The organism is Corynebacterium sp. 22-2729 (assembly GCF_053479475.1).
On sequence record NZ_JBRBCA010000001.1, the window covers coordinates 115344 to 230283 of the forward strand.

At 60.1% G+C, this 114940-nt stretch carries 101 protein-coding genes, 1 pseudogene and 1 riboswitch (2 of these 103 only partly in view); of the genes and pseudogenes, 67 read left to right on the forward strand and 35 right to left on the reverse strand.

What is annotated here, in order from left to right; genetic code table 11:
• Both ACUY2T_RS00480 and ACUY2T_RS00485 read left to right on the forward strand, forming a co-directional pair.
• Positions 1-1304: the 3' portion of an ATP-binding cassette domain-containing protein gene (locus ACUY2T_RS00480; RefSeq protein ID WP_448307160.1), read on the forward strand. 496 nt of this gene lie to the left of the window's left edge; the window shows 1304 of its 1800 coding nt (coding positions 497-1800); its start codon lies off the left edge, out of view; it ends in the stop codon at positions 1302-1304.
• The gene (locus ACUY2T_RS00485; protein WP_434824164.1) at positions 1297-1944 is read left to right on the forward strand and encodes an ATP-binding cassette domain-containing protein; all 648 of its coding nucleotides are present in this window, start codon (positions 1297-1299) and stop codon (positions 1942-1944) included. Before ACUY2T_RS00480 ends, ACUY2T_RS00485 begins: the two co-directional genes overlap by 8 nt.
• 39 nt (positions 1945-1983) lie before the next feature.
• Here ACUY2T_RS00485 and ACUY2T_RS00490 read toward each other — a convergent pair whose 3' ends face one another.
• A complete protein-coding gene (locus ACUY2T_RS00490; RefSeq protein WP_448306885.1) occupies positions 1984-3399 on the reverse strand; it encodes an esterase-like activity of phytase family protein in 1416 nt (471 codons plus the stop codon).
• A 275-nt stretch (positions 3400-3674) separates the two neighbouring features.
• Between ACUY2T_RS00490 and dnaK the strand changes: the two genes are divergently transcribed.
• The 3 genes from dnaK to ACUY2T_RS00505 all read left to right on the forward strand — a co-directional run bounded on the left by dnaK (position 3675) and on the right by ACUY2T_RS00505 (position 7604).
• A complete protein-coding gene (dnaK, locus tag ACUY2T_RS00495; protein WP_448306886.1) occupies positions 3675-5516 on the forward strand; it encodes a molecular chaperone DnaK in 1842 nt (613 codons plus the stop codon).
• Complete coding sequence (gene grpE / locus ACUY2T_RS00500; protein WP_448306887.1) at positions 5516-6079, forward strand: nucleotide exchange factor GrpE; 564 nt, start codon at positions 5516-5518, stop codon at positions 6077-6079. The genes dnaK and grpE overlap by 1 nt, the downstream gene beginning before the upstream one ends.
• Positions 6080-6302: 223 nt before the next feature.
• Positions 6303-7604, forward strand: a complete 1302-nt coding sequence (locus tag ACUY2T_RS00505) for an HNH endonuclease signature motif containing protein (RefSeq protein WP_448306888.1) — start codon at positions 6303-6305, stop codon at positions 7602-7604.
• Here ACUY2T_RS00505 and ACUY2T_RS00510 read toward each other — a convergent pair.
• Positions 7601-8791 (reverse strand): hypothetical protein, encoded by a 1191-nt coding sequence (locus ACUY2T_RS00510; protein ID WP_448306889.1) that lies wholly within the window; start codon positions 8789-8791, stop codon positions 7601-7603. The genes ACUY2T_RS00505 and ACUY2T_RS00510 overlap by 4 nt on opposite strands.
• Before the next feature lie 180 nt (positions 8792-8971).
• Here ACUY2T_RS00510 and dnaJ point away from each other — a divergent pair, with 180 nt between their 5' ends.
• Entirely contained in the window at positions 8972-10162 is a 1191-nt protein-coding gene (gene dnaJ / locus ACUY2T_RS00515) for a molecular chaperone DnaJ (RefSeq protein WP_448306890.1), read from the forward strand.
• Positions 10162-10578, forward strand: coding sequence for a heat shock protein transcriptional repressor HspR (locus ACUY2T_RS00520; protein WP_448306891.1), 417 nt, complete (start codon positions 10162-10164; stop codon positions 10576-10578). Before dnaJ ends, ACUY2T_RS00520 begins: the two co-directional genes overlap by 1 nt.
• Before the next feature lies 1 nt (position 10579).
• Here the strand turns inward: ACUY2T_RS00520 and ACUY2T_RS00525 are convergent, their stop codons facing one another.
• Positions 10580-12043: a basic amino acid/polyamine antiporter gene (locus tag ACUY2T_RS00525; RefSeq protein ID WP_448307161.1), complete on the reverse strand. Its 1464-nt coding sequence runs from the start codon at positions 12041-12043 to the stop codon at positions 10580-10582.
• 244 nt (positions 12044-12287) lie between these two features.
• On the opposite strand from ACUY2T_RS00525, the gene ACUY2T_RS00530 reads away from it, so the two are divergent.
• Positions 12288-12782, forward strand: coding sequence for a methylated-DNA--[protein]-cysteine S-methyltransferase (locus tag ACUY2T_RS00530; protein ID WP_448306892.1), 495 nt, complete (start codon positions 12288-12290; stop codon positions 12780-12782).
• A 9-nt stretch (positions 12783-12791) separates the two neighbouring features.
• Here the strand turns inward: ACUY2T_RS00530 and ACUY2T_RS00535 are convergent, their stop codons facing one another.
• Entirely contained in the window at positions 12792-14111 is a 1320-nt protein-coding gene (locus ACUY2T_RS00535; RefSeq protein ID WP_448306893.1) for an alpha/beta hydrolase, read from the reverse strand.
• Positions 14108-14392 (reverse strand): hypothetical protein, encoded by a 285-nt coding sequence (locus ACUY2T_RS00540; protein ID WP_448306894.1) that lies wholly within the window; start codon positions 14390-14392, stop codon positions 14108-14110. Before ACUY2T_RS00540 ends, ACUY2T_RS00535 begins: the two co-directional genes overlap by 4 nt.
• Before the next feature lie 226 nt (positions 14393-14618).
• Between ACUY2T_RS00540 and ACUY2T_RS00545 the strand changes: the two genes are divergently transcribed.
• The gene (locus ACUY2T_RS00545; protein ID WP_293790642.1) at positions 14619-15548 is read left to right on the forward strand and encodes a carbon-nitrogen hydrolase family protein; all 930 of its coding nucleotides are present in this window, start codon (positions 14619-14621) and stop codon (positions 15546-15548) included.
• A 4-nt stretch (positions 15549-15552) separates the two neighbouring features.
• Here ACUY2T_RS00545 and ACUY2T_RS00550 read toward each other — a convergent pair whose 3' ends face one another.
• The 3 genes from ACUY2T_RS00550 to ACUY2T_RS00560 all read right to left on the reverse strand — a co-directional run bounded on the left by ACUY2T_RS00550 (position 15553) and on the right by ACUY2T_RS00560 (position 19168).
• Entirely contained in the window at positions 15553-16731 is a 1179-nt protein-coding gene (locus ACUY2T_RS00550; RefSeq protein ID WP_448306895.1) for an FAD-binding oxidoreductase, read from the reverse strand.
• A 105-nt stretch (positions 16732-16836) separates the two neighbouring features.
• Positions 16837-17940: a CaiB/BaiF CoA transferase family protein gene (locus ACUY2T_RS00555; protein WP_448306897.1), complete on the reverse strand. Its 1104-nt coding sequence runs from the start codon at positions 17938-17940 to the stop codon at positions 16837-16839.
• 61 nt (positions 17941-18001) lie between these two features.
• Entirely contained in the window at positions 18002-19168 is a 1167-nt protein-coding gene (locus ACUY2T_RS00560; protein WP_293790645.1) for an acyl-CoA dehydrogenase family protein, read from the reverse strand.
• A gap of 160 nt (positions 19169-19328) precedes the next feature.
• Here ACUY2T_RS00560 and ACUY2T_RS00565 point away from each other — a divergent pair, with 160 nt between their 5' ends.
• The gene (locus ACUY2T_RS00565) at positions 19329-20084 is read left to right on the forward strand and encodes an IclR family transcriptional regulator (RefSeq protein WP_293790646.1); all 756 of its coding nucleotides are present in this window, start codon (positions 19329-19331) and stop codon (positions 20082-20084) included.
• A gap of 4 nt (positions 20085-20088) precedes the next feature.
• Here the strand turns inward: ACUY2T_RS00565 and ACUY2T_RS00570 are convergent, their stop codons facing one another.
• The 4 genes from ACUY2T_RS00570 to ACUY2T_RS00585 form a co-directional block, all read right to left on the reverse strand.
• The gene (locus ACUY2T_RS00570; protein ID WP_293790647.1) at positions 20089-20418 is read right to left on the reverse strand and encodes a hypothetical protein; all 330 of its coding nucleotides are present in this window, start codon (positions 20416-20418) and stop codon (positions 20089-20091) included.
• Between the two features lie 424 nt (positions 20419-20842).
• Positions 20843-22129, reverse strand: coding sequence for a TRAP transporter large permease (locus ACUY2T_RS00575; RefSeq protein WP_448306900.1), 1287 nt, complete (start codon positions 22127-22129; stop codon positions 20843-20845).
• 3 nt (positions 22130-22132) lie between these two features.
• Positions 22133-22750, reverse strand: a complete 618-nt coding sequence (locus ACUY2T_RS00580) for a TRAP transporter small permease (protein ID WP_293790649.1) — start codon at positions 22748-22750, stop codon at positions 22133-22135.
• Positions 22747-23895, reverse strand: a complete 1149-nt coding sequence (locus ACUY2T_RS00585; RefSeq protein WP_448306902.1) for a TRAP transporter substrate-binding protein — start codon at positions 23893-23895, stop codon at positions 22747-22749. Before ACUY2T_RS00585 ends, ACUY2T_RS00580 begins: the two co-directional genes overlap by 4 nt.
• A 259-nt stretch (positions 23896-24154) precedes the next feature.
• On the opposite strand from ACUY2T_RS00585, the gene clpB reads away from it, so the two are divergent.
• Both clpB and exaC read left to right on the forward strand, forming a co-directional pair.
• A complete protein-coding gene (clpB, locus tag ACUY2T_RS00590) occupies positions 24155-26743 on the forward strand; it encodes an ATP-dependent chaperone ClpB (protein ID WP_448306903.1) in 2589 nt (862 codons plus the stop codon).
• Between the two features lie 168 nt (positions 26744-26911).
• Positions 26912-28432: an acetaldehyde dehydrogenase ExaC gene (gene exaC, locus ACUY2T_RS00595; protein ID WP_448306905.1), complete on the forward strand. Its 1521-nt coding sequence runs from the start codon at positions 26912-26914 to the stop codon at positions 28430-28432.
• 15 nt (positions 28433-28447) lie between these two features.
• Here exaC and ACUY2T_RS00600 read toward each other — a convergent pair whose 3' ends face one another.
• Complete coding sequence (locus ACUY2T_RS00600; RefSeq protein ID WP_448306907.1) at positions 28448-28810, reverse strand: DUF4333 domain-containing protein; 363 nt, start codon at positions 28808-28810, stop codon at positions 28448-28450.
• Between the two features lie 223 nt (positions 28811-29033).
• On the opposite strand from ACUY2T_RS00600, the pseudogene ACUY2T_RS00605 reads away from it, so the two are divergent.
• The 4 genes and pseudogenes from ACUY2T_RS00605 to ACUY2T_RS00620 all read left to right on the forward strand — a co-directional run.
• Positions 29034-30207, forward strand: a pseudogene (locus ACUY2T_RS00605) (sodium/glutamate symporter); the annotation flags it as partial.
• 93 nt (positions 30208-30300) lie between these two features.
• Positions 30301-31188, forward strand: a complete 888-nt coding sequence (locus ACUY2T_RS00610) for a sulfurtransferase (protein WP_448306909.1) — start codon at positions 30301-30303, stop codon at positions 31186-31188.
• Between the two features lie 11 nt (positions 31189-31199).
• Positions 31200-31787, forward strand: a complete 588-nt coding sequence (locus tag ACUY2T_RS00615; protein WP_448306911.1) for a PTS sugar transporter subunit IIA — start codon at positions 31200-31202, stop codon at positions 31785-31787.
• 36 nt (positions 31788-31823) lie between these two features.
• Positions 31824-32261: a hypothetical protein gene (locus ACUY2T_RS00620; protein ID WP_293790657.1), complete on the forward strand. Its 438-nt coding sequence runs from the start codon at positions 31824-31826 to the stop codon at positions 32259-32261.
• A 15-nt stretch (positions 32262-32276) separates the two neighbouring features.
• Here the strand turns inward: ACUY2T_RS00620 and ACUY2T_RS00625 are convergent, their stop codons facing one another.
• Positions 32277-33161, reverse strand: coding sequence for an SDR family oxidoreductase (locus ACUY2T_RS00625; RefSeq protein WP_448306913.1), 885 nt, complete (start codon positions 33159-33161; stop codon positions 32277-32279).
• Positions 33162-33388: 227 nt separating this feature from the next.
• Positions 33389-33498: riboswitch (glycine riboswitch) on the forward strand.
• Between the two features lie 50 nt (positions 33499-33548).
• Here ACUY2T_RS00625 and gcvP point away from each other — a divergent pair.
• The 12 genes from gcvP to ACUY2T_RS00685 all read left to right on the forward strand — a co-directional run bounded on the left by gcvP (position 33549) and on the right by ACUY2T_RS00685 (position 49578).
• Positions 33549-36488, forward strand: a complete 2940-nt coding sequence (gene gcvP / locus ACUY2T_RS00630; RefSeq protein ID WP_448306915.1) for an aminomethyl-transferring glycine dehydrogenase — start codon at positions 33549-33551, stop codon at positions 36486-36488.
• 52 nt (positions 36489-36540) lie between these two features.
• Positions 36541-37710: a glycine cleavage system aminomethyltransferase GcvT gene (gene gcvT / locus ACUY2T_RS00635; protein WP_293790660.1), complete on the forward strand. Its 1170-nt coding sequence runs from the start codon at positions 36541-36543 to the stop codon at positions 37708-37710.
• A gap of 88 nt (positions 37711-37798) precedes the next feature.
• Positions 37799-38182, forward strand: a complete 384-nt coding sequence (gene gcvH, locus ACUY2T_RS00640; protein ID WP_293790661.1) for a glycine cleavage system protein GcvH — start codon at positions 37799-37801, stop codon at positions 38180-38182.
• 52 nt (positions 38183-38234) lie between these two features.
• Positions 38235-39905: a hypothetical protein gene (locus ACUY2T_RS00645; protein ID WP_448306917.1), complete on the forward strand. Its 1671-nt coding sequence runs from the start codon at positions 38235-38237 to the stop codon at positions 39903-39905.
• Between the two features lie 38 nt (positions 39906-39943).
• Complete coding sequence (gene pyrE, locus ACUY2T_RS00650) at positions 39944-40486, forward strand: orotate phosphoribosyltransferase (RefSeq protein WP_448306918.1); 543 nt, start codon at positions 39944-39946, stop codon at positions 40484-40486.
• A gap of 8 nt (positions 40487-40494) precedes the next feature.
• Positions 40495-41178 carry a TrmH family RNA methyltransferase gene (locus ACUY2T_RS00655; protein WP_448306919.1) on the forward strand — a complete coding sequence of 228 codons (684 nt, stop codon included), beginning with the start codon at positions 40495-40497 and terminating at the stop codon, positions 41176-41178.
• 323 nt (positions 41179-41501) lie between these two features.
• A complete protein-coding gene (locus ACUY2T_RS00660) occupies positions 41502-42764 on the forward strand; it encodes a glycoside hydrolase family 76 protein (RefSeq protein WP_448306921.1) in 1263 nt (420 codons plus the stop codon).
• Positions 42765-42910: 146 nt separating this feature from the next.
• The gene (fbaA, locus tag ACUY2T_RS00665) at positions 42911-43945 is read left to right on the forward strand and encodes a class II fructose-bisphosphate aldolase (RefSeq protein WP_448306923.1); all 1035 of its coding nucleotides are present in this window, start codon (positions 42911-42913) and stop codon (positions 43943-43945) included.
• Positions 43946-43959: 14 nt separating this feature from the next.
• Positions 43960-44433 (forward strand): DUF3151 domain-containing protein, encoded by a 474-nt coding sequence (locus ACUY2T_RS00670; RefSeq protein ID WP_448306925.1) that lies wholly within the window; start codon positions 43960-43962, stop codon positions 44431-44433.
• 20 nt (positions 44434-44453) lie between these two features.
• Positions 44454-45398: an endonuclease/exonuclease/phosphatase family protein gene (locus ACUY2T_RS00675; protein ID WP_448306927.1), complete on the forward strand. Its 945-nt coding sequence runs from the start codon at positions 44454-44456 to the stop codon at positions 45396-45398.
• A gap of 10 nt (positions 45399-45408) precedes the next feature.
• Positions 45409-46647: an FUSC family protein gene (locus ACUY2T_RS00680; protein WP_448306929.1), complete on the forward strand. Its 1239-nt coding sequence runs from the start codon at positions 45409-45411 to the stop codon at positions 46645-46647.
• A 114-nt stretch (positions 46648-46761) separates the two neighbouring features.
• Positions 46762-49578, forward strand: coding sequence for a Rib/alpha-like domain-containing protein (locus ACUY2T_RS00685; RefSeq protein ID WP_448306930.1), 2817 nt, complete (start codon positions 46762-46764; stop codon positions 49576-49578).
• 12 nt (positions 49579-49590) lie between these two features.
• Here the strand turns inward: ACUY2T_RS00685 and ACUY2T_RS00690 are convergent, their stop codons facing one another.
• Positions 49591-50445, reverse strand: a complete 855-nt coding sequence (locus ACUY2T_RS00690; RefSeq protein ID WP_448306932.1) for a hypothetical protein — start codon at positions 50443-50445, stop codon at positions 49591-49593.
• Between the two features lie 141 nt (positions 50446-50586).
• Between ACUY2T_RS00690 and ACUY2T_RS00695 the strand changes: the two genes are divergently transcribed.
• Positions 50587-51876 carry an adenylosuccinate synthase gene (locus ACUY2T_RS00695; RefSeq protein ID WP_448306934.1) on the forward strand — a complete coding sequence of 430 codons (1290 nt, stop codon included), beginning with the start codon at positions 50587-50589 and terminating at the stop codon, positions 51874-51876.
• Between the two features lie 51 nt (positions 51877-51927).
• On the opposite strand, the gene ACUY2T_RS00700 is transcribed toward ACUY2T_RS00695, so the two are convergent.
• Positions 51928-52359: a pyridoxamine 5'-phosphate oxidase family protein gene (locus ACUY2T_RS00700; protein WP_448306936.1), complete on the reverse strand. Its 432-nt coding sequence runs from the start codon at positions 52357-52359 to the stop codon at positions 51928-51930.
• A gap of 176 nt (positions 52360-52535) precedes the next feature.
• Here ACUY2T_RS00700 and nrdI point away from each other — a divergent pair, with 176 nt between their 5' ends.
• Positions 52536-53027: a class Ib ribonucleoside-diphosphate reductase assembly flavoprotein NrdI gene (gene nrdI, locus ACUY2T_RS00705; RefSeq protein ID WP_448306938.1), complete on the forward strand. Its 492-nt coding sequence runs from the start codon at positions 52536-52538 to the stop codon at positions 53025-53027.
• Positions 53024-54040 (forward strand): class 1b ribonucleoside-diphosphate reductase subunit beta, encoded by a 1017-nt coding sequence (nrdF, locus tag ACUY2T_RS00710; protein ID WP_293790674.1) that lies wholly within the window; start codon positions 53024-53026, stop codon positions 54038-54040. The genes nrdI and nrdF overlap by 4 nt, the downstream gene beginning before the upstream one ends.
• Before the next feature lie 99 nt (positions 54041-54139).
• Here the strand turns inward: nrdF and ACUY2T_RS00715 are convergent, their stop codons facing one another.
• A complete protein-coding gene (locus tag ACUY2T_RS00715; protein WP_293790675.1) occupies positions 54140-54814 on the reverse strand; it encodes a TetR/AcrR family transcriptional regulator in 675 nt (224 codons plus the stop codon).
• A 65-nt stretch (positions 54815-54879) separates the two neighbouring features.
• Here ACUY2T_RS00715 and ACUY2T_RS00720 point away from each other — a divergent pair, with 65 nt between their 5' ends.
• Positions 54880-56004: a nucleoside hydrolase gene (locus ACUY2T_RS00720; protein ID WP_448306940.1), complete on the forward strand. Its 1125-nt coding sequence runs from the start codon at positions 54880-54882 to the stop codon at positions 56002-56004.
• A 191-nt stretch (positions 56005-56195) separates the two neighbouring features.
• Here the strand turns inward: ACUY2T_RS00720 and metE are convergent, their stop codons facing one another.
• The gene (gene metE / locus ACUY2T_RS00725; protein ID WP_448306942.1) at positions 56196-58514 is read right to left on the reverse strand and encodes a 5-methyltetrahydropteroyltriglutamate--homocysteine S-methyltransferase; all 2319 of its coding nucleotides are present in this window, start codon (positions 58512-58514) and stop codon (positions 56196-56198) included.
• A gap of 409 nt (positions 58515-58923) precedes the next feature.
• Here metE and ACUY2T_RS00730 point away from each other — a divergent pair, with 409 nt between their 5' ends.
• Genes ACUY2T_RS00730 through ACUY2T_RS00740 form a run of 3 tightly spaced genes read left to right on the forward strand, consistent with a single transcriptional unit; the run spans position 58924 to position 61579 of the window.
• Positions 58924-59691, forward strand: a complete 768-nt coding sequence (locus ACUY2T_RS00730; RefSeq protein ID WP_448306944.1) for an ECF transporter S component — start codon at positions 58924-58926, stop codon at positions 59689-59691.
• Positions 59688-60368: an energy-coupling factor transporter transmembrane component T gene (locus tag ACUY2T_RS00735; RefSeq protein WP_293792224.1), complete on the forward strand. Its 681-nt coding sequence runs from the start codon at positions 59688-59690 to the stop codon at positions 60366-60368. The genes ACUY2T_RS00730 and ACUY2T_RS00735 overlap by 4 nt, the downstream gene beginning before the upstream one ends.
• Positions 60369-60415: 47 nt before the next feature.
• A complete protein-coding gene (locus tag ACUY2T_RS00740) occupies positions 60416-61579 on the forward strand; it encodes an ATP-binding cassette domain-containing protein (protein WP_448306946.1) in 1164 nt (387 codons plus the stop codon).
• A gap of 16 nt (positions 61580-61595) precedes the next feature.
• On the opposite strand, the gene ACUY2T_RS00745 is transcribed toward ACUY2T_RS00740, so the two are convergent.
• Positions 61596-62030: a Rieske (2Fe-2S) protein gene (locus ACUY2T_RS00745; protein ID WP_448306948.1), complete on the reverse strand. Its 435-nt coding sequence runs from the start codon at positions 62028-62030 to the stop codon at positions 61596-61598.
• Between the two features lie 119 nt (positions 62031-62149).
• Here ACUY2T_RS00745 and purT point away from each other — a divergent pair, with 119 nt between their 5' ends.
• Together purT and trhO are read left to right on the forward strand one after the other, a co-directional pair.
• Complete coding sequence (gene purT, locus ACUY2T_RS00750; protein WP_448306950.1) at positions 62150-63385, forward strand: formate-dependent phosphoribosylglycinamide formyltransferase; 1236 nt, start codon at positions 62150-62152, stop codon at positions 63383-63385.
• Positions 63386-63401: 16 nt separating this feature from the next.
• Positions 63402-64331 (forward strand): oxygen-dependent tRNA uridine(34) hydroxylase TrhO, encoded by a 930-nt coding sequence (gene trhO, locus ACUY2T_RS00755; protein WP_448306952.1) that lies wholly within the window; start codon positions 63402-63404, stop codon positions 64329-64331.
• On the opposite strand, the gene ACUY2T_RS00760 is transcribed toward trhO, so the two are convergent.
• Both ACUY2T_RS00760 and ACUY2T_RS00765 read right to left on the reverse strand, forming a co-directional pair.
• Positions 64328-64888, reverse strand: coding sequence for a GNAT family N-acetyltransferase (locus ACUY2T_RS00760; RefSeq protein ID WP_448306954.1), 561 nt, complete (start codon positions 64886-64888; stop codon positions 64328-64330). The two genes, trhO and ACUY2T_RS00760, sit on opposite strands and share 4 nt — an antisense overlap.
• A gap of 49 nt (positions 64889-64937) precedes the next feature.
• Entirely contained in the window at positions 64938-66359 is a 1422-nt protein-coding gene (locus ACUY2T_RS00765) for an FAD-dependent oxidoreductase (protein WP_448306956.1), read from the reverse strand.
• A gap of 329 nt (positions 66360-66688) precedes the next feature.
• On the opposite strand from ACUY2T_RS00765, the gene ACUY2T_RS00770 reads away from it, so the two are divergent.
• The 9 genes from ACUY2T_RS00770 (at position 66689) to ACUY2T_RS00810 (ending at position 76443) form a co-directional block, all read left to right on the forward strand.
• Entirely contained in the window at positions 66689-68395 is a 1707-nt protein-coding gene (locus ACUY2T_RS00770; RefSeq protein WP_448306958.1) for a nitrite/sulfite reductase, read from the forward strand.
• Between the two features lie 3 nt (positions 68396-68398).
• Positions 68399-68608 (forward strand): hypothetical protein, encoded by a 210-nt coding sequence (locus ACUY2T_RS00775; protein WP_296212312.1) that lies wholly within the window; start codon positions 68399-68401, stop codon positions 68606-68608.
• A gap of 244 nt (positions 68609-68852) precedes the next feature.
• Positions 68853-69653, forward strand: coding sequence for a phosphoadenylyl-sulfate reductase (locus ACUY2T_RS00780; RefSeq protein ID WP_448306960.1), 801 nt, complete (start codon positions 68853-68855; stop codon positions 69651-69653).
• Positions 69650-70564, forward strand: a complete 915-nt coding sequence (gene cysD / locus ACUY2T_RS00785; protein WP_293792245.1) for a sulfate adenylyltransferase subunit CysD — start codon at positions 69650-69652, stop codon at positions 70562-70564. The genes ACUY2T_RS00780 and cysD overlap by 4 nt, the downstream gene beginning before the upstream one ends.
• Positions 70564-71823 carry a sulfate adenylyltransferase subunit 1 gene (locus ACUY2T_RS00790; protein WP_293792247.1) on the forward strand — a complete coding sequence of 420 codons (1260 nt, stop codon included), beginning with the start codon at positions 70564-70566 and terminating at the stop codon, positions 71821-71823. The genes cysD and ACUY2T_RS00790 overlap by 1 nt, the downstream gene beginning before the upstream one ends.
• Before the next feature lies 1 nt (position 71824).
• The gene (locus ACUY2T_RS00795) at positions 71825-72583 is read left to right on the forward strand and encodes a sirohydrochlorin chelatase (RefSeq protein ID WP_448306962.1); all 759 of its coding nucleotides are present in this window, start codon (positions 71825-71827) and stop codon (positions 72581-72583) included.
• Positions 72584-72592: 9 nt separating this feature from the next.
• Positions 72593-73615 (forward strand): sulfite exporter TauE/SafE family protein, encoded by a 1023-nt coding sequence (locus ACUY2T_RS00800; RefSeq protein ID WP_448306964.1) that lies wholly within the window; start codon positions 72593-72595, stop codon positions 73613-73615.
• Between the two features lie 96 nt (positions 73616-73711).
• On the forward strand, positions 73712-75163 hold the full coding sequence (pta, locus tag ACUY2T_RS00805) for a phosphate acetyltransferase (RefSeq protein ID WP_448306966.1): 1452 nt from the start codon (positions 73712-73714) through the stop codon (positions 75161-75163).
• A 68-nt stretch (positions 75164-75231) separates the two neighbouring features.
• A complete protein-coding gene (locus ACUY2T_RS00810) occupies positions 75232-76443 on the forward strand; it encodes an acetate kinase (RefSeq protein WP_448306968.1) in 1212 nt (403 codons plus the stop codon).
• 4 nt (positions 76444-76447) lie between these two features.
• Here ACUY2T_RS00810 and ACUY2T_RS00815 read toward each other — a convergent pair whose 3' ends face one another.
• From ACUY2T_RS00815 to ACUY2T_RS00825, 3 genes are read right to left on the reverse strand one after another with little or no spacing between them, the layout of a single operon-like run.
• The gene (locus ACUY2T_RS00815) at positions 76448-78973 is read right to left on the reverse strand and encodes a tetratricopeptide repeat protein (protein WP_448306969.1); all 2526 of its coding nucleotides are present in this window, start codon (positions 78971-78973) and stop codon (positions 76448-76450) included.
• Positions 78954-80054: a transporter substrate-binding domain-containing protein gene (locus ACUY2T_RS00820; protein WP_448306971.1), complete on the reverse strand. Its 1101-nt coding sequence runs from the start codon at positions 80052-80054 to the stop codon at positions 78954-78956. Before ACUY2T_RS00820 ends, ACUY2T_RS00815 begins: the two co-directional genes overlap by 20 nt.
• Positions 80054-81454 (reverse strand): hypothetical protein, encoded by a 1401-nt coding sequence (locus ACUY2T_RS00825; RefSeq protein ID WP_448306973.1) that lies wholly within the window; start codon positions 81452-81454, stop codon positions 80054-80056. The genes ACUY2T_RS00820 and ACUY2T_RS00825 overlap by 1 nt, the downstream gene beginning before the upstream one ends.
• Positions 81455-81530: 76 nt before the next feature.
• On the opposite strand from ACUY2T_RS00825, the gene ACUY2T_RS00830 reads away from it, so the two are divergent.
• Both ACUY2T_RS00830 and ACUY2T_RS00835 read left to right on the forward strand, forming a co-directional pair.
• On the forward strand, positions 81531-82601 hold the full coding sequence (locus tag ACUY2T_RS00830; RefSeq protein ID WP_448306975.1) for an ATP-binding cassette domain-containing protein: 1071 nt from the start codon (positions 81531-81533) through the stop codon (positions 82599-82601).
• Positions 82598-83410, forward strand: a complete 813-nt coding sequence (locus ACUY2T_RS00835) for an ABC transporter permease subunit (RefSeq protein ID WP_448306977.1) — start codon at positions 82598-82600, stop codon at positions 83408-83410. The genes ACUY2T_RS00830 and ACUY2T_RS00835 overlap by 4 nt, the downstream gene beginning before the upstream one ends.
• Here the strand turns inward: ACUY2T_RS00835 and ACUY2T_RS00840 are convergent.
• The 5 genes from ACUY2T_RS00840 to ACUY2T_RS00860 form a co-directional block, all read right to left on the reverse strand.
• Complete coding sequence (locus ACUY2T_RS00840; RefSeq protein ID WP_293792260.1) at positions 83407-83949, reverse strand: MarR family winged helix-turn-helix transcriptional regulator; 543 nt, start codon at positions 83947-83949, stop codon at positions 83407-83409. The genes ACUY2T_RS00835 and ACUY2T_RS00840 overlap by 4 nt on opposite strands.
• Positions 83950-84053: 104 nt before the next feature.
• Positions 84054-85565 (reverse strand): cardiolipin synthase, encoded by a 1512-nt coding sequence (gene cls / locus ACUY2T_RS00845; protein ID WP_448306978.1) that lies wholly within the window; start codon positions 85563-85565, stop codon positions 84054-84056.
• A 3-nt stretch (positions 85566-85568) separates the two neighbouring features.
• Positions 85569-86369 (reverse strand): exodeoxyribonuclease III, encoded by an 801-nt coding sequence (locus ACUY2T_RS00850; RefSeq protein ID WP_448306981.1) that lies wholly within the window; start codon positions 86367-86369, stop codon positions 85569-85571.
• A gap of 11 nt (positions 86370-86380) precedes the next feature.
• A complete protein-coding gene (locus ACUY2T_RS00855; RefSeq protein WP_448306983.1) occupies positions 86381-87415 on the reverse strand; it encodes an N-acetylglutamate synthase, CG3035 family in 1035 nt (344 codons plus the stop codon).
• A complete protein-coding gene (locus ACUY2T_RS00860) occupies positions 87408-87989 on the reverse strand; it encodes a peptide deformylase (RefSeq protein WP_448306985.1) in 582 nt (193 codons plus the stop codon). Before ACUY2T_RS00860 ends, ACUY2T_RS00855 begins: the two co-directional genes overlap by 8 nt.
• 25 nt (positions 87990-88014) lie before the next feature.
• Between ACUY2T_RS00860 and ACUY2T_RS00865 the strand changes: the two genes are divergently transcribed.
• The 3 genes from ACUY2T_RS00865 to ACUY2T_RS00875 all read left to right on the forward strand — a co-directional run bounded on the left by ACUY2T_RS00865 (position 88015) and on the right by ACUY2T_RS00875 (position 90253).
• Positions 88015-88224 (forward strand): DUF3263 domain-containing protein, encoded by a 210-nt coding sequence (locus ACUY2T_RS00865; RefSeq protein WP_448306987.1) that lies wholly within the window; start codon positions 88015-88017, stop codon positions 88222-88224.
• Positions 88225-88311: 87 nt separating this feature from the next.
• Positions 88312-89025, forward strand: coding sequence for a LytR C-terminal domain-containing protein (locus ACUY2T_RS00870; RefSeq protein WP_448306988.1), 714 nt, complete (start codon positions 88312-88314; stop codon positions 89023-89025).
• 49 nt (positions 89026-89074) lie between these two features.
• Positions 89075-90253: a glutamate--cysteine ligase gene (locus ACUY2T_RS00875; RefSeq protein ID WP_448306989.1), complete on the forward strand. Its 1179-nt coding sequence runs from the start codon at positions 89075-89077 to the stop codon at positions 90251-90253.
• Between the two features lie 11 nt (positions 90254-90264).
• On the opposite strand, the gene ACUY2T_RS00880 is transcribed toward ACUY2T_RS00875, so the two are convergent.
• Positions 90265-90885 (reverse strand): hypothetical protein, encoded by a 621-nt coding sequence (locus ACUY2T_RS00880; RefSeq protein ID WP_448306990.1) that lies wholly within the window; start codon positions 90883-90885, stop codon positions 90265-90267.
• Between the two features lie 130 nt (positions 90886-91015).
• Positions 91016-92419: a M20/M25/M40 family metallo-hydrolase gene (locus ACUY2T_RS00885; protein WP_448306991.1), complete on the reverse strand. Its 1404-nt coding sequence runs from the start codon at positions 92417-92419 to the stop codon at positions 91016-91018.
• Positions 92420-92649: 230 nt separating this feature from the next.
• Here ACUY2T_RS00885 and groL point away from each other — a divergent pair, with 230 nt between their 5' ends.
• The 3 genes from groL to ppk2 all read left to right on the forward strand — a co-directional run bounded on the left by groL (position 92650) and on the right by ppk2 (position 95779).
• Positions 92650-94293, forward strand: coding sequence for a chaperonin GroEL (gene groL, locus ACUY2T_RS00890; RefSeq protein WP_293792275.1), 1644 nt, complete (start codon positions 92650-92652; stop codon positions 94291-94293).
• A 297-nt stretch (positions 94294-94590) separates the two neighbouring features.
• Entirely contained in the window at positions 94591-94716 is a 126-nt protein-coding gene (locus ACUY2T_RS00895) for a PorACj family cell wall channel-forming small protein (protein WP_168163075.1), read from the forward strand.
• A gap of 172 nt (positions 94717-94888) precedes the next feature.
• Entirely contained in the window at positions 94889-95779 is an 891-nt protein-coding gene (gene ppk2, locus ACUY2T_RS00900) for a polyphosphate kinase 2 (RefSeq protein ID WP_005296894.1), read from the forward strand.
• Here the strand turns inward: ppk2 and ACUY2T_RS00905 are convergent.
• The 3 genes from ACUY2T_RS00905 to ACUY2T_RS00915 are packed head-to-tail and all read right to left on the reverse strand — an operon-like array spanning position 95776 to position 100479.
• Positions 95776-99681 (reverse strand): Pls/PosA family non-ribosomal peptide synthetase, encoded by a 3906-nt coding sequence (locus ACUY2T_RS00905; protein WP_448306992.1) that lies wholly within the window; start codon positions 99679-99681, stop codon positions 95776-95778. The genes ppk2 and ACUY2T_RS00905 overlap by 4 nt on opposite strands.
• Before the next feature lie 7 nt (positions 99682-99688).
• Entirely contained in the window at positions 99689-100135 is a 447-nt protein-coding gene (locus tag ACUY2T_RS00910) for a MarR family winged helix-turn-helix transcriptional regulator (RefSeq protein ID WP_448306994.1), read from the reverse strand.
• Positions 100136-100167: 32 nt separating this feature from the next.
• Entirely contained in the window at positions 100168-100479 is a 312-nt protein-coding gene (locus tag ACUY2T_RS00915) for a rhodanese-like domain-containing protein (RefSeq protein WP_293791046.1), read from the reverse strand.
• Between the two features lie 102 nt (positions 100480-100581).
• Here ACUY2T_RS00915 and ACUY2T_RS00920 point away from each other — a divergent pair, with 102 nt between their 5' ends.
• On the forward strand, positions 100582-102993 hold the full coding sequence (locus ACUY2T_RS00920) for an HAD-IC family P-type ATPase (protein ID WP_448306997.1): 2412 nt from the start codon (positions 100582-100584) through the stop codon (positions 102991-102993).
• A 125-nt stretch (positions 102994-103118) separates the two neighbouring features.
• Here the strand turns inward: ACUY2T_RS00920 and ACUY2T_RS00925 are convergent, their stop codons facing one another.
• Positions 103119-103601: an inorganic diphosphatase gene (locus tag ACUY2T_RS00925; protein ID WP_293791047.1), complete on the reverse strand. Its 483-nt coding sequence runs from the start codon at positions 103599-103601 to the stop codon at positions 103119-103121.
• Positions 103602-103647: 46 nt separating this feature from the next.
• Here ACUY2T_RS00925 and dacB point away from each other — a divergent pair, with 46 nt between their 5' ends.
• The 12 genes from dacB to panC form a co-directional block, all read left to right on the forward strand.
• Positions 103648-104982, forward strand: a complete 1335-nt coding sequence (gene dacB / locus ACUY2T_RS00930; protein WP_448307000.1) for a D-alanyl-D-alanine carboxypeptidase/D-alanyl-D-alanine endopeptidase — start codon at positions 103648-103650, stop codon at positions 104980-104982.
• Positions 104983-104991: 9 nt separating this feature from the next.
• Positions 104992-106050, forward strand: a complete 1059-nt coding sequence (gene tilS / locus ACUY2T_RS00935) for a tRNA lysidine(34) synthetase TilS (RefSeq protein WP_448307002.1) — start codon at positions 104992-104994, stop codon at positions 106048-106050.
• A 135-nt stretch (positions 106051-106185) separates the two neighbouring features.
• On the forward strand, positions 106186-106767 hold the full coding sequence (gene hpt, locus ACUY2T_RS00940; RefSeq protein WP_293791050.1) for a hypoxanthine phosphoribosyltransferase: 582 nt from the start codon (positions 106186-106188) through the stop codon (positions 106765-106767).
• 45 nt (positions 106768-106812) lie between these two features.
• A complete protein-coding gene (ftsH, locus tag ACUY2T_RS00945; protein WP_448307005.1) occupies positions 106813-109218 on the forward strand; it encodes an ATP-dependent zinc metalloprotease FtsH in 2406 nt (801 codons plus the stop codon).
• A complete protein-coding gene (gene folE / locus ACUY2T_RS00950; RefSeq protein WP_293791052.1) occupies positions 109218-109814 on the forward strand; it encodes a GTP cyclohydrolase I FolE in 597 nt (198 codons plus the stop codon). Before ftsH ends, folE begins: the two co-directional genes overlap by 1 nt.
• Positions 109815-109852: 38 nt before the next feature.
• Positions 109853-110704 (forward strand): dihydropteroate synthase, encoded by an 852-nt coding sequence (folP, locus tag ACUY2T_RS00955; RefSeq protein WP_448307163.1) that lies wholly within the window; start codon positions 109853-109855, stop codon positions 110702-110704.
• Complete coding sequence (folB, locus tag ACUY2T_RS00960) at positions 110697-111077, forward strand: dihydroneopterin aldolase (protein WP_293791053.1); 381 nt, start codon at positions 110697-110699, stop codon at positions 111075-111077. Before folP ends, folB begins: the two co-directional genes overlap by 8 nt.
• Positions 111074-111616 carry a 2-amino-4-hydroxy-6-hydroxymethyldihydropteridine diphosphokinase gene (gene folK, locus ACUY2T_RS00965; protein ID WP_448307008.1) on the forward strand — a complete coding sequence of 181 codons (543 nt, stop codon included), beginning with the start codon at positions 111074-111076 and terminating at the stop codon, positions 111614-111616. Before folB ends, folK begins: the two co-directional genes overlap by 4 nt.
• A 79-nt stretch (positions 111617-111695) precedes the next feature.
• The gene (locus tag ACUY2T_RS00970) at positions 111696-112187 is read left to right on the forward strand and encodes a DUF3180 domain-containing protein (RefSeq protein WP_293791055.1); all 492 of its coding nucleotides are present in this window, start codon (positions 111696-111698) and stop codon (positions 112185-112187) included.
• A gap of 10 nt (positions 112188-112197) precedes the next feature.
• Complete coding sequence (locus ACUY2T_RS00975; RefSeq protein ID WP_448307010.1) at positions 112198-113211, forward strand: DUF6779 domain-containing protein; 1014 nt, start codon at positions 112198-112200, stop codon at positions 113209-113211.
• Positions 113212-114090: a Rossmann-like and DUF2520 domain-containing protein gene (locus ACUY2T_RS00980; protein WP_448307012.1), complete on the forward strand. Its 879-nt coding sequence runs from the start codon at positions 113212-113214 to the stop codon at positions 114088-114090.
• A 5-nt stretch (positions 114091-114095) separates the two neighbouring features.
• Positions 114096-114940, forward strand: the 5' portion of a protein-coding gene (panC, locus tag ACUY2T_RS00985; RefSeq protein ID WP_448307015.1) for a pantoate--beta-alanine ligase. Its footprint extends 61 nt past the window's final position; the window shows 845 of its 906 coding nt (coding positions 1-845); it begins with the start codon at positions 114096-114098; its stop codon lies beyond the right edge, outside the window.

The window sequence follows — 114940 nt, forward strand, 5'->3', positions numbered from 1 at the left end:
TTGGCTGGGTGCTGCGTAAGCATTTGGCACCAGCGGCTTCTGGTCAAGCACTGGTAGCGATGGCGATGCTCACTCCCCATGCTGTGTGGCACGAATCCACCGTGTCCTTCCTTGGCCTGGGCATCCAGGCTGACGAGCCATCACTGGGAACGCTCATGGATTTGGCGCGCGAAGACATCACCCGTGGGGCGTGGTGGGCTTTGGTTTTCCCAGCGATGATCTTGCTGCTCACCACGATGTCTGGGGTATCGCTGACCCGAGGAGCGACAGCGCGGGCAGAGCGTGGCGTCGGAAAGCAAAAGAAGAAGTCAGCACTGCAGAAAGAAGCCGGGGCAGGCCGCAGAGGGCGTAGGTCGCAGCCTGCGGAGCCAACTGAGGCGACGAGCGAGTTGGGGGAGCTACGTGCTCGCGGGCTTGGCGTAGAGGTGGGGACAAAAAACATTGTGTGTGGGGTGAACCTGACCGTGCGCCGTGGGGAAGTGGCCGGGCTGATCGGAACCTCCGGTTCTGGTAAATCGACCGTGGGGCGCGCGTTGATTGGGATGTTCCCAACAGGGGCTCGAGTAGAAGGGAAGGTCTCGCTTTATCCGGCTGGGGCGCCTGATGGGAATTGTGCAGCGCACGGGGCGACCAAAGGGCACCTTGAACCCAGCGGGGTCACCCAAGATACGGAAGCTGGTGGATCCGCTCACGTTGCGGAAGCCGATAAAACCACTGCTGATGAAGCAGACTGGAACAGTACTGATTTAGCTAGTGTGCGGGGCTCAATGGTGGGTTTTGTTCCCCAAGCCGCGGCGTTGTCCTTTACGCCCGTGAGGAGAATTGGAACCCAGCTCCAAGAGATTATCGATCGGCATGGCAGTGGCTTGGATGTGGAGGAGTTGTTAGAACGCGTTCACCTTGACTCTGAGGTCAGCGAGTATTTCCCACACCAGCTATCGGGCGGCATGGCGCAGCGAGCGGCGCTGGCTGCGGCGTTGGCGGGAAATCCGCAATTCCTTATCGCAGACGAGCCCACCGCAGCATTGGACCCACAATTAACGAAGGAGACGCTGGAGCTACTGCGGTCCGCGGCCAAGGATTTGGGGCTCGGAGTATTGCTGATAAGTCACGATCTAGAGGACCTTCGAGAATGGGAAGTGTGCGACCACATTTTTGTGCTGCATGAGGGCGAAGTAGTGGAAAGTAGACAGGCCAGCGAGTTTTGGGATGCACCGCAAACCGACTTTAGTCACGCGTTGGTTGCGGCTTTGCCCAGCGGAGGCATTGAATACCAAACCGAGGTAGGGGAGAGAAATGCTTAAAGCTACCGAGGTGACCTATTCCTATGCAGGGAAACCCGTCTTGGAGAAAATTGAACTGATCATTGAACGCGGTGAGCTCGTGGGGCTGATTGGACCTTCAGGATCTGGCAAAACGACGTTGGCCAAGTTGCTTTCCGGGCGTTTCCTCCCAGATTCGGGAAAGGTCACGATTGACGGAGAACCTGTGGTGACGGGGCGAGATCGCCGGCGATCACGAATAGCGTTGGTGAGCCAATCCCCGCGGGATGCGTGCAATCCGCGGTGGACTCTCCGAGAGATCATCGCCGAACCCTTATTGATCGCCGGGGAGCACAATAGGGAAGTGATTCGCGAGTGCGTGGAGGATCATACGAAGCGAGCAATGCTGGATAGGGAATTGCTTGATCGTCGACCAGCACAGGTAAGCGATGGGCAACTGCAGCGAGCATGCTTGGCCCGCGCAACTGTGATGGATCCGGCCTTCCTCATCTGCGATGAACCGACTTCAATGCTCGACCCAATTGCGACGGCGAAAATTGTGGAGATGTTGCGCGAGACCGTGCGGGCGAACCGCGGAGTGCTATTGATTTCCCACGACCATCGGTTATTGACAGCGTGCGCTGACCGGACAGTGGCTATAGAAACCATCCCGCAGGCTTAGAACTCTGCGTTCCGCGCCTGTGCTGGTGAGGAGCGGTAATTAGCGCCGGGGGATGTCCAAAGAATGGAGCAACGTACGCTGCGAATCACTGAAGTTATTGTCCGAGATTAAGTACACGCGGTTTAACTCCGCCGGGGAAGTGGAGCTGCCGGCGTGGTTTCCGATGGCGGAGGAGCCCGCAGGAAGGGAGCCGGTGGTGACGGAACCGTGAGCCGGCACATCGGCAGAGTGGGCAGGCGGGGCCGCGAAGGTTAAGCCTTCAACATTTTCGGGGGATGCAGAGATGTTAGGGCTTGCCTCAGTGTTAGCCTTATCGCCACTCGAGCTTAGGTTGTCACCGAGCTTGTGAATGTCACTGGGTTTTTGCCCAGCGAAATCGAAGACCTTCTCGCGGTTAACGGGCACCTCGCTACCGTCCAAGCGCTCCCGGCCAAGCACATTGGTGGCCCCTTCCAGACTCAAACGGTAGATTTCGGCGCGGTTACCTTGTTTGGGGATGTAACCGCGCTGCAGCGCGTAGAGGCTGCCATCCGGGGAAGTAGCCAAGGAAGCGTACCCGCGATCGGCCTTGGGGGCGTACGTGGGGTCCACCTCGACCACATACTCAGCCTTGGGCTTGCCGGTTGTAGTGCTGTAAGCGGTCAACCGAGTTTTGGACCCCGCCTCGGGAGTATTGATTGGCCCATCCTGCACCAATGAGTTCTCGTTGAGAGTGTAAAAAGTTTCCTCATCAGGAGAAATTGTCATGCCCTCCGGGCCTTTGTTGGGGCTTATACCTTTAGTTTGTTTAACATCTTTTGCTGCATTGTGGTCGGGGACGTGATAGTGCGGGGGATGGATGCGCCGGATTTCCCGCCCGTTGCTATCGGATTCGATGACAAGGGGTGAGCGGTTCTTCGATCCCTTTGATTCGCCCTCGGTGGTCCATAGCAAATGGCCGTTAGGTAGCTGCTGGATCTCCTCCGCATCGTATTCCTTGGGGTTGTATGCACTGCCATCTGGCTTGGTGAAATTAACTTGTCCGGTGACCTTTGCCCGCCCGTTGTTGTCGATGTTCAAGCGGTAGGCGCGCGTGGGGCCATGATCGCCTTTGTCATCCGAGATGGCGAGGTAGGAGCCATCGGTGAGGGCAGTAAGCCCGGATAGCCCACCCACGTTGGGATCCTTGCTCGCTTGGCCGAGGTCGAACGCGCCGTTGTAGTGAGTTTGTTCCTGGCCACCAGTTTTCAGAGCGCCGGAAGGTGGGAAAGCCGATCCTGCGGGGAATTGCGGTGCGGAGAGTGAGGCGTCGGAACCAAAAGGGGTAGCGGAAGAAAAAGGGGCGGTGGCTGTGGTTGCGCCAAGGGCTGTGGGAGCGGCAATGACCGACCCAGCGAGAATCGAGGTAGCGACAAGTGGGGCGGCTGCCAGCGGGGTGGAAATGAGGGCGCGGTTTATGCGTATGCGGTTTTTCATACCCACTATCAAAACAGGTGGGGCGGGTTTGCGCATTTCAGGAGAGGTTCAGGGGTGAATCTAAAAGTATTTTTGAAAAAGTTGAGTCGATCGGGAACAAGTTTGAGGTGCGATGAGTTGAGTAGGGTGTGAGCAAGTTGAGTGGAGCAAACTCAAGTCGGCTTGACTAGACGCGAAAAACGCGGATACTAGTGTGCAGAGGCGGGCGAAGTTGAGTCCGCTCGACTAAGGCTCGATAGATTTTATTCGCCCCAGAAGTAATAGGAGGAACTGATATGGGACGCGCAGTAGGAATTGACTTGGGCACCACCAACTCTGTGGTGTCTGTTCTGGAAGGCGGCGAGGCTAAGGTCATCGCCAACTCCGAGGGGTCCCGTACCACCCCGTCCATCGTGGCTTTTGCCAAGAACGGTGAGGTACTGGTTGGTCAGTCCGCTAAGAACCAGGCGGTTGCCAACGTGGATCGCACCATCCGCTCCGTTAAGCGCCACATGGGTACGGACTGGAAGATCTCCATCGACGACAAGGAGTACACCGCTCCGGAGATCTCCGCTCGTACCCTGCAGAAGCTGAAGCGCGACGCGGAAAGCTACCTGGGTGAGGACGTAACCGACGCGGTCATCACCGTCCCCGCTTACTTCAACGACGCGCAGCGTCAGGCAACCAAGGATGCGGGCCAGATTGCCGGCCTGAACGTCCTGCGTATCGTCAATGAGCCGACCGCAGCTGCTCTGGCCTACGGCCTGGAGAAGGGCGACAAGGAGCAGACCATCCTGGTCTTCGACCTCGGTGGCGGTACCTTCGACGTTTCCCTGCTGGAAATCGGCGACGGCGTGGTAGAGGTTCGTGCTACCGCTGGTGACAACGAGCTGGGTGGCGACGACTGGGATCAGCGCATTGTCGATTGGCTGGCCGAGAAGTTCAAGGCCTCCCACGGTGTGGATCTGACCAAGGACAAGATGGCTCTGCAGCGTCTGCGCGAGGCAGCGGAGAAGGCCAAGATTGAGCTGTCCAGCTCCCAGCAGGCTTCCATCAACCTGCCGTACATCACGGTGGACGAGGATCGGAACCCGCTGTTCCTGGACGAAACCCTGACCCGCACCGAGTTCCAGAAGATCACTCAGGATCTGCTGGATCGCACCAAGGCTCCGTTCCAGGCGGTGCTGAAGGATGCTGAGGTTAGCGTGGACGAGATCGACCACGTCGTGCTGGTCGGTGGCTCCACCCGCATGGTTGCCGTATCCGAGCTGGTCACCGAGCTGACCAATGGTAAGGAGCCTAACAAGGGTGTTAACCCGGACGAGGTTGTGGCCGTGGGCGCTGCCCTGCAGGCCGGCGTGCTGCGCGGCGAAGTGAAGGACGTGCTGCTGCTGGATGTCACCCCGCTGTCCCTGGGTATCGAGACCAAGGGTGGCGTGATGACCAAGCTGATCGAGCGCAACACCACCATCCCGACCAAGCGCTCCGAGACCTTCACCACTGCTGAGGACAGCCAGCCCAGCGTGCAGATCCAGGTCTTCCAGGGTGAGCGCGAGATGGCTGCGCACAACAAGCTGCTCGGCTCCTTCGAGTTGGCCGGCATCGCCCCTGCACCGCGCGGCGTTCCGCAGATCGAGGTCACCTTCGATATCGACGCCAACGGCATCGTCTCCGTGTCCGCAAAGGACAAGGCGACCGGCAAGGAAAACACGATCAAGATCCAGGAAGGCTCCGGCCTGTCCCAGGAGGAGATCGACCGTATGGTCAAGGATGCTGAGACTCACGCAGAGGAGGACAAGAAGCGCCGCGAGGAGCAGGAAGTCCGCAACTCTGCAGAGTCTATGGCTTACCAGACCCGTAAGTTCGTCGAGGAGAACAAGGACAAGGTCAGCGAAGACGCCCAGAACAAGGTCGAGGAAGCAGCCAAGGCTGTGGACGAGGCTCTGAAGGGTGATGACATCGAGGCCATCAAGGACGCTGTGGAGAAGCTGAACGCTGAGTCTCAGGAGATGGGCAAGGCTATCTACGAGGCAGAAGCAGCATCCGGTGCTGAAGGTGCCGCTGCAACCGATGACCCGAACGTTGTCGACGCCGAAGTTGTCGATGAGGACACTTCCGCAGAGGATGATAAGAAGTAATGTCTGAAGATCTGAATCAGAACCCGGACGCCTCGGAAAATACCGAACCGGAAGTAACCGAGGCACAAGGGGTCGACGAGGGTCTGGCTGAGGTTGATCTGGCTGAAGATGAGGGCGTCGACAACAACGCCGCAGACGAGGCCGAGAACAACATCGAGGCCGAGCTGGCCGAGCGCACCGAAGATCTGCAGCGCGTGACGGCGGAGTACACCAACTACCGCCGTCGCGTAGAGCGCGACCGCGTGAGCGTGATTACCGGCGCGAAGGCCGACGTAGCCTCCGAGCTGCTGCCGATCCTGGATGACCTGGAGATGGCAGAACAGCATGGCGATCTGACCGGTCCGCTGAAGTCCATGTCGGATAAGCTGCACTCCGTGATGGCCTCCATGAAGGTGGAGAAGTTCGGCGAGGAAGGCGACGAATTCGACCCTAACTGCCACGAGGCAGTGCAGGACACTAGTAGTGGTGACGAGAAGGTGCTGGCCACCGTTCTACGTCGTGGCTACCGTCTAGAAGATCGGGTGCTGCGCAATGCGATGGTTATTATCGGCGACCCGCAGTAGTCCTGTTGGCGGTCTACCGCTGAGTTAACCCCTTAAGAGGGCTCCATGGTTTTACCGTGGGGCCCTTTCTTATGGCTAGAACACACATGTTTAGAACGAGTGTTCGATTTTGTAGTGTTTTTTCGGAAGGAGTGTCGGGGGCGTTTTCTATGCTTATTGCGCACGGAAAACCACGGGACGAAAACCATGCAACACAGGGGACTTTGATCATCAAAGGGGAAAGATGTTCGACCAACCCACACCACCAGAAGAATCGCCACCAGACCAGCGTCCGCCCAACCAATCCGCCGATCAGGCGCAGAAGCCTTTTTGGAAAGTAACCGACCCTACCGACCCGATAAGCGCAGCAGTCTGCGACATCAATCTCAACAATGCGCGCCTTGCCGTGGCATGCACGCCTCGCGACCATGAATGCGTCGGCGATGTCACCACCCGCTTGTGTGTCCGCCTGGGACTACCGGAGTTTCGGGTCATCCAGCTTATTGACGTCGGCGCAACCTTCCGCCGCTTCCCATCGTTGTTGAAGCTTGCCGAAACGGGGGCTTACTCCATAGAAATCTGGCGGATTGTCGCGCAGAGCCTTGTCGCTATTAGTGACGCCCACGCCTCCGTCATAGAAGCCGATGTATACACTGCACTTTCACCTACTCGACCTAACCAGGCAATGCTTGGGCATGGCACGATCCGTCAGCGGCTGAAGAAGATCGTCATGCAGCGCGAGCCTTTGGCTTGTCCGATCGATCCTGCAGATCGGCCCATACTCTCGGACGATGCGAATGAGGAGGGTGCCGAAGATGCGCTGGGAAATGCAGCAAGGCTGAGTATTGATGACCGGCCAAGCGACCATACCGAGTTTTATCTGACTCTCCCTAAGTTGGAGGCGCTAGAGCTGATTCAAGCGGTTGATGGCGTGCGGAAGAAAGAGAACTGCTCGCGGGCGCGGGCGCTGCTAAGTCTGGTGCGGGGGAGTGCTACTGCAGAAGTGAACCTCAACCTATATCGCCGGGTGGATATTCCGGATTCCCAGATCTGGGCCGCTGGCACCTGGCTTAGTCCGCTGGCTACGAAGGAATGGATGGCTCGCGTGACCCATCTGCAGGCTCCGGGGAAGGCCACCACGGCTGGTTATACTCCGACGCCGCTGATTCGCGCGAGCGTGGAAGGGCGGGACGGGACTTGCCGGTTCCCCGGTTGCGACGTGCCTGCCCACAAATGCCAGCTGGATCACGTCAAACGCTTCGTGCATAACAACCCGGAAGGCGGGCCGACTGATACGTCAAACCTCCACTGTCTCTGTGCAAAGCATCACAATGCGAAGACGACCGGAGCATGGGATGTGGAGATCTCCTCCGATGGAGTGGAAACCTGGAGCAGCCACGGCGACGGCCACACCGTGATCACCACTCCGAACGGCCCGCTGGGAAGATTCACATTCCGGCACCGAGCCATAAAGCGAACGCGGAGGGTGGTGGAGTTCAACCAGCGGAAACAACAGCGCAACCAAGAGGAAGAGCCACCGTTCTAGGCGAGGCCGCCTCCATCCCCTAGGTCACCGAGATGAAGCTTCTCGGTGAGGTATGCGGTCGGCTTGACCTCAAGCTCCGCAGTGTGGTCGCTATTCCACTTCACATTGGTGAACGTAGTCACCTCGCCCATGTGAGAGATCATCAGGCGTGGACTCAACGCGCCTGCCTGCTGGGAGAACTGGTTGGCGGCCAGGGTTGCCATCATCTTGATGGATCCCATGAGATCGCTGCCCTCATCCATCTCGCGGAGCAGCGTTACATGGCGATGCGGAGCTGCCAGCAACAACCCAGACTCGCGATCGATTTGGGGTAGGTAACGCTCGACGATGTCATCCAACAGAATCGGAATAGACCCCACGTAGTACGAGGATCCAACGAACAACCACACGCGTTCTCCGGGCTTGCTTTCGTCCGCCTGGATGGACTGCACCTCAAGATCGGAATCGATCAGATCCTGCCATAGGTTGCGGTAGCCGATCCGGAAGAGGTCCTCTACGGGCCCTCGATCCTCCAGCGAATCCGGGGTCAGGCCCAACACTGCGTTAGGTGAGTCTAGGACTAGGTGGATGCAAAGGGCGTCCGAAAAAGGACGAATGGGGGATTCTGGGTTGAACTCGAACGCATCCGCCTGCGCGCTCTCCGGCAGAAGTTCGATCGCCGTGAGGCGCACACGCAGGTAGGAGTAGAACTCCGCGTCGGGGATTGAGCCCATATCCGTCGTGATCTGGATAGACGAGACAAGCGTGGAAACGAAGTTATTGACCATCTCGGGCATGTCCCTGGCAAAGTCCTCGGCGCTCGCGACCTGCTTCGTGATGTTCTCAAGGCCCATTAGTGAACCCTCGCCATCGTCCGGTGCCGGAAGTCTGCCGCCATAGGGGCCAGGGGTGCGGCCGACATATTTCAGGGGCTTCTCAATGTCCTCAGGCTTGCTGAAATACACCACCTCAGGAGTGGGGTTCGCGCCATAGCCGAGATCGTTAAGCGCGCGCACGATGTGGCGAATCATCGCGGTGGACTGGTGCAAGTCCAGGCCGCTCAACGGCACTGGTGGATCCTCCGGGCCGGGAGCAGGTGTGCCGGGAGCAGAAAAGCTATCAACCGAGCTGTCAGAGCTGCCGAGATCGGATGGTGAATTGTGGGAGCCGAAAAGTCGGCTAAACCAACTGCGCTTTTTGGGTGCCATGGCCCCACCCTAGTCAGTTCTGCTCGAGTGGGCTTTCGTCTGGCCCCGAAGTGGCGCTGCAAGGGAATAAAAGCGTAGGGGCGTCGTTATAGAAGATTAGATATCAAAAGTTCAGCGCGGTAGACTCAAGGTTAATGAGTGATACCCCGCGTGAACAGCGCAAGAAGGAAGGAGCGACACATGGCGCACAGTGAATGGGCCGAGAAGGATTACTACCAAGACCTCGGCGTGTCCTCCACCGCATCGGCAGAGGAGATCAAGAAGGCATACCGCAAGATCGCTCGCGAAAACCACCCGGATGCCAACCCGGGCGATACGGTGGCGGAGGAGCGGTTCAAGAAGGCTTCCGAAGCCTACAGTGTGGTGGGCGATAAGGAAAAGCGCGCGGAGTATGACGAGCTGAAGCGCATGCTTGCTAGCGGTGCATATTCGACCGGCGCAGGATTCGGCGGTGCAGGATTCAGCGGTGCAGGCGGCTTTAACGTCTCTGATCTTTTTGGCAATGACGCCCACAGTGGTGGATTCGGCGACATCTTCGGCGGAATCTTCGGTGAGGATCCGACCGCCGGCGCCTCCCGCAGCCGCTTTGAAGGGCGGGGTAGCCGCCGCACCCAGCGCAGCCGCGGGGCAGACGTGGAGACGGAGCTGACGCTCGAGTTCCGCGAGGCTACAAGAGGCGTGACCGTTCCGATTCGCCTCACTAAACCCGAGCCCTGCGAAAACTGCCACGGCTCCGGCGCCAAGGCGGGCACCGCGCCGCACACATGCGGTGCATGCGGCGGTGACGGCATGGTCAGTGAGAGCAAGGGTGCCTTCGGCTTTTCCCGCCCGTGCGCGGAGTGCTCGGGTACGGGGTCGGTGATTAAGGACAAATGCGCAGACTGTTCCGGTACGGGACGCACCACTCAGGCACGCACGATCACGGTGCGCGTGCCTGCGGGTGTGGTCGACGGGCAGAAGGTGCGCCTGGCCGGACAGGGTTCGGCAGGGCAGCGTGGCAAGCCGGCTGGCGATCTGTTCGTGACTGTGCACGTAAAGCCGGACAAGGTGTTCAGCCGCGACGGCGATGATCTGAAGCTAACCGTGCCGGTGAGCTACCCCGAGCTGGTGCTCGGTGGGGCAGTGACGGTGCCTACCTTGGCTTCCAAGGTGCGGGTACGCATTCCTGCGGGCACGCAGGACGGCACCACGCTGCGTGTGCGCGGCCACGGCGTGAATAAGCGCAACGGTGCCAGCGGCGACTTGCTGGTGACCGTCAAGGTGGCGGTGCCAAAGAACCTGGACGAGGGAGCGATGAGTGCGCTGCGAAAGTACTCGGAAGAGGAAAAGCGCTCTGGATTCGACCCCCGCGAAGGATGGGAGGGTAACTAATGAGTACTGGAAAGACCGGCGGCGAAAGGGAGGTCTTCGTGATCTCTGTCGCCGCGCGCATCACCGGAATGCATGCCCAAACGCTACGCACGTATGACCGGATGGGTTTAGTGACGCCCCAACGCACCAGCGGCGGTGGCCGTCGCTACTCGCGTGAGGATATTGAGCAGTTGCAGGAAATCCAGCGCCTTTCCCACGAGGAGGGCGTAAACCTGGCGGGCATTAAAACGATCATTGCCCAGCAGAACCGGCTGGATGAGCTGGAGAAAGAAAACGCTGCCCTGCGTCGCCGGTTGGCGGATATGCAGGCGCGCATGGAGCGTGGCGAAGGTGCGGGCGGGCGGCCACGTGGTGAGATCGTGCATGTCCCGCGTTCGACGTCGGTAGTGCTGTGGGACAGGCAGAAGCGACGCTAGTTTAGAGGCTGACCTGGCCGGTGAGGATCAGGTACAGTGCGCCGATCGACGAAATAACGACGATGGTGCTGATGATCCACTCGAAAGTATTGAAGATGCGCCCGCCGGCCTTGATGCGGGTGGATACGTAAACCACCAGCCCCGGCACAATGAGCAGCGTGCCCAGTAGGACGAACTGCAGCTCGGCGGCGTAGAGCAGCCACAAGGAGTAGCCGAAAGCTACCGCGCTGATGAGCAGGTGAATACGGTTGGTGCCCTTGCTTACCTCCGGTCCGGAAATATCGAACTTCGAGCCCGCGTCCGGGTGCTTGAAGCCGTGGCCGCGCGTGGCCAGGAACAGCAGGTACAGGCTGGAGAACACATAAGGTACCAGATAGAGCGACGTAGCCAGCTGCACCATCGTGGTGTACGTGGATTCATTGAGGTAGAACACGATAATGAACACCTGGATCACCACGGCGGAAAGGAACTGTGAGACATAGGGGGCGCCCATATCGTTGGTGCGTCCAACTGTCTTTGGTAGTAGTCCATCTTGCGCCATGAGCGTGATTGGCTCGGCACATAGCATCTGCCAGGACACATAAGCGCCCAGCACAGAGATGCACAGGCCGATGGAGATCAACCCAGCGCCCCACGGGCCAACGACGTGCTCCAGCACCGTTCCCATGGAGTTATCGCCCATAGCAGCCAGCTCCTCGCGGGAGACCACACCGAAGGAAAGGAAGCTCACGGCGTTGAGCAGGAAGAACACTGCGACGAATCCGAGGAAAGTCGCCAGCGACACATCCTTGCGGTGACGTGCGCGCTTCGAGTAAGTCGAGGCGCCTTCCACGCCGATGAAAGCCCAGACAGTAAACAGCATCATGCCCTTTACCTGGTCGCCCAGGGAGAAAGCCTGATCCTGATTCTCGCCGAAGGTTGCGGCACGGCCCCAGAAGTCTGAGGTGAAGACGTCCATGTTGAAGCCGGCGAAGGCAACCAGCACCAGGAAGGCCAGAATCGGCAGGATCTTCGCCACAGTGGTGATGACGTTCATGATCGCTGCCTGGCGCACGCCCCGGGAAAGGACGATAAAGATTCCCCAGGTTAGCGCCGAAACACAGATCGACTGCACCAGCGGATGGTCGCTGCTGAAGATGGGGAAGAAGAAGCTGAGCGAGCTAAAGAACAATGTGGCATAACCCACCTGGGCAATGATGGTGCCCAGCCAATATCCCCAGGCAGAGGCGAAGCCCACGAAGTCCCCCAACCCGGCGCGCACGTAGGAATACACGCCGGAATCCAGGTGCGGCTTGCGCAGAGCGAGAGCCTGGAAGACATAGGCGATGCACAGCATGCCCACGCCCGTAATGCCCCAGCCGATGAGAGCGGCACCGGGCGAGGCCACCGACGCGATATTTTGCGGCAGGGCGAATATGCCCGCGCCGACGGTGGAGCCAACGATAAGGCTGACCAGCATGCCCATGCGAACGGTGCGCGGGTCGTCCTTAATCAGTACCTCCGCAGTAGAGGCCTGGGGGTGGTGCGCCCCGGTCGATTCACCGGCGGACGCGCCCAGGCGCTCTCCCTGCGATGCGTTCGAAGTAGATGGGGTATCCCCATTATTAGAGATATTCACGGTTAGTACCGTACAACGTAGATGGCGCTTTGACCCAACCGGCGCGTGGATACTCGCGTGAGGGGGCATAATGGTTGGGCATAATAACAGTATGGATTCACAAATCGGTCAGAATGTCGTTCGACTGGATGACGTCGCGCTCCGGGTGCTGGCCACCGACCGAGGCGTGTTGGCCGTTGAGTTCGAAGGTGTTCAGCAGGAAAGCGGCGCCGGCAACCCCGGTAATGCCGCCAGCTGTTACGCTGCAGAAGCTGCAGAACAATTGCGCGCATACTTCTCCGGCGAACTCTGCACATTCACCGTTCCTGTGGATCTCAGTCGTGTTACCACCCCGTTCCAGCGACGCGTGCTGCAAGCAATGGCGCGGATTCCCTACGGCCAGACTTGGAGTTATGCCAAGCTTGCAGCTGAGGCAGGCAGCCCGCGTGCCATCCGTGCCGCTGCCTCGGCGTGCGCAAACAATCCACTCCCGATCCTCTATCCCTGTCACCGCGTAGTGCGCAGCGATGGGCACATCGGAAAGTATCTGGGCGGAGCTGAGCTGAAGCAAGCGCTAATCGATATGGAACGCCGGCACTGTGCATAGTGGTTTTCGCTAGTGTGCATTCACCTCTGGAGACCACATGTAGGAGCTATGCGCATCTGTCTCCCCGCGGCGTAGCAGGTAGAGATCCAAAATTCGGCCCCAACCGTAGCTGGACCAATCGCCTGCATCGGCCTCGTGCGGTGGGGCGTGAAAATCGGGTGCGGCTGGATCCCGCCCATGTACCCCGAGCTCCGGAGTAGTCGTCAGCCGAATCATATCGCCGGGGACGTGCTCGTTGTACACCTCCGCGTGCCCATCTTTCGCATGCAGTTGCAAGCCCTCCGCCTGTTCGGCGTGGACGCCCGGGCTGCCCCATAGCCTGACTTCGTCCGCGGTGAGGCCTGCACCGCTGCGAGCCGCGGCTTCGCCGACCACCACGGACCCGTAGCTATAGCCCACTACCTGCAATCTTGCATTCGGGTTCCTTTCGCGTAGCTGACGTTGATGCTCCTGCAGTGCCGTAGCGCCGGCCTTTGCTGGTTCCCGCGATACCGCACTTGTGAGATCTTCGGGCGCCGCATAACCATGCCAAGCCACCACCGCCACGTTCTTGCCCTGTGCTGCGGCGTCCGCCGCCGTTGCCCGCGCCCACGCCTCTGTGCGCTGGAGTGCCTCCGGATTATTGGAACCCACGCCACTGACCAGCGTAATTACCTCATCCGCATGCTTGGGATCACCCACCGTCACCACGGGGCCATGGGGAGAATTCACGCGCTCTACTGGCAGGTCTTTGGGAACTAGCGGTAGTGACGCCCCCTCGGTTTCGCCCCCTGCAAAATCACTTCGGGGTAGGGCAACGGAGTTACTGATCGAATGAATGATTCCGCCCGAGGCTCGATCCAACAGACCCGCCAACTTCAGTGCCCCGCGCAGAACATTCGTTAGCGCTAGAGCCATGCTTTGTGCAGCCTCGCCGATTCCGGGAATCAATCCAAGGTGTTTAGCTGACACCTCACCATCCTGCTGGACGGACATGAGTGCCATCCGGGCAAGCCCTACCGTCGTCCTCACTGCCAACCTGGTGGGGGTAAGAATATCGGCGTGAATATTCGCCACTTTCCCAATTGTGCTGCTGCTAAAACCAGCGGTGTCCAGTTGGTTCGCCGCTGAATCAGTGGCGTGTTTAGCTGCATCGGCTGCTTGCCCCGACCAGTCGGCTTCCCATTGGGCTGTCTTTCGCGCTTCTCCTGCATGGCGAGAGGTCTTCTCGCCGCTGCTTTTAAACAGTCCGGCGGCGGTGCGCAGCGCATCTACATTGGCATGTTCCACATCGTTGACCGTGACTGTTTTTCCGAAGCTGCTGGAACCGGAACCTCCATACTCGTTCATCGGTTCGCTCCTGAGAGTGCATCGGAACTGTCATTGTCGGCGAAGTCCACGTCGTTGGTGAAGGCGCTAATGCTCTGGCTCATTGTGCTCAATTGCCGGCCGAAACCGGTGAAAGCAGCGTGGAGCCTATCCGCCGCCGTGGCAATTCCACTGGTTGTTGATCCGCCTGGCACTCCAGGAGCTTCTGCGTTCGCCACCGAATAGCCAGCCGAAGCGCACTGCACGCCGTTCTCAGTGATTTTCTCGCATCGTTTCTGTACCGCTGCCGAATCGATTTCCATTGTGTCCAGATAATTTAGAAACCCCATTGCCGAATAATGCATGCAAACCCCCTGTGCTCTGCGCATCTTTAGACCGTGCTTTTGAAAAGGGAGTGTAGGGAGACCAAGGGGCGTCAATAAAGAGAAAACTTGGGAGCTTGGGGATAACTCAGTTTTATCCACAGGCCCTCGGTAAGTGGAAAGCAAAAGAGCGCACGATGTCGGCAGAATCGCTAGGGTGGTCTGTATGCGTATCGCTGTCATCCAGATGAAGGCCGAACCGGATGTGGAAGCTAACCTGGCTCGCGTCCTGAAGTACATTGCGTCCGGTGCGGCAAATGGTGCTGACCTGGTCGTTTTCCCGGAAGCGGCTATGTTCCCCTTCGATAGCGGACGGCTGGATACAGTCGCCCAACCGCTGGATGGGCCCTTCGCCCAGGCGGTGATCGATACGGCCAAGAAGCACGGGACGACCGCCGTTGTCGGCATGTTCACCCCGGCGGATACCGTTTATCGCACTCCGAGTGGGAAGCTGGTAACTGAGCAGCCCAGCGACTCCCCGGAGGCCAATCAGTTCCGCCGCGTGCACAATACCCTGCTGGTCGCGGGGCCGGATTATGTGACGCACTATGACAAGATTCACACCTACGATGCCTTCGGCTACCGAGAGTCGGACACCGTCAAGCCCGGGGAGCGTCGCGTGGTTATTGACGTCGGCGGCGTGGGTGTGGGGCTGGCTACCTGCTATGACATCCGCTTCCCAGGGCACTTTGTGGCCATGGCAGCCGCGGGCGCCAAGGTGATGATTGTGCCCTCTAGCTGGGCGGACGGTCCTGGGAAGCTGGAGCAGTGGCGCGAGCTTACGGCAGCCCGTGCGCTGGATTCGACTAGCTACCTGATCGCCGCGGGAATGGCGCGTCCTGGTTCACCGGAGCGTTACGGCACTGCGGACGGTCCTACCGGCATCGGCCACTCTGTGGCCATCGGCCCGAACGGCGCCCGGCTAGCGGAGACTGGCTATGCCGCACAGGTGCTGACCATCGATATTGACCCGAATTACGTGGACAAGGTTCGCAAGTCTCTCCCGGTCCTCGATGGCCACCGCATCGATCGCGAACTCGGCGTAGGGGTCGATCTGATCGGTGAGGTTGAAGAGCAAAGAGAAATAGTGCAGTAATGCACTAGCTGTGCGGTACGTCGAAGCGCAGCTGCTCTCGGTTCGCGCCCGCACGCAGGAAAGCCTCCACAGTGTGCTGCTTCATGTCTGGGTTTCCCGTGATCAGCACTTCGGCATCTCGCCATGCGCCCTGTTCGGCAGCCACCTCGCCTACTAGGCCACGTGCAGTGAAAGCATCGAACTCTTCCGCCGCCGGCTCGTCGTTCTGCACCACCAGGTACACGTCTAGCCAGTCGAAAGCCTCCTCAAAGGCCACCAGGCTCTTCCACTCATAGAGCTCGTCCGGGTTCTGTGCCCCGAAGAAGAGCTGCACCTTGGGAGGCCGCTCCTCGGATTGAACCAGATCCAATAGAATCGCCCGCACCGGAGCCAAACCCGTGGAGCCCGCCACCATCACCACCGGCTTTTCCCCCGAAATCTGCAGATCCCCATAAGGGTTAGCCAGCACCCACTGCTCGCCGACTTGGGTGCCCTCCACGATTGCACGGGAAAACGGTCCGACCGCGCGTACGTGAAACTCCACCAATCCGTCCTCATTAAAAGGGATAGCGGGGGACAGCGCACGCCACAGCTCGGGGGTGTGCGGAGTGCGCACCTCCACATGTTGACCCGACCAATACGGCAACGGCGGATCCACCTGTGTGCGGACCACCGCGACGGCGTCACAGGGATGAAGAACCTCGAGTACCTTCGCGGCAGAGGTGGCGGGCAGCTCGGCTTCCTCATCCTCGATTGCGCCATACGCAAGCAGGCTACACCCCAGGTTGATCGTGTCACTGAGCTTTTTGGTGACGCCGATATGCTCGCCGATGGCCTCCACTAACGCGGACTCTAGCGCGGCATAATGCTCCGACCCCATGCCGAACTTGCGGAAATCCTTGCCCGTCGCCACCAGGAATTCCCCCTGGGCAGAGGCGAACTCGCCGCCACGGGTGATGCCGCGGAGAACGAAGCGGATGGTGCGATCCAGATATACCTCATCTAGATCCAAAGTCTGGGAGAAATCCGGGGAGGGATTGGTGTACTCAGTGCCCGCGACGTGCGGAAAGTGCACAGGTCGGGGCCTCAGATCCATGGAATTCAGCTTCGCGCGGGTGAGCTGAGTCAGATCGTGGCGGTGTTCCTCAATGAGCGCGAGCAACTCAGCGAAGGTGTATTCGTCTTGTGAAGAGTGGCGTGCCACGGACTCGAAGTCTCCTTGCTCTCCAGGGGCGGGTTGAGGCAACCGGGTGAGGGGCCGGCTGGTTGCCCTCATTGTCTCACCTGAACCTGTGAATGGGAACTTCCCCTATTGGAACGCCTGATTGCCCAGCTGTTGAGGTGCTGTGTGGTACTCGACGGGGGTCTCCGAGAAGTTGATCGGGTTACGCACGCTACGCATGCCCTCGACCTCCACGATCGGGTCCAGCCCGAGGGATTCGGCGAATTCAAAAGCCTGTTTGATGTTATTTACCGGGCCTGCGGGGACTCCAGCGGCGCGCAGCTTCTCAAACCATTCCTGCGCACTGCCTTGAGCCAATGCCTGTTCGATGATTGCGGCCAATTCGGCGCGGTGAGCGACTCGGTCGCTGTTGGTGGCGAAGCGGGCGTCATCAATATATTCCTCAATCCCCAGCACCCGGCAGGTCCGGTGGTATAGCGAGTCATTGCCGGCGGCGATGGCGAGGTCGCCCTCCTGGGTTTTAAACACCTGGTAGGGGGCGATGGAGGGATGGGTATTGCCCATGGCCTTACCAATGACGCCCGCACCGACGAACGCGCTGGCCTGGTTGGCTAGGGAGGAAAGCAGAGTGTGCAGCAGGTTGATCTCGATGTGCTGGCCCTTGCCGGAGGAGGTGCGGGAATGTAGCGCCGCGAGGATGCCCATGCCCATGTGCAGTCCGGTAAGTACATCGACGAGTGCTACGCCGACCTTCACGGGGTGGTCCTTTTCGCCATTGATAGACATGAGGCCGCCGACGGCCTGCACCATCAGGTCGTAGCCGCCGATGTCTGCGCCCTTGCCGGAGCCGAAGCCGGAGAGGGAGGCGTAGATCAGGCCTTCGTTGTGCTGGCGGAGTGTTTCATAATCCAATCCCATGCGCTGCATCGTGCCGGGGCGGAAGTTCTCCACCAGAATGTCGGCTTCTTCGGCGATGCGGCGGGCCTGCTGGCGGCCCTCATCGGTGGAGAGATCGATCTCCACCGACTTCTTATTGCGATTCACACCCGCGAAATAGGTGGACATGCCCTGGGCGTTGACGGGTGGTGCCCACGAGCGAGTGTCGTCGCCGGTGCCGGGGCGCTCGATCTTGATGACCTGTGCGCCCATGTCCGCCAGCATCATGGTTGCGTAGGGGCCGGCGAGGACGCGGGAGAAATCGGCCACGACGATGCCTTCAAGGGGGCCCATTTGTGCCTTTCTGGTTGGGGAGGGTTGGGTTGGAGTGGGGTGAGGCTGGGGTGCGCGGGACTTAGCGGAATGCGCCCTTGCCGGTGAGAGCCTGGCCGATGATCAGTTGGTGCATCTCTGCGGTGCCCTCGTAGGTCAGCACGGATTCCAGGTTGTTGGCGTGGCGCAGCGGCGAATACTCCAGGGTGATGCCGGAAGCGCCCAGTAGGGTGCGGCACTCGCGGGCGATCTCCAGGGCCACACGGGTGGAGTTCAGCTTGCCGACGGAAACCTGGTGCGGGGCGAGTTCGCCCTTATCCTTTAGTCGGCCGAGCTGCAGGGCTAACAGGACGGACTTGTTGAGTTCGACGGACATGTTGGCCAGCTTCGCCTGGGTGAGCTGGTAACTGGAGAGGGACTTGCCGAATACCTCGCGGGTCTCGGTGTACTCAATGGCAGTTTCCAGGCTGTCGCGGGCGGCACCCAGGGCGCCCCAAATGATGCCGTAGCGAGCCTCGTTGAGGCAGGTCAGCGGGCCGCGGAGAGTGTCGATCTTCGGTAGGCGCTGGGAATCCGGTACGCGGCAGTTGTCCAGCACGATCTCGCCGGTGATGGAGGCGCGCAGCGAGAGCTTCTTGTGGATTTCCGGGGCGGTGAAGCCCTCCATTCCCTTTTCCAGGATGAAACCTGCGAAGCCGTCCTCGGTGCGAGCCCACACAACGGCCACGTCGGCGACGGGGGAGTTGGTGATCCACATCTTGGTGCCGTTGAGGACCCACTCGTCGCCGTCGCGGGTTGCGCGCATCTTCATGGACGCCGGGTCGGATCCGGCGTCGGGCTCCGTCAAGCCGAAGCAGCCCAGGTACTCACCGGCGGCCATCTTCGGCAGGTACTTTTCCTTCTGTTCCTCGGAACCCCAGTGGTGGATGGCGAACATAGCCAGGGAGCCCTGGACGGAGACGAAGGAACGCAGGCCGGAATCGACAGCCTCGATTTCCATGCAGGCCAGGCCGTAGGCGACAGCGGAGGCGCCGGGGCACTCGTAGCCTTCCAGGTGCATGCCCAGAGCGCCGAGCTGCCCGAACTGCGGGCCGAGTTCCTTGGCGGGCAGGGTACCCTTGTCGAACCATTCCTGCACATTGGGCTTGAGAGTTTTCTGGGCGAAGTCCGCCATGGCTTCCTGCAGCATGCGCTCTTCGTCGGAGAGCAGGCTGTTGAAGGAGGTGAGGTCGAGCGGTGAGGAGGTCATGCCAGTCAGTTCCTTACATATATAGGGATTCCGATACTGATTTGTGTACCCTTGAGTGTAGAGGAAGTGATTTCGTCGCGAAAGGTTTTTGCGAAATCTTCCTTTACTATCGTTTGAGTCACGCTCCCGACGTCAACTACCTAGCCGAAAGGAACCCTCATTGCCCGACGCGTCCCGGTTCCCCTTTCCCGTCGATCAGCAGCCAGGCAGGTCGCACCACCGCACTGTCGACCGGATTGCGGACATCTTGGAGTTTGTGGCCCGCAACCCGCAGCCACGCGGGCTCACCGATATTTCGAAGGCCATCGGCGCGCCGGTAAGTTCCACTCAGTCCCTGGTGAATGGCCTGGTCGCGGCCGGATACCTGGAGGAACGGGATAAAGCCTTCCGCTTGGGGCTTGCGCCATATCTTCTGAGCACTCTCGCCGGTAGCCGACCAGTGGATCAGGTCACCCACGACATGCTGGAAGACGTGGTGGAAGAGACGGGCTATATCGCCGTGTTGGCGTCATTGGTAGGTGACAACGTCTACTACCTCGACTACGCGCTGTCGGACCCCGAGTTCGAGTACCTGGCGCAGAACCGTCTGCAGCGCCCGCCGCTCGAAACGTCGGCAGGGTGGGCGATCCTCTCCGGGCTGGGTCACGAGCAAGTGTGGGGGATTCTGGCTGCTTCCGAAAGCTCGCAGGAGACCATCAATAAGTTCCAGCGCTGGTACCCAGACATGCGCGCGACCGGCGAGTGTATTGCTCCTGGTGTGGCCTTGAACGGCGCGGATGGTGTGGCCGTGCGCGTCGAGAGTCAGGGGGTGGCGGTGGCCTCGGTGTCCGTCATTGCCTCGACCGAGCAGATCGCGCGCGACGCGGATCGGATTATTGAGGTTTTAAGACGCCACAGTGCCCGCTGGAACCGTTAGCAGCTTAAGCTGAGTTCGTCGTTGAAGAAGTGGCGGTGATTCGCCAGTCCTCTCCCTGGGGGAGGGCGTGCAAGATGGTTTCAAAGGCGCTGGAGATTAGTGCGGGGCGAAAGCTTTCCGCGTAGTACGCCTCCTTGGAAACCTCTTTTCCACCGAAGAATGCGGTGATCTTCCCTCGTTGCTTCATGTGGTGACGAGAGATGGTCTGTTCGAGCAATTTGACGGAGCTGGCCCATGGTTCGTCCTGTTCATATGCGTTGACGCTTCGCTCGCAAGCGGAGATAGCTTCGATATCGGAAACTGAAGGTATGCCGAAGTCGGAAATCGCGCTCATACTGATGGAGTGGAGAGCTGAAAATGCGGAACTTGGCAATGCGGAGTCCCACACGGCAAATAACGGGCGAAGAGGGAAGCGATCCTCTTTCGATCGCACGGTTAAGTGTGCGCGAATAGTCTGCAGATCTTCAATAGTGTCGTGGGTAGCATCATTAATTTCCCAAAGGCTAAGAGGGATTACCTTTCCGTCGGAATCGCCGGTGTAGGAAAAACCCAGGGATAATTCGGCCCAGCGAAACCGGTCGAAAAAAGGTCGGGATCCACATTCTCTTCGGTGAAGGTGGATGCTTGCAGGATAATGTAGCGATCTTTGTACATGGGGTAAACGCTAATGGATGCTCTGCAGCTTAAACAGGTTTTGAGCACTATGCGTTCTCTAGTGTTTTAGAAAGGAACCCCATACCCGATGGGCACGGGCCAGCTTAAGCGGCTAACTCCGGCACCCACAGCACCAGCTGGGGCCACAGCAGGAAAGCCAGGGCGATGACCAGCATGATCACGACATAGGGGAATGCTCCCTTGAACACGATCATGGGGTTGATACGTACGGCCTTCGAGACGACAAATACGTTCAGGCCCATGGGCGGGGTGACCATGCCGGTCTCGGCCAGCAGCACGATGAAGATACCAAACCAGACCGGATCGTAGCCCAGTGATTCGACAATGGGCAGAGTAACCGGCACGGTTAGGGCGATAATGGCGATCTGATCCATAAAGAAGCCCAGAACCAGGTACACAGCACCGATCAGAACCATGACCACTAGCGGGTGCAGGGAGGACTCGCCGATGGCGCTGACCAGCTTCGGGGTCACGCGGGTTTCGGTGAGGAAGTGCCCCAGCACGTGAGCGGCCATGATGATGGCAAAGATCATGCCGGTGGTCTTCACCGTTTCCAGCACAGTAAGTCCGAATTGTTTGCGGTCCCAACGACCTTTCGCGACTACCAGGATCAGCGCGGCCAGCACGCCCAGGGCGGCGGCCTCGGTGGGCGTGGCGATGCCGGTGAAGATGGAGCCGACTACCGCCAGGAAGATCAGCAGCAATGGGGATGATTTCAACAGCTGGAGGCCTTTTTCCTTGAAGGGAACCGGCTCGCCTTGTGGTGCACGGGAGCGATCCTTGAGGAAGCCAATGTACATGACCAATACCAGTCCCAGTGCGACCATCAAGCCAGGGAAGAAGCCCGCGACCAGGACATCGCCTACTGGAGCCTCTGCGGTAATCGCGTAGAAGACCAAAATGATCGAGGGCGGGATCATGGCTGCCAGCGTGCCGACCACTGCCACCAAGCCCGTCGCGGTGCCCTTGTGGTAGCCCTCCTCGATCATGCGGGTAGAGGACGTCTGCGCCAGCGTGGCGGCCGCGGCGGTGGAGGAGCCAGAGACGGCTGCGAACGCGGTGCCCGCGCCGATGGAGGCGATGGCGGTACCACCGGGGATACGGCCAACGAGCGCCTTGGCGGCGTCAAAAACAGAATCCAAAAGACCCGACATCAGCATCAGCTGCGCCATCAGGATAAACAGTGGCACGGCGGATAGAGAGTTGGAACGCACGGCAGCGAACGGTGAGGTCTCCATGGTGGCGATGGCCAGCTCGACTCCGCCGAGGGCGATGAGTCCGACCGTGGCCGTGCCGAAGATGGCGAAGCTGACGGGGACGCGCAGGATAATCAGCGCGACCAGCAGCACAATGATTGAGAGCGCAAGCATGGTCTATACCTCTTCCTCGCCGGGTTCGTAGTCGGTGTAGGGGTGATCCCATGGGGTGATGAGCTCCCGGAGAAAATCCAGCGCCGCCACAAAGGCGCACAGCGCGGCTGCAATTGGCACGATCACGCGGTAAGTCCAGTCGGGAGTGGCGAGATCGGCCATGCCTGGAAGGGTGGCGTGGTGCAGGGTAAACACCATGTAGGTCTGGTTCCACCCACCGATGAAGACGAACACCATGGAAATAACCACAGCCAGATGAATAAGCAGCAGGATGGTCTTCTGCACTCGGAGCGGGAGTTTGTTGAAGAGCGACTCTACGGCGATATGGGTGCCGGTTCGATAGGTGGTGACCAGCCCAAAGAAGGCAGTAATGGGGAGTAGATAGCGCTCCGTGACGGAGATATTCCAGCCGAGGGGAGAACTGAAGAACTCGCGCGCAATGACTTCAGCGAGGGTGACGAGCGCCAGCCCCAAAATCGCCGCGCCCGCGATCCAGGCACACACCGCGGAGATGGTGTTTTGTACCTTGTCGAAGCCCGGGTGATCCTGGGTTTGGTAGCCGTATTTGCTGCGTTCGGCGGTGCCATGATGGCCGGGGTGGACCAAGTTGCTACTGGTCATGACTGCTCCTTCCCTTCTTCTGCTCCTTCTCCTGCTGCCTCTTTCGTCTCTGCGCGATGTGCATGGCGCTTGAGGGCGGCTTTGAAGTCATCCACGACCCGTTGAGCTGGGTGACCCTTGGATTCGGCAACCTCAATCCACTTGTCCAAAACTGGTTGCGAAATGTTCTGCCATTCCTTGGCGTTCTGGCCTTCGGTGACGTCGTAGAACTGCACGCCGGCATCTTTCATCTTCTGTACCGACTTTTCACGGGCGGAATTGAGTTCCTTGCAGACAGACTGTTGTGATTTATCGGCCGCATCGGTCAGCACTTTCTTCTGCTGATCGTTCAGACGGTTCCAGGTATCTAGGTTGATGCCATAGAAGAAGGTGAAGTTGCCCTGTTGGGCTCCGTACGTGCTGGCGTGTATGACGTCTTCCAACCCGTAGGGAGTAATCGAGATCGGGCTGGCGAGTGTGCCTTCTACTGTTCCGCGCGACATTGCTTCATACATGTCGCCAATGGGCATGCTTACACCTGCTGCGTCGATCTCATCAATCACGCGGTCTAGTGCGCCGCCCGTGGAGCGCAGTACCGCGCCGTGGAAGTTGGCGGGGTGAGATGGGGCTTTGCCGCCGGTCATCGCTTCGTAGCCTGGGATCGAACCTGTCCACAGCGGCATGAACTTCATGGGTTCGAGTTCTTCTTTATAAAGGACGCCCCCTGGCTTCACTAGATCGCGAAGTGCATAGGCGGTCACGCATGCATCGGAGCTAAAACCCGGAAGATCGCCCACGCTGCTGAGAGGAAAGCTGGAGCTGACATAGGAAGGAGAGATGACTGCCAGGTCGACCACACCACTGCGGAGCACGGAGGGGATGTCTGCTTGTTTGCCCATTTGCCCTGAAGAGAAGTACTCGATGTCTACTGACTGGTCTTTTTCGACCTGATCGAGAAAAGGTTGAGTGCCACCTTTGCCGACAGGATGGGTGATTGAGTAGCTGTCCGCCATCTTCAACTTGGCGGTGCTGCCTGGACCATAAGGTTCAGCGGAGGAGTCCGAACAGGCGGTAAGCGCGCCGGGAAGCGCCAGTGCCAAAGCTGTAGCAGCTATGGCGGAGGCTACTTGGCGGGCGGGTGCTTTCTTCTTGTGGAGTCTGAGCATGATCCCTTCACCCCTTTTACGGATATATGTAGAGATTTTCCGATTTGGATAACCTTCATCTAACCCAATGGAGCGCGAGGAAACGATAGATTTCGTATAGAAAACTAGGCCGGGGGTGAATTTGTGGGGTAAATCACACTCATATACGTAAATTGAGCGGAATAGACTCAAGCTTGTAGTGGTTGAGTGAGGTGTACTCAAGTAAAGTCGGGAGCGTGCAAGCGCGACCTGAATGAAGCCGCAGGAGGTAGATGTAGAAATGTCGAGCTTCAACCCCACCACCATGACCCAGTCTGCAATGCAGGCTGCACTTCAGGATGCCTCCGCCAAAGGCAACCCAGACATCCGACCAGCGCACCTGCTTGTTGCGCTGCTGGAGCAGGATAATTCCATTGCCCTGCCCGTATTGCAGGCTGCAGGTGTACAGCCGCAGACCATTGCAGCCAAGGCTAAGAACCTGGTAGCTGGATACCCGCAGGCATCCGGTAGCGAGATGGCAAACCCGCAGTTCAACCGTGATGCCCTGAACGCACTGACCGCCGCTCAGGAACTGGCGGAGCAGCTGGGAGACACCTATGTCTCCACCGAGGTGCTGCTGGCCGGTATCGCCAAGGGTGATTCCGACGCCGCAAAGGCGATGCACGAGGCGGGCGCGACCTTCGAGGCCATCCGTGGCGCCTTTGAATCTGTGCGCGGTAACCGAAAGGTCACCACTGAAGAGCCGGAGGGGCAGTTCCAAGCATTGGAAAAGTACTCCACCGACCTCACAGCACGCGCCCGCGAGGGCAAGATCGACCCGGTCATCGGACGTGACCAGGAGATCCGGCGAGTTGTCCAGGTACTTTCCCGTCGCACGAAAAATAACCCGGTGCTCATTGGTGAGCCCGGCGTCGGTAAGACCGCAATCGTAGAGGGGCTGGCCCGCCGCATCGTAGCTGGTGACGTCCCGGAGTCCCTGCGCGGCAAGAAGCTGATCAGCCTGGACCTGGGCTCTATGGTTGCCGGCGCAAAATACCGTGGCGAATTCGAGGAGCGCCTGAAAGCTGTCCTGGATGAGATCAAGGAGGCCGAGGGCGAGGTCATCACCTTCATTGACGAGCTGCACACCATCGTCGGTGCTGGCGCCGGCGGCGACTCCGCGATGGACGCGGGCAATATGATCAAGCCCCTGCTGGCCCGAGGTGAGCTGCGACTCGTCGGCGCAACCACCCTGGACGAGTACCGCAAGTACATCGAAAAGGATGCCGCGCTGGAGCGTCGTTTCCAGCAGGTATACGTTGGTGAGCCGAGCGCGGAGGACACCATCGGTATCCTGCGTGGCCTGAAGGAGCGCTACGAGGTGCACCACGGCGTACGCATCCAGGACTCCGCGCTGGTGGCAGCAGCAACCCTGTCGGATCGCTACATCACCAGCCGCTTCCTTCCGGATAAGGCTATCGACCTGGTCGATGAAGCCGCATCCCGCCTACGCATGGAAATCGACTCACGCCCAGAGGAGATCGACAACGTAGAGCGCGTGGTTCGCCGCCTGGAAATTGAAGAGATGGCACTAGCCAAGGAAACGGACGCTGCTTCCAAGGATCGCCTGGAGCGTCTGCGCAGCGAGCTGGCCGATGAAAAGGAAAAGCTGGCTGGGCTGACCGCCCGTTGGGAAAACGAAAAGGGCAGTATCGATAACCTCCGCGAGCTGAAGGAGGAGCTGGATAACCTGCGTCGCGAATCCGAGATCGCCGAGCGGGAAGGCGACTTCGCCAAGGTTGCTGAGCTGCGTTACGGACACATTCCGGACGTGGAGAAGAAGCTGGCCGAAGCGGAGAAGGTTGTGGCTGAGCAGCAGGAAGGCATGATGCTGACCGAGGAAGTCACCCCCGACACCATCGCCGATGTCGTCTCCGCCTGGACTGGCGTGCCCGCCGGCAAGATGCTGCAGGGTGAGACCGAGAAACTGCTGAACATGGAGCGTGTTCTGGGCAGCCGTGTGGTCGGCCAGAACAGCGCCGTCGATGCGGTCTCCGATGCAGTGCGCCGTGCACGCGCCGGGGTGGCTGACCCGAATCGTCCGACGGGCTCCTTCCTCTTCCTGGGGCCGACAGGCGTGGGTAAGACGGAGCTGGCGAAGGCTCTGGCTGACTTCCTCTTCGATGACGAGACCGCCATGGTGCGCATCGATATGTCGGAGTATGGCGAGAAGCACTCCGTCGCTCGCCTTGTCGGTGCTCCTCCGGGATACGTCGGCTACGACGCAGGTGGCCAGCTAACTGAAGCGGTGCGGCGTCGCCCGTACACGGTGGTGCTGTTCGATGAGGTAGAGAAGGCTCACCCGGATGTGTTCGATGTGCTGCTGCAGGTGCTGGATGAAGGCCGCCTGACCGACGGCCAGGGTCGGACTGTGGACTTCCGTAACACCATCCTGATCCTGACCTCTAACCTTGGTGCTGGCGGTACCGACGACGAGGTCATGGAGGCGGTGAAGCGCGCCTTCAAGCCGGAGTTTATCAACCGACTAGATGACGTGCTGATCTTCGAGCCACTGTCTTCCGAGCAGTTGAAGTCCATCGTGTCTATCCAGGTGCGCGCTCTGGCGGATCGCCTTGCGGCCCGCCGTTTGACCTTGGATGTTACTGATGACGCCCAGTCGTGGCTGGCCGAGCACGGCTACGATCCAGCCTATGGCGCACGGCCGCTACGCCGACTGATTCAAAAGTCGATCGGTGACCAGTTGGCTAAGAAGCTACTGGCTGGGGACGTGCGCGACGGCGATACGGTGCGCGTGGACGTTGATCGCGGTGGCGACGAGGCTGCAGGTCTGGTCATCACCTCCCTCGGGGCCGCTGATGGTGAGGTCTAAAGGCTGGTGACGGTCGGGGGCCGTCGGCGACATACATATAAAAACAGCATGGTCGTGAAAAGTGGCGAGCGTCACTATATTGGCTGACAAAAGTTTCCCACTCCGAGTATTTGGGGTGGAGCTTTTGCAGTTTCAATATTCAATCTCGTTACCGCAAGGAGCACGCTCATGACCGTCTATGCTGATCCCGGCACCGAAGGAAGCCTCGTCAACTTCAAGGAGCGCTACGACAACTTCATCGGTGGCCAGTGGGTACCACCCGTCGATGGCGAATATATGGACAACGTGACGCCCATCAATGGTGAGGTGTTCTGCCAGGTTCCACGCTCGAAGACAGCTGACATCGAGAAGGCCATTGACGCCGCAGAAAAAGCTCAGCCCAGTTGGGGCGCGACCTCTGTGCAGGATCGCGCCGCCGTGCTGCTGAAGATTGCTGATCGTCTTGAAGAGAACCTGGAGATGATGGCCGTCGCCGAGACCTGGGACAACGGTAAGGCGGTGCGCGAAACTCTCGCAGCTGATCTTCCGTTGGCTGTTGACCACTTCCGCTACTATGCCGGCGCCCTCCGCGCCCAGGAAGATCGCACATCTCAGATCAGCGAAGACCTCATCGCCTACCACTTCAACGAGCCGCTGGGTGTGGTGGGGCAGATCATCCCGTGGAACTTCCCGCTGTTGATGGCGGCGTGGAAGCTCTCCCCAGCTCTGGCTGCCGGCAATGCCATCGTGCTGAAGCCCGCCGAGCAGACCCCCGCCAGCATCCTGCTGTTCGCGGAGCTTATCCAGGACATTATCCCGGAGGGTGTGCTGAACATCGTCAACGGGCTGGGCACTGAAGCAGGCGCCGCGCTGACTGCTTCCGACCGCATTGACAAGATCGCGTTCACCGGCTCCACGGAAGTCGGCAAAATCATCAACAAGGCCGTGGCGGAAAAGCTCATCCCGGTCACCCTGGAACTCGGCGGGAAGTCCCCGTCAGTGTTCTTTAGCGACATCATGGATCGCGACGACAAGTTCCGCGCTAAGTGCGTGGAAGGCCTGGCTATGTTCGCACTCAACCAGGGCGAGATTTGCACCTGCCCGTCCCGCGCGCTGGTGCAGGAGGATATTGCCGAAGAGTTCCTGGAACTGGCCATTGAGCGAGTGAAGTCCATCAATGTCGGAAATCCCCTGGACACGGATGTGATGATGGGCGCGCAGGCTTCCCAGGAGCAAATGGATAAGATCACTGGATACCTGCAGGCCGGCCCCGAAGAAGGCGCGCAGGTGCTATGCGGTGGCGGCATTAATGAGATCTCGGGTCGCAGCGGTGGCTTTTATATCGAACCCACCATCTTCAAGGGCACCAATGACATGCGCCTTTTCCAAGAGGAGATTTTTGGGCCCGTGCTGGCCGTCACCACGTTCAAGGACTTTGACGAGGCTATGCATATCGCCAACGACACAGAATACGGTCTGGGTGCAGGTGTGTGGTCGCGTAATGGAACGACTGCCTACAAGGCTGGTCGCGCGATTCAATCGGGCCGAGTGTGGGTGAATAACTACCACAATTACCCAGCTCACGCGGCTTTCGGTGGTTATAAGAAGTCCGGTCTGGGGCGCGAGACTCACCTGATGATGCTCGCGCACTACCAGCAGATCAAGAACCTGCTGTGGTCTTATTCGGACGAGCCTTCTGGGCTGTTCTAGTGCTTCTGACTAGATTTAGTCCGGCTGGTCGGCGACTTGAATGTCGTAATTGACCTCTTTGCCCTCGACGGAGGTAGCGGTGACGTCTACCGAGTAGGTGGCGCCGGAGTAAGTGAACTTGCATTCCAACTTGGCGCCTTCTTCGGCCTTAAGCCCATCGGGGCATTCGGTGCTCTCGGGGGCCTTTCCGGCTTTGTCCTTTACGAGCTTAGAGATCTCTTTCTCAACGTCCTCCTTGGCTACCTTGTCTTCCCCTCCAAAGCTGTAGTTGAAGGAGCAGGCGCTAAGGCCGGTGATAGCCAACGTGCCAGCAAGGAGAGCAGCGCTGATGCGTTTGGCCAAGTTGGTGGAGCGGGCGGGAGCGTGAGCGATGGTCATGGGGAGGGATCTCCTTCTCTTCTCGACAGTTAGTGGCTCGTGGTGTGAAATGCCATGCATCGGCGAATTGTTCCTCTGATCACAAAGAAAAGCACAGTCTGAACTTACCGAACTCTCAGCCTGTTGTCTGGCGTACGAGCGAGGTGGATGTGCGGGCGTCGATAAGAAGGTGCGATAGACTTCCAACAACGTTGAAGAGAAGAGAAACAGTGAAGAGGGAGCCCTCGGCGATTATTCCACACTATTAATTGCCGTGGTGTTCGCCTCGATGCCGTACAGCATGACCTTCGCGTCCAACGATGCGTCGAAAGCGAAGAACATGTGGGGATTTTCCACCTCTATGTTCCTCGGCCAGTGGGGTCTATTCATCCTGCTCGGCATCTTCATCTTCGGTCCCATCTTCGACACCCCGGAGTGGTTCGGCATGATGCTGCCCGTCGGCTTCGTAGGTGGATTCGGAACTGCTGCGGCCGTCGGTGGCGCGTTTGGGGATCATGGTGCGGACGCCGCCATGTCCTTGGGCTTTACCTCCGCCACCGTCGGCACACTGGCCGCCATCATTGGTGGAATCATCTTCGCGAACTGGGGCATCCGAACAGGTCGCACATCCACGTTGCCGGAGAAACTGCCATGGGAACTGCGTTCGGGTCACATTGAGGACGAGGAAAAACAGCCCTCGATCGGCCGAGCCACCACAAACCCATCCTCGATCGAGCCGCTCGCCCTGCATGCGGGCTTCATTGCAGTGACCGTCATGTTTGCCTACATCGGTCAGCAGATCATCGGGCACTTCTTCCCGGATGTTTCCGTACCGCTGTTTGCCCTGGCCTTCGTGGTCGGTATCGGAGGCAAGGTCTTCCTCCATGTGATTCGACGCCCGAAGTACCTGGACCAGCAAACCGTGAAGTCCATTTCCGGAGCGTCGACGGACTTTATGATCGCCTTCGGTATTGCCTCAATTAAGCCGGACGCAGTGGCTAACTACCTGGTGCCCCTGCTGATTTTGTTCGTGCTGGGCATTGCCTACTGCTGCCTGTTCTTCTTCGTTTTTGCTCCAATGTTCTTCGGCGATCAGTGGCTCGAACGCGGCATCTTTGGTTGGGGTTGGGCAACCGCGGCAGTGGCTACAGGTATTGCACTGCTAAAGATCGTGGACCCGGATCTGAAGTCCGGCACCATGAACGAATATGGCATTGCCTACGTCGGCTTCGCTCCCTTCGAAATCGGCATGAATATTGTGGCGCCCATAGCCGTGATAGCCGGACTCGCTTGGGGTATTGGGGGGGATTGCGACGGTGGCAGCGATTGCGATCATCGGATTTGCGGCGGTGCGAGGTTGGTTCCCGGAAAGAACAGGAAGGCGTCCCGGCAAAACTGCCGCAGTGGCACAAGAGTAAGGCGCATAAACAATAGGGCACCGGAGTAACGGAGCGCCACTGTAGCCACACGTATGCAACATCGGCGCACGCGGAGTTCTAGACTTGGCAACTATGAGCAACCCTATTGCCCAACAGCCGCCCGCTAGCCCCTTCGTCACCGGCGAGGAAATGCTAGAAGCATTCAAACGGGGCGAGCGTATGACCGTGATCGACTCGCACTGGGCGCGCACCGAAAACAGCGCCTGGGAGGCCTATGTAGGCCAGCACATTCCCGGCGCCATGTTCTGTAACCCCCTGGTGCACCTGGCCTCCATCCCTTCCCGCCATGTCGGCCGTAACCCTTTGCCCGCCCCCGAGGAGCTGCAGAAGAGCTTTAACGATTGGGGTATTACGGATGGTCGCCCTGTATACATTTATGACGCCGGCGCCAACCTCTATGCAGCTCGCGCCTGGTTCGTTTTCCGTTGGGCAGGTGTGCAGAACGTCCGCATCCTCGACGGCGGCACAGGCGCGTGGGAGGCGGCGGGCGGAGACGTCGCAGGTGGAATCGGTGCATTGCGCGGCCGCGGTACCACTGAGGTTCGTGCGGGTAGCATGCCCACCCTTGAACTCGACGAGGTGAATGAGTGGCGCGAGAATCACATCCTGGTGGATGCGCGCGAGAATTCTCGCTTCACTGGCAAGAAGGAACGCTTCGACCACCAGGCCGGTCGCATTCCGGGAGCCATCAACATTCCGGTTAAGGAACTATTCCAGAACCGTAGCGAGCGCGACAGCAGCGCCAGCGGCAAGGTGCGATCCCCGGAGGAGATCCGGCAGATCCTTGCCAACCATGGTGTGACCAGTGGTGAGGACGTGTGTGTTTACTCCGGATCCGGGCTGCACTCCTCGCTGTTTATTGCCGCAATGGAGTACGCGGGACTGCCAGGGGCTAAAAACTTCGTAGGAGGTTGGTCTCAATGGTCCGCTTCCTCCTCGCGACCCATCGCACGCGGTTAGACTCTGGAGGTATGGATCCCCGTTTCGCACAGGATCCCCGTAGGCCTGGCCTGCAACAGGAGCTGCCAGTTCAGTATCCCGTTGTGACCCCGCTGGCGGGGACTGCCGTTAGCCTCAATTCCGTTCCTGACCCCGTGCTGGCCACTGGCACGATCGGCGCAGGTATAGCCGTAATCCCCGACGCAGGCGTGGAGGTTGTACAAGCGCTCGCACCCATTGGCGGAATGATGAAGCGCGTGGCGCCGAACATGTATGTCATTCAAGCCCAGTCATTGCCAGCCGCCCTCCGCCCGGATTCTGGTACCCATGCCGTAGACGGCCGCCATGCGGAAATGCTGGCCGACCAGCCATGCATCTTTATGCAGCTCGGCGTGGATACCGGTCGCCTTGGTGGGCAAGGCTTCGACGTACATGTCCAGGAAGGCGACATAGTACGACAGGGAACACCCCTATGCACTTACACTCCCCGGGAGCTGGGCCGGATGGGATTCGACCCGGTAGTGATGGTGTTGGGGCTGCAGATGGGGGCGTCGGAAATAAAGATAGACGTGATGTCGGGCGAGCCCGTGATGGGCGGCGACAACCTGTTTTGGGTGTAGGGGTGTCCGTGGGCGATGGTACGTAAATTTCTGAGCATGGTCGCGACGCTGGGGATGCTCCTAGCGCTGTCCGGTGCGGTGGATATCTTCACCCCGCAACAGGTTCAGAAGATCGCCGGTGTTTTCTTTGTTGTGCTGATTGGGGTGCAGGTATGGCCGCTTCTGGCCACCATGCGCAATAGCTATGGGCACCGACGGCACCCTGTGAATCGCTTATACATTGTGCTGGCGACCGTCGGGCTGATTGGAACGCTGCTGCTGATGTTCGTCTTCTATCTCCACTCGACCATTTGGTTGATCACGTTGGCCGGGGCGCTGATGATCACGGGAATTGTGGGAGCGGGCATTTTGGCGTTGTTCGCCGCACCCTGGGATGACTGGTCTACTCGTCGCGGTCGCGATTTCGACGATGAGTTCTTTGGCTGGGAGGAGGAGCCGGTCGAGGACGTCTGGGACACCAGCTTTAGAACCTAGCGCAGCTTAGAAGCCTTAAAGCCCGTGCTTGCGATTAATGAGCCAATGCATAGCCGCTGTCGGCAGCACGCGGGAAAGAGGGAAAACTACCGGCGCCATCGACCCCGTCGCATACAGCGGCTGAGGGCGAGGCGTGGTGATGGGCTTGAGAATTTCCATGGCTACGCGCTCCGCCGAAATGCCATTGGCTTCGTTGTTATCCAGGTTCTTTAGCATGGTGGAGAACTCGGCACCGAAGGGGCCATTAAGATCCACGTACTTGGTGCGCCGCGTGGAAAGCCCCGTGTTGATCGACCCGGGCTCGACCACAGAAATGCCCACGCCAAATGGCCTGACTTCGCGCCGGGCGGCGAAAGCAAAGCCTTTGATGGCGGCTTTCGACGCGACATAGCTGCTGCGGTAGGCCAATGGAAATGAGCCCAGCATCGAGCCGACCATCACGATGCGCCCTGCTCCGTTACGTCGCATTTCCGGCAGGATTTTCTGGGTGACGCCCACTTGTCCCAGCACGTTGATCTCAAATAGACGGTGCAGGGCATCATAGGGGAGCTCTTCAAAGGGGCCGGATTGGCTTTCGCCAGCGTTGTTGACGAGCACAGTGGGTGGGCCGTAGCTCAGGGCAGAAGAGGTGAACTCGTCGATGCTGGCAGGGTCGGCCAGGTCGAGGGGGAGGTAATCGACCCCATCGACAGGGGCAGTGATGGTGTCGGGGTTGCGACTGGTACCGATGATGTGGGTTGGGGCGTAAGTGGTCGTGGAGGTTGTGGCAGCTCTGGATTTAAGCTCTGCGAGGGCGGCGACGGTGGCGCGTCCAATGCCCGAGGAAGCGCCAGTGACGATTGCGACTCCGCCGTTAATGGCGGGAAGAGCGTGGGGGAGGAAGCTAGAAAGTTTTGTCATGCGTAACATTTTGGCGGTTCAAGCGGGGGTACGGAGCCAGAATGAGATTTTCCCCATTGCTGGGATTCTTTAGTGATCCGACCCACGCCCGCTATGATGTGGGGGAAAACTGCATATGTTTTTGCCGCTTTTAGCTGTGGTGGGAGAGGCTCGGCGCTTGAACCGCGTCGGCCGCCGACGGAGCAATTCCTCCCCGGGACACTCTCAGGCCCCAAGAACCGTCGCAGTGAGGCAACTCTGGAAAGACCTGCGCGCAGTCGTGTGCACGCGGGCGCCGAAGGAGAAAAGCCGGGTTGCCCGGGTGAAGCTCTCAGGTACAAGCGACAGAGTGGGGAGGGCTCCTTTTTACGACCGTGCACTTACGACCGGAAAGTCCCTGAAAAAGCAATGTCTACTGCTACTCGCCGTAACTCTGCCCCCTTCGTTCAGCGTCATATCGGCCCGAACCAGGCTGATACCAAGGAGATCCTGGACTACCTGGGCTATGAATCCACCGCCGCGCTGGCCGATGATGCCCTGCCGAAGCCCATCCGCCAGGCCGGCCCGATCGGTCTGCCGGAGCCCTTGGACGAGACTGATACCCTCGCCGCCCTGCGTGCATTCGCCGATAAGAACGTGCAGAAGCAGCAGCTGATCGGAAATGGCTACTACGACACAATCACCCCGGCCGTTATCCGCCGCAACGTGGTGGAGAACCCGGGCTGGTACACCGCCTACACCCCGTACCAGCCGGAGATTTCCCAGGGTCGCCTGGAAGCTCTGCTGAACTTCCAAACGATGGTGCAGGATCTGACCTGCCTGCCGGTCGCCGGTGCCTCCCTGCTGGATGAAGCCACTGCCGTGGCTGAGGCCGTGCAGTTGATGGCACGCGGCAACGCAAAGGCCTTTAAGAAGGGCGGCGTGGTGCTGCTGGACTCTGCCCTGCACCAGCAGTCCATCACCGTCACCCTGGCTCGTGCCGAGGCTGCGGGCATTCCGGTGGAGGTAGCAGATCTGGCTGATGATGTCTCTTTCGAGGATTACGAAAACCTCGTAGGCGTCGTGCTCTCTAACCCCGGCTCCACGGGGCGCGTGCGCGACTTGTCCGGTGTGATTGGTGCAGCAAAGGCCGCCGGGGCCTTGGTAACGGTCGCCTGCGACCTACTGGCTCAGGTACTGCTTTCCACTCCTGGCTCCCAGGGTGCAGATATCGCCGTCGGTTCGGCTCAGCGTTTCGGCGTGCCGCTGTTCTTCGGTGGCCCCCACGCAGGCTTCATCTCCTGCACCGAGAACCTGCAGCGCAAGCTGCCGGGCCGCATTGTGGGTGTATCCGTGGACGCTGAGGGCACCCCGGCTTATCGTCTAGCTCTGCAAACCCGCGAGCAGCACATTCGCCGTGATAAGGCCACCAGTAACATCTGTACCGCCCAGGCTCTGCTGGCTGTCGTCGCCGGTTTCTACGCGGTCTGGCACGGCCCGGCTGGCTTGCGCGCAATCGCGGAGGGCATCCACGCTCGTGCGACCGCCCTGGCACTTGGCCTGTCCGAGGCTGGCCTGACCTTGGCGCACGATACCTTCTTTGACACTGTCACCGTTGATGTGTCTGGTTCCTCTCTGGGCGACGCCCCCACGGCTCTGCGCGCCGCAGCAGAGGCAGGCTACAACCTGCGCCAGGTCAATGATTCCTTTGTCGGCATCTCGGTGGGCGAGTCCACCACGGATGAGGACATTGCCAAGCTGATCGAGGTGCTGGGTTCCCGCACCGGCGACGTCACCTCCGCGGGCTTCGACGTTACCGCCGGGCCACTGGGGCAGGCCGGCGTGCTGCGCGCGGCTGACGAGGAGATCCTGACCCACCCGATTTTCACCTCCATTGACTCCGAGACTCAGATGATGCGCTACATGCGCAAGCTCGCCGATCGCGACCTGGCGCTGGATCGCACCATGATCCCGCTGGGCTCTTGCACCATGAAGCTGAACGCAGCGGTCTCGATGGAGCCCATCACCTGGCCGGGCTTTGCGGGCATTCACCCGCAGGTTCCGACGGAGCAGGCACAGGGCTGGATTGAGCTGATCGAGGATCTGGAAGAGCGCCTGGCGAAGATCACTGGTTACGCCAAGGTTTCCGTTCAGCCTAACGCGGGCTCCCAGGGTGAGTTCGCAGGTCTGTTGGCTATCCACCGCTACCACCAGTCCCGTGGCGACGACCAGCGTGACATTGTGTTGATCCCGGCTTCCGCACACGGCACGAACGCCGCCTCCGCAGCCCTGGCGGGCCTGAAGGTGGTTGCTGTGAAGAACGCCGAGGACGGCTCTATCGACGTCCCGGATCTGGAGGCCAAGCTGGAGAAGTATGGCGAGCAGACCGCCGCCATCATGCTGACCTACCCCTCCACCCACGGTGTGTTCGAGGAGCAGGTGCGCGACGTGTGCCAGAAGGTCCACGAAGCTGGCGGCCAGGTGTACGTCGATGGTGCCAACTTGAACGCCCTAGTGGGTCTGGCCCAGCCGGGCGAGTTCGGCGGCGACGTATCCCACCTGAACCTGCACAAGACCTTCACCATCCCGCACGGCGGCGGTGGCCCGGGCGTTGGCCCGGTCTGTGTAGCGGAGCACCTGATTCCGTTCCTGCCCGCCGACCCGAACGCCGACGTCCTGGACGGGGATGCCGCCCTGCAAACTGGTCAGCCGGTTTCGGGTGCCCTGTACGGTTCCGCAGGCGTGCTGCCGATCACCTGGTCCTACATTGCTCTGATGGGTGACGAGGGACTGACCGAGGCTTCCCGCATGGCGCTGGTCAACGCTAACTACGTTTCCCGAAAGCTGGAGGAGTACTACCCGACGCTGTACAAGGGCGATACCGGCCTGGTCGCCCACGAATGCATCCTGGATCTGCGCGAGCTGACGAAGGCCTCCGGCATTACCGCGGAGGATGTCTCCAAGCGTCTGATGGACTTCGGATTCCACGCACCGACCTTGGCCTTCCCCGTGGCCGGCACCCTGATGGTGGAGCCCACCGAGTCGGAGGATAAGGAGGAGCTGGACCGCTTCATCGAGGCCATGGTCACCATTTACGACGAGATCCAGGAGATCATCGACGGAAAGGTGACCGCCGAGCAGTCCGTTCTGCGCCATGCGCCGTTTACCGCTTATTCTGTTGTGCGGGACGACTTCGAGGAAGCTGTATCCGGTGGACACTTCAGCCGCGCTAAGGCCGCATACCCAGTGGCCAGCCTGCGGCACACCAAGTACTTCACGCCCGTGCGTCGTATCGACAATGCTTATGGCGACCGCAATCTCGTGTGCACCTGCCCGCCCTTGGAAGACTTCGCAATTAACGAAGACTAAGGATCGTTGGGGCCTAGGGGCGTCATAAAAACGAGAAGAAGGAGAACAAGATATGACCGAACTGAAGAAGACAGCGCTGTACCAAGTACACAAGAAGCTGGACGCTCGCTTCACCGATTTCGGCGGTTGGGATATGCCGCTGAAGTACAGCAGCGAACTTGATGAGCACCACGCAGTGCGTAAGTCCGTGGGCGTATTCGATCTTTCCCACATGGGCGAGGTACGCGTGACTGGACCGCAGGCGGCGGAGTACCTGGATCACGCGCTAATCTCCAAGCTGTCCGCGGTGAAGATCGGCAAGGCGAAGTACTCGATGATCTGCACCGAATCCGGTGGCATTATCGACGATCTGATTACTTACCGCCTGGGGGATAATGAGTTCCTGATCGTGCCGAATGCAGGCAATGTGGATAACGTAGTTTCCGCACTTCAGAGCCGTACCGAAGGTTTCGATGTAGAGGTTGAAAACGAGTCGGAGAAGACCTCTATGGTCGCCGTACAGGGGCCGAAGGCCGCGCAGGCGATGCTGGAAATCGTAGACAACGTGGTAGAGGCTCCTGAAGCATCCGGTGCGGGCGAGACCGTGGCAGAGGCCATCGAGGGGCTGGGCTACTACGCGGCATTCCAGGGGATTGCCGCAGGCCAGCCGGTACTGGTTGCGCGCACTGGCTACACAGGCGAGGACGGCTTTGAGCTGATCGTGGACAACGATGGCGCGGAGGCTGTGTGGACGAAGGCTATGGACGTGGCCGCGCAGCTGGGCGGCCTGCCATGCGGCCTGGCGTGCCGCGACACTCTGCGCTTGGAGGCGGGCATGCCTCTGTACGGCCACGAGCTGTCGCTGAAGCTGACGCCGGTTGATGCAGGGCTGGGTATTCTTGCTGCGACGAAGTCCAAGGATTCTTTCGTTGGTCGCGACGCCATCGTTTCCGCTAAGGACAAGGGCACCCAGCAGACCCTGATCGGTTTGGTGGGCGAAGGCCGCCGCGCTGCCCGCGAGGGATACGAGGTGTACGCAGCGGAAGGCGAGACCACGATTGGTTCCGTGACCTCCGGCGCGCTGTCGCCGACGCTGGGACACCCGGTGGCTATGGCGTATGTCTCGAAGGCTGCTGTGAATTCCGGTGCGGCTGCCGAGGGTGCAACTGTTGAGGTAGATATTCGCGGTAAGCGCTTCGAATACAAGGTTGTGGCGCTGCCGTTCTACTCCCGGGAAAAGTAACGAAAAAGGGTTGTCTGTCCGCTGGTGTATGGTTTGGGCAGATAACCACAAATAACCGCAAAAGTTTGAAAAAGAGAGGCTAAAAACAATGACTGCACTGCCAACTGATTTCCTGTACTCCGAGGAGCACGAGTGGGTTAACACCTCCGCCGTTGTGGAGGGCGAGACCGTGCGCGTGGGTATCACCCACATCGCCGCTGAGGCACTGGGCGACATCGTTTTCGTTGAACTACCTGAAGTCGGCACCGAGGTTGAGGCTGGCGAGGCTTTCGGTGAGGTCGAGTCCACCAAGTCCGTATCTGATATTTACGCTCCCGTTTCCGGCGAGGTTGTAGCTATCAACGAGGAGCTGGAGGATAACGCTGGCCTGATCAACGAGGATCCCTACGGCGAGGGTTGGCTGTACGAGGTAAAGGTCACCGAGTCCGGTGATCTGATGGACGCTGAGGCTTACCAGGCGGCTAACGAGTAAGTCAGCTCTTAGTACTCAGTACTCCAACTCCTCAGCTTTCCTCACAGTCTCTATGGGCGGTTCCATCTTCGCGTTACTCCTCGGCTTGGCCTTATTGGGCCTCGCCGTGTGGTTATTGCTGCGCGCAAAAAAGGCCGAGGGCGCAGGCTCTGGCGTAGAGCAGGCCGCAGAAGGTGCAGTACACACCGAAGACCCAGAGGGCTTGGAAAAGGGCTTGGAAAACGAGGAGTACGAGGACTACGAGGAATACTCGGACTTTGAGGATTACGGGTACGACGGGGATTACCCGGAAGACGAGTACTGGGAGGACGACCCGGATTACGGGGACGCTGTAGACAGCACCGACAACCCAGACGGTGAAGAGTGGTCTGAGGCGTGGGATGGCCCCCAGTTTGACGACTGGTCTGGGGAAGAGGAAACGCCTGAAAAGGAACCTGTTCCCGCGCGCTCGTCCGCTCCCGCGCCAGCGATGGCGGCTTTCGGTTTTCCCCGCAGGCGGCGTCGTCAATGGGCAGCCGACAACGGCTTCGAATACACAAAGGAAGACAGTGAGGTTGCGCGGGACTGGCCCGTCACCATCACCGGCGACCACCAGCGCGGGGTGCCAACCTTGCGAGAGGTTGTGAGCGGGTTTATCGACGGGCACCAGGTGCATATCGGTGACCTCGGTTCTTCCACGTTGATGGCTATGCGGCGAGTGGAAGAATCACCAGTTCAGGTGCTTTATTCAGCAGGGGGAGCGCAACCTGCGGGCATGCGGCGAACCGACTTGCTGGATCAGCCGCCATTCGCGGCTTACACCACCGACGTCCGCGCGCTCGACCGCATGCTGGATGCCCGCGTGGAGGATGCTCTGGCCACACTTTCGCAGGTAGCGACGGATGTGGCATGGGGGCAGAATTGGACGGTAGTGCGGGTCTCCCGGAAACTAGATTTCCACGTGTGGCAGGCGATCTTCCCACAGCTGCGCTCGCTGGTGGATGCCGCGATGGTGCTACCCCCGGCACATACCAGTGCCCCGTTGGAAATGTTCGTGGCCGATCAGCTGCGACCACTGCCCGGCGGGCCACTGCAAGTGCACACCACCGATCCGGTGAACCAGGAAGCGATTGAGGAGCAGGCGGCAGAGACCTCCTCTCGTCGCGCGCACCTGCGGGCCGTTCCCGATGGCAATACAAGCAGTGCGGGCGAGGGCGCTGCTGAAGGCGAGGAAGCCGACACGACCGCCGCGCACTCCGAGGTGCCGAACCCAGAACGCCCCGACATCACTCGCCCCGCTGAGCCGGTGGCGTTCCCCTCCCGAACTCATGCGCGTTGGGAAGGCGGGGATACGGAGAGCTTCGAAAGCTTCGCCGTTGGCGACTATGACGACGCAGATGCGGATGACGACCCACACGCAGGGCGCCGGCGCCGCCGCGATGGAGGCATCCCGCGACTGGGCGAAGATCCGGAGCACATGAGCTCCCACTTTTCTCAATACGCGCGGGTCATCCGCGATGATGCGGAAGAAGCCACAATTTTTGATGAGCTTGAGGACTTCGATGAGTTCGCGGAAGTCGAGGAGACTAAGTCCACTGCAGTGCGTTTGTCTCCTGTGACGCAACGGCGGCGGAGCAGGGGGCGTCATCGGGCGCCAGAAGCACGCCACGCCCGCCCCGAACCTATCGAACCGATCGAGTACGAAACCGTCGACGGCGAGATCGTCGAAGACGACCAGCAGTGACCAGCAGTAACCAGCAGCAACCAAAAGGAGAAACCGCAATGATTGATGAAGCTAAGAAGCAGCGCCTTGCTGAACTCGTGAAAGAGCTGGCGGTCGTACACGGGCGTGTAACGCTTTCCTCCGGCAAGGAGGCCGACTACTACGTTGACCTGCGTCGCGCTACCTTGCACCACGAGGCGTCTCCACTGATCGGAGAGCTGCTGCGTGAACTGACTGCAGACTGGGATTACGCGCACGTCGGCGGACTAACTCTTGGCGCGGACCCGGTGGCGACGGCGATCATGCACGCAGATGGGGAATCCATCGACGCTTTTGTCGTGCGCAAGGAGGCTAAGAAGCACGGCATGCAGCGCCGTATCGAGGGGCCGGACATTGAAGGCAAGCGAGTGCTCGTCGTCGAGGACACGACGACTACCGGTAATTCGCCGCTGACAGCAGTTGCCGCAGCTCGCGAGGCCGGCGCGACTGTTGTAGGCGTGGCCACCGTTGTGGATCGCGCGACGGGTGCCAAGGATGTTATTGAGGCCGAGGGTGTTGAGTACCGCTCGCTGCTGGGTCTGTCCGACCTGGGGCTTGCTTAGTTTTTTCTATGACGCCCACTTCACCCGAAGCACACGATAAGCCCGGACCGACGGAGTGGCTGGAGCATCCCCGTGGCGTATGCCGCTGGGAAGATGAGTATCCCGACCAGCCCCGTCCGACGGATCCGCGCTTCGACCCCGAACTGCTGGATACCGGGGACACACGCAACGTGGTTGACGCATACCGCTATTGGCGGCAGTCCGCGATCATTGAGGACATTGATACGCGGCGGCACGCGCTGCATATCGCCATCGAGAACTTCGAAAACGACTCGAATATTGGCACGGTTGTGCGCACCGCCAATGCGTTTGCGGTGGATACCGTGCATATCGTCGGGCGGCGGCGCTGGAACAGGCGCGGAGCGATGGTCACCGACCGCTACCAGCACTTACAACATCATGCGACGGTTGCGGATGTGTTGGAGTTCGCTGCCCGGGAGGGGCTAACTGTGGTGGCAGTGGATAACACCCCGGGGTGCGTTCCGCTGGAAACTGCGGAACTGCCGGAGCGCTGCCTGCTGCTGTTTGGCCAAGAGGGGCCGGGTGTTTCCCAGGAGGCGCAGGACGCTGCCCGCATGACGGTGTCGATTGCACAGTTCGGCTCGACGCGGTCCATTAATGCCGGTGTGGCGGCGGGGATTGCGATGCATACATGGATCCGCCAGCATGCGGACCTGGATAAGGCCTGGTAGCTGGGGCCATTTGGCCGTCTTGGGGGGGGATGTCGTTGAATCGGGAATCTGCTGGTTGTGCAGGCTGGTTGGCACAAAGCGTTAGCGCCGTGACCTGCATGTTTGTGTAGTTGAAAGAGATTGTCTTTAACGCATTCCCGTTCTAGCGACATTTTCCTCTGTGAAGAGGCTGTGATGAGGGCTGGGAAGCAGGGATTGCGGGCATGCAGCAGTAGACAGCAGCATGCAGCAGCGGAGAGCCTGTAGATAGACTGGTCTGCAGTGGAAGCCGGGGCACTACGGCGGAACAGCAGAAGTGCGACAACCTAGTGAGGTGTGCAGAAGTGTTCAAACTTCCAGACAAGCGAGAGAAAAGCGACGTCAAGGCTGCCGCTGGTGACAAGGAAACTGCAGCCGCAGCCGATCCCAAGCAGCAGCTCTTGGAACTCTGGGATCACCGCGCAGACCTGGCCTACCAGGCGATTAACGAGCGCCACGCCAGCCGGCTCTGGGGTATCCCGCGGACCACGCTGGGCGTCATCGCCTGGCCACCGACCACCCGCGACCGCATGTTCGTCCGTTGGCACTACTGGTGGCAAGCCCATTACATCGACAACGTCATCGATGCTGCTCTCCGCCGCCCCACCAGCTCGCGGATCCGCGCCATTCAGCGCCACATCCGCGCCATGCGGCTCCGCAACATCAGCCGCCTGACCGCCAACCACTATTACGATGACAAGGCGTGGCTCGCGCTGGCCCTGCAGCGGGTGCCAGATACCCCCAAAATCCAGGAAAAACTCGGCATCCCGCGCGACCTAGAGCCCCTGATGGAGAACATCTTCGAGGGGGTGGACAGCCTCACCGGCGTGCTGCCGTGGCGCACAAATGAGACCTTCTACAACGTCCCCACCAACGGCCCCGCCGCCATTCTGGCCGCCCGCAATGGAGACATCGACACCGCGGAACGGCTCGTCGACTGGACCTTCGACAGCCTCATCAACGAAGACGGCCTGGTCATGGACGGTATCCACATGCGGATGGCCGGCCCAGAACCCGTCACAGCGGTGCACCCTTATTGCCAGGGTGTCACTCTGGGCGCGCTCGTGGAGCTCGCCCGTGCGCGCAGACGCGCCGCCGGGGTTGGAGATGAAGAAGTCTCAGAAGTGGGCGTCAAAGAAATCACCCGCATCCATGGCCTCCTCCGCGCAATCGAAACGCACCTGACCGACCGCGACGGTGCCATTAACGTGCGCACGGCGGGCGGGGACGGCGGCCTATTTAATGGCATTCTTGCGCGTTATCTTTCTCTTGTTGTTGAGTGCGTTCCGACGCCAGGTCGGCACGGCGCCGAATCTGTCGCCATAGCCCGACGGATTGTATTGGCCACAGCCGAAAAGGTGTGGCGTTACCGGCTAGAGGTCGATGGCCTGCCGGTGTTCTCCGCAGATTGGGGAACGGATGCGACCATGCCACAGTCCGGCGGCTTGGTCGGGGCGACAATTGCCGGGGCAGTATCGAGCTCTGACATTGCAGAAAGGGACCTCTCGGTGCAGCTTTCCGGCTGGATGCTCATGGAAGCGGTAGTACGCACGATCCAGGCGGGCTAGCAGGCAAGTCCGAAGGCTATCCAAGCGAATCTTCCGGGGGAGTAGGGGGAGTATTCACCGGAGGCGACTGCACGGTGTGGAATTTGTCGGCATAATTGTTGGCGGAGACCAACCTGCCTTAGTCAAGGATTTGAAGGAGCATCGAAATGCCTATTGCAACCCCCGACGCCTACCGCGACATGCTGGATAATGCGAAAGAGAACGGCTTCGCATACCCCGCCATCAACTGCACCTCTTCCGAGACCATCAATGCTGCTCTGAAGGGCTTTGCGGATGCGGAGTCCGACGGCATTATCCAATTCTCCACCGGCGGCGCCCAGTTCGGTTCTGGCCTGGCCGTGAAGAACATGGTTGCTGGTGCGGAGGCTCTGGCGGCTTTCGCACACCAGGCTGCGAAGCACTACGGCGTGAACGTTGCTCTGCACACTGACCACTGCCAGAAGGAAGTTCTGGACGAGTACGTGCGCCCGCTGATGGAGATCTCCCGCAAGCGCGTGGAGGCAGGCGAGAACCCGCTGTTCCAGTCCCACATGTGGGACGGTTCCGCTATTCCGATCGACGAGAACCTGGAGATCGCCAAGGGGCTACTGGCGGATGCGCAGAAGGCTAAGATCATCCTCGAAGTTGAGATCGGCGTCGTGGGTGGCGAAGAGGACGGCGTGGAGGCCAAGGCTGGTGCCAACCTGTACACCACCGAAGAGGACTTCCTGAAGACTGTCGATGCTCTGGGTACCGGCGAGAACGGCCGTTACCTGCTGGCCGCTACCTTCGGCAACGTCCACGGCGTGTACAAGCCGGGCAATGTGAAGCTGCGTCCGGAGGTTCTGGACATGGGCCAGAAGGCTGCCGTGAAGAAGCTGGGTCTGTCCGAGGGCGACAAGCCGTTCGACTTCGTCTTCCACGGTGGCTCCGGCTCCGAGAAGGAGAAGATCGAAGAGGCGCTGCGCTACGGCGTTATCAAGATGAACGTTGATACGGATACCCAGTACGCGTTCACCAACCCGGTTGCGCGCCACATGTACACCAACTTCGACGGTGTGCTGAAGATCGACGGCGAGGTCGGAAACAAGAAGGTGTACGATCCGCGCTCCTACCTGAAGAAGGCTGAGGAAGCGATGTCCGTCCGCGTTGTTGAGGCCTGCAACGACCTGCACTCTGCCGGCACCTCCGTCGCAAAGTAAGCGTCGCTGGAGCCATGGCAGAACAGATTCGTCACAGTCGAGATCTCTTCGGCGCAGAGCACCCAGAGGTGCGTCTGCCCAAGGAACTAGCCAGTGCGGTTGCGGTGGGATCATCCGCACAGTCCCGCGAGTCCTTGGAGGCGGCCGTCTCCGCCAACTTGAAGGATTCCGGTGCCTGGGCCGCCCTGGCCGAGGTTCTACTGGCCGAAGGACAGCCCGTACAGGCCTACGCCTGCGCCCGCACTGGTTACCACCGCGGCCTCGATGCGCTGCGCGGTAACGGGTGGCGTGGCACCGGCCCGGTGCCTTGGGATCACGTACCTAACCGGGGAGTGCTCCGCGCAATCGGCGCATTGGTGCAGACCGCCCGCGCCCTCGGTGAGGACGATGAGGTCGTGCGTTGCCTGAACTTGCTGCACGACTGTGATCCTGCCGCAGCTCCAGCCCTGGGGCTGGATGGCTCCGCTGCCTCTTCTACTGAGCGCTAGTGATCCCCCGTAATAGGAAATTGAACAAACGCCGTTCTTTCTCCCAGCCGACGCCCCACCCGGTGGCGCACCGCAACCTGTGCATAGCCGCAGTCGTGGTGGCGATCGTCTGGATGTCCAGCATCCTTTGGCCCGCGCAAACCACCGCATCGTGGCCCTTTGTCGCGGAGATCCAAGCCAGCGCGTGGGTCGCCGGGGTGCTGGCTGCCGCCGGCCTGGGCATTCTGAATTCAGTTCGCCGCGCGGCGCTGTGCGCGGTGCTCGCTGTGCTGGCGGTCTTGATCGTCCCGCGCGTACCTGCCCCCAATTTTTCGGACGCCCACAACTCCACCCGAGTATTTTCCCTCAACACATACTGGGGGAAAGCTGATGATAAGCGAATCGCCCGTGCGATTGAGGAACTTAAACCGGACGTTGTCTTCCTCCTGGAAACGAATGAAGAGGAAGTGGATAGCGTGGCGGAGGAAACCGGCTATCTGCCTTTGACCAAGCCGCGGCCTGGCAACGATCGGGCGGATAATGTCGTGGGCTTGGTGTCGGCGTCATATAAAGAAAAAACAGGGGCGCACGGCAACATGGTGCGGGGGCTGACCCGCTTCCAAACTCCGCGTGTGAATGCGCCGCTGCATGGCAACAGCGAGTTCGTGGGTGTGCACGCAGTGGCACCGGTCAAGGAGTATCGCACGGCGTGGGAGCGCGACCTGGCGAGCTTGAGTGATTGGGCCAATTCCCGGCGCCATCTGGTGCTAGCCGGTGACTTCAACGCTACGCGCAGCCATCCGCGCTACCGCGATTTTGAGCTCAGTGACTGTACTGGGCACCTGGCGCACACGCCGACGTGGCCGGCGGTATTCCCGGTGATTCGGCTGGACCACATCATGACTACCGGTGAGTGCTTGGGTGGCGGGACGAAGCGTATTCTCGGCACGGACCATCTGGCAGTGTGGGCGGATGTGACCACCTAGACTGGCGGGCATGGCAGAACCACAACGGCGGCCACGAACCGCAAAGGAAATGTGGGGCGAGCCGGCCAACCGCCTGCGCCCCGGCGTGCGTGCCGCTGCGCGGAACCTGCGTCGCATTGCTCCTGTGCAGGGCATGATCCGCGTGCGTGAGGGTCTGGTCTTTGCGATCCAGTGTGCAATCGGTGCTGGGCTGGCGCTGCTTATTGCGGTGCAGGTTTGTGGCCACCAACAGGCTTTCTTTGCACCGATCGCTGCGGTGTTGAGTTTGGGGGTTAGCGCAGGTAAGCGCTTGCGCCGTGGTTTTGAGCTGGTGCTGGGCGCCGCGGTGGGTGTGGGTATCGGTGATGTGCTGATTAGCAATATCGGCAGTGGCTACTGGCAGGTCTCAGTGGTGGTGCTGGTGGCAATTTTGGTGGCGACGTTCGTGGATAAGTCCGTCTCCGTGGCTTTTCAGGCTTCCAGTTCTGCGGTGTTGGTGGCGACGATCCTGCCTCCGGGCACCTCGGGGTCTTTCGACCGCATGGTGGATGCGCTGGTTGGTGGTGTGATCGGCATTTTGGTTCTGGCCTTGGTGCCGAACTCGCCGCTGCGCCCGGCCCGGCGGGAGGTCTCCACGCTGGTGTCTAAGGCCTCGCTGGTGTTGGATGATGTGGCTCAGGGGATGGAGGAACGCAAGGCGGAGAAAATTACCAAGGCGCTAGAGGTTGCCCGCGGTACGCAGACAAACGTTAATGCCCTGCTCACGAACGTGGGCGGGGGATCGGAAGTGGTGACGGTATCTCCGATCTATTGGACGGCCAGACGGCATGCGAAGACGATGAACCGCATCCTGGTGCCCGTGGATAATGTCATGCGCAACACGCGCGTGCTGGCGCGCCGGGCGGAGATCATGATGCTGGACGAGATCGAGCCACCGGAGGAGATGATTGAGCTGATGCGTAGCATTTCCAACGAATTGGGGCATTTGGGTGCGTTGTTCGCCGAGGGCGGCACCCGTGGTACGCGCGATGAGGCGGTGGAGATCCCGGAGATCGTGCGCGCCCTACAAAAGCTTGGTGCGGAGGCGGATCTGCATATTGCGGAGGGGACGGGGTTGTCGGGCACGGTGGTGTTGGCGCAGTGTCGCTCGATTATTGTGGACGCCCTGCAGGTCTGTGGCTATTCACGTGAGTCGGCTATGGCGTTTCTGCGGCCGACGGTGGACAGGCCGTGGCAGCCGCCGGAGGTGTGGGACGAGTTGGGGGAGTAGGGCTGGGGCTACGGGTGGAACCTTAAGAGTGGCGATAGTAGATTCTTAGAGAAGTTGGGGAATTGTTACCCACCACGACTTAATGTCGTCTCGCTCTACTTTGAGGAATCTCTTATGATACACCTTCGCTCCCGCCGCGCAATGATCGCTGTCGCGGCATCGGCCAGCATGATCCTGACGGTCTCCGCCGTCCCAAACTCCCCGGTATCCCCGTCCGTGGCGCAGGCTGCGACGGCGAACAAGACGCAGGATACGAAGCTGCCAATTAAGTGCACTGTGTTCGCGGCAGGTGGACCTAAGCAGAAAATCCCGATTATCGGGAATGGATTCCAAGAAGATAGGGAATTTACGGGTCAATTTCATGTGACTATGCCCGAACGAGCTGCAGTCGATGAAGTTTTTGAAGCCGGTGTGAACATTGATCCACTGGCGGCATCGCACCCATTGTTGAAGAAGCTGGGAGGTTCCCCTTCCTTTGCTGAAGGAAATGCAAATAATAAGATTCGGTTCGCCGTGAAAGGCGATGTTGAGCTGGTTGACTCGAGCCTTCCGGCTACTCTAGACAAAGGCGTTCTTACCGTCGAAGAGATGATGCAGCCGAGCAGGTCTGGGGATACGGTAACAATTGCTTTCGCACCGCTGAAACTGAAGTTCAAAGCTAAATCGTCTGGGGCGGTTGAAGTTCAAACTCCTGAGGCCTACAGGACGCCGGATGGTTCTGGCCGTGTCCGTAGCAACAACATGTTTCATGGAGAGGGGATTGCAGGAACGGTCTTGTTTTCGACCCCTGGCTTGCGCATTACTTGTTTGACTGATCGATATACTCGGCTCGGTGTTACTGCCGTGAAACCTTTGGCTGACTTCAACGAACCCAAATACGCGGACATTGAGGTCAAGCAGCAGGATACGGCTACTGCGAAGAACACCGCGCAGGCTCCAGAGGGAACCACTTACAAGGCGGGTCAGGGGGCTCCGGAATGGGCGACTGTCGGCCAGGACGGCACCGTCACCGTTAAGCCTGGCCTGGATGTGGAACCCGGCGACTACGAGGTTCCGGTTGTTGTCACCTACCCGGACTCTTCCGCGGACAATACCGTAGTGAACGTGACAGTGAAGGTGAAGCCCCTGGCGGAACGGCACGATCCGCAGTACGCAGAAGTGACTGTTAAGCAGCTGGATACCGAGACTGTCGAGGCTCCAAAGGATGTCGCCGAGGGCGCAACGTTTGCAGCTGGAGAAAATGCACCGGAATGGGCCACCGTTGCTGAAGATGGCACCGTCACTGTAAAGCCCAGCCGGGAAGTGAAGCCGGGCGACTACACCGTTCCGGTCGTTGTCAGCTACCCGGACCAGTCCAAGGGTGATGTCGTGGTTAACGTCCACGTGAAGGTCACGCACACCAACGAGTTGCACGATCCGCAGTTCGGCGAGACCACTGTCGAGCAAGAAGGCACCGCCACCATCCCTGCCCCGGAGGGACTGCCGGAGGGTGCGAAGGTTACCCGTGGTGAGGGTGCGCCGGAGTGGGTCACCGTCAACGAGGATGGTTCTATCGAGGCAAAGCCCACCTTGGAGACCGAAGCCAAGGATTACACCGTTCCGGTTGTCGTCACTTACGACGACGGGTCCACCGACGAAGCAACGGCCAAGGTGACCGTCACCAAGAAGCCGGACAACCAGATTTACTCCCCGGAGTTTGGCAGCATCACCGTGCAGGCCAACCGTTCCGCAAAGACTCCTGCTATCGAGGGCTTGCCGGAGGGCACCAAGTTCGCCCTGGCTGAGGGTGCTCCGGAGTGGGCGTCCATCGACGACAAGGGCGCTGTCCAACTGAACCCGGGCGGCGAGGTTGATGCGAAGGACTACACGGTTCCGGTTACCGTCACCTACCCCGATGGCACTATCGACAATGCCGAGCTGAAGGTCACGGTCACGGAGCGCGCGATCAACGAGCTACATGATCCGACCTACAAGCCGATCGAGGTAAAGCAGGAAGAGACCGCCACTGTTGCTGCTCCTGAGGGCAGCACTGCGGACGCTGAGTATTCCCTGGGTGCAGGCGCACCGAACTGGGTCACTCTGAACAAAGATGGCAGCCTCGAGGCACGTCCGGGTCTTGAGGTTAAGCCGGGCGAGTACAAGATCCCGGTGACGGTCATCTACGGAGATGACTCTGCTGACCGCACTACTGCTGTGGTTACCGTGACCGTAAAGCCCGCTAACGAGATCCACGATCCGACCTACTCTGACGTGACGGTGAAGCAGGGCGACGAAGTGACCGCTCCGGCTCCGACTGATGTGGCTGAGGGCGCGACCTTCGAGGCTGGCGAGGGCGTACCGTCCTGGATCACCGTCAACCCGGACGGCACCGTAACCGCCAAGCCGGGCACGGATGTAGAGGCCAAGGAGTACACCGTTCCGGTGAAGGTCTCCAACAAGGATGGTTCCGGCGACGACACGACCGTGAACGTCACCGTCACCGTGAAGCCTGCCAACGAGATCCACGATCCTTCCTTCGAGGATGTCTCCGTGAAGCCGGGCGAGACCGTCACCTCCAAGGTTCCGGGTGATACCGGCGAAGGTGCTAAGTTCACCGCTGGTGAGCGTGCACCTGAGTGGGCCACCGTCAACGAGGACGGCACTGTCGCCCTGAAACCGGGCAAGGACGTCGAGCCGGGTGAATACAACATTCCGGTCGTAGTCACTTACCCGGACGGATCGACCTCCACCGTGGAGCTGAAGGTGAACGTAGAAAAGCAGGAGCATCCGGGCGGAAGCTCCGGATCCAGCAACGGTTCCAGCAGCTCCAGCGGAGTCACTGGCTCCAGCCCGCTGGGTAAGTTCTTCGCAGCCCTGTTCGGAACGATTGCCATCGGCGCTGGTCTGTTCGGCCTGTACAACTGGGCTCGCGCCCACGGCTACGTCCGCTAATTGCGGGCGAGCTTAGTTGCGCACGAACTGCCCATCCCGCAGGTGGCGGTAAAACGTCACCGACTTCAGCGGGCGGGGATGGCGCACCCCATCGCGGGTGACTACCAGATCCACCCCTCCGGCCTGTAAGGCCCGACCCCGCAGCACCGTCGGCGAGACGGTGCTGCGGGGTTTTTTCGTGCGCCCGAACCAGCCCTTCCGCGGCAACGGCGGACGCTGCACCGCAGCCAACCCTGGAGCATCCGGAGTGGGCACCATCCGCACACCGTTATTGAAGTCACTTGTTCCGGCCTTGTTCTGCTCAAACAAGACCGCGGAATCAACAATCACCTCGCCGATCATCTCCGCAGTCCCGGAATCACCTTCCGGGCCAGTCACCTCGGCCACTCCCAACGTCACCACGCCATGGTCGTCCCGGATCACCGGAGTCGGCACAGCCGGGGAAGCGAGCGCGAAGGTGAGATGTTGGGCAGGGGAGAAGGTGGGGTCCAACCCCCAAGAAAGAGCGACCGCAGAAGAACCGGTAGGGATAAACCCAACCTCGACCCGCAGGGCATCGATCCGCATCAACTTAGAAACCACAGCGGCGATAGCGGCATCGCTGCCCTGCACGATCACCCGGACCCGCTCGCTGACCTGGTGCGGGTCAGGCTGCGGGGTGCCCAAATGGGGTGCGTCTGGGCGTTGCATCAGCTCATCCAGCGACGGGGTGGAGCCCACCACGAACCGCTCCAGATCATCCAGAAAGCGCAACTCCTTGCGCGTGGGAATAGCGGATACATTGAGGCATTCCACGACCTCGCCCGGCAGCACGGGATCGCGCAAGTGATCGCTGGCGGGAACATCGCAACGCAAGAAGAACAACATAGAAACCCACCATAGCGAGTGCCACAACCACCGGCGAAGTACTAGAATGGTGAAACGTCTAGGTGCCCCGTCCGACCGCCGGAGCGGGGCTACAACCGTGAGTACATCTGTACCAACCCAAGAGGACGTGTTTAAGTTTCCATGGCAGCGATCATTGTCGTAGGCGCCCAGTGGGGCGACGAAGGTAAGGGCAAAGCTACCGACATTCTGGGCGGGAAGGTCGATTACGTAGTCAAGCCCAACGGTGGCAACAACGCCGGCCACACCGTCGTCGTCGGCGGCGAAAAGTACGAACTCAAGCTGCTGCCCGCAGGTGTGCTTTCCGAAAACGCCACGCCCATCATCGGCAACGGCTGCGTGGTGAACCTGGAAGCATTGTTCGAGGAAATCGACGGCCTGGAGGCCCGCGGCGCGAACGCTTCCCGCCTGCGCGTGTCCGCCAATGCACAGCTGGTCGCGCCGTACCACATTGCCATCGACCGCGTGGCCGAGCGCTTCCTGGGCAAGCGCGCCATCGGCACCACCGGCCGCGGCATCGGCCCGACCTACGCCGACAAGGTCTCCCGCGTGGGTATCCGCGCCCAGGACCTGCTAGACGAATCCATCCTGCGCCAGAAGATCGAATCCGCGCTGGACCAGAAGAACCAGATCCTGGTGAAGATCTACAATCGCCGCGCCGTGGACGTGGACGAGGTTGTGGACTACTTCCTCTCCTACGCCGATCGCCTCAAGCCGATGCTGATCGATGCGACGACGGAGCTGAACAAGGCTCTTGACGCCGGTAAGTCCGTGCTGATGGAAGGCGGCCAGGCCACGATGCTAGACGTGGACCATGGCACGTATCCCTTTGTGACCTCCTCGAACCCCACGACCGGTGGCGCCTGCGTGGGCAGTGGCATTGGACCGACGCGCATCACGGCATCCCTGGGCATCATCAAGGCCTACACCACCCGCGTGGGCGCCGGACCGTTCCCGACCGAGCTTTTCGATAAGTGGGGTGAGTTCCTGCAGACCACTGGCGGTGAGGTGGGAGTGAACACCGGTCGTAAGCGCCGCTGTGGCTGGTACGACTCCGTGATCGCCCGCTACGCCTCCCGCGTCAATGGCTTTACCGACTACTTCCTGACGAAGCTGGACGTGTTGACCGGCATCGGCGAAATCCCGATCTGTGTGGCCTATGACGTGGACGGTGTTCGCCACGACGAGATGCCGATGACGCAGACCGAGTTCCACCATGCCACTCCGATCTACGAAACCATGCCTGCATGGGACGAGGACATTACGGAGTGCAAGACCTTCGAGGAACTACCGCAGAAGGCGCAGGATTACGTCAAGCGCCTGGAGGAGCTTTCCGGCTGCCGCATTTCCTACATCGGTGTGGGGCCGGGGCGCGACCAAACTATCGTCATCAACGACGTAGCGGAAGGCTAGGGCTGGCGCGATAACTACCGGCTAGCGGTAGTGGCGTAAAGGGCGCTGCGGTCAGTCTACGAATAGGGATTCATCGTCGCTAGCGAGCAACCGTCCGGCATTTTTGCCGAGCATGAGCGTGTAGATCTGCTCAATATGAATTAGCACCGCCATTTTCGGCGGATTGTGGCCCATTTCATCAGCGAACTTCACTGCTGCTTCCCATACGGGTCCCTCGTGGAATAGCTCTGCAGAGCCGACAAATCTAAACCCGTCTAGTTGGCCCCAATCTACTACCGCTACCGCGGCTTTCGACCCCGCACGAAGATTCTCGAGGTGCTGGCGCCCAGTGTTTTCGTTGTAGATCAGCGTCTCATCATCCCAGACGCGCAGGCTGCGCTTCGGGCCGATATTCGGCAAGAGCATTTCGCCGTCGGTCACCGTTGCCAGATACGGCAATTGCGCACTGAGCATGTCTTTCATCTCTTGGGTGAGCTTCGCCATGGAAGTTTTCCTTTCTTAGTAGTCGAGCGTTGTACGCTGCATACTCTACACAAGAGTTCAATCGAGTGTTACTCTAAAGTTCAATAGATTGAACTTTATGTCTGAACCTTATGTCTCGTCCTCAAGGTTGCGTTTTCCAAGAGCGGCAGATCAAACAACTAGAAAGGAAAACCGCTATGTCAACAACCGCGGCTACACAGCCGCGCATCGTCTACTTCTCCTCTGCCTCCGAAAACACTCGACGCTTCGTAGCCAAACTCGGTATCCCCGCCCAGCGCATTCCTTTGCGAAGAAAAGATCCCGAGCTGATCGTCAACGAACCGTATGTGTTAATCACCCCGACGTATGGCGGAGGTGATCAGCGGAAAGCCGTTCCCAAGCAAGTCATCAAATTCCTCAACAATCCGCACAATCGCGCGCTAATTCGGGGAGTAATTACCAGCGGAAATACGAACTTTGGCACTGCATACTGCTGTGCCGGATCAACGATTGCCGCCAAGTGCCACGTACCGGAGCTTTACCGTTTCGAGCTGCTTGGCACGGCTCGCGACGTTGCCCGGGTACAAATTGGGCTCCGCAATTTCTGGAACCACATGCGCGGGGAGAACGGGCGTCAAGAACAAGACCCAAGTGAAAACCGATACAAAAACGCAGGAAGTGAAAATTGAGTTACCGTAAACGCTCCCAGACCCCACCGCAATGGCTGCAGAACCCCAGCGTCCCTCTGCGGCCGGTGAATTGGAACCAGCTGGAAGATCCGAAGGACCTAGAGATCTGGCAGCGCCTGACCAGCAACTTCTGGTTGCCTGAAAAGGTGCCGCTATCCAATGACCTGTCCAAATGGAATGGCCTGACGGATGCCGAACGCGAGTTGACCACAAAGGTATTCACGGGACTGACGCTGCTAGATACAGTCCAAGCCACCGTCGGTGAGATCAGTCAGATCCCAGATTCCCGCACGGAGCACGAACAGGCCGTCTACGCGAACATTGCATTCATGCAAGCCGTGCACGCTCGCAGCTATAGCAGCGTTTTCAGCACTATGTGCAGCAGCGAGGAGATCGACCGTGCATACGCCTGGGCAGTGGACAATCCTGTACTCCAACGGCGGGCGACCGCAGTGATGCAGTACTACAACGGGCAGGATCCGCTAAAGCGCAAGGTCGCGGCCACGCTACTTTCTTCTCTATTGCTATACGCAGGGTTTTACCTGCCGTTGTGGTTTAGCTGTCGCGGCATTCTGATGAATACGGCGGATATGATCCGTCTGATCCTGCGCGACAAGGCGGTGCACGGCTACTACTCGGGTTATAAGTTTCAGCGCGGGTTGGAGGCTCACCCAGAACGCGCGCAGGAGCTCGAGGACTTCACGTTCTCCCTAGTGGAGGAGCTGCTTGCCTTAGAGAAAGAATACTCGGGGGATTTGTATGGCACAGCCTTGCCCAACCAAGCCTCGCTGATCGAAGGCGTGATGGCGTTCGTGCACTACAACGCAGACAAGGCACTGATGAACCTAGGCTACCCGCCACAGTATGAGGAAGAATCGGCAAAGACTGAGCCGGAGATTATCGCCGCGTTAGCGCCCGATTCTAACGAGACTCACGATTTCTTTAGCGGCTCGGGATCTTCCTACGTTATCGGTCGGGCGGAGTCCACAGTGGAAGACGACTGGGACTTCTAGAGGGCTATACGTTTGCAGGCGACCTATCTGGCTGCTTGAAGGTGCTCGATCGGGAGCCAACTGCTGTGCGCGGCATCTCGATCGATCAGGGCAGAGAGTTTAGCCCTCGGCGGAATTAGCCTGATTCAGACCGACCATGCGGAGAGTCATCAGATTGAGCGTTTTGGTGGTCCGCTCGATGATTTCCTCGCGGTTGTCATCCGTGACCTCGTAGAAGCCCTCCACGAAAGTGGCGTGGCAGAAGCGGGTGAACATGGCGGCAATGGCAGCAGCGGTGTACTCCACATCGTCCAGCGGCGGGATCATGTTCTTAGCGAGCAAGGCCTCCAAGAACCGGCGGTTACGGCCAACCATCTGCTTGGCAATCTGCATCTGTCGAACCGCGAGCTCTTTGCTGAACTGCGAAGACTGCGCCACCAGGTTCATGGCACCCGCGTTGTGTGCGTAAAAGCGCACGAACTCCTTGTTGGAGCCCTCGATCGTAGCGCGGGCGTCATCAGTGCTCAGCAAGCTATCGTCCAGGGTGGGAGTCATGTCCTTCTCGACGCTGGCCAGCACGTTCATCAGCAGATCTTGGCGATCTTCGAAGTAGGTATACAGGGTACCGACCGAACAGCCGGCCACCTCTGCGATCTTCGTGAGCTTAGTGTGGTGATATCCGTCGCTGGTGAACACCTTGCGGGCGGCGTCCAGGATAGCGGCGCGGCGGGCCGCAGCCTTCGGGGAGCGGGCATCATCAGAGTGAGTAGTTTCGGTTACATTGTCGTGCACCATGGCATTCATTATATAAGACTGAACACCTATCAACTAAACAAATAAACAGCTTTTGGGAAATAAAAATGATTAAAAAATCAATGGCGGCGGAGGTGGAGAAACCACGTGTTGTTGCCGATGTGGATACCGGGATTGACGACAGTCTTGCACTGATTTACCTGGCCTATCTTCACTCCGCTGGTGAGATTGATTTAGTGGTGACGACCAGCGCAGGGAATACGACGGTCGGGCAGGCGGCGGTGAATTCTAAAGAGGTTTTACGTCTGGCGGGAGCGCCGGAAGTTTCTGTAGTGGCCGGTGCTGGGAAGCCTTTGGTATTGCCATTGACTACGACTCCGGAAACGCACGGAAAAAGAGGATTAGGTTATTATTCGCCCGAATTGGAGGCTGGGTGTGGGGATGCGCACGAGGATGTGAGAGGGGATGTGCGAGCGGCCGTGCATGGAGATGCGCGAGCGGCCGTGGAGACGTGGCGCGGGGCGACCCACATTCTGGTAGCTGGTCCGGCGACAAACCTGGCTTGGGCTTTGGCACACGAGCCCGAGGTGGTGGGGCCGGCTCAAGTTACTCTGATGACGGGGGCATTTAACTACCCAGGCAACACCACCCCTACTGCCGAATGGAATGCGTGGGTTGATCCGCATGCTTTGAAGGCCGTATTCGGTGGGGAGGCATCCGGCGAGTCTGTTGCACAGAGTGCACAGAGTGTGCAGTGCCCGTTGCCGGTCATCTGCCCACTCAATGTCACGGAACAGGTTCTACTGTATCCACCGCGTTTAAGCAGGTGGCAGGACGCCGTGCGCCCTTCACGCCCACAACTTGCCGCCCTGCTCGGCGACGCTCTCCGCTTCTATTTCGAATTTCACCAATCTGTCGGCGTGGGCTATTGCGCGCAGATCCATGACCTCGCCGCGGCGATGGTGATGTTGGGGCGTATTCCTTGTTCTCTTTATCACGCCACCGTGGATGTTGAAGCGGATTCTCCCCTCATGCGTGGCACTACCGTGGCTGACCGAGTTGTTGACGGTGGTGGCGGATCTGTCGCAGCTGTCCGTGGAGATGTGGATCCCGCAGGAGCGTGTGGTGCTTATTGGAACCGCCCAGCTAATGCGCGGATTCTGGAAGCTTTGGATCCGGCGGACGTCTTTGCGGAATTTGAGCGGGTTGTGTGCGGGTTCGGCGCTGATTAGCGCCGCCCCAAAAGTGCAAAATGTCGCTAGATCGGGAATGTGTTGACGAGATTCTCAAAACCTTCAAAATCAAAAACCCCTGACCTGCGGTTTTAGATTGATTGAAATGCTTGTCAGTAACACATTCCCGATCTAGCGACATTGGAGGCTAAAAAGCCTCCGAGAAAGCCCCTAGTAAGCCCCCCGAGTAACTAGACTCGCTCGCGGGCCTTCTTGGCGGCAGCCACCAGAACCTCCAGGGAGGCGGTGGTTTCTTCCCAACCGCGGGTCTTCAGGCCACAGTCCGGGTTAACCCACAGCAGGGCGGGATCCACGGAGCCCAGGGCAGCGGTCAGCAGGTCATCAACTTCCTGCTGCTTCGGCACACGCGGGGAGTGGATATCCCACACGCCCGGGCCGACACCCAGCTCGTAGCCCTCATCCTTCAGAGCGGCCAGAACCTGCATGCCATTGCGTGCAGCCTCGATGGAGGTCACGTCGGCGTCCAGGTTAGAGACGGTGTCGATCAGCTCGTTGAACTCGGAGTAGCACATGTGCGTGTGGATCTGCACCTTGTTCTCCGCGCCAGAGGTAGCCAGGCGGAAGGAGCCCACAGCCCACTCCAGATACTCCGGCTGCTGTTCCTTGCGCAATGGCAGCAGCTCGCGAATAGCGGGCTCGTCCACCTGCACCACGCGGGCGCCAGCGGCAATCAGGTCAGCAATCTCATCGCGCAGCGCCAGTGCAACCTGGTCGGCGGTCACGCCCAGCGGCTGGTCATCGCGTACGAAGGACCAGGCCAGCATGGTCACCGGACCGGTCAGCATGCCCTTGACTGGCTTGTCGGTCAGGTCAGCTGCCACCTTGTACCAGTCGACAGTCATGGCGTGCGGGCGGGAGACGTCGCCGAAGATGATCGGCGGTCGCACGCAGCGGGAGCCGTAGGACTGCACCCATGCGTGCTCGGTGGACAGGTAACCTTCCAGCTGCTCGGAGAAGTACTGCACCATGTCATTGCGCTCTGGCTCGCCGTGCACTAGCACGTCCAAGCCCAGTTCCTCCTGGCGCTTGATTACGTCCGCGACCTCGTCCTTCATTGCCTGGGTGTAGGCCGCATCATCAATCTCGCCCTTGCGGTGCTTGGCGCGCGCCTGGCGAATCTCGGTGGTCTGCGGGAAGGAACCGATCGTGGTGGTCGGCAGCGGCGGCAGGTTCAGCTCAGCCTTCTGAGCCTCGCGACGAGCCTTAATGGAATCGCGGCGACGGTCGGCGTCGGTCACAGCATCCTGGCGCTCACGCACGGCGGCATTGTGCGTCAGGGTGGAGTTCTTGCGGTCCTCGATGGCTTCACGGGTTTCGGCAAACAGCTGCTCATCGGCCTCGGTCTGCTCGCCGCGCAGGGTGCGGGACAGGGCGGCGACCTCGCGGATCTTCTCGGATCCGAAGGCCAACCACTTCTTCACCTCTGCATTCAGGTTCTCCTCGCGCTGCAGCGAGTACGGCACGTGCAGCAGGGAACAGCTCGTGGAGACAGCCACCGGGCCGCGCTCTTGCAGACCCTGCAGAGTCTTTAGCGCTGCGTCCAGGTCGGTGCGCCACACGTTGTGTCCATCCACCACGCCAGCGGCCAGCAGTTCCTTGCCGGTCCATGCAGGCAGCTCGGCAGCAGCAGCGCCACCTGTCACCAGGTCCACGCCGAAGGCTGCCACACCGGAGCCGCTCAGTAGCTCGATGGCTGCGTTGCCGTCACCGAAGTAGGTCTGGATAAGCAGGTTGACGCCCTCATCTCCAGCTCCGGCCACCTCAGCTAGCTTCTCGTAGCCAGCGCGGGTGCGCTTCAGCAGGTCTTCGTTGGCAGGTGCATCCGCGTAGGCGAAGTCGGTAACCAGGATCGGCTCGTCGAACTGTACCCACTTCACGCCGCGGTCTGCGATGCGCTTGAGCAGGCGGGAGTAGGCGTCAAAAATTTCCTCGAGGTGAGCGAAGGCATCGGAACCGTCGATGGTGCGCGACAGAGCCAGGTACGTCAGCGGGCCCACCAGAACGGGGCGGACGGCCTCGCCAGCGCGGGTGACCTGGTCGCGGATGTCCTCTAGGAATGCGGAATCGTCCAACTCCACGCGGGAATCCTTGGCCAGCTCCGGCACGATGTAGTGGTAGTTCGTGTCGAACCACTTCGTCATTGCGGAGGCCGGCAGGTCCTTGGTTCCGCGGGCGGCGGCGAAGTAGCGGTCGATGAAGCGCGGCAGGCCATCGTTATCGTGATCCGCGATGTCAGCGACGCGCTCGGGTAGCAGCCCCAGCAAAGCGGTGGTGTCGAGTACCGCGTCGTAGAAGGAGCGGCCAGAGAAGGCTGCGGAATCCAAGCCGGCGGCCAGCAGCTCGTCGGTGTAGTCGTTAACCAGGCGTGTTGCAGTGTTGGCCAGGTTGCGTCCGGTGGAGTTATCGCGCCAGTAGCCCTCCAGAGCCTTCTTGAGCTCGCGGTCAGGTCCGATGCGCGGAACCCCGGCGACGGTTGCGTTGAAAGTCATGATTTTTCCTGTCTTTCTTTGTTTAATTGATCTGCGTTAAGGCTCGTTTGGGAGCCTTTGCCGTTCTGCGGTTCCCGCGCGCTATGCCTTTCCCGGGGCTCCAGAAGGCACGCTTCGCGGCGGGGCGGAACTGCCTCCGCCATGCGCGGGTCGCTTGCTAAACCATTTAAGAATAGACAGCTTGGTCTGTCAACTAAGTCACTTAAATTAGGTGCTTGTGACCCCGGTTTCACACCCGTTTTCCCTGCCCCTGATGCCGCCAAAATGGCTGCGATTTGTGCAATCCGCACCGATTCTGTAAGCATTAAACAAACATTAAAACCACTGGCCACGCGGTCGAAACGTCGAGGTGACATAGACGTTACGCTTAGTCGCGCGCTGGCCCCTGCGAAAAACGAGGACCCACCCCATGCGCCCCCTGTCACAAAAAGCCACCTATGGACTGCTCGGTCTATCCGCAATCATCATCGTCGCCACCTGGCTGACCCTCGTCATCTGGCAGCCCTCCGACTCGACATATGAGTCCCTCGCCGACTCCAAAAGCTCCACCATTGCCCTCGTCGGTTTCGTTGTCCCCGCCATCCTGGCGCTCATCGCCGTAATCCCGCGCCTGCCCGTGCGCACCCTTGCGCTCCTGCCGGTCGCATTGGCAATCAATGTCGTGCTCGGCCACATCATCGGCAACATGGGTCTGCCTTTGCCGCTGTACCTGGATTCCATCGGCACGGTGCTGGTCGGTGCCTTGGCCGGCCCTTGGGCGGGGTTGGTCACCGGCGTGCTCTCCGCGCTGGTGTGGGGAACCTTCAACCCGACCGTCGTTGGCTTCGCAGCGGCCTACGCCTTCGTCGGCGTATGCGCTGGACTGCTCGGCAAGTGGTGGGTAGGTGCATATTGGAAGATCGCCCTATCCGCCTTGCTCATCGGTTTCCTGACAGCCCTGCTTTCCGCCCCGATCGCCTCCTTCATCTTCGGTGGCACCGCCGGTACGGGCACGGGTCTGCTTGTGACTGCCTACCGTTCCCTGGGCTTCGATCCGATGACCGCCGTATTCTTGCAGTCGTGGACTTCCGATCCAATCGATAAGTTCATTGTGTTTAGCGTGATCTACCTGGTCATTCGCGCATTGCCACAGCGCACGCGCCGAACCTTTGCACCGACGTCCGACAAGGCTGCATGAATCCACTGACATACCTCACCCTCGCTATAAGCGGGGTGATTTTCGTCCTCGTCGCCGATAGCCTCACCGTGTCCGCTATCGCGTGGGTCTTGTGCGCCGTTATGGCCCTTTTCTTCTCGACGCCCCGTCGTCCCTTTCTCGCAGCCAACCTCTTAGGCCTACCGGCTTTCCTGGGCTTCGGATTGATGTACGCACCCTTCGGACAGGAAACCGGATGGTGGATCCTCACCCGCGATGGTGTGCAGATCGCCCTGTCCCTGGGCAGTCGCTTCCTTGCCGCTACCACGATCGGCCTAACTATCGGAAGCTTCGTTAACCTAGACCGACTCATGCGCACTGTGCAGCCGCGCCTGCCTGCCAAATTGGTCTATGTCATCGGCGCCACCGCCCGACTACTGCCGCTTGCCAGAGCCCGTTGGCAGACCATCCAGCAGGTTCGCGCCTCCCGCGGAGTGGATGTGTCCACCCTGGGTGCGAAGTGCCGCATGATCCTCCCACTGATCGTCGGCATGGTCGACGATGCCGCCACCCGCGCCCGCCCGCTACAGCGCACCGGAATTGGTGAACCGGGGCCGCGTACCGTGCTTCGCCCCGTTGCAGATACGGCTTTGGATTGGACCGTCCGCCTGCTGGCCATCGCAGCCCTAGTGGTGGGATGCTGGTGGGTAGTGCACTAAAGAAGCACGAGCACTAGCAAACGACCAGAAAGACCTTTGCGCGAACCATGCCTTTGACTACGTACATCTGGGGGGATAGTGGCGTCGGACTATCCGAACATGCCTGGTCGTACGCAGAAAAGACGGGCGCGGCATGGGTCGGCAACGAGGCCAGCGCGCACATTTCCCTGCTGCGCAACACGGTCGCTGAAGAGCTCGCTTTTCCCATGGAGCAGCGCGGTGTAGAGCAGGCGGAGATGCAAGCTCGGGTAGATGCAGCCCTGCGGCTGTGGGGCTTGGAAGCGCAGGCAGAGCAGAACCCCGCCACCCTGTCGACAGGTCAAACCCGGCGCGTGGCGATTGCCGCGGCACTGCTCGCACGCCCCGATGCGTTGGTGCTCGATTGTCCTTTGGATGGGCTGGATGCCTCCGCCGTCGAGACCCTGCGTAGCACCCTTGCGGACTTCACAGGGCCCGTGACCGTTTATGATCGCGCAGGTTCACCCTTAAGCGATGACGCCCCTACGCACCAACGCCTGAACGCCGATGGCACCCTGACGCGCGCCACCGCTCCGCAGCCTGCAGCCGGCGTGGTGACTATGCAGACTGCTGCGCAGGGAGACGCAGGGACGGCCTTGTTGGCGCGGGATGTGGTTTTCCGCCGAGGTGGCGTCGGCCCAATAAACATGGATGTTCCCGCAGGACGTGTGGTGCACCTAGCTGGGCCGAACGGATGTGGAAAAACGACCCTGTTCCTCGGTGCCCTGGGACTATTGAAGTACCGCGGAACCCTACGTGCCGAGGGGCTTAAGGGCTGGGCGCCCACGCAGATGGATCAGGCCGTGACATGCCGCACCGTGGCTGACGAATTGGCCGTGGGTGCGGGGGAAGAGCTTGCTGCCGCAGTCATTGACTTCGCAGGGCTGGGGCCGTGGGCAGGCACGCACCCGCTCGATGTGCCGGCAGCGAAAAGGCGGATCGTGCTTGTCGCAGCGGCGATGGTGCGCGGAGCTGATCTGGTGATGCTGGACGAACCCACCGTGGGGCTGGACGCGCCGGGCTATCGCGAACTAGCGGAGCTGATACACCGCTATACAGCAGGGGAATATGCCCAACTCATTGGGGCAGCCACGCCGGGGGCACCGACGGTGCTGTGGACATGCCATGACGCACGCTTCGCAGAGCACGTGAGCGATGTGCGCATAGATATGCGCACAGATATGGTCGGCTAGTTAAAAACACGTCCAGCTAGTTGGTGATCTCGATGGAATCGCCGTTGCGCTCGACCTTCTTAGCCGGGCTCATCGGATCGCGCGAAGGCCCCTCCACGACATCTCCGGTGGCGACATCAAACTTGGACATGTGCTTGGGGCACACTGCCACAGTGATGTCCCCGGACTTCTCAATGGAGTCGATGGTGCCGCCAGCATGCGGGCAGGTAGTGGAGAACGCCTTGTACTCGTTCTCGCCGGGGCGGGAGAGTACCCAACCATCCAGAATCGTGGAGCCTCCGACCTCCAGATCCGCGGCATCGGCCTTCGCTACGACCTCTTCACTGGCGCAAGCCGCCAGCAGTGCGCCGGAGGCTGTAGCGGCGGTGGCAACGGCCACGCCGCGCAGGAAAGAACGGCGGGAACAGGGCAGGGGGTTGTGAGCTTGAGAGTCACGCTGCGTTTCGCTCATAGCTTTGATCCTTCCATCAGGTTGAGCGTCCGACAAGCCTGCGCGACGAGGCGGGGTAGGGCAGGCCGGACGGGGCGGGTGGCAGCGTAAATATACGGGCATAAGTAAGGTGAGTGAATATGTACACACCCGAGGCAATTGGTACCCCACTGACTCCCTCCTCTCTGAAAGTCCTGCTGCTTGGCGCCAGCGAGCTGGGGAGGGAACTCGCCGTCGCCCTGCAGCGCTTGGGCGTAGAGGTACACGCTGCGGACCGATACGCCGGTGCTCCCGCGCACCACGTGGCCAACAAGGCACACGTTATGGACATCTACGACGGGGAATCGATCAGGCAGCTAGTACGCGAAGTTGCCCCGCAGTTCATCGTCCCGGACGTGGAGTTCATCCCCGCAGACGTACTGCAGGAAATCGAAGCCGAGGGTGTGGCCTCCGTCGTACCGACCGCCCTCGCCAACAGGCTGACCATGAACCGTGAGGGCATCCGCACCTTCGCCCACGACAAACTGGGTCTGCCGAATAGCGCCTTCCGTTTTGCCTCCACCGCCGATGAACTAGCTCGCGCCGCCGAGGAGATCGGCTACCCATGTGTGGTCAAGCCCGTCATGGGGCATTCCGGCGCAGGTCAGAGCTATGTTGGCGGAGTCGATGAGCTCGAAGTCGCCTGGAACGAGGCCATCAAAAATTCCCGCACAAACGTGCAGCGCGTCATGGTGGAGCAGTACATTCCTTTCGACTACGAGGTCACCATCCTCGCCGTGCGCTCCATCGATCCCGCCACAGGCCGGGAGGCCACCTGGTTCTGCGAACCCATCGGCCACCGCCAGGATCGCGGCGACTATGTGGAATCCTGGCAGCCCGCGTACATGTCCGAAGATGCCTTGGACACCGCACGCAGTATCGCCGCCCGTATCGCCACCGCCTTGGGCGGGCGTGGCGTGTTCGGCGTAGAGCTATTCGTCAAGGGCAATGACGTCTACTTCTCCGAAGTAAGCCCTCGCCCGCACGATACGGGCATGGTTACGCTTGGCACCCAGCGGTTCTCAGAGTTCGACTTGCACGCACGCGCCATTCTTGGGTTGCCGATTGATACCACGCTGATTTCCCCGGGGGCTTCCGCGGTAATCCGCTGTGCCGAAAGGTACGACGGCGATATCGAATATATGGGCGTCGAGAAGGCAATGGCAGTGGAGGAAACTAACGTTTACCTCTTCGGCAAACCCCGGGCGCTAACGCGGCGGCGAATGGGAGTGGCAGTGACCACTGCAGAAAGCATTGACGAGGCGCGCCAGCGGGCGGAGGAAGCTGCGGGGTACGTCACGGTGCGGCCGACGGTTTTCGCAGAACAGGGGCAGTAGTCCTAAACTTCGGGGTATGGGACATAGCGCAACCGACCTCAATGAAACCCGCATTCTGCTGTACTACTGCTTCACCCCGATCGACGACCCGACCGCGGTGATGCTGTGGCAACGTGCGCTGTGCGAGCAGTTGGAACTGAAGGGGCGCATCCTCATCAGCAAGCACGGCATCAATGGCACCGTCGGCGGATCGCTGGCTAGCTGCAAGCAGTATGTGCGGCGCACCCGCGAATTCCCAGGCTTCAAGAAGATGGAGTTCAAGTGGTCCTCTGGTTCAGCCGACGACTTCCCGCGCCTGTCCGTGAAGGTGCGCGAGGAGATTGTGGCCTTCGGCGCCCCGGATGAGTTGAAGGTGGATGAAAACGGCGTGATCGGTGGTGGCGTGCACCTGAAGCCGGAGGAAGTCAACGACCTGGTGGAAAAGCGTGGCGACGAGGTGGTTTTCTTCGACGGGCGCAATGCCATGGAGGCGGAGATCGGCAAGTTTAAGAATGCGGTGGTGCCCGATGTACGTACTACCCACGACTTCATCGGCGAGATTGAATCTGGCAAATACGACCATCTGAAGGACAAGCCTGTCGTCACATACTGCACCGGCGGCATCCGCTGCGAAATCCTCAGCTCGCTGATGAAGAACCGCGGGTTCGAGGAGGTTTATCAGATCGACGGTGGCATCGTCCGCTATGGGGAAAAGTACGGTGACCAGGGTCTATGGGAGGGTTCCCTGTATGTCTTCGACGGGCGTATGCACATGGAATTTAGTGATGACGCCGCTACGCTGGGCCGCTGCCGAGCGTGTGGTCACGCGACCAACGATTTCCATAACTGTGTGAATGAGCAGTGCCGCGAGCAGATTCTGCTGTGTGATAGCTGCGCTGCGGACCCGGAGAGTGCTACCTGCGGGCGTAAGGAATGTGCCGAGGTAGCGGCGGAGATGGCGGGCTAGAGCTCCAACTCCATCGTGACGTGCGGGATGCCTTCCTCCTCAAAAGGCTCCCCAACAGGCTTGAAGCCGAATTTTGCGTAGAAGTCCTGCACCTGCTCCTGGGCGTTGAGGGAGACGCGGGCAACCTGGGTAGTCGGGTCTAATGCGGCGGCACGGCCCTTGCAGACCTCCAGCGCCTGCTCCATGATTTGCGTGGCGATGCCGCGTCCGCGGACATCCTTGGCCACGCACATGCGACCAATGTGCTGGTTATCTGGCTTGCCATACACGCGGGCGGTGCCCACCAGGCGCAGGGGAGATCCTGGATCCGGCTGGCCGAAGGGGTACTCCGGGCCACTGCCGGGGTGGATATAGGCCAGCACATGGTGGGTATTCGGGTGCGGATCGATATCGTCGATCTCCGCGAAAGGTGTCTGCTGTTCATGGACGAACACGTCCACGCGCAACTTGTACAGCGGATGCAGCTGCTGGGCGGGCATTGCCAGTAGGGCGCGCCCGGTGAAATGAACATCCGGGAACTCGGCGGCGCTGGCAGCAGGGGAGGGAGTGTTAGCCACGGTGTTGCGTTTTCCTAGGTGTTGCGTATTCCTCTTTCAGTATCCCTGCTTAGACGTTCTTACCCTTGGCGTGGTGCAGCATCTCAGCCCACTCGCGCACCTTCTTGCGCTCGCGGCCTTCGGCCTCGCCGAGCTCGCGCTCGTGCTTATCCAGGCTGTACCAGCCATCCCAGGTGGTGTGGTCAATGCCCTTTTCTTCCAGGAAGGCCTCTACGGCCTCAAGCTCTGGCTTCTCGGGGTTAAAACCGATGCCGTTGGCGGCATCCTCCAGCAGGTTGGCCACAGCCTCGTTCGCATCGCCCTTGGTGTTGCCGATCAGGCCAACCGGGCCGCGGCGGACCCAGCCGGTGGTGTAGACGCCGGGCAGGCGCTCGCGCTTTTCTGCCTCCGGGTCAGCGGAACCGGGCACGCCCGCGATGCCGTCGGCGGTTGGTCCTTCGGTCAGCACACGGCCACCGACGTTGGGCAGCACGTTCTGACGCTCATCCCAGGGCAGGCCAGGCTGCTCATCGGACTTGTAACCCACGGCGCGGTAGACCGCGCCCACCGGCCACTCGGTGAGCTTGCCGGTACCAGAAACAGAGCCATCGCCATTGAGCTCGGTGCGTTCGGTGACAAAGGCAGTCACGCGGCCTTCGGCGTCGGACTTAACCTCGACAGGAGACTCGAAGAAGTGGATGAAGAGCTTGTGAGGAGCGCCCTTCGGGTCGGCGATGGCGTATTGCTCCAGACGGGTACAGACCATGTCCTGGATCTTGGATGCGCGGCGTGCCTCTTCGGAGCCCTCGTCGTACTGGATGTCCTCTGGATCAATAACGATCTCGATGGTGTCGGAATCGTTCAGTTCCTTCAGCTCCAGCGGGGTGAACTTCGCTTGTGCCGGACCGCGACGGCCAAAGACATGCACCTCCTTGGCCTGGTTGTCCTTTAGGGAGTCGTATACGTTGTCCGGAATCTCGGTGACCTTTAGCTCGTCGCCGGTCTTAGCCAGCACGCGGGCGACGTCGAGGGCGACGTTACCGACGCCGACCACGGCGACAGAGTCAGCGGACAGGTCCCACTTTTCCTCGAAGTACGGGTTAGCGTCGTAGAAACCGACGAATTCTCCCGCACCGATGGTGTGCTCGCCGCCGGGGATGTTTAGCGGGCGGTCATCGGTGGCACCCGTGGCGTAGATGACGGCATCGTAGAACTGCTTTAGTTCGTCGATGGTGACGTCCTGGCCGACATTGATGTTGCCGAACAGGCGGATCTCGGGCTTATCCATCACCTTGTGCAGGGATTTGATGATGCCCTTGATGCGCGGGTGGTCGGGAGCAACTCCGTAGCGGATGAGGCCGAAGGGTGCCGGCATGCGCTCGTAAATGTCGACGCTAACGTCAGCCTCAGACTTCGTTAGTGCGTCGGAGGCGTAGATACCTGCCGGGCCGGAGCCGATGACTGCAATGCGAAGGGGGCGATTCTCGGGCATGTCTGGTGCAAATCCTTCTTATTCGGGTCGTACTTCGGTCGTGGGTAAACCGCGGTGCTGAACTCGCATATTGAGCTCGCGCGGAGCGATTGTTGTATCGCGCCGGGTGAACCGCATGAAGCGTTCGAACTGCTTATGAAATAACACAGTCCAATGTAGCGAAATTCCATACGGGGTCACTACATCGGGGTCACCGCGGGTAACTCCACGAACTATAGACAACTCTGTCTACAAAAATCAAGAAATCGCTTGAATTTGTGCGAGATGCCATCTAACCTGAACCGGACAATGCAGACAGACTGATCAGTCTAGACAGAGGTTGAGAGACGATGACGACCGAATCGACCACCGGAGCGGACGCCGCACAGAAGCCGGCACGTCCGCGCCGCAAGAAGCAGCGCAAGCCCCAAGGGCAGTGGGCTGTCGATGGCCGAGAGCCGCTCAATGACGACGAGCGAATCAAGCAGGAGGATCCTGGATTTAGCGTGATGCAGCGCATCCGTGACATCTATTCCAAGGAAGGGTTTGACTCCATCCCGGCGGAAGATCTCGCCCCACGCTTCAAGTGGGTTGGTATGTATACGCAGCGCAAGCAGGGGCTCGATGGTGAAAAGACCTCGACCCTCACCAATGCTGAGCTGCAGGATAACTACTTCATGATGCGTATCCGCCTCGATGGCGGTGTGGTGAGCTCGGCCGGCCTGCGCACCATCGGTGAGATTTCCGAAAAGTATGCGCGTAACACTGCCGACTTCACTGACCGGCAGAACGTGCAGCTGCACTGGATTCGTATCGAGGACGTTCCGACGATCTGGGATGAGTTGGCAAAGGTTGGCCTGGATTCCTTCTTTGGTTGCGGCGACGTACCGCGCGTCATCCTTGGCTCTCCAGTCGCCGGTATTGCCAAGGATGAGATTGTCGATGGCCGTCCGGCCATCGAGAAGATCAAAAAAGAGCTGCTGCCCGACCCTGAATTTGGCAACCTGCCCCGCAAGTTTAAGTCCGCAATCTCCGGGCACTCCCGCCAGGACGTCACCCACGAAATCCAAGACCTGGCCTTTATTGGCTCCGAGCATCCGGAACATGGCCCCGGCTTTGATGTCTGGGTCGGCGGTGGCCTGTCCACTAACCCGATGCTCGCGCAGCGTCTAGGTGTGTGGGTGCCGCTCGAAGAGGTGCCCGAGGTATGGGCTGGTGTGGTGCGAATCTTCCGCGACTATGGCTACCGTCGCATGCGTAACCGCGCCCGCCTGAAGTTCCTGGTCGCCGACTGGGGTGTGGAAAAGTTCCGTGAAGTGCTGGAAAACGAGTATCTCAAGCGCCCGCTGCTGGACGGCCCGGCGCCGGGGGAGTACCCCGGTTACCGCGATCATGTCGGCCTGCACGAGCAAAAGGATGGCAAGTTCTATCTGGGCGTAAAACCCACGGTTGGCCACACCGATGGTAAGCAACTGCAGCAGCTTGCCGACCTGGCGGAAAAACACGGCACCACCAACATCCGCACCACTCCCGATAAGGAGCTATTGTTCCTGGATCTGGAGCGCGAAGCTGCCGAGGCTTTGGCTGCAGACCTGGAAGAACTCGGCCTGTCTGCCAAGCCCTCGGCTTTCCGTCGCGACATCATCTCCTGTACTGGCCTGGAGTTCTGCAAGCTGGCTCACGTTGTCACCAAGCAGCGCGCCATCGCACTGGTTGATGAGTTGGAAGATCGCCTCGGCGACCTCGATGTGCCGCTGAAGATCAGCCTTAATGGCTGCCCGAACTCCTGCGCCCGTACTCAGGTGGCGGATATCGGGCTGTCGGGCAAGATTCTCACGACCGACGAAGGGGAACGAGTGGAGGGCTTCCAGGTGCACCTCGGCGGCACTATCGGTATGGAGCCACACTTTGGCAAGAAGGTCCGCGGCAACCAGGTCTACTCCAAGGACCTGGGGGACTATGTGGTGCGCATCGTGGAGAACTTCAAGTCTCATCGTAACGAGGGTGAGGAATTCCGCGATTGGGTTATCCGCGCCGACGACGAGTTGTTGGTGTAGCCCATGAGTGTTCCTGATTCCGACTCCCTCCCGAGTGTGAACGAGCAGGTCGGCGGCCGTGTGGGGCACCCCAATGCCCGCCGTGCGACGGTGAACAATTGCCCCTACTGCATGTCCCAGAATCTGTTTCCGGACGCAGAGACCGACAACGCTTGGCAGTGCCGGGAGTGTATGCGGGTTTTCTCCGTCAAGTTCCACGGACAGCTGTTGTAACTGACCTTTTATTGACGCCCCTTCGCCTCCCCCTTATGAGGCCATTCGTGGCCTTTGGGTAGTTCGCGACGGTGGGGGCGTCACAAAGAATCTTGAACCCGGTTGTAGGAATGGACAGATTGGTCTATTGTGGTGAAAGCCAATACAGACCGATCGGTCTGTCTAGGGAATAACCAAGAGTTCCCCCGAGTTCTGAAAAACATCAACTTCAAAACGACAAACATCAACCCGAGAAGAGGAGCTCATGAGCCTGGTAGATGCGACCGGCCTGCTCAGCGGGAATTCGGATGACTTCCGAGACCCCGCCGAGAGTCCGAAGGGCGCGCCGACCAAGACCACGCCACTGAGTGACAAGGAGCGAGCCGCCAACGAGCAGCTCGTTGCCGAGTGGAACGACAAGCTAGAGGGCGCCAACGCCGAAGAAATCATGGAATGGGTGGCGGAACACGTACCCGGCAAGGTCGCCGTGACCATGTCCATGCAGGACACCGTCCTGGCTGAGCTGGCAGAAGGCCGCCTGGCGGAAGACCGCGCGGAACTGGTCTTCCTGGACACCGGCTACCACTTTGCCGAGACACTCGAAACCCGCGACAAGGTACAGCAGCGCTACAACCTGCCACTGGAAAACATCACCCCGGTACTCAGCCGCGAGGAGCAGGACAAGGTCTACGGTCCGCGCCTGTACTCCCGCGACAACACCGCTTGCTGCCGCATGCGCAAGGTCGAGCCCCTGGCGCGAATGCTCAACCCCTTCAACGCCTGGATCACCGGCGTGCGCCGCGTGGACAATGCCCTGCGCGCCAACACCCCGGTGCTGGACGTGGACCGCACCGGCCGACTGAAGATCAACCCCATCGTCGCCTGGAGTGACGAGGACGTGGAGGCCTACATCGCTGACCACGAGCTGATCATCAACCCCCTAACTAAGCAGGGCTACCCGTCGATCGGCTGCGAAACTTGCACCCTGCCGGTTGCCCCTGGACAGGACCCCCGATCCGGCCGCTGGGCCGACTCCAACAAGACAGAATGCGGACTTCACACATGAGCACTGATAACAACACCGCCCTTTCGCCCCACCTGGCGAGCTTGGAGGCGGAAGCAATCGAGATCCTGCGCGAGGTAGCAGGCCAGTTCGACCGTCCTGCGCTGCTGTTTTCCGGCGGCAAGGATTCCGTCGTGGTTTTGGAACTAGCCAAGCGCGCATTCCACCCCGCCCCCGTGCCCTTTGAACTGGTGCACGTGGATACCGGCCACAACTTCCCGGAGGTCATCGAGTTCCGCGACAAGATCGCTGCAGATCCAAAGGTGACACTGCACGTTGCCGCCGTACAGGACTGGATTGACAGCGGCGCGATCCAGGAGCGCCCCGATGGCACCCGCAACCCACTGCAGACCGTGCCACTGGTGGAGACGATCCAGAACCGTGGCTATGACGCTGTGCTGGGTGGTGCCCGCCGCGATGAAGAGAAAGCCCGCGCTAAGGAACGTGTGTTCTCTGTACGCGATAGCTTCGGCGGCTGGAACCCACGCCGCCAGCGCCCGGAGCTGTGGGGCTTGTACAACGGCCGCCACCAGGTGGGCGAAAACATCCGCGTGTTCCCAATCTCCAACTGGACTGAAGCTGACGTGTGGGACTACATCCGCGACCGCAATGTTGAGGTTCCGGCCATCTACTACTCCCACCAGCGCGAAGTCTTTAATCGTAATGGCATGTGGCTGACCCCAGGCGAATGGGGCGGACCGAAGGACGGCGAGGAGCTTGTGGAAAAGACCGTGCGCTATCGCACTGTCGGCGACATGAGCTGCACTGGCGCAGTTCTTTCCACCGCCACGACCATCGAGGACGTGATCGAAGAGATCCGCCAGTCCACCACCACCGAGCGCGGCGCCACCCGTGCCGACGACAAGCTCAGTGAGTCCTCCATGGAGGATCGCAAGAAGGAAGGTTACTTCTGATGTCCACCAACCTGCCGACCCTCCGCCTGTGCACCGCCGGCTCCGTCGACGACGGAAAATCGACCTTCGTGGGCCGCCTGCTGCACGATACGAAGTCCATCCTGGCCGACCAGTACGAGTCCGTTGAGCGCGTTTCCAACGCCAAGGGGCTGGAAAACCCCGACCTTTCGTTGCTGGTCGATGGCCTGCGTGCCGAACGCGAACAGGGCATCACCATCGATGTTGCCTACCGTTACTTCGCCACCGATAAGCGCAGCTTCATCCTGGCCGATACCCCCGGGCACGTGCAGTACACGCGCAACACCGTCACGGGCCTATCCACCTCGGAGCTGGTCATCGTTCTGGTTGACGCCCGCAATGGCGTGATCGAGCAGACCCGTCGCCACCTGACCGTGGCGGCGATGATGAAGATCTCCCACGTGATCGTCGCTGTGAACAAGATCGATGCGGTGGACTATGACGAGAATGTCTTCAACGAGGTCAAGTCCGATGTCGACGCTTTGGTCTCCGAGCTGGGCCTGGCACACGTCGATGTAATCCCGACCTCTGCCCTGCTGGGTGACAATGTCGTCGAGCGCAGCCAGAACACCCCGTGGTACACCGGTCCATCGGTGTTAGAGATCCTGGAGACCACCGAGCCAGCGAAGAACACCGTGGACGTGGAGCGTGGCTTGCGATTCCCAATCCAGATCGTCATCCGCGATCACGCTACCGACTACCGCGGCTATGCGGGACGGGTCACCGCTGGCACGGTGTCCGTCGGCGATACGGTTCTGGCTGATGGTCGCGAGGCAGTCATCGAGGGAATCGACGGCCCCGCAGGGGAGCAGCAGTCCGCCACCCGCGGCGAATCCGTATCCCTCCGTCTGGACCGCGACATCGACCTGTCCCGTGGGGACATCATCGCGGCGCCGGATCTGCCGGAGCCGCAACAGTCCTTCACCGCCACGGTGTTCCACCTTGCCGAAACCCCGGTACGTCTGCGCAGCAACGTGCTGGTGCGCTACGGCACTGCACTGGTACGCGGACGAGTGGATGAGGTTATTCGCCGCGTGGACATCTCCGGCCGTAACCGCAGCGATGAGGAAATCGCCCACGGCAGTGCCGACGAGCTGGCGCTGAACGACATCGCGGAGGTGCGCGTGACGGTGGCCGAGCCGCTACCGGTCGAACCTTATCGTCGCGGTGGCCGAGTCGGTTCATTGCTGCTGGTGAACCCCGGCACCGGCGATACTCTCACCGCAGGTTTGGTGAACTAACATGACCGGCCCGGTACCCATCATTTGCTTAGCGCATGGATCCCGCCACCCACAGGCGGATCAGGCGGTATTCGACATCGCCGAGCGCATTTCCGCTAGCACTGGGGTGCCGGCCTTCGCCACTTTTTTGGACTTCCACCCAGCCACCCTCGCTACCGTTGCCTATCGCATTGTGGCAGCGGGGTACACCGAGGCTGTGGTGGTTCCGCTGCTCTTCACTAGGGCTTTCCACGCTCGCCATGATGTCCCCGCTGCTATTGCCGAAGCTGCAGAATCTATCGACGCCACCTCTTCCACAGGGCTTACGCTCCACCTAGCCGATGGCTTGGGAACCGGTGCTGACATGGAAGCGCTGGTGGCTGACTTTACGGCTCAGTATCTTGCCGACACTGCCGGAAGCGCTTCGAACATCGACAAACTCGCTCTGTACTCCGTGGGATCCAGCCAACCCGGCGCAAACGAGGGAATCGCCGAGTTTGCCAGCCGCGTCGGCTCCCGGCTGAAGATGCGTCACACCCGCGCCTTCGTCGCCACTGGAAACCACCCCGGTGGTGATACGGACGCTCTGTTGAACTTCGCAGACGATCACACCGTCACCGTCCCCTTGTTCGTTAGTCCCGGCTTGCTCTGGGATAGAGCCAAAAACCGAATGCCGCACGGCCGGAAGTGTACGCGCCATCTAGGTGACGCGATCGCCCCGGTCGTGGTTGACCGCGCCTTTAGCGCACTGCAAAGACATTCTTCCCCCATAACTTTCTAGGACTAACCCATGAAGATCTTGATTTTCGCTCTGGTCGGCGTGATAGCGCAATTAGTCGACGGTGCGCTGGGCATGGCATTCGGCGTCACGGCAACGACACTTCTGATTTTCTCCGGCCTGGGGCCTGCTCACGCCTCCGCCGCCGTGCACCTGGCCGAGGTCGGCACCACGCTCTTCTCCGGCCTTTCCCACTGGAGGCTAAAGAACGTCCACTGGCCAACCGTGCTAGCTCTTGGGGTGCCTGGAGCCATCGGCGCCTTCATGGGTGCTTATGTGCTCAGTAACCTTTCCACTAAAGCCGCCGAACCCGTCGTCTCCACCCTATTGGTGCTGCTGGGTGCGTATGTTCTCGTGCGCAGTGTTGCCGTGCCGTGGAAGAAGGGGGAGGACCCTCAACCGGTATCCACCACCCGCCGCTCCCGCTTCGGTTTAGCGGGGCTGGGCTTGGCCGGGGGGTTCCTCGACGCCTCCGGCGGTGGAGGCTGGGGACCCGTCACTACTTCTACCCTGATGAGCGTGGGCAAGGCAGAACCGCGCCGCATCATCGGCACCGTCAATACCGCCGAATTCCTGGTCGCCCTCTCCGCCACTGCTGGATTCTTCGCGGGCATGGGGTCTGAATTGGCGGAAAACTGGCAGCCGGTCGTCGGCCTCCTCGTCGGCGGCGCCATTGCGGCTCCCATCGCCGCCTGGATCGTGACCATTATGAAGCCAGAAGTACTCGGTGGTGTCGTTGGCGCTCTGCTGATGCTGCTGAACTCCACGCGCCTGGTGAAATACTTCGGTTTCCTTGGGGTGGTTGGCGTGATCCTCATCGGCTTGGCCGTAATCATTGCCCTCGTTGTTGTGCGCAAGCGCTCCCTGCTGGAACGCTCGTTGACCGGGGACGACCCAGAACCGGATAACTCTCAGCAGCGCAACGCATATAGCGAAACTGACACCCCGGAGCGACAGACGAGTGGGCGTCGAGACACAGTAGAGCGAGACGAAGCTACACAGCGACAGCGCGAAAAGACGCGCGCCAGGGGGTAGGGAGGGACAAACCTTCCACGCAAGTATCGCCAGTGCGGTGCTGTCCAAGGCACAATGGAAGTTAAATAGAACTCCATTAAGGAAGGTTTGTGAGCTGTGTCTAACGGAACTGCTGGCACCAATGCCGTCATCTCGCCGATAGCTAGCGCCGCTGCGCGACGCTCCGACATTGTGGACGCCCTGGGGGAGGCAGGCGCCATCGACATCTTCGACAACATTCGCCCCTCCGCCCCGGACTTCGCCGCCGCCCTCGACGCGGCCTATGGTGCGGACACTAGCGGTGCGGTGTTGTTGGGCACCGGCGAGATCAACTTCGATTCGCGGCTGGCTGCGGCTGCCGGCGCCTCCCACTACCTGCTAGCGGGAGGCACCGCGGATGCCACGGCCCTACAGCTTGCCTCGGGACAGCTTGTGCGCTCAGGTCGCACACCTGCCGGTATTTCTTTTGTGGACGCCACCGCCGCAGCTGGGTCGGCAGGCTCCAATGCCGTTGAAGCCGAGGGCAAAGCGATTCGCCACGTTGCGCTGGAGGACATTGCCACCATTGAAGGGCAGAAGGAGCCGGTGATCGGCCCAGAGCTCTTCGAGCGGAACCTGCTGATCAAGGCTCGCGAGAAGAATGCACACATCGTGCTGCCAGAGGGCGAAGACGACCGCATCCTCACAGCAGCAGACCAGCTGCTGCGCGCCAAGGTGTGCAAGCTGACGATCCTCGGTAACCCGGATGATATCGCCAGCCGTGCGAAGGAGCTGGGGTTGGATCTGTCCGGTGCCACGCTGACCGACCCCACCGCTGGTGACCAGCTGGAGGAATTCGCCGCCGAATTCGCCGAGCTGCGCAAGCACAAGGGAGTGACTTTGGATCAGGCGCGCGAGACAATGCGCGACATTAGCTACTACGCAACGATGATGGTGCACAAGGGAATTGCCGATGGCATGGTCTCCGGTGCCGCACACACCACAGCACACACCATCAAGCCCTCCTTCCAGATCATCAAGACCGCGCCGGGTTCCTCGGTGGTTAGCTCCATCTTCCTTATGGTCATGGACGGCGTGCTGTGGGCTTTCGGCGACTGCGCCGTGAACCCGAACCCCACCCCCGACCAGTTGGCGGAGATCGCAGCAGTATCCGCGCAGACCGCCGCCCAGTTCGGCATCGAGCCGAAGGTGGCGATGCTGAGCTACTCCACAGGCACCTCCGGCGCAGGCGCGGATGTTGAAGCCGTCGCCGCTGCTGTAAAGAAGGCTCAGGAGAACAACCCGGAACTGCAATTGGATGGCCCGCTGCAGTTCGACGCTGCGGTAGTGGAATCCGTCGGCCAGAAAAAGCTACCCGGCTCCGCTGTCGCCGGCCAGGCTACCGTGTTTATCTTCCCGGATCTGAACTGCGGAAACATCACCTACAAGGCCGTACAGCGCACCGCCGACGCACTGGCCGTGGGGCCGATCCTGCAGGGTCTGAACAAGCCGGTGAACGACCTGTCGCGTGGCGCGACCGTGCCGGACATCGTAAACACCGTGGCCATTACCGCCATCCAGGCCAAATAGAGCTTCAGGCCACGCGAACGCGCCGCAGGCAGCGAACGCATCAGAAGAAGAGAGAAGATTAAGAACCAATGACCAAGTACGTACTCGTTCTCAACTCGGGATCTAGTTCCATCAAATTCCAAGTGCTCGACCCAGAAGCCGATGCGACGGCGGATCCTTTTGTCTCCGGCATCGTCGAGAAGATCGGAGAGAAGAAGGGACACATCCAGATTCAGACGGAGACGTCGAAGATGGAAGATAACCGTCCCATCCTGAGCCACTCTGTTGGCCTAGAACGCGCTTTCGGCATGATGACGCTTCTGGGCGTCGGTCCCCAAGACCTCGACCTGGTCGCAGCCGGACACCGTGTAGTTCACGGTGGGGCAACATTCACCGAGCCCGTGCTGATCGACGACGACGTGATCGAGCAACTGCGGGAACTGATCCCACTCGCGCCGCTACACAATCCGGCCAATATCGACGGCATCGAAAACGCCCGAGCGCTGCTGGAACACGTCCCGCACGTCGCCGTGTTCGATACCGCGTTCTTCTCTACGCTGCCCGAACACGCTGCGAACTACGCGATCAAGAAGGACGTCGCCGAGGAATACGACATTCGCCGCTATGGCTTCCATGGCACAAGCCACGAGTACGTCTCCGCCAAGGTGCCGGCGCTGCTGGATAAGCCCGCCGAGGAAATCAAGCAGATTACTTTGCACTTGGGTAACGGTGCTTCCGCCGCCGCGATTCGCGGCGGTAAGGCTATTGATACGACGATGGGATTGACGCCCCTAGCCGGCGTGGTTATGGGCACCCGTTCCGGTGACATTGACCCCGGCATTATTTTCCACCTGGCGCGCTCCGGTGGGATGACGGTGGATCAGATCGATAAGTTGCTGAACCGCGAGTCCGGTCTGAAGGGCATGGCCGGGGTGAACGACTTCCGCGAGCTGAAGGATCTGATCGAGGACGGCGATGAGAATGCGCAGCTGGCCTACGACGTGTACATCCACGCGCTGCGCCGATTCATTGGTTCCTACATGTTGATCCTGGGCGGTGTGGATGCGATTGTGTTCACCGCTGGAGTGGGCGAGAACGCGACACAGGTGCGCCGCGACGCTATGGCAGACCTGCAGAACTTCGGTATCGAGATTGACGAGGCACGCAACGAAAACTCCGAGGGGATCGTGGGTGCCCGTGAGATCTCGACTGATGATTCTGCGGTGAAGGTGTTCGTAGTACCGACGAACGAGGAACTGGCGATTGCCCGCCAGGCCACGGCACTGGCCGAGCAGCAGTAACTATTTAGAGCCAGGTTCGTGGGCGGATCCGGTTGGCCATGTCCACCAGGTGATACCGGTGGCGGGGGAACGGAGCCTGGCGAGCTAGCAGGCGCAGGCTTGATTCCAAACCGGTGCGCAGCCCACGCTCAGTGAAACGCACGTCAAACAGAGGCGCGGCTGCAGCATGCCTCTTTTCCTTAGTGTTGTGCGTCCCCGTGGGGTCGCTGCCGCCTCGCAACCATGTCAGCCCCGCGCTGAGCACCGCGATCCGAACCTGAGCCAGGCGCGGCTCGTTAGTCGGCAGCGTTTCCAAACGTCGTGCCGCACGGCGGATACGGGACTCGGTGAGACTATTGGCGTCAGAAATAAGCAGCAAAATAGACGTCAACCGCGCCAAACGATTGTGCCGCGAAGCCTGGGGCAGGCGGTCGAGCGCACCCACGGCTGAGTCGACCATTCCCTCCGCATGTAGCTGCCGAGCCAGGCCAAACGCACTTGACACTGTGGAGGGGTTCGTTGCCCATACCAGGCCGTATAGACGCATTGCATGGAAGCGGAGCGAGACCGGATCGAGCGTGACATGTTCCCAACCGGGCACGCCTGTGTAGTCCTTCACTGGTAGCCGTTGGGCATAAGCCAGGGCAGAGGCTGCGCGCGCAACATGCTCGCTCAGCAGCTTCGTCGAGTTCACGCCCTGCTGCTGCAGCAGGAGTTCATCGGTGGCGGCCAGCGCCAGCTTCGGTGCAGGCTCACCAGGCAGGATGTACAGCACCCTGTTGAAGAACTTCTGTGCCGCGGCGAACTGTCCGGTCAAAAGAGCAGCGATTCCCGAGTGCCATTGGAAGCGCCAATCATTTTCCAACCGTGGTTTCAGTTCCGCCAGGAGGTCTTGGGCCTCGCGCGTCTTGCCGACGTCCAACTGCGCGCGCACCATGGCCAGGGGAATCTCCACGGAATGCTTCAACTCTGGTTGGGTGTACGCAGTGTGAAGGGTATCCAAAAGGTCGCCGGCCTCGGTAAAGCTAGTGGCAGATAGCAGCCTATAACCGGGATCGCTGGAATCGGCCAGCGGGGTTGGTAACGCGCTAATGACCTCCGGCACGGAGATCTCCGCAGACCGCACCACACCATCAACCAGCTGGTCGGTGCGGAACAGGATGTGCTTGGTGCCGAACGTGCTGCGCTGCGCGGTAAAGCGAGTATTGAGGTGTGGGTAGTGGCGCCCGTCGCGGATGGCCAGAATCTCGCGCAGCACGCCGATCAGCTGGTTCGCCATAGCCGTCGCGGAGCTAAAACGCACGTCCGGATCTTCGTCCGTAGCCCGCAGTAGCAGGCGATATAGCGAAAGGTACTCGCGGAACAGTGGTTCCTCGTCCGGGGTTGGCAGCTTCGGTGCGTACACTCCATCGACTACCGGCAGCTTTACAATCAGCGCGGCGAGGGTGCGACCAACCGAGTAAATATCACTGGCGATGGTAGGGCCGGTCTTTGCAATCTCGGGAGCCTGAAAGCCCCTCGTTCCGAAAATATGGCCGAAAGCACCGATGCCTGTCACTGCTCCCAGATCAATGAGCTTCACCTGATCTTCGGTGATCAGAATGTTGTCCGGCTTCAGGTCGTTGTACACCACTCCGCGGGAGTGCAGATAGTCAAGCGCTGGCAGGATTTCCAGAATGTAGCCGATGGCCACGTCTAGATCCAGCACGCCTGCCGCCAACTTGCGCCGCTGTCCGCGCAGCGACGGCCCGCCGACGTACTCCATCACGATGAAACCGCCCGGGGAGCGGGGGTCGTCGATGAAGTTGAAAATCTTCACGATTCCGGGGTGTGTAATGTCCGCCAGGAATGCCCGTTCGGATTCGGCGACAGCTCGTTCCTGCTCGTTCTTTGTGGCCATCATGCCTTTGAGAACCACATAGCGGTCGGCGACGTTGTGGTCGATAGCGATGTACACCCATCCCAAGCCACCATGTGCGATGGGGCCTAGGATTTCGTACTGGCCAGCGATGATGTCACCCGGCTTCAGGGTAGGGGCCTCCACGCCCTTCTCGACCGCAGAACTGGGGTCGATGACTGCGTCTTCAGGGTCGGTAGGCAGGATGAACGGCAGCTGCACCATGCCGTCAGCCACCGACGCTCCGTGGCGGTACGTTCCGCGCCGTTTGCGGAACGTCGACAGCGCCTCGATACGGGAACGTTCACCCGAATCCATCGCACTGGCCGGCGTGCCGGCCGGTACCGTGTGTTGGATTGTTGCGTCCGTGTCTTCGTCATCGGCGAAAGGATCGAAGGCGACGGCTTCTGTGTGCTCTTCTGTGTCTTCGTCTGCGTCTCCGTCTTTGTCTTTGCCGTCCTCCTCGTCGTCAGCGAAGGGGTCAAAGGTGACGGCTTCGGTGCGCTCCTCAGCTTCGGTAGCGTCGGTTGCGTCAGTCGCCTCGGTAACCTCAGTAGGCTCGCTATCCTCGTCGTCAGCGAAGGGGTCATACAGCACCGCTTCGGTGCGGTCCTCAGGTTCGCTTGGATGCTCGTTATCCTGCTGCATCGCCATTCGCCTTTCGCCGGATCTTGTTAAGTTCCTTCGACTCTTCTTCGCTGCGGTATTTGATCGGTAGGGATGACGCCGGCCCTAAGTAGTCCGCCAGCCATTTGTCATAAAGGTCCCTCCACGTCCCATCTCGGCGGATTCTTTCCATGGTGGAGTTCACCTGCATCATCAGTCCCGTCGTATTCTTCGGGAAGCCCGGGGGCGATACGGCTACCGCATAGTAGTTGGACACGGGGTTGTCAGCCACGAGAGTGGTGTAGGGATCCTGAGCCTGCAGGCCGGTGAGGATGGCGTCATCGGTATAGATAGCGTCCGTTTGGAAGCGTTGCATGGCCATCAAACAATCAGTCCATGCGCGGGTGAGTAGGAGTCGGCCTACATCGTATTGCTTGATGCGCACCGCGGAGGTCGAATCGCGCGTGACACACACCGTCTTGTCATGCAGATCGGCAAAACTCTCGATCTTGGAATCGCTCAAGACCAAAAGGCGCGAATGAACCTGCAGGTAGGGGATAGAAAACTCGAGTTTCGACTGGCGTGAGCGGGTCGGCGACATCGTACGTACAACAACGTCCACGTCGCCGCTCTTTAGTGCCTCAGCGCGCTCGCGGCTTTCCACGTAGCGGAACTCGATTTTGTTGGGATCGCCGAAGATATCGCGGGCGATCTCCCGTGCCAAGTCGACCTCGAATCCAGCCACGTCCCCGGAAACGGGATCGCGGAAGCCCAGGCGGTTGAGCGATTGGGCCACGCCGACGATAAGGCGACCCCGGCGCATGATCTCCGGAATACGCTCCTTCGGCTCACGGTTATCCGGCTTGATCGAGCCAAACGGTTCCTCCGTGCCCGTGTTGTCGATGCTCGCATTCGCATCCGCTGCGGCGTCACCATCGCTCGGCACCTCGCTCGGCTTCGCGTACGTTGCCCCGTAGGGAAGATTCTCGCTGGCGTCGTGCCGAACGGTAGGCCATTCAGGCAAACGCGGGCTCTCTTCTGTGCACGCGGAGGTGACGGCGAGTGCGGTGACGGCGAGCGCTGCAGCCACTGGCCGAAACGTTGTTTTTCGCGAGGTGTGCTGTCTCATTAGAGGAACTCCTGCAGTCGGGGCCTGGTTCCGCCGATGACGCACAGTGCGGACACGACCGTTAGAGCCAGCACCAGGTTAGTCACGCGACCAGCGGCAGTGCGACCTTCGACTAGCGTATCGCGCAGCTCCGTGCGGGTGCTGCTGATGAGCTCCTGCATTTCCTTGTCGACGATGGTGTAGTCAGAGGTGTCCTCGCCCGAGTTGTGAACTTTCTTTTTGCCGTCCGGCACATTCGTGTCCAGCGCTGCAGCAAGAGCCTCGGTGTACCGTCCATTTTGCAGTTCGGAGACCATCTTTGCGTGTGAGGCATCCCAGGAGCGGAGAGCTTCGCGGGCGGTATCGATGTGCTCGGGGTGGCTAACTTGGCTGCGGAGCGACTCCAACTTTCCGTCGATATCCGACATTGCTTCCGAGAACTCCTGTTGGCGATCCTCGCCGTAGTCGCGCGGAATCAATCCCAGCGCTTCCTGGGTACGCGACTGCTGCACGGAAATGCGCACAGCAGTGAGCTGCTCGAGTGGTCGCACGGTGCCCTCCACGTTTTGGTTACCGGCGTGCCACGTCAGGGCGGCGCTTATTGACGCCCATACGAGGGCGAACAGCATAAGCCCCGTAGCCGCAACGTATCCGATGTTGAGGCGCCTATTGGTTAATGCTGCGAGCCAGAACTGGGCAATCATCAACATGATGAGTGCCGCCACGATGCCGGAGAGGGGGAACCAGAGGGGAGCGGAGAGCTTCCCCTGCTGGGTGGAGACTTCCTCGGAAGTGCGGGAATAAAGCTCCTGGGCGGCGGGCAGCATCGTTTCCTGCATCAGGGTGGAGGCCTGGGAGAGATACGAGGCGCCAACGGGGTTTCGCAGTCGATCGTGTGTCTGCGCATTGGACATCAGCCTGGTGTAGTCCGGCAGCGAGTTCTGGATTTGCAGCACCAATTCCATTTCCCGCGACTCAATATCGTCGATGCCACTGGTAGCGCGAATGATGGAGGACGAGGCGTTCGACATTGCGGAATCATAGGCCTGCGTAGCTGTGTCGCTAGTGGACTTTCGAAGGAAGCTGGTGGTGGCCACCGAATCGGCTACGGACAGCGAATTAAAGAGCTCCTGTGCTGCGTCCGACAATGGCTCGGTTCGGCTGACCAGAGTGTTTAGCTGCGATTGACGGCTTTGCGAGCTGTAGACCATGGCTCCGCCCGCCGCGAGAATAGCCATCACCAAAATGGTGGAGACGATAGTGAGGAGCCCGGGGGATGTGGAGGCGAATCTTAAGAACCGTCGCGGCGCTTCCAACGCCGGGTTCACGAACCCCTTAAACGACCTGCCACGACCGGTGGGGTGCTCATCGCTGTCCATCCACCGGTCTGCCTCGAACGCAGTCACTGGGGGCATAGCCATAAAGTATATACGGACTAAGTAATTCCGCGTCCATAAAGTCTGCTTAAAGGTGACTTAGTATGGCACACTAGAACCCATGATTACGGTCAGTTCTCTTACCAAAGCCTATAAGGGCACCACGGTAGTCGATGATTTGAACTTTGAGGTCTCTCCCGGAATCGTTACTGGTTTCTTGGGGCCTAATGGTGCTGGCAAGTCCACCACGATGCGCATGATCGTTGGCTTGGATAAGCCGACGAAGGGGACTGCCCGTATTGATGGCAAGGCGTACTCCGAGTTCGCCCGCCCTTTAGAGAAGGTAGGCACGCTGCTGGATGCCAAGTGGGTTCACCCCAACCGCAGCGCCGCTGCGCACCTGCAATGGGTCGCTGCAGCCAATGGCTTTTCCAAGAAGCGTGTGGATGAGGTGCTGGGCGTCGTGGGGCTCAGCGATGTGGCAGGGCGTAAGGCCGGCAAGTTTTCGCTGGGTATGGGCCAGCGCCTAGGTCTGGCCTGTGCGTTGCTGGGCGACCCGGAGGTTTTGATCCTGGACGAGCCCGTTAACGGTTTGGATCCGGAGGGTATCCGCTGGGTGCGTGACTTCGTCCGTGCACTGGCACGTGAGGGCCGCACAGTCCTCATCAGTTCGCACTTGCTCAGTGAGATGGCACAGACTGCCGACCACCTCATCGTGATCGGCAAGGGACGTCTGGTTGCTAACCAGCGCACCCACGAGTTTATTAAGTCCACCTCTGAGGTCTCCACTGTTGTGCGCACCGACCACGTCGAGGAGATGAAGGCAGCGCTGACGGAAGAAAAGATGCGTTACGAGTTGGGCACGGATCTTGACGGCCGTCCGACCATTACCATCCCGCAGCAGGAGAGCGACTGGGTGGGTGCCTTGGCGTACAGCTATGGACTGCGTCTGCGAGAACTGTCCGAGAAGCGTCCGAGCCTGGAGGATGCATACCTGCGCATGACTCAGGAGCATGTGGAGTACCACGCAAATGTCGAGTCAGCGAAGGGCGGAGCCCCGAAGGCGCAAGACGGTGCCGACGGCAAAAAAGACAAAGATGTCAGGGATGCCAAGAAATCTGAGCCGTCGGAAGAGCGTCAAAAAGAAACCGGTAATGCTGTACGCCTGAAGAAGGAAGGGGACAAGAAATGATGAGGGTCATTAATTCGGAGTGGATCAAGCTCCGCAGTACAAAGGCGCTGTGGTGGACCACTGGACTGATCCTGTTCTTCTCCCTGGGCTTCGCGCTGCTCAACGGTATGATGACCGGATCGTTGTTGACCAGTGAAGATGCCAAGAAGGATCCGGAGCTGTACCTTAGCGTCGCTGGGTCGATTGATTCCAGCATGGGACTGAGCGGCTTCCTCTCCTTCGGCATGATGATCGTCATGATCCAGGCAGTCATGCTGGTGACCACCGAATACGGTGCGAACACAAGCAAGACCACCCTGCTGGCTACGCCGACTCGATGGCAGGTGCCGTTCGCGAAGTTTGTGGTTTATGGCGTGGTGGCATCCGTGGTGGCCTTCATTTCCAATGTCCTGGGTACCATCATCGCCCGCTGGTCGCTGGGCTGGAAGCTCGAAGATCAGGAATTACTGAGTAAAGCCGGCCTAGGTGCTGACGGCCTGTGGGAGCGCGTCGGTCGTATTGAAATCTTCGTGCTGCTGACCATTGCAGCGGCCATCGGTGTGGGCTACCTTGTTCGCAATACCGCTGGTGGCATTGCCATTATGCTGCTGTGGAACCTGGTAATTGAGGGCACTCTGGTGCAGCTCGTACCCAAGGTGCGCGATTGGCTGCCGCCGTACATGCCCTTTACCAACGCCGATGCGTTTACCGGCATGCGTGATCTTGAAGATGCGCCTTGGGGGCAGACGGGTTCGATTCTGTACTTCGCTGCGTGGTGCGTGGTGCTGTTCTTGGTCGGGCTTGTAATGCTGAAGAAGCGCGACGCTTAGTCTGGATTGCGCTGAAGGTCATCCACCAGCGACTCGGCTGCCAAAGAAAGGTTTCGTAGGGCGGGCACACCACGGCGTAGCTTGGCGATATCGCGGGCATCCATCCGGTCGGTGGCCTTGGTGATAATAAGCGCCCACTCGTCAGTAATGGAGTTCATCATATCCACGCCATCGTCCGTGAGATAGAGATCCTGGGCGCGTTTGTCCTCTGGGTTAGCCTGCCGGCGGATAAGCCCCGCATTGATGAGGCGGCGCACCGTTGCCGAGACATTGGAAGCGCGGAGGAAACGCAGACGTGCCACGTCCGATACTCCGCATCCGGGGTGTTGAGAGATGAACTGCAGCACCTCGATCTCCGACTGGGAGATCTCCAGCGACTGGTTGGGACGCTCCATCAAACGTCGCGTGGCGGAAAGAAAGTCGTACACTGCGGTGGCGATCTCTGCGACGTCGATCTCCGGCAGAATTTCGGGTGCCTTACGTCCGCGTACCGGAGGGTGGGAAGGCGTCTGTGGCGGCTTCTGGGGTGACGGGGTCATCAGGCGATACTCTCTTTTAGCGTTCGGACGTTCTTAGTAGCTTGTGAATCACCCTATATGACGGCAAAAGTGCTATTGCGTTAATTGGCAATAATGAAAGTTACTTATTGCAAAGCACTGGTGAGACGGGCAACGTTATCCACGTACTGCTTGTGGAGCGGGCGCGTACTCCATTGCTCCTCGGTCAACAGCGCCGAGCGTTCTTTGTATTCGTTGGTGAGCTCTCGCAGTGCATTGAGTAACTCGCCCTTGCCGACCATCAAAGAGATCTCGTAGTTCAGGCCAAAGCTGCGCATGTCCATGTTGGAGCTGCCCATCACAGCCACCTCGCCATCGGCAATGGCGAACTTGGAGTGCAGCACTTTCGGGTAGGGGTATAGGTACATGTGCACACCGGCCTTTAAAAGCTCGGAGTAGTACGAAGCCTGGGCATGCCCCACCAGCGGTTGGTCCGACTTCTCGGAAACATATAGCTCCACCCGCACCCCGCGGTAGCAAGCCGTGGTCACGGCTTCCATGAGGGACTCATCAGGGATGAAATACGGGCTGATCAGCCGCAGCGTGTGCTTTGCATGATGGGCGATGGAGGTGAAAAGGCGCAGGTTTGGCTCGGTGGTAAAACCTGGACCGGAGGGCACGACCTGCATGATGTCAGCGCCGGTGTCCTCATTGTTCGTGTCCAATCGCTGTTTGGCATCCGTGGGGTTGATGAGGTTCAGTTCTTCATTGGTTTCGGTGTACCAGTCCACCGCGAACACAGAGTTGATGGTGCTGACGATCGGGCCGGTGAGCTCTGCCATGACGTCTACCCATTCACGGCCGATCTTGTGGTTCTTTGAGCTTTGATAGGGTGCCTCGATCATGTTCTGTGAACCCATGAATGCGACCCGGCCATCCACGACCACCAGCTTGCGGTGGTTGCGCAGATCGGGACGGCGGAAGCGCCACTTCAGTGGTTGCAGCGGCAGCATAACTTGCCAGTCCACACCCATAGCGCGCAGCTTCTTGCCCAGCTTCTTGTTGCCCTTGTACTTGTGGGCGCCGATGTGATCCCACAGCACGCGCACCGTCACCCCACGTTGCGCGGCTCGGCCCAGCGCCTCGAAGAAAGGTGCAGTCGTATTATCCCAGGCCATGATGTAAATTTCGACGTTGACGTAGTCTTTGGCCGAGTCGACAGCGCGGGTCATTGCAGCAATCGATTCCCGGTACTCCGAGTGCAGCGCAACCATCGTTCCGTCGACGGCAGGCAGAGCTGTCAACTCGCGATTGAGGCGCACCAGCGAGCGCAGTTCGTCACTGAGTTCGCTGTCCTCGGGTACGTCGGGTTCGTTGGAGCTCATCGTGCGGATCAGCTCGTTCGCCTGGTTCTGGATGCGGTGACGCCGTCGATTGATCGCTGGTGATCCCATCAGCAGGAATAGGAAAATGCCAAGGAAGGGGATCAGGAATATGGCGAGAAGCCAGGCCATGGCAGACGTTGGGCGTCGTTCTTTAGGGACCCAGCCGAGGGCAAAGACCTTGAGCGTGTAGTCCAGAACAACCAACGTGACCTGCCACCATTCCAAGTCGTCGGTGAACTGGCTAAACAGGCCGAGGAGATCAGGGATGGGCATAGTTTATTCCTCACCGTCTGAGTCGTAGTCCACGATCACGGGTGCGTGGTCGGAGGCACCTTTGCCCTTGCGCTCATCGCGATCGACCCGTGCGCCTGTAGGGGTGATACCGCGGGAGTACTGCAGGTCGATGCGCATCCCCTCGCCCTTTTGGAAACGCATGGCCTGGTAATCCCAGTACGTGTATTCGTCGGCTACGAGGTCCGTCGCAGCCTGCATTCCCGCATCCTCTAAAGCGCGCAGGCGGGCGCGCTCATTGGGGGTTACGTGCGTCCTTCCGTTGAAGTAGCTGCGATCCCATACGTCCTCGTCGCGCGGGGCGATGTTGTAGTCGCCGACCAGGCATAATTTGTGGCTGCTCTTTCTTTTTGACGCCCCCACGCCCGCGCCACTGGCGTATTTCGCGAGGGTATCGAGCCACCGCAACTTGTAGGAGTAGTGCGGATCCGCGATCTCTCGGCCATTCGGAACGTAAAGGCTCCAGATCTCCACGCCACCGCAGATAGCGCCAATGGCGCGCGCTTCCAGGGACTGTGTGGCGTCCAGATCCTTGTCGAAGCCGGGTTGGCCGAAGTCGGTCTGGACATCTTCCAGCCCCAACCGCGACAAGATGGCCACACCGTTGAAGCTGTGGAGTCCGAAGTGAGCTTGCTCGTAGCCCGTGTCGGAAAAGTCCGGGAACTGTTTGTCGGTGCACTTGGTTTCCTGCAGACATAGCACGTCAACGTCGCTGCGCTGCAGAAATGCACGCACCCTTTCCTCGCGGGTGCGGACAGAATTGATGTTCCACGTGGCGATACGCATGGTTAAGCATTCTAGCGCGTACGCAAACTACGACTGCGGTGGTGTTCGCTGAATCCGAGCTTGTGGTACAGGGCTTTTCCGGCGGTGTTGGAGTCTATGACATCCAAATAGGCTCGGGTGGCACTGTTGGCGGCGCCCCAATCCAGAAGATGCTGGCACAGTAGAGTTCCCAGACCGCGACGGCGGTAGGCGGGGCCAACTGCGACGGCGGAATAGCCTAGCCATCCATTGGTGATGGTGGCGCGGGCGATGGCTGCGAGATTGTCGTCGACGGTGAGGCGTGCGAAGCCCAGCTGTCCGTCGATACGGCGGCTCAGCAGGTCCAGTGCTTTCCGCGGGAGGGGTTGCCCGCGGAACTTGTACATGGAGAACCACTCAGTATCGGGTTCTGCATCCACAGTCAGTTCCACACGCGCGTCGGTTAGAGAGGGGGTCTGGAGGTGGCCGTTTGATTCTGAGGTATGACGTTGCCCCAGTTCTTTGCTCATAACGAGGATCTCTGGTCCCCGCTGACCTGGGAGATGCTCGGCGGCGCGTCCGATTCGATCGGGGATCATTAGTTGGCAGGGAAGTCCGTGGGAGCTATAGAACTCCTCCAGCTGGGTCAAAGGAACTTCTTGCAGGCCGGCATTGGGGCCGATCGGCACCGCAGAGTTGCTGCGTTCGGTGATGCCATCGCCTGCGCGCGCCAGCCACCCGCCAATCAGTTGGTTATCGATGCCGGGGAACGCAGCCGCTTTTGCTGTTTCCAGAGTGCGGATATCGCTGTTGCGCACAGGCTTGGCGCTGAGAGTCTTGAGCACCACTACGTCCTCATCGGCGATGATTAGATCGTCGACCTGCAAGGGGCTTACGCTGCGCAGCACACCGATCGCATCGGTAACGGTGTTGGTGTTCTGGCCGGTGTTGAGTACCAGGTGGCGCACCACTACGCGTGTGCCAGGCCGGATACTTACCGGGTCGGTACGACGGGAAATCGGGAACCCGAAGCCCTCCAGACGCCGCGCGCCGGCGTGGGCGGCGGAGAAGGTCGTGTCTTTATTCATGCCCGAAAGGGTCCTCGTCCACTCCGGGAGTCCAGGTGTTGCCCGCGTGATCCCAGCCCTCGGCCTTGATGGCCTTCTTCGACTTGCGCTTCCAACGGCCAATCAGGGTGTCGGTGTATAGGAAACCGTCGAGGTGCCCGACTTCATGCTGAAGGCAGCGGGCGAAGAAACCGGTGCCTTCCACGGTCACCTCTTCACCGTTTTCATCGAGGCCAGTTACTCGTGCCCAGTCGGCGCGCCCGGTGGGGAAGGAATAACCAGGGACGGACAGGCAGCCTTCCTCATCCTCCTCGTCGTCTGGCATGGTCTCTGGGATCTCGCTGGTTTCTAGCACTGGGTTGATTACGCAGCCGCGGCGCATTGTGCCCAGTTCTGTGTCGGGGCAGTCGTAGACAAAGAATCTTTTGTTGACGCCAACCTGGTTGGCAGCGAGCCCTACGCCATTGGCGGCGGAGAGGGTCTCGAACATATCTTCGATCACGGTGGCGAGGTCGCCGATCTCGGCAGGATCTACCTCGGTGGTGGGGTTATGTAGGACGGGGTCGCCACAGATGACGATAGGCATGATGGTCATAACAGACAGTCTAGAATCTAGTTCCATGTTGTCAGACCGAGAGATCGCCATTTTGGAGTTTGAGCGCCGCTGGTGGCTGGATAACAGTGCGAAAAATGAGCATATCCGCGGTGAGTTCGGGGTGGATCCGGTGCGCTATTTCCAGCAGCTCAATCGCTTGATAGAGCGGCCGGAGGCATTGGATTTTGATCCGGTGTTAGTGCGGATGCTGTTGCGCCGCCGCGACGAAGGGTAGCGCGCTGGCTAGAGCGCTCGAGTGAAGCGCGGAGAAAATGCGCGTGTCAGGCTTGTTACTAATGTTACAGAAGTTAAAATCTGAGGCGTGACTGAATCGAATCGACCACGCCATGCACTCGACGACTCCGCGGATGATGAGAACCTCGGCCTGCCGCTGCGCGGCCTGGCCATGATCCTGCTCGCCGTAGCCGTTCTGCTGATCGGCTGGGGCGTATTCTCCATGACTAGCAAGGACTCCGAAGAATCCCCTCAAGCTAGCCAGAGCCAGCAGAGCCAGCCGAGCCAGCAGGGCCAGCCGGATCAGAAGGGGCAGCAGGGCCAGCAGGTTCCGGCAAAACAGGACGCTTCTGCGACATCGGCTTCGGAACCTGACAAGCCGAAGCCAGAAGACGAACAGGGAAGCCGCGAAAATGCTTCCGCTGCAGACCGAGGTGAGGGTGAAGCGGCAGGGGCGGAAGGTGGCGTCAATAAAGAAAACACCTACGTGGCCGTCCTTAATAACAGCCCCATCGCAGGGCTCGCCGGCGACGTAGCTAACAAGATGCGCCACCAGCAGTGGAGCAAGACCGGCGTGGGTAACCTACCGGACGAGTCGGGTACGTTCCCGAAGTCTGTGGTGCTCTACCCGAAGGGCAATGACGCCGAACGTCAGCTGGCTGAACAGCTTGCTTCGGATCTTGGCATCGAGGCGCGTGAGCGCGATGAGGCGACGGATCGCAGCCTTGAGGGGGTAAAGATGCTGGAGGGGGAGCGTCCCGCAGGTGTGGTTGTTGTGACAACAAATGACATGCCCCGCTAAAGTAAGTATATTCTTTTAACTTCTGCCTAGATCCGTTTAAGGGGCCAAGATGGACTTCCCGGGTTCCGCACCTACTGTCGGCATTGAGTGGGAAGTCGCCCTGGTCGACCCCGAAACTCGCGACCTGGTACCGCGTGCCGCAGAACTGCTGGAGCGGATGGATGAAATCCATCCAGGCCATAAGGTTATCCGGGAATTTCTGGCGAACACCGTAGAGATGGTGTCGAGCGTGCATTCCACGATTCCTGAGGCTGTTGAGGATCTGCACTGCCAGGTGAAACAGCTATTAGAGTGTGCGGATGACATAGGCGTAAACCTGTTCTCGGCAGGTACCCACCCATTTGCGCATTGGGGAGATCAAAAGCTCAGCGAAAAGGGGAGCTACCAGGAAATCATCGAGCGCACTCAGTACTGGGGTCGGCAAATGCTGATCTGGGGAGTCCACATACACGTAGGCGTGGGGTCCAAAGAAAAGGTCTGGCCTATCATCAACGCGCTGATGACGCACTATCCGCACATTTTGGCGATGTCGGCTAGTTCACCCGCGTGGGAAGGGCTGGATACTGGCTACTCCTCCAACCGCACACTGCTGTACCGGCAGCTACCGACTGCAGGGATGCCCTATCAATTCGAGTCGTGGGAGCAGTGGGAGGAATTTAACCGGGATCAAGACCGTTCCGGAGTGATTAATCACACCGGTTCGATGCATTTCGATGTGCGCCCCACCAAGTACGGCACGGTCGAGACGCGCTTTGCCGACGCGACGATGGAGCTGTGGGAGCTTGCTGCCATCGCGGCCTACACCCATTGCTTAGTGGTGTACTTCGAGCGCGGGCTGGATGAGGGTCATGAGCTGCCAAAGCTGCAGCCTTGGCACGTTGCGGAAAACAAGTGGCGGGCCGCGCGCTATGGTCTGGATGCGCTGATTATTACCGACCGAGATACCAATGAGGCACTGGTCACCGACGAGTTGGACGCATGGGTGGACAGGCTCACGCCATTGTCTGAGGAGCTGGGCTGTGCGGCAGAGCTGCAGGGTGTACGTAGGCTTATCGCCCGCGGTGGCGACTATGCCCTGCAGCGGGCAGCAGCTCGCGCACACGGTGCAGCGCCGGAACCCGGCACCCGCACCCGTGGCGACGATGGGGTAGAAGGTGGCTTTACGCAGCCAGGGGCCTGGACCGCGGCAGTAGATCTGACGGTGGACTCGCTGCGTAAGTCTGTATAGCTCGTGAGCTATTAAAAGTGCAGGCGGGAAGCCGCGTTGCACAGAGCGTTCGCGATAGAAGTATCGCGATCCGCGCCGAAGCCGACGGCCCATACACGCTTGGACTTGTGCACCGCGTAGATGAAGGTCACGGTGGCCTCGAAGATGTCGTACTGGTGGAACTCGGCGATCTCTACCTGGAATCCGTGGTCGGCCAGAGTCTCGCTCATGGCAGAGGAAGCTCCCATGGCGGTGATCTGTACGCGAGTTGACTGACCATCAGCGCGCAGGCCGCTGATTTGCATGTCAAAGTCGTGCCGCCCCAGCGAGCGACGTGCGGACTTCAGGTAGTCCACGCGGATCGTAGCGGGAGCGTAGGTGCGGATAAACTTCTTCCACTCCATGCCGCGTGCTTCCTGACGCATGCCTACCGGCAGACGCTGGCCGAAACGAGCGCGGAAAGGATCCTCCGCGAAAGTACGGGTGCGCTTGCGACGCTTTTCGATACGGGTGTGAACCGGCTCGCTGTACGTCTTCGCGGTGGAGCGACGGCCGCTGGGGAGCGGGGTGTATACAGGCGCATCTAGATCCAGGTCCTGGTCCGGGCTCGCAAAACGGATCAAGGTCGTGGTGTTCGTAGAGGAAACGTTCATGATGACTCGAATTTCTGGAACAAGATCTAGTGGCTTAAAAGGGGTGCCGTGGGGGCGCCTCTATAAAATATTGCTACTTAAATAATGTAATCCGTCTCACTATAAGAATCAAATTGTTGTTTAGTTCTCATTAGATGAGATTTTCGGCGGTGCGTAGCAGGAATAGCAGTTCTGCCGTCGCGATGGCTTCGATCTCCGCCGGATCCACCGATTCGTCCGCCGAGTGGATGCGGCACGTCGGTTCTTCGATGCCGAACAATGCAAGCTCTGCCTCTGGGTGGGCAGCCAGCAATTTATTTGTTAGCGGGATGGATCCGCCGGACGCGACCTCCATAGTCTTCTTGCTGTACACCTCGCTCAGTGCCTCCCCGAGCAGCTGCAGTGCCGGGCCGGAAGTATCCGCCTGGAAGGCTTCCGCCAAAGAGCCACGCTCGATCTCCATCTCCGCATTGACCTTCTGGCTTTCCAGGTGCTTGACCAGCAGATCCTGGCACTCCTGCGGGTTGCGTCCCGGGGGGACGCGCAGGCTAACTACAGCCGCAGCCGTTGCAGGAACGGAATTCACCGAGTTCGCCACGGATAGCGCATCCAAACCTGTGATCGTGATGGAGGGGTTCATTACCGTCAGATCGTTCGGCTGCCACTCGCCGGTGCCGTAGAGCTCCACGCCCTCGGTCACCGTGGCATTGTCGCGGAATGCCTGTTCGGTTGGTCCGACGCCACCCCAACGCTCCTTTGGTTCCAACCCCGGGACGGCCACCAGGCCGTCGCTGTCGTGCAGGGTGGATAGTAGTTGCACTAGCTCTACGAGGGCATCGGGAGCCGCGCCGCCGAATTGGCCGGAGTGCATGGGTTGCTCCAGGGTGCGGAGTCGCACTGTCACCGGTGCGGAACCGCGCAACGCGGTGCAGAGGCTTGGCTCGCCCAAAACGTCATTTCCGGAATCGGCAATCAGGAAAGTGTCGGCAGCGAAAAGCTCCGGCTTCTCGGCCAAAAGGTCCTCCAAGCCATAGCCTCCGCGCTCTTCCGAGCCTTCGACAACGATCCGGATGCCGAGTTTCTTAGCGGCGGGGAAGTGGGCGTCCGAAAGAATAGAAAGGGCGCGCAGTACTGCAACGTGCATGGCAACGTGGCCTTTGCAGTCAGCGGTTCCGCGGCCATACCAGCGACCATCGCGCTCGGTAAGAGTCCACGGGTCATCGGTCCACTCGGTTACATCACCCGCAGGCTGAACGTCGAAGTGCGAATAGAGAAGGATGGTGGGGTAGCCCTCGGCAGGTTCACGCAAGCCAATGACGGAGGTGGAGCCATCGGTGGTGACATGGCCGCTGACGGGAATGCCTACGCTGGTGAAAGCATCAACGACCCACTGGGCGGCCGCGGCGTTATCTTCCTCCAGTCCTGGGGTGGAGTGGACAGACTTGAAAGATACGAGTTTGGTGAGGTCTTCCTTGAGCTGCGGCATCTGCTCCGCGATGGCGGTGCGTGCGAGGTCTAACTGAGAGGCATTGGAATCAATGTTGGTATCGCTCATAAATAACTACTGTAGCGACCGTCTCGGACAGCTGACTCTCCTGGACAGTATCTTGCAGACGGCAAGGGAGAGTGCTAAAAACGGGGTTAGCACTTGAACTAAGGGAGTGCCAGAAAATAACCGTCAGATGAAGTGAGGGTGGACGTCGCGACATTCGTCCCCCGTGCCGTCGCGGGCGCTTGATCTGAACCGTATGTGTCGCCAACTCTAACGGAGGATCGAAAAGCCTCATGGCTAAAATGATTGCATTCGACGAAGAAGCACGCCGCGGGCTGGAAAAGGGTCTGAACACCCTGGCAGACGCGGTTAAGGTAACCCTCGGCCCGAAGGGACGCAACGTCGTCCTGGAGCGCAAGTGGGGCGCCCCGACGATCACCAACGACGGTGTGACGATCGCTCGCGAAATCGAGCTGGAAGACCCCTACGAAAAGATCGGCGCAGAGCTGGTCAAGGAAGTTGCCAAGAAGACCGATGACGTCGCTGGCGACGGCACCACCACCGCTACCGTTCTGGCCCAGGCTCTGGTCCGTGAAGGACTGCGCAACGTGGCAGCCGGTTCCAACCCAATGGGTATTAAGCGCGGTATCCAGGCTGGCGTGGAGAAGGTAACGGCTGAGCTGCTGGGGCACGCCAAGGAGATTGAGACTCAGGAGCAGATCGCCGCTACCGCTGGCATCTCTGCTGCTGATGAGAAGATCGGCCAGCTGATCGCCGAGGCTATGTACAAGGTCGGCGATGGCCAGCTGAACAAGGACGGTGTGATCACCGTTGAGGAGTCTAACGCTTTCGGTGTGAACCTTGAGGTTACCGAGGGTATGCGCTTCGACAAGGGCTACATCTCCGGTTACTTCGCCACCGACGTAGAGCGTGGCGAGGCTGTTCTGGAGGATCCGTACATCCTGCTGGTTAGCTCCAAGATCTCCAACGTAAAGGATCTGCTGCCGCTGCTGGAGAAGGTTATGCAGTCCGGCAAGCCGCTGCTGATCGTTGCTGAGGATATCGAGGGTGAGGCTCTGTCCACCCTGGTTGTGAACAAGATTCGTGGCACCTTCAAGTCCGTCGCCGTGAAGGCACCGGGCTTCGGCGACCGCCGCAAGGCACAGCTGCAGGACATTGCGATCCTGACCGGTGGCCAGGTTATCGCGGAGGAGGTTGGCCTGTCCCTGGAGACCGCCGACCTGCCAATGCTGGGCACCGCCCGCAAGGTTGTGGTGACCAAGGACGACACGACCATCGTCGATGGTGCAGGTTCCCCTGAACAGCTGGCTGGCCGTATCAAGCAGATCCGCCAGGAGATCGAGAACGCAGACTCCGACTACGACGCAGAGAAGCTGCAGGAGCGACTGGCTAAGCTGTCCGGCGGTGTTGCAGTGCTGCAGGTCGGCGCTGCTACCGAGGTGGAACTGAAGGAGCGTAAGCACCGTATCGAGGATGCCGTGCGTAACGCTAAGGCAGCCGCAGAGGAGGGCATTGTCGCCGGCGGTGGCGCAGCTCTGCTGCAGACCGCCAGCGTGCTGGACGACAACCTGGGTCTGGAAGGCGACGAGGCAACCGGTGTACAGATTGTGCGCGCCGCTCTGGCTTCCCCGCTGAAGCAGATCGCCCACAACGCTGGCCTGGAGCCCGGTGTGGTTGTCGATAAGGTTGCCAACCTGCCTGTCGGTCAGGGTCTGAACGCTGCCACCGGCGAGTATGTGGACCTCCTGGAGGCCGGCATTTCCGACCCGGTGAAGGTGACCCGTTCTGCGCTGCAGAACGCCGCTTCCATCGCCGCGCTGTTCCTGACGACTGAGGCTGTAGTCGCGGATAAGCCGGAGCCTGAAGCACCGGCTATGCCGGGTGCCGATGAGATGGGTGGCATGGGCGGCTTCTAAAGGCTTTAGCCCGAGTTTCTCGGGGCTTGGAAGAGTCCCGGAAAACTGTTAAAAATAGCTAGTTTCCCTAAAATTTACCTAGGTATACTAACCGTAAAATAACCCCTGAGCAGGGACTTTACCAAACTGTTACCCCCTGCTGGGGGAATGGTGTGGGGAAGAGTCCTCTCAGGGGTTGTGTTGTTTCGCAGATACGCTACTGTATTCCCCAGACGGCCTACAGGGGGCGTCACTACCACTAGAAAGTTCTGGGCACAGAAAAACTGGCGCCCCTCAATCTCTTAAGAGGAGAACATCATGATCGATCAGATTACCACCATCTTCGGCCAGCTGGGCGACTTCCTGGGCGGCTTCGGCAACATCTTCAAGGGCCTGAAGGACGTTATCAAGACCATCGTTGCTTGGACCGGTGCTTCCAAGTAAGTTCCGCTTCTAGCGATTGTTAAAACCCCGGCTTCGGCCGGGGTTTTTTCATGCCTAATTGAGCCGTGCTGTATCGCAACATCATTCAGCGCTGTATGGCAACACCGAACGCACTAGACTAGATAGTGTTAATTAGAGTCTAAAAGCTTCAGGCGAAGGAGAACCTAGGCACATGGCCGAAGAAGAATTCCACATGGTTGATCTGGCCGCTACCGAGGGCTACTTGGTGGACGATTCGGATGAAGACGATCCGGTACTGATCACCCCCGACGGCCACCGCGTCGATACTTGGCGCGACCAGTACCCCTACGACGAGCGGATGAGCCGCGAGGAGTACGAAACCACCAAGCGCGCCCTGCAGATCGAGCTGCTGAAGTTCCAGAACTGGACCAAGGATACGGGCCAGAAGCACATCATCATTTTCGAGGGACGCGACGCTGCCGGCAAGGGTGGCACCATCAAGCGCTTCAACGAGCACCTCAACCCCCGTGGTGCCCGCACTGTGGCTTTGGAGAAGCCTTCTGAGCGCGAGTCCACCTCCTGGTACTTCCAGCGCTACGTCCAACACTTCCCATGCGGCGGCGAGATCGTCTTCTTCGACCGCTCCTGGTACAACCGCTCTGGCGTGGAGCGCGTGATGGGCTTCTGCACCAACGATCAGCACGCAGAGTTCCTGCGCGAGGTTCCTATGCTGGAGAACATGATCATGGGCTCGGGCATCTCCCTGACGAAGCTGTGGTTCTCCGTCACCCAGAAGGAGCAGCGCACCCGCTTCGCCATTCGCCAGGTGGACCCGGTTCGTCAGTGGAAGCTTTCCCCCATGGATCTGGCCTCCCTGGACAAGTGGGATGACTACACCCGTGCCAAGGAAGAGCAGTTCCGCTACACGGACACCAACGAGTCCCCGTGGATCACCATTAAGTCCAACGACAAGAAGCGCGCTCGCATCAACGCTATGCGCTACGTCCTGTCGAAGTTCGAATACGCCGACAAGGACCACGAGGTCGTCGGCGAACCGGATCCGAAGATCGTCAAGCGCGGCCGCGACCAGATCGGCGACTAGTCGACGATCTCGATCGGGTTGCCCTGCCACCTAGTGGCTGCAGGCACGTGGTCGCCGCGCATAACTAGTGACGCCGGGCCGACCGTCGCTGCCTGCTCGATCGCTGCGGCAGGCAGGGCCACGCTGTGTGGTCCCATCGTTGCACCGTCACCGAGCGTGACGGTATCCAAACTCATCACTCGGTCCTGGAATAGGTGCGTCTGCACCACACAACCCGGGCCTACGCTGGTGCCGCGGCCGATCTTCACCAGATCCGCCTCCGGCAGCCAATAGGTATCCAGCCAAGCACCCCGGCCGATCTTTGCGCCGAGGGTGCGTAGGAACATATTCAGGCTGCCGGTGCCCATTGTGTGGGCCAGGAACCATGGGCCGGCCACGGTCTCCACAAACTGATCCTGTAGCTCGTTGAGCCAGACGAAAGCCGACCAAAGTTGGTGGTCGCCAGCCTTGATGCGCTGCACACACAGCCACTTCATCAGCACCGTCACCGCCGCGGCTATAAAGCCCGCGCCGACCAGAACTACGCCAGAGACAGCGAACGTCTGCCAGATGCCCTGGTTTACCAGCATCCACTGAAGTGCCAGCACCACACCCGCGGCAATCATGGCGGAGGTCATCGGCGCCAGCAGGCGCAGAGTCTCCACAATGCCACGAGCCACCTTCAGGCCGAAGCCCGGGTTATAGGTGCGGGACTCGCCGCCAGCTTCCACGGTCACGCGACGTAGACGCTCCGGTGGGGAACCCAGCCAGTTGCTGCCGGACTTCGTCTTCTCCGGGGTAGAGGAGAGTACAGCCACCAAAGAGTTCTTCTTCAGTGTGCGTTCCGGGCCGGCAATACCGGAGTTGCCCAGGAAGGAGCGCTTACCGACCTTCGTGTTGCCGGTAAGCATCCAGCCGCCACCGCCGAGCTCATAACCGCCGACCATCGTGTCATCCGCCAGGAATGCGCCTTCACGCACCTCTGCGAAGCGCGGCACCATCACGGCGGTGGAGATCTCCGCGTCCTTGCCCACCTTGGCGCCCAGGCTACGGAACCACAGCGGGGTCAGCTGGGCGGCGTACATCGGGAACAGCTGAGTACGCGCACTATCCATCAGACGCTCAATGGCCCATACCCGCCAACCACTGAGGCTGCGGACGGCCACCACGCCCGGCTTGAGGCCTATAGATAGCACGCGAACGAATAGCCAAGTCAGTGCGGTGTAGGTGGCAAATGCCACCAGGCCACCGGCTGCTGCAAGGGGAAGTGCCAGCAAGGGGGCGTCGGAAGGAACAAGCCACAGTACGAACGCAGCGGCGGCGAACAGGGCCACGAGGGGCAGCAGGGACATGACGATTGCGCTCAGCGCATAGAGCCAGAACCACATGGTGCGCCGCGGGGCAGCCTGCTCTGGGAAGCGGTTGCGGGCCTTGCCGACCTTCACCGCGGGCGAACCAGCCCACTGCGACCCTGCCTTGACCTTCTTGGCTCCCGTCACAGCCGAGCCGGGCTCGATGTGAGCACGTGCGCCGATGCGCGCGCCCGGGAACAGGGTAGAGCGGGCGCCGATGGAGGCATCCTTGCCGATCTCAATCCTGCCGACGCGCAGTACGTCGCCCTCCAGCCAGTAGCCAGAAAGATCCACTTCCTGCTCGATAGAGCAGTGCTTACCCAGAGTGAGCAGGCCGGTGACTGGTGGAAGGGTGTGCATCTGCGCACCCTTGCCGACCTTTGCGCCCAGCCAACGAGCGTACGTGGTAATCCAGGCCGCACCCGAGACATCGCGAGCGCCGGAGGAATCCGCCACGCGTTCGGCAGCCCAGATACGCAGGTGAACCGAGCCGCCACGTTTGTAATCGCCCTCGCCGATGCCGGCGGTTATCAGGCGAATGAGCAGCGCGGACAGCGGCAGGCGGCCCAAGGGGGTAGCGAAGATGATCACTGCAGCAATGACCACGGCCAAGGGAACGTCGACGACCCACGGGAGGTCGCTCGCCCAGGAGGAGCCGTGGAAAAGGATTGCATTAAACACCAGGATCCAAGTGACCCATTGCGCGCCCGCTAGGGTTAGCGCCGGAATCTGGATTAGCGCCTGCGCCAGGCGGGTGCCGATGCCCACCGGTTTGGCGGGTTTCACGTCCTTGGCCTGTGCGCCGGAGCTGGTTCCCTTGGTACCGGCCTTCTCGCGCTTCGAGTCGATGTGCTCGGCCAGGGCGGCCAGACGAGAGTGATCATAAAGATCGCGCACGCTGACAGTCGGGACTTCCTTACGGACGCGACTAATCAACGTTGCGGCACCCAAAGAGGTGCCACCGAGATTAAAGAAATCCGCATCCGGGCTGTTCACTGCAGTGCCCAGGGCATCGGCGAACAGTTCGGCCAGCCATTGCTGGGTCGGGTTGTCGAACTCAGCGGTGCCAGTGGAGGGCAGTGGCCACGGCAGAGCTTTCTTGTCTACCTTGCCGGAGGTCGTTACCGGCAGCTCGTCCAGCGCGCAGAGGCGCGGAACCATGGCTGCGGGCAGTGCATCGCGCAGTTGCTGCAGAGCCTGCTGCTGGTCGAAACTCTCTACGCTTTCCTCTGTAGAGACGTATCCCACCAGTACCTTGTCTCCGCCACCGGTGGTCTGCACGACGACGGTGGAACTGCGCACGCCGGGGAGGGCGGATAGCGCCGCGTCTACCTCGCCGAGTTCGATTCGACGCCCACCGATCTTCACCTGGTCGTCGATGCGACCGACGAAGTACAGGCCATCTTCCTCGAGGCGTACGTGGTCACCGGAACGATAAGCACGCTCCCAGCCGAGCTCCGGCATGGGCGCGAACTTCTCTGCATCCTTTTCTGGATCCAAGTAACGAGCCAAGCCAACGCCACCAATGATGAGTTCGCCGGTTTCGCCCCAGCCGACCGGCAGGTTGTTGGCATCCACGACGGCTAGATCCCAGCCGCGGAGGGGAATGCCGATTGATACCGGGCGCACCCCATCCATGGTGGTTCCGCAGGCGACGACGGTGGTCTCGGTCGGGCCATATGTGTTCCACAGTTCGCGGGAGTCGGTGGCCAGGCGGGCGGCCAGTTCTGGCGGGCAGGCTTCACCGCCGAAGATCAACAGGCGTACTGCGTCCAGAGCTTCGTCAGGCCAGAGTCCAGCCAGGGTAGGCACGGTGGACACAGCGGTCACGTTGCGGGAAACCAGCCAGGGCCCCAGGTCCACGCCGGAACGCACGAGGGCACGCGGGGCAGGCACTAGGCAGGCGCCGTGGCGCCAGGCCAGCCACATTTCCTCACACGAAGCGTCGAAGGCGACGGATAGGCCAGCCAGGACACGGTCGCCAGGAGCCAATGGCTCATCCTGTAGGAACATTTCGGCCTCAGCATCCACGAAAGCTGCGGCGTTGCGGTGCGTTACCGCGACACCCTTTGGCTTACCCGTGGAGCCGGAGGTGAAGATGATCCATGCATCGGTTTCCAGGTCAGGGCCGAAGGCCTTAGCGGAATTATCGGAACCGGTGCTCGAACCGGGCTGCAAGGTCTCGTCAACTACCCGCAGCCCGTCGGCGCCGTAGATTGCGGCCACATTGGCCTCGCCAAAGACAAGGGAGGCTCGTTCCTCGGGGTCGTCGGCGTCCACAGGTACATAAGCAGCACCGACTGCGAGGGTCGACAGAATAGCTATGTAGAGCGCGCGATCGCCGCTGGGCATGCGAATACCGATGCGGTCGCCGCGACCAAGGCCGCGCTCGTGCAGCCATTTAGCGGTCGTTTCGATCTCGTCGAGGAGCTCGGAATAGGTAATGACCCCCTTGCCGTCGTCGATGGCGGGGGCTTCAGGGCATGCCGAAGCCGTCGCACGAACAATGTCGATGAGCGTGCGAGGCTCCGGTGCCTCGTTAGAACGGAGGTACCGGGAAGGGATGTGCACTGTGGGTCTAGGCCTCCTCGCTCGCGATGATGGCCTTGGCTAGCTTGCTCAAGTGCTTCAGCTGCTTGGAGGTCGAGTCATCAAGTGCCCTATCCTCTGCGGCGTGAACCAGTGGGGCCAGGCCACTGTAGGCCTTATTGCCCTTCTTAGTTACCGAGATGATTTGGCGGCGGCGATCCTTCGGATCTTTGACCCTCTTCGCGAGGCTGCGCTTTTCCAGGGAATCGACGAGGCGAACCATATCGGAACGATCCACTCCAAGGATTTCACCCAGCGTTGCCTGGCTAGCTGCATCGCCATCGACGAGGCAGGCAAGAACCCAGAATTCACGCAGGTTGAAGCCCTCTGCAGCGAGCGCCGTCTCCACAAAATCGCGAGTGCGACGGCGGAGGCGCTCAAGCTGGAATGAGGGCGAAGACAACAAGTCAGCGGGTAGTGGCATAGATTCGGACATGCCACAAATATAACGCTGACAATGGGTGTTGTCTAATTGTGGGGTTGCCCCACGATGGGGAGGCCGGCGTCGCGCCAACCAGCCGTGCCATTGGCCACGTTGATAGCTTCGATGCCGTTTTGCTCAAGCCACTGGCAGGCACGGGCGGAGCGGCCACCAGACAGGCAAATGAGGTAAATATCCTCGTTCAGATCCAGCTCGCCGTATCGGGCCTGCAGCTCGGAAAGAGGAAGGTTAATCGCGCCCTCGGCATGCCACTGGTTGTATTCATCTACCTCGCGGATGTCGACCAGCTGCGCGCCGGAGGGAACGTCGGTGGGCTGTACAGTCTCGAATTCACTCATGTCGCCCCATTGTAGGCAAGGGTTGGGTGGGGAGTTAAGTGGAGTTAAATGGAAGGAGCACTGAGAGCAGTTTTCTAGTGGCCATCAACGAAGGAGGTTGAAGTGGAGAGCACGAGCGGGCGGGTTGATACCGACCCCACGCGGGGGCTCACTACTGAAGAGGTAGCAGCACGCACGCAGCGCGGCGAGATTAATGCGCCGGGCAGCGGAACCGGCAGGAGTGTGGCACAGATCCTGCGCGCCAATATCTTCACGCGCGTCAACGCCATCCTCGGTGTGCTGTGTGCAATCGTGCTGTCCACTGGCTCAGTGATCAATGCTGCCTTCGGCCTACTTATCATCGCCAACTCCGCGGTGGGCGTGATCCAGGAACTGCGGGCCAAGAAGACTCTCGACAAGCTGCGCATTGTCGGCGAATCAGAACCAACTGTCATCCGCGATGGTGTAGAAAAGTCCATTCCACAGCACGAGGTGGTGCTGGGGGACATCATCAAACTTCGCCCCGGTGACGAGGTCGTCGTGGACGGCACCGTGGTTTCTGGTTCTATGCGCGTCGACGAATCCCAACTCACAGGGGAATCCGATGCTGTGTCCAAGGCGGAAGGAGCGGAAATCCTTTCGGGCTCCATCGTCAATGAGGGCTCCGCATTGTTTCGCACCGACAAGGTCGGAGACGAGGCCTATGCCGCACGCTTGGCGTCGCAAGCAAGCGAGTTTTCGCTTACCGATTCCGTGCTTATGAACGGGATCAATAGCATCCTCAAGGTCATTACCTGGCTGTTGATCCCCACCGGCATTCTTACAATCTGGACCCAGCTTGTGCGTTCTGGCACGAGCCTGCGCGAATCCATCCTCTCAATGGCTGCCGCTATCGTTCCGATGGTGCCGGAGGGACTGGTTCTCATGACTTCCATAGCTTTTGCCGCGGGCGTAATCCGCCTCGGCAAGTTCAAAGCCCTGGTCAACGAACTCGTAGCTATTGAGGGACTCGCCCGCGTCAATACTGTATGCACGGATAAGACCGGAACGCTCACCACGAATGAGATGGAGCTGGACTCCATCGTCACCGCCGAAGGAAAGGACGCGGAGGAATCCTGGGGCCGCAACCTCGCCGCCATGCTGAGCGCCCAGGACGAGCTCAACGACACCGCCCGCTCTATCGTGGCCGGGTTGCGTGAGTGGGGCGTAGAACCCGAACAGTGGCAGGGCCAAGAGATTCCCTTTAACTCGCGGTACAAGTTCTCGGGGTTCGCTGTATCCAATGCCACTGCGTGGATCATGGGCGCGCCTGATGTACTTCTGCACGAAGGAAGCCCCGCCGCCAAAACAGCCAAGAAACTAGGGGATCAGGGGCTTCGCCTTCTCGTTTTCGGCCAGGTCAAAGGCGGCGGTCACGATTGGATGAACACCGACAGCCTCACCATGGATGCCGCCCCGCAACTCGACGAACCTGTGCTGGTTGTGCTGCGCCAACAACTGCGCTCCGATGCCCGCGAGACGCTCGAGTTCTTCGATAAACAAAACGTGGACATCAAAGTCATCTCCGGCGACAACCCGGACTCGGTGGCAGCTGTGGCACGCAAGGCTACGGACCGGGAGCTTGTAGCGGTCGACGCCCGTACGCTCAGCGACCTGGATGAGGCAGCCTTTGACGAAGAGATTGCCCGTGCAAACGTCTTCGGGCGTGTGAGCCCCGAGCAAAAACAGCAAATGGTGGAATCTCTGCACCGACAGAATCGCACGGTCGCGATGACCGGCGATGGAGTCAATGACGTGTTGGCGCTGAAGAAAGCCGACATTGGCGTAGCCATGGGGTCGGGTGCACCGGCGACACGCAGCGTGGCGCAGCTGGTGCTGCTGACGAATAAGTTTTCCGCGCTGCCGCGCGTGGTGGCCGAAGGGCGCCGGGTGATCGGCAATATCGAGCGCGTAGCCCACCTTTTCCTGACGAAAACCGTCTATTCAGTGGTGCTCGCACTAGTGGTAGCGGTGCTGGGTATCGCGTTCCCATTCCAGCCGATTCACGTGACGATCACTGGATGGTTCACTATCGGTATTCCAGCGTTTGTACTGTCTCTGGCTCCCAACACGGAGCGCCCGCGCGAAGGGTTCGTTCAACGCGTGCTGTCCTTGGCCATCCCCTCCGGAGTGCTTATCGGCAGCATCTGTGTGGCGATGTGGATCATCATCTACCCCGGCGCCGATGTGCCGGAGATCCAACGGCAGCAGGCCGGGACTGCAGTACTTGTGGCGCTGATCACTATGGGGCTTTGGGTGCTGGGCATCGTGGCAAGACCACTGGTCTGGTGGAAGGTACTACTGCTGGTCTGCTGTGTGGGCGGATACCTGGTGATTTTCCTCGTTCCACCATTCCGCGAGCTATTGATGCTGCACCCGGAGAATCTGCAACTTATGAGTTTGGGTCTGGCCGTAGGGGCGGGCGGTGCTGTGCTTATTGAGATTGCCCACCAGGCAGCCACCCGCTGGCAAAAGAAAACGGAGGGGGATCGTTAATCCCCCTCCGAAGGCCTAGTACGTCAGGCTGGCTAGGCTGATTCTCTCGCTCGGCCAGACTTAACGGCGTCGAAGGATAGACGCTATTAGGCAGCGCAACTAGTCAGCGCATACATTCAGCGCGATTAATCCTGGTGGCGATCGATGGCTTCCTGCAGGATGCGCTCGGCCTCAGCCTTGTTGCCCCAACCGGAACCATTGACTTCCTTGCCCGGCTCCAGGTCCTTGTAGTGAACGAAGAAGTGCTCGATCTCGTTCTTGGTGAACTGATCGATGTCTTCGATGTCTTGGAACTGCTCGAAGCGGACGTCATCCAGTACGCACAGCAGCTTGTCGTCACCGCCGGCCTCGTCGGTCATCTTGAATACGCCGACCGGGCGAGCCTTCACGATCACGCCAGGGAATACCGGCTCCGGCAGGATCACCAGTGCGTCCAGCGGATCGCCGTCCTCGCCCAGCGTGTGGTCAATAAACCCATAGTCAGCCGGGTAGGCCATGGGGGTGAACAGGTAGCGATCCAGGTAGACCTTGCCGGACTCGTGGTCGACCTCGTACTTGTTGCGGGAACCCTTCGGGATTTCAATGGTTACTTCGATGTTTTTGCTCATGCGCACCATTCTAACCGAGCGGTGTTTTTCGGCTAGGGTGAAGCGAGTGAGTAAGCAGAAGTCCCTGAAAGTCTGGCTGTGGAGCATCGTCGCCTTCGTAGTCGTCGTCGCTCTAGTGGTGGGGGCTGCTGTGGTGTGGTCAATGAGCAACCGCTATGAGGTGCACGAGCCCCAGCAGATTGCCGAACCCACTGCAGTCATGAACACTCCCACCGGATCGGTGCCCGACGTGCAGACTGCCGTGCGGCGCGCTGCCGCGGATCCCGCCTTGGGCGTTCTTTCTGCCTCCGTCACGGATGTGGAGACTGGCGAGGTGCTGTGGGCCGAGGATGAAAACCAAAAGCTCACCCCGGCGTCGTCGACCAAGATCTTTACGGCCGCAGCTGCGCTGCTGGCGCTGGACCATGACAGTACGTGGCGCACTGAACTACTGCAGGATCCCCAGGATCCGAGCACACTCATTCTGCGCAGCGACGGAGACGTGACCTTGTCGCGCAATGGCGAGGGGTTCTTCACTGATGCGGCCTCTATTGCCGAGTTGGCCAAGGAAGCAAAGAAACAACTCGGTAGCCAATCTGTGACTTCCATCGTGGTCGATAACTCACCGCGTTCTGGCGACCTCTTCAATGAAACCTGGGATCACGACGACATCGATGGAGGCAATGTCGCCAACCTCGATGCCGTGATGCTTGATGCGGGCCGACTCGATCCCAATAAGTCCGATTCCGCTCGTTCCCACACCCCCGGCGAAGATGTGGGGCGCGCTGTAGCTGATGCGCTTGGCGTGGATGCGAAGGTTGCTGTCGAAGACGAAATGACGCCGAATTCCAGTGGCGCCAAATCCATTGCAACTGTCACCTCTGCACCGCTAAAGGTGCGCTTGCGCGACATGCTGGTACACAGCGATAACTTGCTGGCAGAGGCCATTGGCCGCGAGGTTGCCAAGGCAAAGGGGGCGCCAACGACCTTTGAGGGCGCTACCGGTGCGACGCTGGACGTGCTGCGTGAACACGGTATTGATACGGCCGATGCAGTGCTCTTTGATAATTCTGGAATGAGCGAAAAGAACCGCCTGACCGCCCATGAGTTAGACGGCGTGCTGGCCAACAAGGACGTGCGTCCGATTCTGGACCTGCTGCCGGTCTCCAGTGTGGAAGGCACCTTAGAGGCGCGCTATGGCGAAGGCTCCGGGGCGGAGAACTCCGCCGGCTGGGTGCGAGCTAAGACCGGCACTCTTTCTGGGGTGAATGCTCTGGCAGGAACAGTGATGACGGCCTCTGGCAGGCCACTGACCTTTGCTTTCCTGTCGAATGAGTCGGATCCAAACACCGCTCGTCCGGCTCTGGACCGGTTGGCGAACGCGGTGCGTACCGCCCGGTAGCTTTCTCTCATGAGCGTTCAATCGGAGATCCGAGCTTGGCTGCAGGAGTTGGATCCCCCAGGTACACCCACGATCCGAGCGCAGCAGGTGCGCGCCGGGGTAGCCGTAGGGCTGTCGGGCGGAGCCGATTCCCTGGCACTCGTACACGGCTTACTGCGCTGTGACATCCCGGTGCATGCGGTGGTGGTGGATCATCAACTGCAGGAACGCTCCGCGGAGATTGCATGTAAGGCCGCGGAGACCGCTTGCACGCTGGGAGCTACCGCGGAGATCCGCACCGTTGATGTCGATGGAGCGGGGGAGGGGCCGGCGCGCGAAGCACGCTACCGTGCGCTAGGTGCCGCTGCGGCCGGGAGGCCACTACTGGTTGCTCACACTGCCGACGACGATGCCGAGGGAGTACTCATCGGGTTGGTTCGCGGATCCGGAGCAGAGGCCATTGCGGGGATGCGCGCCGTACACATTGACCATGCGGCAGTGGCTGCGGGCGCAGCATGGCTGGGCCGCCCCCTGCTGCGCTGTACACGGGAACAGACGGAGGCCGAATGCTGCAGCGCGGGCGTGCAGTGGTGGGAGGACCCACACAACTACAGCAATGCGTATCTGCGCAGCCGTATTCGCACCCAGGTGCTGCCTTTTTTGCACGATGCCCTCGGGGAACACTTCGGAGCCAATGTGGCGCGAACCGCACGGATGCTGCGGGAAGACGCCGAATTGCTCAACGCGTTGGCGGAAAGGGAGTTAGCGGTCGCTGAAAAGGGGGCGTCATTAAACTGCGCCGAATTACAACGGCACCCAGCGGCGCTTCGGCGCAGGATCGTGAGGCGGTGGCTGACCGATAAAACGGGACCTCTGACAAGTAGCCATCTCAAGGCAATAGACGCGCTGGTTATGGCGTGGAAAGGGCAGGGAGGTACCGCGGTGCCATGGCCTGTGGAGGGGCCTTTGGAAGAAAGTCCAGGTGGGGTGCCGGGCTCACCTACAATGAATGAGAAACGGCGTACCCACCGACTGGTGGTACGGCGCTGCGAAGGGTATCTGCAGTTGGCGACTGTCCCCCGGTCGTAGCTGCGCGCTAGAATGCCAGGCAGGCATTAAAGGCGGAGAAGTCGACGACGGAATACCGCCGAGAAAACACCCCAGTAGCTACCCAGTAACTACCCGAGAACTAACACAGCCAATCACGACGAGACGAGGTCTGCGATGCATAGCGAAAAGAACTTCAATGTCCCGGAAAATCCGTACGGCGACGACCTAGAAAGTGTCCTCATTGACGAGGAAACGCTGCAAGCTCGCGTTGCAGAACTGGCTAAGGCCACCGCTGACCGTTTCCGTGATGAAGAAGATGACCTCATCCTCATTTGTGTGCTGAAGGGCGCGGTGTTCTTTATTACCGACTTCGCACGGGCGCTGGATATCCCAACTCAGCTGGAGTTCATGGCAGTGAGCTCTTATGGCAATTCCACCAGCTCTTCAGGCGTGGTGCGTATCCTCAAGGATCTGGATCGTGACATCGAGGGTCGCAACGTGGTGATTGTCGAGGACATTATCGACTCCGGACTGACCCTGTCCTGGCTGATGAAAAACCTGCGTAACCGCCATCCGAAGTCGCTGTCCGTCGTTACTTTGCTGCGTAAGCCCGAGGCTCAGAAGGTACAGATTGAGCTGGCCGATGTTGGATTCGAGATTCCCAACGAGTTCGTCGTGGGCTATGGCCTGGACTTCGCCGAACGCTACCGCGATCTGCCCTACGTGGGCACTCTGCACCCTCGCGTTTACGAATAAAGCACTGTTCGCACGGCTTTTTAACTCAACAACTCACTAGGAAATATGGACAAGAAGAAGGTACTGAGGATCGCGGGAATCGTCGCCGTGGTTCTTATCGCGATCTATGCATTCGGTGTTCTAACTGATGACGCCCGTGGTTATGACGAGGTTGAAACCTCCGTGGCCATGAAGCAGCTGGACGAGAAGAACGTCAAGGAAGCTCAGATCAACGATCGTGAGCAGCAGGTACAGCTGAAGCTGAAGAAGTCGATCGAAGTCGACGGCAAGAAGGACATCGAGCAAATCATCGCGAAGTACCCCGGGCGCACGGCTCCGGAGATCTTCGATGCGGTGCAGAAGTCCGAGGCGGAGAAGTACAACACCAAGGTCACCGAAGATAGTTTCCTGGGCAGCCTTTTGGTGATGCTGCTGCCGATGCTGCTGATTTTCGGCCTGCTGATGTTCATGCTGTCGCGCATGCAGGGTGGCGGCGGCATGGGTGCTTTTGGCTTCGGTAAATCCACCGCCAAGCAGCTCAACAAAGATAACCCGGATACAACCTTCGACGATGTTGCCGGTGCAGACGAAGCGGTTGAGGAGCTGGATGAGATCCGCGACTTCCTGACTGACCCGACCCGCTACGAGGCTTTGGGCGCCAAAATTCCGCGGGGTGTTCTGCTGTATGGCCCGCCCGGTACGGGTAAGACGCTCCTGGCTCGTGCCGTGGCCGGCGAAGCCGGTGTGCCATTCTTCACCATCTCGGGTTCCGACTTCGTGGAGATGTTCGTCGGCGTGGGTGCTTCTCGCGTTCGCGACCTGTTCAAGCAGGCAAAGGAAAACTCTCCATGCATCATCTTCGTCGATGAGATCGATGCGGTCGGTCGCCAGCGTGGTGCCGGCATGGGCGGCGGTCACGACGAACGTGAGCAGACTCTGAACCAGTTGCTGGTGGAAATGGACGGCTTCGGCGACCGCGATGGTGTGATCCTGATGGCTGCTACCAACCGTCCTGACATTCTGGATCCCGCTCTGCTGCGCCCAGGTCGCTTTGACCGCCAGATTCCGGTGACCAACCCCGACCTGGCTGGCCGTGAGCAGATTCTCAACGTACATGCGAAGGACAAGCCGCTAGCCAAGGACGTGGATCTGAAGTCTTTGGCGAAGCGTACTGCGGGCATGTCGGGTGCGGATCTGGAGAACGTGCTGAATGAGGCAGCCCTGCTGACCGCCCGCGTAGAAGGCAATGTGATTACCGCCGATGCGCTGGAGGAAGCCACTGACCGTGTGGTGGGTGGACCGCGTCGCAGCTCCAAGATCATTTCGGAGCATGAAAAGAAGGTCACTGCCTACCACGAGGGCGGTCATACGCTGGCGGCCTGGGCCATGAAGGACATTGACCGTGTGTACAAGGTGACGATCCTAGCTCGCGGCCGCACTGGCGGTCACGCGATGACGGCGCCGGAAGACGACAAGGGCATGTACAACCGTTCCGAGTTGTTTGCCCGTCTGGTCTTTGCCATGGGTGGCCGAGCTGCTGAGGAGTTGGTGTTTGGTAATCCGACGACGGGCGCCTCTGCAGATATCGAGATGGCTACGAACATTGCCCGTGCAATGGTTGTGGAATACGGCATGAGCCCTGTCGTAGGTGCCGTGAAGTATGGCCAGGACGAGGGGGACCCCTTCGTCGGCCGGGGTGGCCAGGGCGGTAACCAGCCTTCCCAGAATGTTGCGAACCAGATCGACGATCAGGTGCGCATGCTGATGAACAAGGCGCAGCAGATTGCCTACGAGGTATTGCGGGACAACCGCGATTATCTGGATACTTTGGCTTCCAAACTGCTGGAGAAGGAGACCCTGCGTCGCCCGGATCTGGAGGCCATCTTCGAGGGGATTGAGACCCGTGAAGTTTCTGACATTTTCCCGATGCAGGATCTGGACCGCCCGTGCGATCACCGGGAGCCGGTGAAGACCCCTGTGGAGCTTGCGCGCGAGCGTGGCGAGGAGCCACCGGAGCGGACGAACTTCTTCTCCGCAGCTCGCCGTGCACGCATGGAGAAGCGTAAGGCACAGAACGAGAAGCGACAGGCAGAGCGTCTGCAGCAGGGGCAGCAGCAGTTCCCACAGATCCAGCGGTCGCAGAGCAGCCCGCAAGCTCAGCAGCCCCAGTACGGCCAGAATGGTCAATTCGTCCCTCCGGTACCGGAAGAACGTGGCTTCCAGCTGCCTGCTCATGAGCAGCCGGATCATCAACAGCAGAAGGCACACGAGGCACCGGAGCCACAGGTAGCAGAGGAGGCACAGGCACCTCAGCCGCAGCCGGAACCGCATGTACAGCCGGAGCCGCAGGAGCCGCAGGAGCCGCAGCCAGAGGCTGAGCCCCAGGGACAGCACCGTCGGCAGGAAATGCCGAAGCAAACGTTCCCATGGGAAAAGAACCGGAATGATGACCGGGAACAGGAAGACAACTAGTGAATAACCCTCAACAGCCACTCGCTCCCGGCACCTTCGACCAGGAGCGGGCAGAGGCTGCCATCCGTGAGTTGCTGCTCGCCATTGGCGAGGACCCCGACCGCGAAGGGCTCCAAGAGACCCCAGCCCGCGTAGCGCGCGCCTACCGCGAAACTTGCTCGGGGCTGTACGAGGACCCCACCGAGGTGCTCAACAAGACCTTCAGCGAAGACCACCGGGAGCTGGTGCTCGTCCGCGACATCACCTTCTACTCGATGTGTGAGCACCACCTGGTTCCCTTCTTCGGCAAGGCGCACATCGGATACATTCCCGGCGAATCCGGCAAGGTCACCGGCCTGTCCAAGCTGGCACGGCTCATTGATGGCCTGGCGAAGCGCCCGCAGGTGCAGGAGCGCCTGACCTCCCAGGTGGCTGATGCGCTGGTGGAAAAGCTGGATCCTTCCGCCGTAATCGTCGTCTTGGAAGCCGAGCATCTGTGCATGGCCATGCGTGGTATCCGCAAGCCCGGCGCTAATACGGTAACCTCCGCTGTTCGCGGTGGGTTCCAGAAGAACGCTGCCTCCCGCGCAGAGGCGATGGCGTTGATCCGACCGTGACGGATCCAACTCCTGCCAGCCCCCAGCGCACCCTCGTGATGGGCATTCTCAACGTCACTGAGGATTCCTTTTCCGATGGCGGAGCCTACCCCAACACCGAGGCCGCCTTGGCTCACGCGGAAGCCATGGTCGCCGATGGAGCGGACATCATCGACGTCGGCGGGGAATCCACCCGCCCAGGCGCAACTCGCGTCGACCCAGCCGTGGAGGCTGCCCGCGTCACCCCAGTCATCGAGGAGCTATCCCGTCGGGGAATCGCCACCAGCATCGACACGATGCGGGCTTCGACGGCGCGGGTCGCGTGGAAAGCGGGCGTCACCTATCTCAACGACGTCTCCGGCGGTCTGGCAGACCCCGACATGCTCCCGCTGGCTGCGGAATCCGGACTGCCGATCATCCTCATGCATTGGAACAAGGGAAAAGCCGCTGAGTTCGCCGGTGCCGAGGGCTACCACGACCACGGTGAGGATATCGTCGGCCACGTCATCCACTGGCTGGAAAAGCGAATTGAAGCTGCGGAGGCGGCGGGCGTCACAAAGGAACAGATTTACCTGGATCCCGGCATCGGCTTTGCGAAAACTCCACGGGAGAACTGGCAACTGCTCGGTGCGATGGACAGACTGGTGCAGTTGGGCTATCCGGTGCTGGTGGGAGCTTCGCGAAAGCGCTTTCTCACAGCATTGCGCCCGGCCAGCGATGGCAAACCTGGCACCCCGGAATCCGCGGACGATGCCACTGCGGCGACCTCTGCACTCGCGGCGGCAGTTGGCGTCTGGGCCGTCCGGGTGCATAAAGTAGCTCCGACACGGGCCGCCGTGGATGTTGCACACGCAATGGCCACCGGATGCGGTCCTGACATCGACGAGCAATGGAGGGCACGACGTGGCTGACCGCATCGAGCTCATGGGCGTGGAAGCATTCGGCCACCACGGAGTGTTTTCACACGAGAAGGACACCGGTCAAAAATTCATCGTTGACATGGTGGTGTGGACGGACTTCCGCGCCGCCGCGGACACGGACGCGCTGGAAAACACAATCGACTATGTGCAGCTGGCCGATATTGCGGTCAATGCGGTCGAAGGACGGGGCACGCCGCGTGGGCAGAGCCACGACCTGATCGAAACCCTGGCCTCGGAGATCGCCGATGAAATTGCCGAGCTCAGCGGGGTTTATGCCGTGGAGGTCACGGTGCACAAGCCCGAGGCTCCCATCGCCCATCCATTCGCTGACGTGCGTGTAGTCGCTAGGAGGTCCAAGCGATGATCACTGTTTTCCTGGGAATCGGCTCCAACCTGCCGGGAGACGTCGGCAGTCCCACTGCGCAGATCGAACGCGCTTATGAGCTGCTGGAAATGCACCCGGCCATCGACATCGTGGAAAAGTCGCGAATCTTCGCCACTCCGCCGTGGGGCGGGGTAGAGCAGCAGGAATTCCGCAACTCCGTGGTGGCCGTCAGGACATCGCTGGATCCTTTGGCGCTGTTGCATCACTGCCAATTCGCGGAGGCCGTCGCGGGGCGGGAGCGCGAGGTTCGGTGGGGGCCGCGAACTGTCGATGTGGATATACTTTTTGGTTTTGACGCCCAGTTCCAACCCATCCAATCCCAGGGGAAGTGGGGGTTTGAGCTTGTCATCCCACACCCCTATGCCCATGAGCGGGCATTCGTGTTGGTGCCCCTTAATGATCTGCAGCTGGTTCAGGAACCTTGGTGTAGCTTGGCCGGGCGAAGCATCCTGGAGTGGTTGGAAGAGGTCGATCCAGCGGAGCGGAAGGCCATTGTCCCGGCTGCGCCGCGGAGCTAACTGTAACCGCGGGCTCGCTTGGCTAGTCTGAAGAGTATCAGTCTGGAGAGAGTCAAAGAGGGATAAAGAGGCAGATACGATGAGCCCGCTAAAGCGCACGAAGATCTCTACGGTCGCCTTAGTGGCTATAGTCTGTGCTCTTATTGCTTGGGTCAGTACGTTGAGCTTCTATGGCAGTTTCCCGCCGATTAAGGCGACAAGCTCCGTACTGTTGTGGATCTTCGCAATCGTATGCGCGATAGGCGGGTGGGTGATCCGCAAGCGCATCGGCAACAGTGGTATCGGCATGGATCGTACTCAGATGCAGCCGACGACTGTGACTCAGTGGTTAGCGTTAGGGAAAGCAACGGCGTGGGCTGGTGCTGTGTTTTTGGGTCTGTTTGCGGGGGTGGGAATGTACGTTATTCCGCAAGCGGGACGTCTAATGGCCGCGGAGGCCGATCTGCCTGGGGTGATAGCTGGGGCGGTGGGGGCTTTGGCTGCTGTTGTGGCCGGTATGTGGCTGGAACGCAGCTGTGAAGCGCCACCGCCGGATGCGCCATTAACGCCCAACGGGCTCGACGTTGGGTAGTGTGTTGACCATGAGCTTCCCGCAGTCTCCTAAGCCACAGCAGTCTCACCAGCCGCAGCAGTCCTTTAACGGGCGTCAGTCCCCGGATGCTCCGGGGTACGAAGATGACTCCACTTATCGGGGAAACCAGCTCCAGGGGTCGCAGGTTGCGTCGAACGAACCTTCGAGCTTCTCTCGATTCCTTATGTTCGGCCTAGTGGTACTGGCTCTGCTGGCAAGCGTGCTGATGCTGTTCATGGATTCCGATGGCTGGCTGAAGGTAGCTCTGATCGCCGCTCTGTGGGCCGCGTTCTTTGGTGTGGTGCTTGTGCTGCGCTATGCGGGCGCCCTGAAGCTCGCTCGTGAGCAGGCGGAAAACCAAGAGAGCTACTACCAGTCACAGCTGCAGAGCGAACGCGCGCAGCTGAAGAAGCGCGAGGCGGAAACCCAAGCTAAGTATGCGGCGGAGGCCAAGAAGTCTCAGGATGAGCGCGATAAGCACCTGGAGGAGTTACGTGCGGAGCTGGCTCGTATGCGTCAGCAGCTTGCGGAGCTGACCGGTGAGGACTTCGGTGAAGGAGAACAGCGCGCCGTCCGCGCCAAGGCTGAGCGCGTACGCGAGCTGAGCCAGGGCAGCGGTAACAATGCGGGTCACGACGCAAAGCCCCAGCAAGCACAGCAGACAAGTCAACCGCATAAGGCGCAGCACCGCAGCAAGCCGAAATTCAACACTGGCACTTTTGCTGCTGTGAACTGGACTGGCCAGGACTCCGAGGAGACCTCCCAGCTGCCGTTGGTTGTGGATACGACCGCCATGGACGAGACGAAGCCTGCACAGAAGCGTCGCGCTCAGATGCCTAGTGCTGACGCTGTGCGTTCCGGTCGCGATCACACTGCAAACCCTAACCAGGCTAAGCAGCAGCCACAGGCAGCTGAAGAGTCCCGGCCGGATGAGCAGGCCGAAGGCGCTCACGGTCGTCGACGCGCCGACGAGGCCAAGAATGCTGTGACTGTCGCCGACTTGATGAAGCGTTTCAAGAACTAAGTGGCGGAAACAGATATTCAACAGCCGCGTCTGTCGGTCGGTATAATCTCAGCCGGCAAAGTCGGCGTGGCTCTAGCTGAAGCTTTTACACGCGCCGGCCATCATGTGCATGGTGTGTACGCGCATTCGGCACGCTCGGAAGAATTGGCGTCACAAAGAATCCCGAACATTCCCCGCATCAGCCTCGGCAGCACTGCACACGCCGCGCTCGTAGTTCTGGCGGTGCCGGATCCGAAGCTTCCCGAGGTGATTGAAGAGGTGGCGCAACACACGCGCGACGGGCAGATCGTCGCGCACGTATCCGGCGCCTTTGGCTGCGAGATTCTGCAACCGATTACCGATACCGGCGCACTGCCGCTAGCACTGCATCCGGCAATGACATTCACCGGAACCCCAGCTGATAGTGAGCGCTTGGACGGATGCGCATGGGGCGTAACCAGCGACTCCGAGGTGGGTGACGTGGTTGCCCAGACACTCGTAGCCAGCCTCGGCGGGGTGCCAGTCGCGATTCCCGAGAACCATCGCGCGGCTTATCACGCGGCAATGGCACATGCAGCCAACCACCTGGTGACACTGTTGACGGATGCGCAAGAAATCCTGGATCGGGCGGTCGACGCACCAGGCGAAAGCCCCGATAGTGCGCTGCTGCTGCGTCGCATTGCCCACGCGGCGGTGGACAATGCCCTGGAGAAGCGCATGGATGGGCTGACTGGGCCAGTTGCCCGCGACGATGCGGCTGCGGTGATGCGCCACTTGGCGGCGCTGCGGAGCCTGGAAACCCAGAACGCTAGCGCCGAAAACGCATACACAACCATGGCCCGCCGCACCGCGCTAAAGGCGGGGACTATTGAGGTCGAAAGACTGCTGGATCTAGAGTAAGAACCATGACGTTCACACCTGGCCAGGCAGAGGTTTTCACGGAGATTGAGGGAATCGGGCAGCTGACCCGCGCAATGCGCAAGGCAGGTCGCCCAGTCGTACTGGTACCCACTATGGGTGCGCTGCACGAGGGGCACCTTTCGCTGGTGCAGGCCGCACAGCAGATTCCCGGTGCGCTGGTCGTCGTCAGTATTTTCGTCAACCCATTGCAATTCGCCGAGGGGGAGGACCTGGATGCCTACCCGCGCACTTTGGATGCTGACGTGGAGAAGCTTAAGGCCGCGGGCGTGGATGCAGTCTTCGCCCCCAACCCGCGTGAGATGTACCCCAATGGCCCGCGCACTACCATCCACCCAGGTGAGGCCGGTCGCATCCTGGAGGGTGCACACCGCCCAACCCACTTCGCGGGCGTGCTGACGGTAGTGAACAAGCTCTTTACAATCACCCATTGCGATCACGCATTCTTCGGGGAGAAGGATTATCAGCAGCTGCTGCTGATCCAGCAAATGGTCACGGACCTAAACATTGAGGTACAGGTCCATGGAGTGCCGATCGTTCGCGAGGCTGACGGACTGGCGAAGTCCTCCCGCAATGTCTACCTCTCCGCGGAAGAACGTGAGCTGGCACTGACTCTTTCAGCGGCTCTGACCGCCGGAGCTTTTGTAGCCGAGCAAGGCGCCGAGGCGGTTCTGCAGACTGCCGGCTCTATTTTGGACGCCACCCCAGACGTGGAGGTGGACTATCTTGAGCTGCGCGGTACGGACCTTTCCGACTGCCCGGCAGACGGCGAAGCTCGCCTGCTGGTAGCGGCGCGCGTCGGTACGACGCGCTTGATCGACAACGTCGGAGT

Bases quoted from the DNA above. Each gene is read 5' to 3' on its own strand.
- ACUY2T_RS00915 (WP_293791046.1), bottom strand. From the start codon at position 100,479: ATGAGTGAATTCGAGACTGTACAGCCCACCGACGTTCCCTCCGGCGCG.
- tilS (WP_448307002.1), top strand. From the start codon at position 104,992: ATGAGCGTTCAATCGGAGATCCGAGCTTGGCTGCAGGAGTTGGATCCC.
- ACUY2T_RS00530 (WP_448306892.1), top strand. From the start codon at position 12,288: ATGGATTCACAAATCGGTCAGAATGTCGTTCGACTGGATGACGTCGCG.
- ACUY2T_RS00510 (WP_448306889.1), bottom strand. From the start codon at position 8,791: ATGGCACCCAAAAAGCGCAGTTGGTTTAGCCGACTTTTCGGCTCCCAC.
- ACUY2T_RS00610 (WP_448306909.1), top strand. From the start codon at position 30,301: ATGAGCAACCCTATTGCCCAACAGCCGCCCGCTAGCCCCTTCGTCACC.
- folK (WP_448307008.1), top strand. From the start codon at position 111,074: ATGATCACTGTTTTCCTGGGAATCGGCTCCAACCTGCCGGGAGACGTC.
- dnaK (WP_448306886.1), top strand. From the start codon at position 3,675: ATGGGACGCGCAGTAGGAATTGACTTGGGCACCACCAACTCTGTGGTG.
- ACUY2T_RS00520 (WP_448306891.1), top strand. From the start codon at position 10,162: ATGAGTACTGGAAAGACCGGCGGCGAAAGGGAGGTCTTCGTGATCTCT.
- ACUY2T_RS00525 (WP_448307161.1), bottom strand. From the start codon at position 12,043: ATGGGCATGCTGGTCAGCCTTATCGTTGGCTCCACCGTCGGCGCGGGC.
- ACUY2T_RS00505 (WP_448306888.1), top strand. From the start codon at position 6,303: ATGTTCGACCAACCCACACCACCAGAAGAATCGCCACCAGACCAGCGT.
- ACUY2T_RS00620 (WP_293790657.1), top strand. From the start codon at position 31,824: ATGGTCGCGACGCTGGGGATGCTCCTAGCGCTGTCCGGTGCGGTGGAT.
- gcvH (WP_293790661.1), top strand. From the start codon at position 37,799: ATGACTGCACTGCCAACTGATTTCCTGTACTCCGAGGAGCACGAGTGG.
- ACUY2T_RS00880 (WP_448306990.1), bottom strand. From the start codon at position 90,885: ATGAACGTTTCCTCTACGAACACCACGACCTTGATCCGTTTTGCGAGC.
- ACUY2T_RS00685 (WP_448306930.1), top strand. From the start codon at position 46,762: ATGATACACCTTCGCTCCCGCCGCGCAATGATCGCTGTCGCGGCATCG.
- ftsH (WP_448307005.1), top strand. From the start codon at position 106,813: ATGGACAAGAAGAAGGTACTGAGGATCGCGGGAATCGTCGCCGTGGTT.
- ACUY2T_RS00860 (WP_448306985.1), bottom strand. From the start codon at position 87,989: ATGACCATCATGCCTATCGTCATCTGTGGCGACCCCGTCCTACATAAC.
- trhO (WP_448306952.1), top strand. From the start codon at position 63,402: ATGGGACATAGCGCAACCGACCTCAATGAAACCCGCATTCTGCTGTAC.
- metE (WP_448306942.1), bottom strand. From the start codon at position 58,514: ATGACTTTCAACGCAACCGTCGCCGGGGTTCCGCGCATCGGACCTGAC.
- grpE (WP_448306887.1), top strand. From the start codon at position 5,516: ATGTCTGAAGATCTGAATCAGAACCCGGACGCCTCGGAAAATACCGAA.
- gcvP (WP_448306915.1), top strand. From the start codon at position 33,549: ATGTCTACTGCTACTCGCCGTAACTCTGCCCCCTTCGTTCAGCGTCAT.
- ACUY2T_RS00775 (WP_296212312.1), top strand. From the start codon at position 68,399: ATGAGTGTTCCTGATTCCGACTCCCTCCCGAGTGTGAACGAGCAGGTC.
- ACUY2T_RS00540 (WP_448306894.1), bottom strand. From the start codon at position 14,392: ATGGAAATCGATTCGGCAGCGGTACAGAAACGATGCGAGAAAATCACT.
- hpt (WP_293791050.1), top strand. From the start codon at position 106,186: ATGCATAGCGAAAAGAACTTCAATGTCCCGGAAAATCCGTACGGCGAC.
- ACUY2T_RS00840 (WP_293792260.1), bottom strand. From the start codon at position 83,949: ATGACCCCGTCACCCCAGAAGCCGCCACAGACGCCTTCCCACCCTCCG.
- ACUY2T_RS00695 (WP_448306934.1), top strand. From the start codon at position 50,587: ATGGCAGCGATCATTGTCGTAGGCGCCCAGTGGGGCGACGAAGGTAAG.
- ACUY2T_RS00795 (WP_448306962.1), top strand. From the start codon at position 71,825: ATGACCGGCCCGGTACCCATCATTTGCTTAGCGCATGGATCCCGCCAC.
- ACUY2T_RS00910 (WP_448306994.1), bottom strand. From the start codon at position 100,135: ATGTCCGAATCTATGCCACTACCCGCTGACTTGTTGTCTTCGCCCTCA.
- ACUY2T_RS00815 (WP_448306969.1), bottom strand. From the start codon at position 78,973: ATGGCGATGCAGCAGGATAACGAGCATCCAAGCGAACCTGAGGACCGC.
- ACUY2T_RS00645 (WP_448306917.1), top strand. From the start codon at position 38,235: ATGGGCGGTTCCATCTTCGCGTTACTCCTCGGCTTGGCCTTATTGGGC.
- ACUY2T_RS00490 (WP_448306885.1), bottom strand. From the start codon at position 3,399: ATGAAAAACCGCATACGCATAAACCGCGCCCTCATTTCCACCCCGCTG.
- ACUY2T_RS00655 (WP_448306919.1), top strand. From the start codon at position 40,495: ATGACGCCCACTTCACCCGAAGCACACGATAAGCCCGGACCGACGGAG.
- ACUY2T_RS00855 (WP_448306983.1), bottom strand. From the start codon at position 87,415: ATGAATAAAGACACGACCTTCTCCGCCGCCCACGCCGGCGCGCGGCGT.
- ppk2 (WP_005296894.1), top strand. From the start codon at position 94,889: ATGGCCGAAGAAGAATTCCACATGGTTGATCTGGCCGCTACCGAGGGC.
- cls (WP_448306978.1), bottom strand. From the start codon at position 85,565: ATGCCCATCCCTGATCTCCTCGGCCTGTTTAGCCAGTTCACCGACGAC.
- ACUY2T_RS00925 (WP_293791047.1), bottom strand. From the start codon at position 103,601: ATGAGCAAAAACATCGAAGTAACCATTGAAATCCCGAAGGGTTCCCGC.
- fbaA (WP_448306923.1), top strand. From the start codon at position 42,911: ATGCCTATTGCAACCCCCGACGCCTACCGCGACATGCTGGATAATGCG.
- ACUY2T_RS00765 (WP_448306956.1), bottom strand. From the start codon at position 66,359: ATGCCCGAGAATCGCCCCCTTCGCATTGCAGTCATCGGCTCCGGCCCG.
- ACUY2T_RS00600 (WP_448306907.1), bottom strand. From the start codon at position 28,810: ATGACCATCGCTCACGCTCCCGCCCGCTCCACCAACTTGGCCAAACGC.
- ACUY2T_RS00800 (WP_448306964.1), top strand. From the start codon at position 72,593: ATGAAGATCTTGATTTTCGCTCTGGTCGGCGTGATAGCGCAATTAGTC.
- ACUY2T_RS00485 (WP_434824164.1), top strand. From the start codon at position 1,297: ATGCTTAAAGCTACCGAGGTGACCTATTCCTATGCAGGGAAACCCGTC.
- cysD (WP_293792245.1), top strand. From the start codon at position 69,650: ATGAGCACTGATAACAACACCGCCCTTTCGCCCCACCTGGCGAGCTTG.
- ACUY2T_RS00585 (WP_448306902.1), bottom strand. From the start codon at position 23,895: ATGCTCAGACTCCACAAGAAGAAAGCACCCGCCCGCCAAGTAGCCTCC.
- ACUY2T_RS00790 (WP_293792247.1), top strand. From the start codon at position 70,564: ATGTCCACCAACCTGCCGACCCTCCGCCTGTGCACCGCCGGCTCCGTC.
- ACUY2T_RS00545 (WP_293790642.1), top strand. From the start codon at position 14,619: ATGCGTATCGCTGTCATCCAGATGAAGGCCGAACCGGATGTGGAAGCT.
- ACUY2T_RS00865 (WP_448306987.1), top strand. From the start codon at position 88,015: ATGTTGTCAGACCGAGAGATCGCCATTTTGGAGTTTGAGCGCCGCTGG.
- ACUY2T_RS00625 (WP_448306913.1), bottom strand. From the start codon at position 33,161: ATGACAAAACTTTCTAGCTTCCTCCCCCACGCTCTTCCCGCCATTAAC.
- ACUY2T_RS00570 (WP_293790647.1), bottom strand. From the start codon at position 20,418: ATGAGCGCGATTTCCGACTTCGGCATACCTTCAGTTTCCGATATCGAA.
- ACUY2T_RS00730 (WP_448306944.1), top strand. From the start codon at position 58,924: ATGCGCCCCCTGTCACAAAAAGCCACCTATGGACTGCTCGGTCTATCC.
- ACUY2T_RS00830 (WP_448306975.1), top strand. From the start codon at position 81,531: ATGATTACGGTCAGTTCTCTTACCAAAGCCTATAAGGGCACCACGGTA.
- dnaJ (WP_448306890.1), top strand. From the start codon at position 8,972: ATGGCGCACAGTGAATGGGCCGAGAAGGATTACTACCAAGACCTCGGC.
- ACUY2T_RS00690 (WP_448306932.1), bottom strand. From the start codon at position 50,445: ATGTTGTTCTTCTTGCGTTGCGATGTTCCCGCCAGCGATCACTTGCGC.
- ACUY2T_RS00735 (WP_293792224.1), top strand. From the start codon at position 59,688: ATGAATCCACTGACATACCTCACCCTCGCTATAAGCGGGGTGATTTTC.
- exaC (WP_448306905.1), top strand. From the start codon at position 26,912: ATGACCGTCTATGCTGATCCCGGCACCGAAGGAAGCCTCGTCAACTTC.
- ACUY2T_RS00780 (WP_448306960.1), top strand. From the start codon at position 68,853: ATGAGCCTGGTAGATGCGACCGGCCTGCTCAGCGGGAATTCGGATGAC.
- ACUY2T_RS00745 (WP_448306948.1), bottom strand. From the start codon at position 62,030: ATGAGCGAAACGCAGCGTGACTCTCAAGCTCACAACCCCCTGCCCTGT.
- purT (WP_448306950.1), top strand. From the start codon at position 62,150: ATGTACACACCCGAGGCAATTGGTACCCCACTGACTCCCTCCTCTCTG.
- ACUY2T_RS00555 (WP_448306897.1), bottom strand. From the start codon at position 17,940: ATGGGCCCCCTTGAAGGCATCGTCGTGGCCGATTTCTCCCGCGTCCTC.
- ACUY2T_RS00580 (WP_293790649.1), bottom strand. From the start codon at position 22,750: ATGACCAGTAGCAACTTGGTCCACCCCGGCCATCATGGCACCGCCGAA.
- clpB (WP_448306903.1), top strand. From the start codon at position 24,155: ATGTCGAGCTTCAACCCCACCACCATGACCCAGTCTGCAATGCAGGCT.
- ACUY2T_RS00885 (WP_448306991.1), bottom strand. From the start codon at position 92,419: ATGAGCGATACCAACATTGATTCCAATGCCTCTCAGTTAGACCTCGCA.
- ACUY2T_RS00810 (WP_448306968.1), top strand. From the start codon at position 75,232: ATGACCAAGTACGTACTCGTTCTCAACTCGGGATCTAGTTCCATCAAA.
- ACUY2T_RS00895 (WP_168163075.1), top strand. From the start codon at position 94,591: ATGATCGATCAGATTACCACCATCTTCGGCCAGCTGGGCGACTTCCTG.
- ACUY2T_RS00820 (WP_448306971.1), bottom strand. From the start codon at position 80,054: ATGAGACAGCACACCTCGCGAAAAACAACGTTTCGGCCAGTGGCTGCA.
- pyrE (WP_448306918.1), top strand. From the start codon at position 39,944: ATGATTGATGAAGCTAAGAAGCAGCGCCTTGCTGAACTCGTGAAAGAG.
- ACUY2T_RS00770 (WP_448306958.1), top strand. From the start codon at position 66,689: ATGACGACCGAATCGACCACCGGAGCGGACGCCGCACAGAAGCCGGCA.
- ACUY2T_RS00535 (WP_448306893.1), bottom strand. From the start codon at position 14,111: ATGAACGAGTATGGAGGTTCCGGTTCCAGCAGCTTCGGAAAAACAGTC.
- ACUY2T_RS00700 (WP_448306936.1), bottom strand. From the start codon at position 52,359: ATGGCGAAGCTCACCCAAGAGATGAAAGACATGCTCAGTGCGCAATTG.
- ACUY2T_RS00850 (WP_448306981.1), bottom strand. From the start codon at position 86,369: ATGCGTATCGCCACGTGGAACATCAATTCTGTCCGCACCCGCGAGGAA.
- ACUY2T_RS00825 (WP_448306973.1), bottom strand. From the start codon at position 81,454: ATGGCTATGCCCCCAGTGACTGCGTTCGAGGCAGACCGGTGGATGGAC.
- ACUY2T_RS00720 (WP_448306940.1), top strand. From the start codon at position 54,880: ATGATTAAAAAATCAATGGCGGCGGAGGTGGAGAAACCACGTGTTGTT.
- ACUY2T_RS00560 (WP_293790645.1), bottom strand. From the start codon at position 19,168: ATGACCTCCTCACCGCTCGACCTCACCTCCTTCAACAGCCTGCTCTCC.
- ACUY2T_RS00975 (WP_448307010.1), top strand. From the start codon at position 112,198: ATGAGCTTCCCGCAGTCTCCTAAGCCACAGCAGTCTCACCAGCCGCAG.
- folP (WP_448307163.1), top strand. From the start codon at position 109,853: ATGGGCATTCTCAACGTCACTGAGGATTCCTTTTCCGATGGCGGAGCC.
- ACUY2T_RS00740 (WP_448306946.1), top strand. From the start codon at position 60,416: ATGCCTTTGACTACGTACATCTGGGGGGATAGTGGCGTCGGACTATCC.
- nrdI (WP_448306938.1), top strand. From the start codon at position 52,536: ATGTCAACAACCGCGGCTACACAGCCGCGCATCGTCTACTTCTCCTCT.
- ACUY2T_RS00875 (WP_448306989.1), top strand. From the start codon at position 89,075: ATGGACTTCCCGGGTTCCGCACCTACTGTCGGCATTGAGTGGGAAGTC.
- ACUY2T_RS00680 (WP_448306929.1), top strand. From the start codon at position 45,409: ATGGCAGAACCACAACGGCGGCCACGAACCGCAAAGGAAATGTGGGGC.
- ACUY2T_RS00670 (WP_448306925.1), top strand. From the start codon at position 43,960: ATGGCAGAACAGATTCGTCACAGTCGAGATCTCTTCGGCGCAGAGCAC.
- gcvT (WP_293790660.1), top strand. From the start codon at position 36,541: ATGACCGAACTGAAGAAGACAGCGCTGTACCAAGTACACAAGAAGCTG.
- ACUY2T_RS00970 (WP_293791055.1), top strand. From the start codon at position 111,696: ATGAGCCCGCTAAAGCGCACGAAGATCTCTACGGTCGCCTTAGTGGCT.
- ACUY2T_RS00615 (WP_448306911.1), top strand. From the start codon at position 31,200: ATGGATCCCCGTTTCGCACAGGATCCCCGTAGGCCTGGCCTGCAACAG.
- groL (WP_293792275.1), top strand. From the start codon at position 92,650: ATGGCTAAAATGATTGCATTCGACGAAGAAGCACGCCGCGGGCTGGAA.
- ACUY2T_RS00715 (WP_293790675.1), bottom strand. From the start codon at position 54,814: ATGGTGCACGACAATGTAACCGAAACTACTCACTCTGATGATGCCCGC.
- ACUY2T_RS00575 (WP_448306900.1), bottom strand. From the start codon at position 22,129: ATGCTTGCGCTCTCAATCATTGTGCTGCTGGTCGCGCTGATTATCCTG.
- ACUY2T_RS00835 (WP_448306977.1), top strand. From the start codon at position 82,598: ATGATGAGGGTCATTAATTCGGAGTGGATCAAGCTCCGCAGTACAAAG.